We start from the raw sequence: 115,343 nt of genomic DNA on the forward strand, positions 1-115,343 counted from the left end.
TGGACGACGACCGCACGCCTCCCGCGGGGACTGACCCTGGTCGGGTGGCGGACCCCGCCGACACGCCCCGTCAGGGGCGCGGGGAACTGCGCGCTCAGCCCTCACAACGGCCGGTGGACGACGACCGCACGCCTCCCGCGGGGACTGACCCTGGTCGGGTGGCGGACCCCGCCGACACGCCCCGTCAGGGGCGCGGGGAACTGCGCGCTGAGCCCCCACGAGGGCAGGTCGACCCACAACCCGGCACCCCCCGAACCCGCCCCGCAGGGCCCGCGGAAACGGACCCCCCACCCTGGTGGCCCCCGAGCGGCCCGGCGGCGCGGACGCCGGGCGCCGGGAGCGCGCGCGGCGCCGGGCGGCCCGCAGCGCCGTGGGCGGCCCACGGCCCGTGGACAGCCGACCCACGGGATCCCGCCCCCAGCCCACCGCCCCCCGCCACAGGCGACCGTCGGTCCGACACCCACACCGACACTCCACGCCGCAGCGGGCCCCAGCGGCAGCGCGCCCCCTGGGAAGCCCCGCCCACCGAACCGCCGGGCCCGGCCACCTTCCCATCGGCCCCTGAGCCGGCGGCACCACCCACCGCCATCTCCACGGAAGTACCGGGATCGACGGCACCGACCTCCCACCCGCCGACCCCGGGGACGCCTGCCGACGAGCCCCGGTCCGCCGCCTGCCCCGCCGACCCCGCCGACGAGGACCCCGCCCCCACGGCAGCCGAGTGGTCTCAAGCCCTGGGCGGCCCGCCCACCATCGCCCCACCCCCGACCGCGGGCACCCCGTCCCCCGGCCGGTCAACCACACCCACCCCACCGGCCGAACCCCCGGAGGACCCCTCGTCCGACCAGCCCCTCCTCCAGGTGCCCGACACCCCCGCCCCCGTCGACCACGTCGGCTCCGGCCCGCCCACCTACGACCCCGAACCCACCGCGCTGCCACCCGCCGACCCGGACGACCTCGACGACCTCGTGGCCGACACCGTGCTGGACGGGGCGTCGTACGGGACGTGCACCCTGCGAGCCGTCTCGGTGCGCGGGGACTCGGCCCGCTACCGGGGCGAGCCCCGCAGGGACTCCCTGCTCACCGCCCGTTTCGGCACCGGCGACGGAGCCCTGGTCCTGGTGGCCATGGCGACCGGCGCCCGCGCCACCCCCGACGCCCACCGCGCCGCCGCCGAGGCGTGCCAGTGGATCGGCCGCGCCGTCGGCCGCAGCCACGCCCGGCTCGCCGAGGACATCAGGGCCGCCCGCCGGGGCGACCTGAAGTCGGGCCTGCACCGCCTCACCGACCGCAGCCTCGGCAAACTGCGGGCCAGCGCCGCCGAGCAGGGCGTGGAACCGGAGGAGTACACCGCGAGCCTGCGCTGCCTCCTGCTCCCCGCCGACCCCGAGTGCCGTACGCGCGTCTTCTTCGGCGTCGGACCTGGCGGCCTCTTCCGGCTCAGGGACGGCGAGTGGCAGGACATCGAGCCGCGCGTCGCCGACACCGCGGGCGAACCCGTCGTCGGCTTCGGCTCGCCGCCCCACGAGACGCCCGACGGCGACCGTCTCACCATGGACCTGAACATCGCCACACCCCCGAGCCCGTACGAACCGGCGCCCGAACCGCCGCCCCGCGCGCCCTTCCGCTTCCGCGCCTCCGTCGCCCGCCCGGGCGACGCGCTCCTCCTGTGCAGCAGCGGTTTCGCCGAACCCCTGCGCGGCGAACCGCGCCTGGTCGAACACCTCACCGCCCGCTGGTCGGAGGGCAGCCCGCCCGGCCTCGCCGCGTTCCTCGCGGACAGCACGGTCCGGGTCAAGGGATACGCCGACGACCGGACCGCCGCCGCCGTTTGGGAGGCGTAACCGCGCCCGCTGTGAATTCATGGGACAGGGCGTGCACGGGGTGCGTCGCCCGACAGCGAACGAACCACAGCGAACGAACGACAGCAAGGGGCGCGTGACCCATGGCCAAGCAGAACGTCGCCGAGCAGTTCGTCGACATCCTCGTCCGCGCCGCCGTCAGGCGCCTGTACGGAGTCGTCGGCGACAGCCTCAACCCGGTCGTCGACGCCATCCGCCGCAACTCCGCCATCGACTGGATCCACGTCCGGCACGAGGAGACGGCGGCCTTCGCCGCAGGCGCCGAGGCCCAGGTCAGCGGCAGACTCGGCGCCTGCGCGGGCTCCTGCGGCCCGGGAAACCTGCACCTCATCAACGGCCTGTACGACGCCCACCGCTCCATGGCCCCCGTACTCGCCCTCGCCTCGCACATCCCGTCCAGCGAGATCGGCCTCGGCTTCTTCCAGGAGACCCACCCCGACCAGCTGTTCCGCGAGTGCAGCCACTACAGCGAGATGATCTCCAACCCGCGGCAGATGCCCCGGCTGCTGCAGACCGCCATCCAGCACGCGGTCGGCCAGGGCGGCGTGAGCGTGGTGACACTGCCGGGCGACATCGCCGACGAGCCCGCCCCGGACACGGCCGCCGAGACCGCTCTCGTCACCTCCCGCCCCACCGTGCGCCCCGGCGACACCGAGATCGACAGGCTCGCCGCGATGATCGACGAGGCCGACAAGGTCACCCTCTTCTGCGGCAGCGGCACCGCGGGCGCGCACGCCGAGGTCATGGCGTTCGCCGAGAAGATCAAGTCCCCGGTCGGGCACGCCCTGCGCGGCAAGGAGTGGATCCAGTACGACAACCCGTACGACGTCGGCATGAGCGGACTCCTCGGGTACGGCGCCGCCTACGAGGCCACCCACGAGTGCGACCTGCTGATCCTGCTGGGCACCGACTTCCCGTACAACGCGTTCCTCCCCGACGACGTCAAGATCGCCCAGGTGGACGTGCGGCCCGAGCGTCTCGGCCGGCGCTCGAAGCTGGACCTGGCGGTGTGGGGCGACGTGAAGGAGACGCTGCGCTGCCTCACCCCGAAGGTGAGCCCCAAGAGCAACCGCCGTTTCCTCGACAAGATGCTCAAGAAACACGCCGACGCGCTCGAAGGCGTCGTCAAGGCGTATACGCGCAAGGTCGACAAGCACGTCCCGATCCACCCGGAGTACGTCGCCGCCGTGCTCGACGAACTCGCCGACGACGACGCGGTGTTCACGGTGGACACCGGCATGTGCAACGTGTGGGCGGCCCGTTACATCTCACCCAACGGCCGCCGCCGCATCATCGGCTCCTTCTCGCACGGTTCCATGGCGAACGCGTTGCCACAGGCCATCGGCGCCCAGTTCACCGACCGTGGCCGGCAGGTCGTCTCGATGTCCGGCGACGGCGGATTCTCCATGCTGATGGGCGACTTCCTCACCCTCGTCCAGTACGACCTGCCGGTGAAGGTCGTCCTCTTCAACAACTCCTCGCTGGGCATGGTCGAGCTGGAGATGCTGGTCGCCGGGCTCCCCTCGTACGGGACGGCCAACAAGAACCCGGACTTCGCCGCCGTCGCGCGGGCCTGCGGTGCGTATGGCGTGCGCGTCGAGAAGCCCAAGCAACTCGCGGGCGCGCTCAAGGACGCCTTCCGGCACAAGGGACCGGCCCTCGTCGACATCGTCACCGACCCGAACGCCCTGTCCATCCCGCCGAAGATCAGCAAGGAGATGGTCACGGGCTTCGCCCTGTCGGCGTCGAAGATCGTCCTGGACGGGGGAGTGGGCCGTATGGTCCAGATGGCCCGTTCCAACCTCCGTAACGTGCCCCGGCCGTAGGGACACCTGCGGGACACCCGCTCAGTCGGCGAGCACCCACTTGCGCTCCGCGCCCTCCGAGGCGTACCAGTAGCGCGGCAGCCCCTTGATGCTGCTCGTACGGAACGGACGGCCGCCGTCGTCGATGCGGACCGTGCCGGTGCGTCCCTCGGAGGACCAGTCGAGTTCGAGGTACCAGGCGCAGCCGCACGTCTGTGTCCGTGCGGTGACCAGGAGCACCTCCGGGTCCTCGGCGGACACCCGGTAGGGCATGCGCACCGCCGGGATCGGCGTGCCCGTGTCGTTGCCGGGGACGGAGCGGGCGATCGGGCGGTCCTTGTCCAGGTCGACGGCGAAGGAGCGGGGGGTGACGGCGCCGCCGCAGCCCTGGTCCATGGAGTAGACGGTGCCGGGTACGGGCGCGGTGCGGCCGACCACCCGGACGCGCAGCGCCGTCAGGACGACCGCTGTGGGGGTCCGGCCCTGCACCGAGATCTCCACGTTCGTCTCCTGCCCGTGCACCGCGCCCTGGGTCGCCGCCCAGGTCCCGGCGTCCTGCGGGGCGGGCGGCGGCGGAACCTGCCGCGGGTCCTTGCGGATGACGTAGTCGTGGCCGCAACCCAGCTTCCACGCCTGCGAGTTCGCGGTCCAGGTGAGCGGTACGGCGCCGGATCCGCCGCCTTTCGGCTTCGTGCCGCCGGTGTCCTCGGCGCCCTTCGGGTCCTTCGGGTTCTTCGAAGGAGCGCCGCTCCTTCCGTCGCCGGGGGACGCGGACGCCCCACCGCCGGTGCCGGCCGAGGACGAGGGGCCGGTCCGGCCGGGGGAGGGGCTCGTCGACGGGCCGTGCCGTCCGCCCGAGGTGGCCGCCGTGGTCGGGGACGGCTCGACGGTCCGGGAGGCGTCGTCGGAGGACCCGTCGCCGGAGAGGGCCGACAGACCGCCCAGCGTGGCGAGCAGCGCGGACACCACCGCGACGGCGACGGCGACCCGCCGCCGGCGCAACCTGGCTCCTACTCCGGCTCTGACGCCCACGCGGGGGTCGTTCACGGGTGCGGGTGCGGTCACGGGTTCGGGCGCGGCTGCGGAAACGGGTTCCGTCGGTGGGTGCGGGTCGGGTGTGTCCGATGCGGGCGGCTGCGGCTCGCTCTCCCCCTGCGCGGCCTCTTCCGGCGGACGCGCGTCCTCCGGCGTGTCCGGTGCCGGGCCGGCCGCCGGACCCGTGGGTGTACGCGGCCGCTGCCGGGCCGCGACCGCCAGGATCCACAACCGGTGGAGTTCGAGTCGCTCGGCCGGCGTCGCCCCGCACAGCGCGGCGAACCGCTCCACGGGTGCGAAGTCGAGCGGCACCGCGTCACCGGCGCAGTAGCGGTGCAGCGTCGAGGTGTTCATGTGCACCCGGCGCGCCAGGGCGCCGTAACTGCGGTCCGTCCGCGCCTTCAGACGTCTCAGCAGTGCCGCGAACTCCTCGACGTCGTCGTCCCGAGTCGACACCGTTCCCCCGCACTCGTCGTCGCCCCCGGCGAAGGGGCGTGTCCCGTCCCGGAAGGGCATCCCAGGCACTCCATATACCTGCACGTCAGGGGGGATGGGATGGTTCCACCGTGGCGGAAACATCCCCGTCGGTTGCGCATGCCCCGAGTGACGGCTGATGCTTCTGGTGTCGCGCCGGGCGCCGCCGGACCGATGGAGCCGGGGCCGCCCTCCCGCCACGGGGGTCGAGAGGGCGGCCCCGACGAAGAGGGGGGCGGGGAAGGGCGGCGGGGCCACCACGGCCCCGCCGTTCCCACTCGACCAGGACCGAGTCGTCAGCTTTCCCGCCCGTCCCCGACCGGTTCGCGTACGGCCGGTGCGGCAGGCACGTGTCCGCAGACCGGCCGAACGGCGACAGTCGCCCGACCGGGCGCAGACGTCGCCCGCACGTGGTAGACCACCGCCGGGTTCGCCGTCGGCCCGCGCACCAGACGGCCCGGGCCGTCTCCTTCGCGGTAGCTTCTCCCGCCTCTCCGGTGGGGCGGGAGCGTCGTGGCGCGTCGCGGGCCGGGCGGCCGGTCGCGCCGCTGCGACCGCATCCGACGGCACGACTGCCGCGGAGCAGCCGGCGTCCCAGCGCAATTCACCTGTCGAGCAGGGCTTTCCGCCGGCAGCGCGCACGCGGGAGCCGCCCGGTCCGCCGCGCTCCGCGGGCCGGCCGGTGTACGCCCTGCCGACCCGTCCGCCACCGTTCGGCGCCGCCGTGGCCCTCCGTACGCCCGTGCGGGGGTGGCCCGTTGCGGGTGGGTGCGTGCCGGGCATGTGCCATCGGCGGCCGTACGCCACGTGCTTGACGTTTCGACATGACTGCCGCCATTCCGGGCGGGGCATGCATTCCGTGAACGTGTTCGAGGGGAACCGACAGCGCGGCGGGGGTCATGAACAGGTATGCACGAGGAGGCGGTCCCGTTTTACCCGGGGCCTCCTCGGGGGAGACGGTGAAGACGGCCACGGCCGTGGGGGACACGGCACGGAGCGCGCCCGACCAGCAGGGCTCCTGGCAACTGAGGCGCAGGCTCCGGCGCTGCGACCTCCGGGCGGTGCCCGAGGTCCGCAGGGCGCTGCGGGAACTGCTCGCCCACTGGGGGCGGCCCGGCAGGTCCGAGACGGCGGAGCTGCTGACCAGCGAGATCGTGACCAACGCGCTCGTGCACACCGACCAGGAGGCGCTGCTGACGGCGACCGTCGGCCCGCGCGGACTGCGGGTGGAGGTGCGGGACTTCGAGGCGCGCAGGCCGAGGCTCCGGGTACCGGACGTGAACGACGGTACGCACGGCAGGGGTCTGGTCCTGGTGCAGTCGCTCGCGGACGCGTGGGGCGTCCGCACGCACGGGGTGGGGAAGGCGGTGTGGTTCGAACTGGACGGGGGCGCGGCATGAACTGCCGCGCCCCCGTCCGTGGTCGGACCGTCGTACGGTCCGGGTCGCGCTCAGCCGAACTGCTGCTCCAGGTCCTTCAGCTTGCGCTCGAGCGAGTCGAGCCGCGGGAGGGCCATGGTGTCGTCCTCCGCGGTCAGGTCGACCGTCGACGGCTCACCGGCGCGGCGGACGGGCTGCAACGAGGGTCGGGCGGCGCGTTGAGGCAGTTCGGGCGTTGATATGGCAGGCTCCGCGGCGACCTGGGGGGCCGCTTGGGCCGGCTGCAGTTCCGCCTGACGGCCGCCGCGGCCGATCATTCCGCGGTGGCCGCGGGTGATCGCCTTGATGCGGGCACGGTCCAGCTTCTCCTGGTCGCGACGGCGCAGGCGGTTCGCTTCCTTCTCCCGCTTGTCCTCACGGACCTCCTCGACCGCCTCGTCCAGGCTGCGCACGTTCTCCAGCAGCATCAGCGACCAGGCGCCGTAGGTCTCACGAGGGGCACGCAGCCACCGTACGATCCGGATCTGCGGCAGCGGCCGGGGCACCAGGCCCTGCTCACGGAGGGCGGCACGACGGGTCTGCTTCAGCGCGCGGTCGAACAGCACGGCGGCCGACAGGGACATGCCGGCGAAGAAGTGCGGGGCGCCCGCGTGGCCCATACCCCTGGGGGCGTGCACCCAGTTGAACCAGGCGGCGGCGGCCGCGAACGTCCACACGAGTATCCGGGAGCCGAGGGCGGCGTCACCGTGGCTGGCCTCGCGCACCGCGAGCACCGAGCAGAACATGGCCGCGCCGTCCAGGCCGAACGGCACCAGGTACTGCCAGCCGCCGGACAGGTTCAGATTCTGCTCGCCGAAGCCGACCAGGCCGTGGAAGGAGAGGGCGGCGGCGACCGCGGCGCAGCAGAAGAGCAGTACGTAGGAGGCGGTGCCGTAGATGGCCTCCTTGCGCCTGCGGCGCTCCTCCGTGCGCTCCCACGAGTCTTCGGCGTGCGTCTTCTCCCCGGCGCGCTTGCCACGCGCGAGCACCGCAACCGCCGCCAGCAGGCCCAGGAGCAGCACGGCGCCGGGTAGCAGCCAGTTCAGCGATATGTCGGTCAGTCTCATCTGGGGTCCCTTGCATTGGGATAGGGCGTAACGCCCGTCATAGTGGCCCAATCCCGCGGGTCCTCAGGGGGTTTCGGGGCAAGAGGCCGCCAAGAGAGTGCAAGGGGATGCGCGTGGGCGGCATTCTCCTCGAACTGCCGCTTGAGGAGCGGGAGTTGAGTTCGAGTTAGATTACCCTTACGGGTGGTTCCACGGAAAGTTCCTGCGCCAAGTGAGGAATTTGTGAAGCAGTCGTGACCTGGCGACCGCTGCCGTGGCCGGGGCAGCCGGGTCCGCGCCGAGTTGATCTTACGCGACGCGGAGCGGTGCGAACGCCGGGCTCAGCCCGCGGCCCGGGCCGCTCAAGCGACTTCGGCGGCCTCGGCGGCCTCGGCGACTTCGGCGACTTCGGCGGCCTCGGCCGCCTCGGCCGCCTGGGCGGTCAGCTTCGCGATGCGGACGGCCTCGGAGTTGCGGGGGCAGTTGGCGCAGGTGTCCTCGGCGTCGAGGGTGTAGTAGAAGCAGCAGCTCGCCCGGTCGCGGGTCGGCAGGCACTGGCCGCCGGCGCTCGTCACCTCGCGGAAGCCGGCGGCGCCGACGTACGGCCGGGTGGCTCCGGGGAACAGCCGTTCCAGTTCCACCGTCGCGCGCTGCTGCTCGCCCATGAGGCCGGCGACGTACCACAGGCTCTCGACGACCTCGTCGGTCGCCATGGCCCACAGGGCGCGGCCCCGGCGCCGCATCCGCGGCCCGAAACCGTTGAGGACCGGCTCCAGGTGCTCGGCCACGGCGGCCCGCACCTCCGCGCGCAGGGCCTCTTCGTCCGGGACGACCCGGGCGCCGGGCAGCGCCGCCGCCGGGTCGTCCGGCAGGCAGGCGAACTCGCCCACGCGTACCGCGATACGGCCGGGCATGCGCTCGAAGGTGACGTCCTGCACGGGGAAACGGGGGACGCGGCGCAGCACGAACCACGGCACGGTGATCAGGAGGCAGGCCGGCCAGGCGTACCGGTGCAGGCCGAAGCTGGCGACGACGTCGGGGCGGGCCCGCCGGCCGTGGTCGGCCAGCACCTGCTCGTCGTCCCAGGCGAGGAAGGAGTCGAGGTCGGCGCCCGCCTCCGCGAGCCCCGCGACGGCGAACCGTCCGTCGCCCGTCGGGGCCGGTTCGTCCGGAGCGAGCTCCGTCACGCCCAGGGCCGGGAGCACCTCGGTCATCCGCGTGTACGCCTCGGTGAGGGCCGAGCGGGCCGGGTGAGCCGCGTGCGCGACGGCACGGGACGCGGTCTCGGCCGGGGCGGGAGCGGACATGCAGGGGACCCCGTTTCGCGATCAACTACAGGTAAGGCTTACCTTACCCGATAGGGTCGAGGTTTACCCTGTTCTGTCGGATCACAAAGCACCCACCCACCCCCACCGCTGTCACCCCCCGCCAGGAGGCCCCCGTGGAGAAGCCACTTCCCCGCAAGGCCCCCACCTCCACGCCACCGCCCCCCGGCCGGCTCCACCCCACGACGACGCCCACGAAGTCGCCGCCCGAAGCGGGCCCGGCACGCTCCGCGGAGGCACGTCCGGGGGCGGCCCACCCCGTGGGGACCCGTCCGGCGGAGGCCCGCCCTGCGGGGGACGATCCCGGCGGGGCTCGCTCCGCGCAGCCGCGTCCGGCGGAGTCCCGTCCGGCGGGGGGCCGCCGCCCGGGCGGGTCCCGTCCCGTGGAGGCCCGTCCGGCGGAGGACGGGCCCGGCGGGGCCAGTCCCGCCGAGGCGCGCCCGGAGACGCCCGACGACGCTCCGGCACGCTCCGCGGAGGCGCGTCCGGCGGAGGCGCCTGGCGGGGCCGACGTCGCGTGGGTTCCGGTGCAGGCGCGGTCGCAGGGCGGTGTGAACCTGCGAGGGGTGCGCCGGGACGAGGGCACGCCTGCCGGCGGCGTCCCCGCGGAACGGGCCGGCGCCGTTCCCCCGGAGCGGGCCGGTGCCGTTCTCGCGGAACCCGACGGCGCCGGGGCCGGCGAGTCCGTGGCGCGGGGGGAGCACACCCACAGTGAGACGCCGATCCCGTTGCCCCGGGCGACACGGGAAGGCGTACGGGAGCCGCAGGAGCCGGACGCCGGAGGTGGGCGGAGCGCGTACGGGCGGGGGACGCCCGAGCCCCGTACGCCCTCCGCGGCACCCGCCCCCGACCCCGGCGCCGGCCCCGCCTTCGCCGCCGTGGCGCCCCGCCCCGTGATCCAGCGGGCCTCCGTCCGCGGCCAGGTCCTCGACGCCCTGCGCTCCGCGCTCGTCGCCGGCGACCTGGCGCCCGGTGAGGTCTACTCCGCCCCGGCGCTCGGCGAACGCTTCGGCGTCTCGGCGACCCCCGTGCGCGAGGCCATGCAGCAACTCGCGAACGAGGGCGCCGTGGAGGTCGTGCCGAACCGCGGCTTCCGTGTCATACGGCGCGGGGCCCGGGAGCTGGCCGAGCTCGCCGAGATCCGGGCCCTCGTGGAGATGCCCGTGATGCTGCGGCTGACCCGTACGGTGGCGGCCCCCTGCTGGGCGGAGCTGCGCCCGCTGGCCGAGGCGACCGTGACCGCGGCGGCCACCGGCGACCCCGCGCGCTACGCCGAGTCCGACCGTGCCTTCCACGCCGCCGTCCTCGCCCTCTCGGGCAACCGCCAGCTGGTCCAGCTCGCGGACGACCTGCACCGCCGCGCCCAGTGGCCCCTGGCGGGCGCGCCCACCCGCCGCCCGCGCGCCGACCTCCAGGCCGACGCCGCCCAGCACACGGCCCTCCTCGACGCACTGGCCGCCCAGGACGTCCCGACGGCACAGTCCCTGGTACGCGACCACTTCGCCGGCGGCGCGTAGCGGCCACGGCGAGGCCGACCCCGGCGGACGCGGACGACCGGGCCCCGCGCAACGGAAACGCCGTACCGCATACCTCGTACCGCGGCAGCGGGCGCCCGCGCCGCCCGCCACCCGCAGGCGGCAGGCCGCGCGACGCGAACCGCGTCGTCAGGCCGTGGCCGCCGGTGGCGTCAGCTGGTCCGCCAGCCAGATCGGTACGCCCCCCAGGAGGCGGAACAGCCGTCCCGCCTCCGCCCGCAGGCGGGACGCCTCCGGTTCGGTCTCCGCGTCGGCGAGGGACGCCAGGGCCGGGGCCGTACCGACCAGGAAGCCCAACTCCTCCCGGATGCGCAGCGATTCGGCGAAGCCGTGCCGCGCCTCCGCCAACTCGCCCTCGCGCAGGGCGAGTCCGGCGAGGTGACGCCAGGTGAAGGAGAGCAGCAGCGGGTCGTCGTGCGCGGTGGCCCCGGCGTGCGCGCGCCGATAGGCGGCGCGCGCGGACTGCGGGGAACGGGCGAGGTTCTCGGCGAGCAGGCCCCGCCGGAAGTCGAGCAGCGCCCGCCCGCGGGCACCCGGCGCGATCAGGGCCGCGGCCCGCCCGAGCGCGGCCCGCGCCTCGTCGGCGCGGTCACGCACCGCGAGCAGCGTGGACGCGTACGCGAGTTGCCCCCGCTCGCACGCCGCCGCCCCCCGCTCGTCGTCGCTCTGGGCCAGCGCCTCCGCCGTACGCAGCGCGTCCTCCGCCTCCGCCCACCCCTGCTCGGTGTACAGGCACCGCTCGACGAGCAACGAGGCCCGTTGCAGGGCGGCCGACGCCGTGTGTGGTTCGAGGAGCGCGGCCGCGTCGGCCCAGCAGGCGCGTGAGCGCAGCCGCCATACCGCGGTCTGGAGGGGATCGTCTCCTGCGGTCGTTCCGTGACCAGACATGGCGGGATGCGCCACGTTGCCCTCCCCGAGCACGCCATTGAGCTGTTGAGTGGTGGCGGCATCTCAGCACGAATCATCGCGCCCGGCCAAGAGGGTGGGTGAAGGATTTCACAAAGTCGTGGGACAGAGACGACACTTGGTGCCGGCCGCGGGCGCCTCGCCGCGCCCGGGCGACAGCGGCCGCACCGGCCGCAGCCCCGTGACCTCAGCTCATCCGCAGGGCCAGGAAGAAGTCCAGCTTGTCCTCGAGCCGGGAGAGATCCCGGCCCGTCAACTGCTCGATCCGCCCCACCCGGTACCGCAGCGTGTTGACGTGCAGATGCAGCCGGGCCGCACAGCGCGTCCACGAGCCGTCACAGTCGAGGAACGCCTCCAGTGTCGGGATCAGCTCGGCGCGGTGCCGGCGGTCGTACTCGCGCAGCGGATCCAGCAGCCGCGCCGTGAAGGCACGGCGCACGTCGTCCGGCACGAACGGCAGCAGCAGGACGTGGGACGCCAACTCCTGGTGGCCCGCCGCGCACACCCGCCCGGGCCTCGCCGCGGCCACCCGGCGCGCGTGCCGGGCCTCCTCCAGGGCGCCGCGCAGCCCCTCCGCCGAGTGCACGGCCGCGCTGACGCCGAGCGTGAGCCGCCCGTCGCCGTCCAGCCCCGCCGACAGCGGGGCGCGTACCGCCTCCAGGATCGCGTCGGCGTGCAGCCCGGTCTCCGAGCCGTCGTGCTCCGAGGAGACCGCGGGCAGCGGTACGAGCGCGACGGCCTCGTCACCCGTGTGGGCGACGGCGATCCGGTCGGACGGCTCGGGTCCCGACGACAGCGGGTCGACCAGGATCTCCTCCAGCAGCGCCTGCGCCACCGGACCGCCCTCGGGCCCCGCGGCCCGCCGGCCGGCGCCGGCTCCACCGCCGGCCTCGGCCGCCGGGGCACCGGCGGGCCCGCCTCTCGCGTCGCCGCCGCCTCCCCGCTCGTCCCATTCGACGCGGGCGACCACGACCTGCCAGTGCGGGGCGGCGCCGAGCCCCGGCAGCAGCACGGGCGCCGCGACCCGCAGCCGCGCCGCGATCTCGGCGGGCGCGGCTCCGGTCTGCACCAGTTCCAGAACCTCCTGCGCGAGCCTGCGCCGCACGGTGCGCGCCGCGTCCCGGCGCTCCCGCTCCACGGCGATCAGCTGCGTCACGCCCTCCAGCAGGTCGAGCCGCTCCGCCGGCCAGTCCCCGGCGTCCGCCTCGACCGCGAGCAGCCACTCCGACAGCACCGTCTCCCGTACGTCGCGCGCACCCGCCGTACCGCGCCCGCCGCCGCGGACCGGGAAGAGGGAGTACGTCGTGGAGCCCACCGTGGCCCGGTACGGCCCGCGGCGGCCCGAGCGGACGCCGGCCAGGTGCTCGCCGGCCAGCGCCGCGCGCACGCCCGCGGGCAGCCCCGCCTCGGTGAGGTGCGAGCCGGCGACGAGGCGTCCGGCGGGGGAGAGCACCCAGGCCCGCAGGTCCAGGTCGGAACCGAGCAGGTCCAGGACCACGTCGGGGCCCCCGCCCGCGGGCCCCGAGGTCATCATCCTGCGGTGCCGGTCCACCACGGCCGCCAGGTCCCCGGCCCGTTCACCGGACACCTGCCGTACGACGTGCTCGGTGATCGTCGCGAAGGCCACCGACTCGTTGACGGCGAACAGCGGCAGCCGGTGCCTGGCGCAGGCCGTCACCAGGTCGTCCGGGATCGCGCCCAGCTCCGCCTCGCCCGCGCCCAGCGCCGTGACCCCGGCGGTGGCGAGGATCCGTACGAAGGGCTCGGAGTCGGCGGGTCCGCGGCGCCAGGCGAGCCCCGTGAGCACCAGCTCGCCGCCCGAGAGGTAGCGGCTCGGGTCCCGCAGGTCCGTGGTCATCACGCCCCGCACGGTGCGGTCCAGCTCGTCCTGGCCGCCGAGCAGCCGCAGGCCCAGCGCGTCCGTGTCCAGCAGTGCGCGCAGCCGCATCTCGTCGCCGCCGTTCTGTCTCGAAATCTATGGTGGATGGAGAACCGGTGGAGGGGGTGGAACCGATGAAGGGGAGAGGGAAGGACCGACTACGACCGGTGGCCGACGCGCAGCGGACTGCGTCTGGCGTTTCCGGGGGAAAGCCGAGAGGTTACTGATGACCCCTGTTCATACGAATCTACAAGATGCGCGCCCTGGCCAGCCAACTCCTTCATGGTTTCGGTGACTGACCCCGTTGGTGGACCGCGCTGTGTACTGACTCCGCTCCACGTGAACACCTCATGAACGAGCCGGGCCCGCAGCACCCGATCTGGCTTGATCAGCACGCTTCAGAGCACGCTCCACGAGACGAAGAAGAGAGCCGGTCATGGACTTCCTTCGCCCCGCCAGCTGGGAGGAGGCGCTCGCCGCGAAGGCAGCGCACCCCACCGCTGTGCCGATTGCGGGCGGCACCGACGTGATGGTCGAGATCAACTTCGACCACCGCCGGCCCGAACACCTGCTGGACCTGAACCGCATCGGCGAGCTGAGCGACTGGGAGGTCGGCGAGGAGTCGGTCCGCCTGGGCGCCTCCGTCCCCTACACGGCGATCATGGACCATCTCCGTGGCGAACTGCCCGGCCTGGCCCTGGCCTCCCACACCGTGGCCTCCCCGCAGATCCGCAACCGCGGCGGGGTCGGCGGCAACCTCGGCACCGCCTCCCCGGCCGGCGACGCCCACCCCGCCCTCCTCGCGGCGGGCGCCGAGGTCGAGGTGGAATCCGTACGGGGCTCCCGGCTGATCCCGATCGACGCGTTCTACACCGGGGTCAAGCGCAACGCGCTCGCCGCCGACGAACTCATCAGGGCCGTCCACGTCAAGAAGGCGGACGGCCCGCAGCAGTACTCGAAGGTCGGCACCCGCAACGCCATGGTGATCGCGGTGTGCGCCTTCGGCCTGGCCCTGCACCCCGCGACGCGCACGGTCCGCACCGGCATCGGTTCGGCCGCGCCCACCCCCGTACGGGCGAAGGCCGCCGAGGAGTTCCTGAACGCGGCGCTGGAGGAGGGCGGCTTCTGGGACAGCGGCAAAATCATCACCCCGTCGGTGGCCAGACAGTTCGCCGAGCTGTGCGCCGGCGCCTGCAACCCCATCGACGACGTCCGGGGCACGGCGAGCTACCGCCGCCACGCGGTCGGCATCATGGCCCGCCGCACGCTCACCTGGACCTGGGAGTCGTACCGCGGCACCGCCGCGGCCACCGAGGGAGTCGCGTAATGCGTGTCAGTTTCACGGTCAACGGCCGTCCGCAGGAAGCCGACGACGTGTGGGAGGGCGAGTCCCTGCTGTACGTGCTGCGGGAGCGCCTGGGCCTGCCGGGCTCGAAGAACGCCTGCGAGCAGGGCGAGTGCGGTTCCTGCACCGTCCGCCTCGACAACGTGCCGGTCTGTTCCTGTCTGGTCGCGGCCGGGCAGGTCGAGGGCCGTGAGGTCGTGACCGTCGAGGGTCTCGCGGCCTTCGCCGAGCAGCGGGCCGCGGAGCAGGGCCGCAGTGCCGACTCCGCCTCTTCCGGCACCGTCGAGGGCTCCGGGCTCGCGCCCGTCCAGCAGGCGTTCATCGACGCCGGAGCCGTTCAGTGCGGCTTCTGCACCCCCGGTCTGCTGGTCGCGGCCGACGAGATGCTGGAACGCAACCCCACGCCGACCGACGCGGACATCCGCGAGGCGCTCTCCGGCAACCTCTGCCGCTGCACCGGCTACGAGAAGATCATGGACGCGGTCCGCCTGGCGGCCGCACGGCAGGGAGAGGTGGTCTGACCGTGCCTGCGAAACCCGCCGTCGGCACCCCCACCGAGGTCACCCAGGCCTCCCGGACCAAGGGCGGCATCGGTGAGTCCACGCTCCGCCCGGACGGCACCCTGAAGGTCACCGGCGAGTTCGCGTACTCGTCCGACATGTGGCACGAGGACATGCTGTGGGGCCAGCTCCTGCGCTCCCCGGTCGCGCACGCCGAGATCCTCTCCATCGACACCGGCGAGGCCCTCGCGACGCCCGGCGTGTACGCGGTCATGACGTACGAAGACCTGCCGACCGACGTGAAGAACTACGGCCTGGAGATCCAGGACACCCCGGTACTCGCCCACGGCCGCGTCCGCCACCACGGCGAGCCCGTCGCGATCGTGGCCGCCGACCACCCCGAGACCGCCCGCCGTGCCGCCGCCAAGATCAAGGTGGAGTACCGCGAACTGCCGGTCGTCACCGACGAGTCGAGCGCCACGGCCCCCGACGCGCCGCTCCTCCACGAGAACCGCGACGACCACCACATCGGCCACGTGCCGCACCCGAACATCGTGCACCGCCAGCCGATCGTCCGCGGTGACGTCGAGGCGGCCCGGCGGCGCGCCGATCACATCGTCGAGGGCGAGTACACCTTCGGCATGCAGGACCAGGCGTTCCTGGGCCCCGAGTCGGGACTCGCCGTGCCCGCCGAGGACGGCGGCGTCGACCTCTACGTCGCCACCCAGTGGCTGCACTCCGACCTGCGGCAGATCGCCCCGGTCCTCGGCCTGCCCGAGGACAAGGTCCGGATGACGCTCTCCGGAGTCGGCGGCGCCTTCGGTGGCCGCGAGGACCTGTCCATGCAGATCCACGCCTGCCTGCTGGCGCTCCGCACGGGGAAACCGGTCAAGATCGTCTACAACCGGTTCGAGTCCTTCTTCGGCCACGTCCACCGCCACCCCGCGAAGCTCCACTACGAGCACGGGGCGACGAAGGACGGCAGGCTGACCCACATGAAGTGCCGGATCGTCCTGGACGGCGGCGCGTACGCCTCCGCGTCCCCGGCGGTCGTCGGCAACGCGGCATCCCTGTCGGTCGGCCCGTACGTGCTCGACGACGTCGACATCGAGGCGATCGCCCTCTACTCCAACAACCCGCCCTGCGGCGCCATGCGCGGCTTCGGCGCGGTCCAGGCGTGCTTCGCCTACGAGGCGCAGATGGACAAGCTCGCGGACGCGGTGGGCATGGACCGGGTCGAGTTCCGGCAGCTCAACGCGATGTCGCAGGGGACGCTCATGCCGACCGGCCAGCCGGTCGACTCGCCCGCCCCGGTCGCCGAACTCCTGCGCCGCGTCAAGGCGATGCCGATGCCCCCGGAGCAGCAGTGGCTCGCGGCCGGCGAGGCGGCGGACGTCCGCCAGCTGCCCGGCGGCCTCTCCAACACCACGCACGGCGAGGGCGTCGTCCGGGGTGTCGGTTACGCGGTCGGCATCAAGAACGTCGGCTTCTCCGAGGGCTTCGACGACTACTCCACCGCGAAGGTCCGCATGGAGGTCGTCGGCGGTGAGCCCGTCGCGACCGTCCACACCGCGATGGCTGAGGTCGGCCAGGGCGGAGTGACCGTCCACGCCCAGATCGCCCGCACCGAACTGGGCGTCGCCCAGGTGACCATCCAGCCGGCCGACACACAGGTGGGATCCGCCGGATCCACCTCCGCGTCCCGCCAGACGTACGTCACCGGCGGCGCCGTCAAGAACGCGTGCGAACTCGTCCGCGAGAAGGTCCTGGAGATCGGCCGCCGCAAGCTCGGCACGTACCACCCCGCCTGGGCCACCGCCGAACTGCTCCTGGAGGGCGGCAAGGTCGTCACCGACGGCGGCGAGGTGCTGGCCGACCTGGTGGACGTGCTGGAGGACGAGGCCGTCGAGGTCGAGGAGGAGTGGCGGCACCGGCCCACCGAGGCTTTCGACCTGCGCACCGGGCAGGGCTCCGGGCACGTCCAGTACTCGTTCGCCGCGCACCGGGCCGTCGTCGAGGTGGACACCGAACTGGGCCTGGTGAAGGTCGTCGAGCTGGCCTGCGCGCAGGATGTCGGCAAGGCGCTCAACCCGCTGTCCGTCATCGGCCAGATCCAGGGCGGCACGACCCAGGGCCTGGGTGTCGCCGTGATGGAGGAGATCATCGTCGACCCGAAGACGGCGAAGGTCAGGAATCCGTCCTTCACCGACTACCTCATCCCCACGATCCTCGACACCCCGACGATCCCCGTCGACGTGCTCGAACTCGCCGACGAGCACGCGCCGTACGGGCTCCGTGGCATCGGCGAGGCACCGACCCTCTCGTCGACCCCGGCCGTCCTCGCGGCGATCCGCGACGCGACGGGCCTGGCACTCGACCGGACCCCCGTCCGCCCGGAGCACCTCACCGGGACGTAGTCCGCGGGGACCTCGTCCTCGCGATCCCCTGTCCGCGATCCCCTGTCCGCCTCGGGCCGTCCCCCGGGTCGTGCACCTTCCCAAAACCCGCGCCGCCACGGCGGTACCCGCGGGTGCCCCTATGAACCTTGGGAGAAGGCACCATGGCCCAGCAGTCACTGGAGCCCAGGACCACCGCCGACGACGCGGGTGAAGGAACCCGCGTCCCGGCCGGCCGGTCCTGGCTCGACCGTTACTTCCACATCTCCCCACGGGGCAGCTCCGTCACGCGGGAGGTGCGTGGCGGCGTCACCACCTTCATGGCGATGGCGTACATCCTCCTCCTCAACCCCCTCATCCTGTCCGGCAAGGACGTGGCGGGGGACACGCTCGGCCGGCAGGCCCTGATCACCGCGACGGCCTTCGCGGCGGCTCTCACCACACTCCTGATGGGCTTCCTCGGCAGGGTGCCGCTCGCCCTCGCCGCGGGACTGTCGGTCTCCGGGGTCCTCTCCTCGCAGGTCGTGCCGCAGATGACCTGGCCGCAGGCCATGGGCATGTGTGTGATGTACGGCGTGGTCATCATGCTCCTGGTGGTCACCGGGCTGCGCGAGATGATCATGAACGCGATCCCGCTGGCGCTGAAGCACGCGATCACCATGGGCATCGGCCTGTTCGTCGCCCTGATCGGCCTGGTGAAGGCGGGCTTCGTCCACCCGGGCAACGCCACCCCGGTCTCGCTCGGGGCCACCGGCGAACTGGCGGGCTGGCCCGTGCTGCTGTTCGCCGTGACCCTGCTCGCCATCTTCATGCTGCAGGCCCGCGGCGTCCCCGGCGCCATCCTGATAGGCATCGCCGGCGGCACCGTACTGGCCGTCGTCCTCAACGCGCTCGATGTCATCGACCCGAAGCAGTGGGCCGGCGGCGCTCCCGAACTGCACGGCAGCGCCGTGTCGATGCCCGACTTCTCGATCTTCGGCGACGTCGAGTTCGGAGGCTGGGACGAGGTCGGCGCGATGACGGTCGGCATGATCGTCTTCACGCTCGTCCTCGCCGGGTTCTTCGACGCGATGGCCACCATCATCGGCGTCGGCACCGAGGCCGGGCTCGCCGACGACAAGGGCCGGATGCCCGGTCTGTCCAGGGCCCTGTTCATCGACGGTGCCGGCGGGGCGATCGGCGGCGTCGCGGGCGCGTCCGGCCAGACGGTGTTCGTGGAGTCCGCGACCGGTGTCGGCGAGGGCGCCCGGACCGGGTTGTCCTCGGTCGTCACGGGCCTCTTCTTCGCGGCCTGTCTCTTCTTCACCCCGCTGACGGCGATCGTCCCCGGCGAGGTCGCGGCGGCGGCCCTGGTCGTCATCGGCGCGATGATGATGACGAACGCCCGCCATGTGGACTGGGCCGACCGCGCCACCGCGGTCCCGGTCTTCCTGACCGTGGTGATCATGCCGTTCACGTACTCCATCACCGCGGGTGTCGCGGCCGGAGTCATCAGCTACGTCGCCATCAGGATCGCCCAGGGCAAGGCCCGGGAGATCGGAGCGTTCATGTGGGGCCTGACCCTGATCTTCCTGGTCTTCTTCGCCCTGAACCCCATCGAGAGCTGGCTGGGCGTCCACTAGGCGCCCCCTGAGGGGCGCGGGGAACGGCGCGACGAGCCACGACGCACCCGCAGGTGAGAGGAGACCGAGAGGATGCTGGACATCGCGGAGGAGCTGCACCGGTGGGCCGAGCGGGGCCGCGACTTCGCCGTGGCCACCGTCGTGGCCGTCGGCGGGAGCGCGCCCCGGCAGCCCGGCGCCGCCCTCGCGGTGGCCGCCGACGGCACAGTGATCGGCTCGGTCTCCGGCGGCTGCGTGGAGGGCGCCGTCTACGACCTGTGCCGACAGGCGCTGGAGGACGGGGAGCCGGCCCTCGAACGCTTCGGCTACAGCGACGAGGACGCCTTCGCGGTGGGCCTGACGTGCGGCGGGACCATCGACATCCTGGTGACCCCGGTGCACGCCGCGTCCACCGCCCGCGAGGTGTTCGCCTCGGCACTGTCCGCCGCGGCCGGCGGGGAGGCGGCGGCGCTGGCGCGCGTCGTCGCCGGCCCGGCTGAACTGCTGGGCCGCGCCCTCCTCGTACGCCCCGACGGCCCGTCCGAGGGCGGCTTCGGCGCGCACCCCGAACTGGACCGCACGGTGGCGCGGGAGGCGCGGGCCTTCCTGGACGCCGGACGCACCGGCACCCTGGAGATCGGGGAGCGGGGCTCCCGGTGCGGAGCACAGCTCACCGTGCTGGTCGAGTCCTCGGTCCCGCCACCCCGGATGATCGTCTTCGGGGCGATCGACTTCGCCGCCGCCCTGGTCCGCGTCGGCACGTTCCTGAACTACCGCGTGACGGTGTGCGACGCGCGCCCCGTCTTCGCGACGGCCGCGCGCTTCCCCGAGGCGGACGAGATCGTCGTCGAATGGCCGCACAGGTACCTGGAGCGCACGGAGGTCGACGCCCGTACGGTCCTGTGCGTGCTGACCCACGACGCCAAGTTCGACGTGCCGCTCCTCCGGCTCGCGCTGCGGCTGCCGGTCGCGTACGTCGGCGCGATGGGTTCCCGGCGCACGCACCTCGACCGCAACGAACGCCTCCGCGAAGTGGGCGTCACCGAAGGGGAACTGGCCCGGCTGCGGTCACCCATCGGGCTGGACCTCGGCGCCCGTACGCCGGAGGAGACCGCCCTCTCCATCGCCGCGGAGATCGTCGCGAACCGGCGGGGCGGAAGCGGGGCGCCGCTGACCGGGGCGCACACGCCGATCCACCACGACGGATCGCCGACGCCGCCCCCGCCCTCGATGGCGACGCACCGCAGCGGATCGGTGGTCTGAGCCGGGCGGCCGGTCGCGTCAGACGTGGGCGAGCAGCCGTTCCAGCGGGGGCGGTGTCCTGTCGAGGTCCAGGCCGGTGACGAGTTCCCGCGCGTACTGGGCCTTGCGGCCGGCATGGGTACCCATGAAGCGGTGGAGGTGCTGCTCCACGGACCAGCCGCGCTGCGCGGGCTGGTTCTGGAAGGTACGGAACGCGCGCATCTCGCCCTGCTCCTCGACGACTTGCTGGATGAGGTCGGCGCCGAGCGAACGGATCAGCTCGTCCTCCAGGTCCGCGTCGCACAGGAAGAAGCCGAGCGATTCGAGGTCGTCCACGGCCAGGTCCGAACCGATCCCGGCCCGCTCCAGCGCGCGCCGGAAGAACCTCTCCTCCGCCACGTCGCACAGGCCGGCCAGCCGTACGTCGAGCCCCTGGGGCCCGCACAGGTCGACGAACCGCCCGACGCTGGTCGCGCCGCCGAGCGGCACGACCGAGACCCCCTCCATGTCGAGGTCCCGCCCGTGCCGGGCGGCCAGCGCCTCGACGGCGACCTGGTCGCTGCCCCCCTCGACGAGCACGACCGTCCGCAGCCCGGCGCCGGCCGCCAGCTCCCGCGCGGCCGCGCCCGCCCCCGATGCCTCCGCGCCGCCGGCCGCCCACTCCACGACCGCCTGCCGGAACCGCCCCATGTCGTTCATACGGCCCAGTCTCGCAACTCCGGGCGGACCCGTTCCACAGGCTTTTGCCCTGGCGTATCGCGGGGCCCCATGGGAACTCATAAGCCCGAGCCGCCGTCCCCCGGTACCGGTCTCGTGACCGTCAGCCGGGCAGGGTGAGGGCGTAGGTGCCCGACCGGGCGAGTGCGCGCACGAGTTCGGGCGCCGCGAAAGCTTCCGCGGGGGCCAGTACGCCCGTCTTCTTGGGTCCCTCCCCGCCCGCGAGCCGCAGCGCGGCGTCGACCGAGACGGCCCGCCAGATGTCCCGGCCCCGGACATCCGCGGTGCGGCCATCGTCGGCGGCCTCGGTGACCTGGACCGCGACGGTGAACTCCGTCTTTGCGGGCTCCGGCTGACGGGCTCAGTTCTCACGGATGTGACAGCAGTCTGTCCACCGCTCGTCCGAACATCCACCGGCCTGCCCGCCTCAGCAGGGGGTCGAAGGTGCGTGGCAGCCCTCGCACCCCCAACTCTTCCCGCCACAGCACCTGTGAGCCGCCGCCCGTCGTCGGCCGTACCTCGATCTCGGCCCATCCGACGACGAGGCCGCCGCGTTTGACGAGCCGGCACAGCCCGGGCGTGCGATCCTGCGGCGGCCGCCATACGACGACCTCCATACGATCGTCGAACGCCACCTGCCCCACCCCGGTACGCGCCACGAACACCGTGCCCGCCCCACGCGGCGGCAGCGTGACGACTCGGATCCGCGTCAACGGCACCACATCGGCATGCCGCTCCCACAGCGTGAGCCGCCGCCACGCTTCATCGGCACTCAGGGCGGCGTCCCGTCGCACATGAAAGAGAGTCACGCGATTGATCGTATGCACTCCTCTCGGTGCAGAGGGCGAGCCGCACGGTGGTCGCCATCCGACGAGTTGGGTATCCCTGTCCTAGGAACTCGGTGTTCGGAGCATCAGTGATCGTTGAGGTCCGGAGGAGGGGGTGCTGTGGGCGAGCTGGACGCGGCGACTGCGGGGCGATTAAGGGTCCGTTCGCCGGACGGTGTCGTCCATGGGGGCGGGCTGCTGCTGACCGGAACAACCGCTGTGACGTGTGCGCATGTCGTGACGACCGCGCTCACGGGCGGCTCCTCGACGGCGGCAGCTTTGCCGGCGGACCCGCCGCGCGGACATGTCCTGGTTGAGCGGCCGGCCGAGTCCGGGCGGCCCGGTGTGTCGGGGACGGCCGAGGTGACCGCCGACGGCTGGTTCACCGGCCCCCTCATCGGCCCTCTCGCAGGCGAGGACCGCACGGATCTGGCCTGTCGCACGGATCTCGCCGTACTGACTCTGGACCGTCCCTTTCCGCACGCTACGCGGACCGCTGTGCCCGGCCGCTGCCCGGCTTCCGACGGCCGAACGCTCAGGGTGTTCGGGTATCCGAAGCAGGCACCCCACGGGATCTGGGTGTCGGCCCGGCTGGTCGGAGCGGGCGGGCCGTGTCCAGTGTGGAGGCAACTGGACGTCGTCGCGGATTCGGGAGTCGTTGTCGAGCAGGGCTTCAGCGGCGCGGGAGTGTGGGACCCGCGATCGGAGCGCATGGTGGGCCTGGTCACTGCCGCGTTCAGTCGTGGCGGGGCCCGGGTCGCGTGGATGCTGCCCCTGGACGTGGCGGCGGAGCAGTGGACCGCCCTGTCCGCGTACTTCGACGTCGAGCCGAGAGTCCGGGGAGCGGTCGACAGCAGTCGGGCCGAGGGGACCGGGGCTTCTCCGGACGGGGCGAGAGCGTGGCCCCGAGCCGTCGTACCGGTGTCACCGCCACCGCTGCCGCCGTCCGTGCCGTCGGTATCGGAGCAGTTCGCCCTGGCGAAGGCACTGGTGGCGATCCCTCAGATCGACGAGGACCACGGGGCCGCCCTGCGGAGCCTGCTGCCCCCGGCGATCCGGCACAACGTCAAGTCGCAGTCCCGGGCCTTTATGCAGGTGGCTGAGATCGTGCGTGCCTGTACCCAACACCGTGACGGCCGCGCGGCGTTGCGGGAAGCGGTCATCCTGCTGGCCCCCGAGTCGGTGTCGGTCGAGGCCGCGTTGCACCTGCTCGACCGTTTGTGGGCCGTGGGTGACGGTGCATGAGCCACACACTTCCACCGAAAGTGGATGGCACGGGTTCATGGGCCCCGTCGAAGATCCTGCTCGACGCGCTGGAGGGCCTGTCGGCGTTCGACGAGATGAGCACCGTACGGACCTGCGTCGGCGTGGTGGAGCAGTTGCTGGGCGTACGGATGCACCTTCCGGAGAGCCCGCGCCGCCGTACGTACCTCATGACCCTGTTGTCCGCGGTGTCGGAGCACCGGAACGGATGGCAAGCTCTTGGCAGCGCCGTCGATCTCGTGGAGGGTGACACCTTTTCGGCCCAGCGTGTGCGCACCGCGATCGCGGTGACGGAGGTGCCGCTCTTCCCGTCTGCGGAATGGGCGGAGCTGATGAATCTCCTGAGCGGACTGCAGATCCCTGAACTCCCCTGGCTCTACCAGGAGGTCATGGCCTACCGCGGCGAGCCGCCGCTGCCTGCACACTGTGCCGAACCGTGGCTGGCGGTGCTGCACGCGGCGACGTTCAACGCCCGCCCAGGTGAACCATTGCCCTGTGTCCAACTCGTCGCCAGGCTCGCCCGTCATGTCAAGGGCCCGCAGGCGGACGGGCTTGCTTCCTGGGCGGCCGCGCACGGCACAGCGGCCCCCGCCAGCGTGTCGCCCACCGCGCAGCGGAGCGAGCCCTCCGCGCTCGGCACGCCTCCCCCGGTGGGCTCCACAGCTTCGGCCGCCCCTCCCGCGCCGCCCGTACAGACCCAGCCCAACGGTGCGGACGCGCCGTACGTCTGGCGGCCGGGCGCCGGTCTGTTGGTGCGGGTGAAACCGTTGCCCGACCCGGACCACGACAAGGAGCGCCTGCTGTCGCACTGGTGGCAGCTCGGCCCGTTCCCTGCCCGTCCGGTCCGCGGTGAGGACCGGCGCATTGACCTGAGACGGCTGTCCGAGCGGGTCACGGCCCTGGTGGAGGAGGCCGAGACGGGCTGGGCGTATTTCTACAAGGACGACCTCACGCTGGAGTTCTTCCTGCCCCGGGAGCTGCTGGGGCTACCGGTCGAGAGCTGGACCAAGCGTCCCCTGCTCGGCGCGAACGGTGTGCTCGGCGAGGACCACCCCGTCCTGCTGCGCAGTCTGGACCGGATGGAGCGCCCGGACACTCACGGACGATGGGCGAAACGATGGGATCACCTCGCCCGGGGAGAGGAGGGGCGTGCACACTGGTTTCCGGAGGACGGACGAGCGCGGTTGCTGATGGATCCGCTGCCCGCCCTCGTCGTGCTCAGTTCTCCGCCCCGTCGCCGTGGGGAGCAGGAGAAGGAGTTCGACGAGCTCGGAGAGTGCCTGCGCGTCGGTGTGCCTGTGGTGATCTGGGACCGCAGGGAAGGACACGATCCAGTCTTCCGTCGGGATCTCGCCGACCTGCTGGCGCGAAGAGGTGCCACGGACCTGCCGGACGCCGTCAGGGAGTTGCGCATCCTGGCCCGGGACGACGACTCTGAGAGGGCCTCGTCACTGATCGGTCGCCATCTGGCGCTGCTCTGGGACGACCCCTACCGGCTCCCCGAGGATCCGAGGGGCACGGCCACTCCCGAGGCTGACCGAGGGGAGTCGTAATGCGACCGGAGAGCGAGACCGCGACCGGAAACGGAGGGACGCTTCCCCCTTCACGCACGAGCACCGATCCACCCGGACCCGAAGCACAGGCCGCTCGTGCGCATGCTCGCCCGGCTGCCGACGCCGGCCCGCCCGCCTGGTGGATCTACCAGGGCACGGGGGAGCCGCTGCGGGAGGGGACGCTGTTACGGCGGCTGCCGCCACCGCCCCAGTGGCGGATGTTTACGGGCGGACCGGAGACACCCGCTCCGCCGGAAGACGAGGAAGAGGTGCTCCGCCGATTGGGGCGGGTCCACCCGGTGGGTGCGAGGTCCGAACAACTGCGGCACGAGGCCGACATGGTGAACGCCGCGCTCTATCTGCGGCGGCCGCTCCTGGTGACGGGGCGGCCGGGCACGGGCAAGTCGGCTCTGGCCTACCGCATCAGCCGGGAGCTGGGACTCGGCCGGGTGTTGCGCTGGCACATCACAAGTCGCAGCACGCTCCGCTCGGGCCTCTACGAGTACGACGCGATCGGCCGAGTGCAGGATGCCGCAGCCGCGCGGGCCGTGTCCGGAACCCCGGCGGGGGAGCCGGCGGCGAATACGGACGGGGCGGGCGGCGCCGAGGTCGGGGACTACCTCCAACTGGGTCCGCTGGGTACCGCACTGCTGCCCTACGCCGCTCCCAGAGTGCTGCTGATCGACGAGATCGACAAGAGCGACCTAGATCTGGCCAACGACCTCCTCAGCGTCTTCGAGGAGGGCAGGTATGCCATACCCGAACTGGTGCGGCTGCGCCGGCGCCATCCACGCACCGTGGTGCTGACAGACGATCCCGACGGCAGTGTCACGATCGAGGAGGGACTCGTCAGATGCCGTGCGTTCCCCGTCGTCGTCGTGACGAGCAACGGCGAGAGGGAGTTTCCCCCCGCCTTCCTCCGGCGGTGCCTGCGGCTCCATATGCCCGAACCCGACCACGAACGTCTCGCCGACATGGTGGCCGCGCACTTCGTGGACGAGGAGACACGGGGCGTCGACTCCCTCGGCCTGCTGGAGCAGTTCGTCCGGCGCAGCCGTGAGCGCGGGGGGCTGGCCGCGGACCAGTTGCTGAACTCCGCGTACCTCAGCCTGCACGCCCTGGACGGCTGTTCGCTCGACGGGGTGGTCGACGCGCTCTGGCACCGGCTGGACGGTGAACTTCCCGATGCGGGTATGCCATGACCGACGGGCCCTACTGGTGGGAGGTCGCGGACGCGCTCTATCTGGCCGCCTGTCGCGAGGACGCCGCGGACGCGGATTCCGGCCGGACCCGGATAGCGGACCAGGTTCCGCCGCCGGAGCGGGACCTGCCCCCGCTGCCGGGGCCGCCCGCTGCACCGGACCAGGGCACAGCCGTGGGGCAGGGACCGGCGCGTGCCGCACAGCGGCGGGTGGAGGTGTCCCTGGCGGCACTTTCGGCCGCACGGGGAACCCGTGCGGGAGGTGGGGGGAGCCCCCACGCCGACGTCTCTCTCGGTCTGACGAACTCGCTCGGCCTGGAACGAGCGCTGCGGCCACTCCAGTTGTCGGTCTCGTCGCCCTACGCCGTGAAGCTGGACGAGGAGGCGACCGCGGAACGGGCCGCCACCGATGGGCTGTGGCTGCCGCAGACGCGCTCGGAGCCGGAACCGCTTCTGGAACTGCTGCTGGTGGTCGACGAGGGACCCACCATGGCCTTGTGGCAGGACTCGGCGCTGCGGATCCGGAAGATGTTGGAGCACACGGCGGCCTTCCGGATCGTTCGGACGGCGTCCCGGGCAGTCGGCACCGCCGCCTCGTTGCCGTCGACCGGCCCGAACCGCCTGCTGCTCGTACTCACCGACGCCGCGAGCCCCGCCTGGCGCACCGGGCAGGCGGCCGCCCAACTGCACGAGTGGTCCCGGATCGGCCCGACGGCGGTCATTCACCTGCTGCCCCAGCATCTCTGGGAGCTGACACTTCCGAGCACCACCCGGGCTGGCCTGCGCGTGGCCGCCAGAGGAGCGCCCAACGTCGCCTACCGGGTGGAGACACTGCTGTCGCCCCACGACTTGGACCGCGGCCCGGCGGAGTCCTCTCTCCCGCCGACCGGTGCGAACGGATCGGTGGTGCCGGTGCCCGTGGTGGAGTTGAGGGCCGGTCCGCTCGCCCGGTGGGCCGACTTCGTAGCCGCTACGGGCGGCGACCGGAGACACGATCTCGCGGTGCTGTTGACCACGGCCGACGGGGATCTGCTGGCCCTGCCTCCCCAGGACGGCGCACCGGCCATACCTGCCGCGGCCGAGGACTCGGCCCAGGAGAGCGTGGCCCGCTTCCGCTCCGCCGCGTCCCCCACGGCGTTCACCCTGGCCCGCCGGCTGGCCGCGGCCCCGCTGAACCTGCCCGTCATGCGCATGGTCCAGCGGACCGTCTCCTCGGCACAGCCGTGGAACCTGTCCGAGATCATGCTCGCTGGCCTGATCCACCGGATCGACTCCGCCACGGACGCGGAGGACCCGTACCAGGTCTGCTTCGACTTCGTCCCCGGCACTAGGGAGGAACTCCTGGCACTGGGGAGCCGTGCCGAAACCCTTGCGGTCCTGCGACAGGTCGAACAGCACGTGGGTCCCGGTCTGGACGCTCGCTGGGACGGCGGAGCGGCCCTCGTCGCGTCGGACACCCATGCGGGCACGCCACCGCTGACCCAGCAGACGCGCCGTTTCCTGCCTTCGCTGCACTCCGCTCTCACCGCACTGTCCGGCCCTTTCCTGGCCCGGGCCGACGAGGTAGGGAGCCTACTGAGCCGGTCGGCACCCGACACACAGGGCCCGCAGCTGTCGGCCTTCGACGCCGAGCCGCAGGCCACGCCGCGGCCGGCCGAGGAGACTCCCGCCGTGCGGGACCGGCCCGACCCCTCGCGGCAACCGGCACTCCGGTCGCCCGGCGCACCCGGGATCCCCTCAACAGGAGGCAACGTGACCCTCGGCCAGTCTCCCTCCACCGGTAGGCGTCCACCACAGGATGCCTCCCGGCTGTGGGGCAACGTGCCCCAGCGCAACCGCAACTTCACAGGCAGGGAGGACCTGTTGGAGCTGCTCGCGGAGCGGCTGAGGACCGGCATCGCCGCGGTGCTGCCCGAAGCGCTGCACGGCATGGGGGGAGTTGGCAAGTCTCAGATAGCGGTCGAGTACCTGTACCGCCACAGCCGCGACTACTCGCTCGTGTGGTGGATCCCCGCAGAACAGCACAACCAGGTCATCCAGTCACTGATCGAGCTGGGCGACCGCATGGGCCTCAAGGCCGGCTCCGACGTCAGCGCGGTCCGTACCGTACTCGAAGCGCTGCGCACCGGTGTTCCCTACCGGAACTGGATTCTGGTCTTCGACAACGCGGAGAATCCACGCGAGATCCGCCGGTACTTCCCGACGGACGGGCCCGGCCGCATCCTGGTCACCTCTCGCAACGCCCAGTGGTCCAGCCTCGCGAGTTCCCTGGAGGTCAACGTGTTCGCCCGGGAGGAGAGCATCGCCCTCCTCAGGCGGCGGAGCCCCGACATCCCGGACGTTCCGGCCGACCAGCTGGCCACCGCGCTGGGGGATCTGCCCCTCGCGGTCGAACAGGCGGCGGTCTGGCTCGCGGAGACCGGGATGCCGGCTCACCAGTACCTCGAACTTTTCGAGCGGAAGTGGACCGAGCTCCTCCAGTCGGATCCTCCCCCCGACTACGAGATGCCGGTCGCCGCGGCCTGGAACGTCTCGCTGGAGCGCCTCCAGGAAGACCACCTGGATGCTCTCAACCTGCTCCAGGTATGCGCGTTCTTCGCCCCCGAACCCATTTCCTGGGACCTGTTCTCGGCCGTTCGCGGTGTGTCCGTCCCCGAGGACCTCCAGGCCACGCTGGAGGACCCGGTGAAGCTGGCGAGGGCGGTACGGGAGATCGGCCGGTACGCCCTGGCCCGCATAGACCACCGGCAGAGCACGATCCAGCTGCACCGGCTCGTCCAGCGGGTCCTGGTCGACCAGATGGGTCCCGACGAACAGAAGAACATGCGTCACGCCGCCCACCAACTCCTCGTGCACGCGGATCCCAGGAACCCGCAGCGCATTCCGCACTGGTCCAGGTACTCCGATCTGCTGCCCCATGTGCAGGTGTCGAACGCGGTCGAATGCGGCGACCCGTGGACACGGCGGCTGGTCCTCAACGAACTGCGCTTCCTGGTCGCCCGGGGGGACTTCAGCGGAGCCCAGAGCTTCTCCGAGAGGGCCAGGGCGTGCTGGACCGACAGGCTGGGACAGGAGCACGCCGACGTGCTTGCCGCCGACCAGGTCCGTGCGGAGGCCCTGCGCTGTCGGGGCCGGTACACCGATTCCTACGACCTGCAGAAGGACCTGGTGGACCGCTTCACCCGGGTCCACGGCGAGCACCACGAGGACACCCAACTGGCCTTGAGCCTGCTGGGAATCCATCTGCGGCTGCGGGGTGACTTCTACGGTGCCCGTGAGCTCGACGAGAGGACCTACAGCACGTCCCTGCGGGTCTTTGGGCCCGATGAACCCAATACCCTCCAGGCGGCCCACAACTACGCGGTGAGCCTGCGGCTGGCGGGCGACGTCCAGGCCGCGCTGCAACTGGACGAGGAGACCTGGCGGCGCCGGGTGGAGGTCATCGGGGAGGACCACGTCTACTCGCTCGGCACGCTCAGCGCGTACTACCTCGATCTGCAGGAACTCGGGCGCTACGCGGACTGCTTGGAAGGCCACGAACACCTGGCGGCCCGGGCCCGGGACTCGTTGGGGGACGAGCACCCGCTGACCGTGATGATCAGTGCGGAGCTCTCGGCGACCCGGCGCAAGGCGGGGGACCACGAGGGCGCGTACCAGTTGACCTCACAGCTGAGGGAGATCGCCGAGCGCCGTCTGTCCCCCGACAACCGTGACGCGCTGCGGGTCAATCTGGTCCATGCCACCGATCTCCGTCAGGTCGGGCAGTTGCAGGCGGCCCGGGCCCTGGGCACCGATGTGATGGATCGGCACATCAGGAAGTTCGGAGAACAGCATCCGCACACCTATGCGACGTTCCTCAACCTCGCGGTCACACTGCGCCTGCTGGGAGAGGTGGAACAGGCGCTGGAACTGGACCAGAAGGCGCTGGACGGCCTCAGCGCCGTGCTGAGCCCCGATCATCCGCGTACGCTGCTGGCCCGTATGAACCTCGCAAGTGACTTGTTCGCCCTGGGCAACTCCACGAAGGCCGAGCGGATCGACCGGGAGGCGGTACCGGAGGCCTCCCGCGTCTACGGACCCGACCATCCGGCCTCCCTTGCCGTGCAGTTGAACCACGCCGCGGACCTCAAGGCCACGGGCGACATCTCGGCCGGCCGTGAACTGCATGACAAGACGCTGGAGAAGTACCGCAAGCAACTGGGCGCGGACCATCCGGCGACCCGCGACGCGAAGCGCGGCATCCGGGCCAACATCGACATCGATCTCGTCGCCCTGTAGCGGCGACGCGCAAAGAGTGGGTGCGACGTGCAAAGAGGGTGGGGCTGCCCGCCGAACCCCGGTGGTCTGCCCCTAACCGACTCCCAGCCGCGGTCCGGTCAGCCGCGGTCCGGTCCGCCGGACGAGCCTGCACCGAGCAGTGTGCCGCTGTCCGCGAGCCATCCGGCCAGGGCCAGCGGATCAGGTTCGTCGGTGCCGGAGCCGGTCAGGGCCCGACGGAGGCACGTCACCAGTTCGGGCCGCTCCAGCAGCAGACGGGCTGCCGGGGGCCGCTCGGACTCCTCCCACGTGGCAGCCCAGCCGACCCACGCCTCGGAGTCCTCGGGGCGTCGGGCGATCCGGTCGCGGAACCACCGCTCGGCCTCGGCGGATTCACCGGTGATGACATCCATGACCGCGGCGGTCTCGCCACGGGCGAGCCTGCGGTCTTCGGCGAACACCTCGGGGCGGCTGAGGAAGAGCCGGGAGAGCGCTCCGCGTGAGTCCGGCCGCACCAACTCCGGCCGGGGGCGCGGGAGCAGACGGACCGGGCCCGCGGGTACCTTGCCGGAGCGCCAGGCGTCGGCCAGCAGCCGACCGGTCACGTCGTCCGGGGCGAGATGCCGCAGCCGCCACATCGCCCGACGTCCGGCGCAGACGCGTCGCGCCAGTCTGGCCGGCAGATCGGGCACCCTTTCGTCCTGCCAGCTGTCCACCACATCGGCCAGGGCCGCGACGAAGGTCTCGCCCGGCGGGGTCAGCCGCCCGGCGGAGGCGAGCGTACGAGTCCCCTCCCTGACTTGTTCCCTAAGCACGGCGAACTCGAAGTGGGCGAGGGTGGCCTCTCGTTCGCCGGCGGCCTCCCGGCGGTGGGTACGCCAGAAGTCGGCCACGCCAGCGAAGGCGAAGGTGCCGTGGAGCAGCCCTAGGGCAGGTCGTGGGTCGCTGCGCCATGGGGCAAAAAATACCGGTTCGTCGGCCTGCCCGTCGTTGTCCGGGCCCTCGGCCCCGGCCGGGGCCGGGGCCGAGACCAGAGGCACCATGGCGAGCAGAGCGTTCAGCTGCTGATGCCGTGACTCGTGAGCGAGTGCGGCGGCGGCCTGCGTACGGTCGGGCGGCAGGGACAGGGCCACCGCCCCGAAAGCGTCCTGGCTCGAAGCGCTGGCCACGGCCATCGGGTCGGTGGAAGGAGTCGGTAGCGGAACGACACTGGTGACAAGGGTGGTGAACGCCTGATGTGCCTGTGGGTGCGAGCGCTCCAGGAGGTCCGTGGCGTCGGCCAGCCGCCTCCGCCAGGTGTCGGACGCCCCTACCACGGAAGCCGCGGGCAGGAGCACCGAGCCGAAGTCGCGGTAGGGGGTGACGGCGTCCAGGTGCAGGGGGCGGGTGGTGGTCGACGCCGTCCGCAGGTCGAGGAGGGGCTGCCATCGCCGGACCGGACCGGTGCCGCGCCAGGTCATCTCGGCTGTGGCTCCCGCGCCGTAAAGCACGATGCCGTCGACCGACACCTGCGCTTCGGCGACGCCCCAGGGGTCGTCGTCCACCGGGCCCGCCACGCCCAGCGACGGCAGCCAGACGTGGCCTCTCGTGGTCGGCAGCCGGAGCGTCGCCGGGCCACTGCCGGCGCGGACGGCGAGGGCGGCGGCCAGGCAGTGAAACTGTCCGATTTCCACCCAGAGAGGCGACCCGTTCGCGCCCCGGACGTCCTGGGTGTCCCTGTCGGCCGGCTCGGACGCGAGTCTGTCGCCCAGGCGGCGCAGTAAGCGGGTGGCCCACGTCCTGACGAACGGATCCGCGACGGTCGCCTCCACCGAGCTCGGGGACCGCCGCTGAGCCTCGACCGCCATCGTCCATGCCGCCGAGGGCGGGGCCAGGGAACCGAGAGTCTCCGGCGGCAGCTGCTCCACGCGTTCGAGCAGTGAGCGCAGCAGCAGCAGTAGCATGCTCCGCTCCGCGGATTCCAGGCGTTTCAGCCCCGCCGCGCCCGGGGCCCCCGACGCAATGGCCTGGAGTAAGGACGTGGACACGTCATACACCCTGAGCGGGCTGGCGCCGGTCATGGTTGCGGACTTACCTCCGAGGACACCTGGCGGCGGGCATATGCGGACATCTCCTCGCTCTGGCTGTCGCCCAGCAGAGGGCCGAACGCGTCATTTGCCGACTCGCGTACGGCACGCAGTGCCTGGCGAAGTGCCGGGTCGTCGCTCTCGGCGAGCTCGGCGAACGACAGAGGAGAAAGATCGAGCAGCCTGGAGGGGAACACACGGTCGCGGTCCGGCATTTCAGCAACCTCGGCTGTCACGAGTACGGGGCACGGCGGATACTTTCTGCGCTGGGGGCGGCCCGGCGAACCCGGCCCGACACGTCAAAGAGCAGCACCGCCCGCAGTTGGTCGGGCCCGCCGTGGACGGTGTCTGGGCGGCCAGGGTAGCGCCAAGCTCAGCCGATACTGGAAACGCCCACGCGTGGATGGGGCGAAGTCGGTACACACCGAGAGATCAGGCGGCGACTTCTGTCAGTTGGATACGCCTGCTGGGGCCTTTTCCTGCAGGATGGACGATCGGTACGGTCGTGGGGGGACTGCCAAGGGGGAGAGCCGTCGTGGAGCTGACGCGATTCACCACTGAGGACGGCGTGGAAGTGATCGTCGAGACGGGTGACGACGAACCGGCGATCATTCCTGTCGCACGGGGTGCGGACGGTATCGCCGACGCCGCGGCAACACTCGACAGCGGCCTCGACCGCATCACCGCGGTCGCCGGCTCGGCCGTTCGGCGGCTGAGAGCCATGGCCCAACGGCCGGACGAGATCACGGTGGAGCTGGGCGTCCGGCTGAGCGCCTCGGTGGGTGCTGTCATCGCTAGGTCGGACTCGGAGGGGCACCTCACCGTCACGTTGGTCTGGAGATCAGGGAAGGCGGACGGCCCAGCCTCCTGACCCCCGTCTCAGACATCCAACAGCTCCTGAACCCGAACCGGCCGCCCCGTCGCGAACGACTCGTTGGCCGCGAGGCCCGTCGCCAGTGACTTCGCGCCGTCGTGTGCGTCCGCCGCCCGGCCCAGCGGGTCCGGGGTGGAGGGGTGAGAGCCGAACAGGTCCCGCAGCATCCGTACGTCCCCGCCCCCGTGCCCGCCCTCGCCGCGCTCCACCGTCACCTCGCGCGGCCGCTCCCAGTGCCGGCGCAGCAGGATCTCGGTGCGGCCCGCCCTCTCGTCCGCTTCGTCGTCCGCCCCGTCGTCCGCTTCGGCGCCGTGCATCACCGGGTTCGCGCCGTCCGCTCGTACCTCGGGCCGCAGCCACGTCGACTCCTCGACGAGCAGTTCGAGGCGCCCCTCGCTCCCGTTGAAGGCGATGCGGTAGCCCTCCCAGGGGGCGTAGGCGGTGAGATGGTAGGTCAGGGACGCCCCGGACGCGTACCGCACGAGCACCGCCATGTCGTCCTCGATGGTCACGCCGGGCCCGAACACGTTCTGGTCCCGGTGGTAGCCGTCCTCCCCCTCGGCGTCCAGATAGAGCGCGCTCAGCACGGGCGAGTCCGCCAGGTGTACGGCGAAGGGGTCCCCCTGTGCGGCGGGGGAGCCGTGGGCGCGGGCGTAGGGCCGGGCCAGACCGCGCCGACGTCCGGCCTCGTCGCCGTAGAAGAAGAGGCCGCCCTGCGCGAAGACCGTCTCCGGTGCGCTGCCCAGCCACCAGTTCACCAGGTCGAAGTGGTGGGTCGCCTTGTGGACCATCAGGCCGCCGGAGTTGGCCTTCTCGCGGTGCCAGCGCCGGAAATAGTCCGCGCCGTGCCGCAGGTCGAGCAACCACTCGAAGTGCACCGAGCCGACCTCACCGATGCCACCGGCCGCGAGGAGCTCCCGTACGGCCGAATGCACCGGGTTGTAGCGGTAGTTGAAGGCCACCCGCACCTCGCGGCCGGCGCGTCGCCGGGCGTCCAGGATGCGGCGGGCCCGCCCCGCGTCGGTGGTCATCGGCTTCTCCGTGACCACGTCGCAGCCCGCCTCCAGCGCGCGCACGATGTAGTCGTCATGGGTCCGGTCGACACTGCACACCACGACGAGGTCCACCCGTTCGCGCCGCAGCATCAGGTCGAAGTCCCCGGCGGCGTACGCCGGCACGGGTTCGCGGCCGGGACGGCCGGCCGCCAGCCAGCCGTTGTGGACGGCCATCCGGTGCGCGTTGACGTCGCAGAAACCCACCAGGTCGACGCGGTCCGCGTACGGGCCGGCCAGCGCCTGGGTGAACAGCCGGGCCCGGGCGCCCAGGCCCACCACGGCACAGCGCCGACGCGCACCGGGACCGGCGCCGGGGCGGGCTGCCGAACCGGTGCACGGGTCTAGTTCTGACATCAGGACCTTCCCTAGGGTCGAACAGGGGGTGGTGGAAGGGCTTTTCAGCGAATGAGGCGACCCATTCATGCCCGGAAACAGGACAGCGAAGTCCTGGCCCCGTGTCGCCGTGGCCACGGCCGTGCTGGTCTCCTGCTCGGTGCTCGCCGGCTGCTGGGGGCCGGACTGCCCGGCGCCCCGCTGTTCGCGGTCGTCGCGGCGGCGATCGGCGCGTACGCGGCCGTCGTCGCCTTGCGCGCCTGTGCGCACCCCGAGTCGCTGACCGACTGGCGGACCGCGGCGGCTGTGCTGTGCGCGTGGACGCTGCTGCCGATGGCGGTCTGGCACCGGGGCCGCCGGCGCTCGCGCTGACGCGGTGGACGTATGGATGCCGACGGGCGCCCGCCGCCCATGGGTTCGCCGGAGGGGCACCCATGGGGAGGTCGGCCCGGAGGGGTGCGGGGTTCCGGGCCGGACCTGTGTTCTGGATCACGCGACCCGTGTTGAGCGTGGGGCGGGGGTAATTCCCGTACCTCACCACGACGTACGCGGGACGAATGCGAGGATGAGGCCCGTCATGACTGCTGGGTGGGGCGTTCGCGCAGTGCGGGCCGCGGTGTTCGCGGTCGTCTGTGTGCTGCTCGCCGCCCTCGGGCACGTGATGATGTCCGGCTCCCCGGTGGCCTGGTGGACGATGGCTGCGGGGATCGTGACGACGGGTGTCGCGGGCTGGTGTCTGGCCGGCCGGGAGCGCGGACTGCCACTGATCGTCTCGGTGGTGGTCGTCGCCCAGGGCCTGCTCCACACCTCGTTCTCCCTCGCGCAGTCGGCGAGTGGGCCGGTGGCCTCGGGACAGGGCGAAGGCCGGGGTACGGGCTCGGCGCACGGGTATGCCATGCACACGACGGACACCACGGCCATGGGGCACACGGGTCCTGGACACATGAGCTCCGGACACATGGGTCTCGGCCACATGGGCTCCGGGCACATGGATGCCAGTCACGTGGACGCCGGTCACATGGATGCCGGACACATGGGTTCGGGGCTGCTGGGCCACGCGGACCATGCCATGGACGGCACGTCCTCACTCGGCATGATCGCCGCCCACCTCCTCGCCGCACTGCTGTGCGGTCTGTGGCTGGCGCACGGCGAGCGCGCCGCCTTCCGCATCCTGCGCGCGGTGGCCGGACGGCTCGCCGCCCCTCTGCGGCTGCTGCTCGCGCTGCCGACACCCGCACACCGCCCGCGCCTGCACGTGCGCCGCGAGTCGTCCGACCGGTCGCCCAGGCGGCTGCTTCTCGTCCACGCCATCACTTCTCGGGGTCCGCCCGCGGGGACCGCTGCCAGCTGAGACAGCCGGATCCCCGAGGTGCCGCCACGCGCGCCTCGGGCCTCGGCCGTACCTCCGCGTACGGCCGTCCCCCCTCGCCGGACCGCCGCGCGTACGCGCCCTCGGTCCGGACCACGGATGACCCGAGAAGGACACCTGGTGATCACTCCTGCTCCACCCGTTCCCGGCCGCCCCCGTCACCCGGGCGACACGGCGGTATCCGTCGACGAGTCGATAACCGCCTGGGCGCTGGCCGCCCGGTCCGGCGACCCGGACGCCGTCGAGAGGTTCGTACGGGCCCTGCACCGTGACGTCGTGCGCTATGTCGCGTACCTCTCGGCCGACCCGCAGGCCGCCGACGACCTGGCCCAGGACACGTTCCTGCGGGCGCTCGGCAGCCTGCACCGCTTCGAGGGCCGTTGCTCGGCCCGCACATGGCTGCTGGCCATCGCACGCCGCGCGGTGGTCGACAGCCTCCGGTACGCCGCGGCCCGGCCGCGCCTGTCCGACGTACCGGACTGGCGGCTGGCCGTCGAGCGGGCGCAGCCGAGCGGCCTGCCGGGCTTCGACGACGGGGTCGCACTCCTCGACCTGCTGGCCGCGCTGCCCTACGAACGCCGTGAGGCGTTCGTCCTCACGCAGCTGGTGGGCCTGCCCTACGCGGAGGCGGCCGAGCTCAGCGGCTGCCCCGTCGGTACGGTCCGCTCCCGGGTCGCCCGCGCCCGGGCGACACTCATGGCCCTGCTCGCCGAGACCGAGACCGTCACTGGGACAGAGACCGGCGCGGCGGCCGGGACCGGTGCGGCAGCCGGGACCGTGGCGGCCCCCGGCGGTGCTGCCCCGCCGGTCGGGAGCGGCGCCCCCGCCGCACTCGCGGCCTGAGGGATGGGGTGCCGGCGCCGGCCGTCGGCACCCCTTTGTCCGGTGCGCCCGCTGGTCACGGCGTTCGTGAGTTTTGTCGTCTTCAGTGTGTTTCGTCACCCTTATGGCGGTGACTCGGACGGGACACCGGACTCAGAAGGAGGGTGCTGAAGCATGATCACCCAGGAGCAGATCCCGGCCGTACTGGAACACCCCGTGTACGACGCCGAGGGCAGCAAGATCGGGGACGCGAACCACGTCTTTTTCGACGATGCGACCGGTCGCCCGGAATGGGTCAGCATCAAGACCGGCTTCTTCGGCACCAGCGAGTCGTTCGTGCCGATCAGGGACGCGGTCATGGTCGAGGACCACCTCGAGGTCCCCTACCCCAAGGGCAAGGTCAAGGACGCACCCAACGTCGACGTCGACAGCGGCGGCCATCTGTCCGAGTCGGAGGAGGTCCGGCTCTACGAGTACTACGGCATGGCCTGGGACGACGCCTGGCAGCAGGCCAACCAGCCCGGCGGGGACGGCTGGGCCCACACCGGCACCACGGGGACCGCAGGCGCGGCCGGGACCACCGGCACGGACACCGGCATGGACAGGGGCACGGGTACGCCCATGGACACGCGGGGCACCGAGGACGGGGCGATGACCCGGTCCGAGGAGCACATGCACGTCGGCGCCGAGCGGTACGAGACGGGGCGCGCCCGGCTGCGCAAGTACGTGGTGACGGAGGAGGTCCAGCAGACAGTGCCCCTGCGCCACGAGGAGGTACGCCTCGAACGGGAGCCCATCACGGAGGCGAACCGGGGCGACGCGCTGACCGGCCCCGAGATCACCGAGGCGGAGCACGAGGTCACCCTGCACGCCGAGCGCCCCGTGGTGCAGACCGAGGCGGTGCCGGTGGAGCGGGTGCGGATGAGCACCGAGGAAGTGGTCGACGAGGAGACCGTCACCGGCGAGGTCCGCAAGGAACGGATCGCGGCCGAGGGCGTGGAGGACGACGAGGAGGGCCGCCCGCGCCCGTGACGCACGCCAGGCGGCCACGTGGTTGCGCCCGCCCCGCCCGGGGCGGGCGTCGCGCGCGATGCGAGTGTCTAAGGTCAGTCCCGGCGTTTGCAGATGACGTACAGCGTCGTGCAGACGATGCCCAGAAGGCGATCGCGAAGGGGTGGCCGAGGCGCCAGTCCAGCTCCGGTATGTGGGTGAAGTTCATGCCGTGGATGGTGCGGACCAGGACGGGGGCGAACAGGATCGCAGCCCAGGACGAGATCTTCTTGGAGTCGTCTGCCGAGCCGCAGATTCTCCTCAGGTAGGGCCGTTGGACGACCAGCGCTGACCGTGATTTCGACTGCTTGTCGCTTGGGGGCCCGGTCACATCCCGTGATCGGTGGCACCGTGAGTGATGCCGGTGCGCAGCCGAAAGGGCTGTGACAGCGCGCGCAGGACGCGGGTGCCAGTCCCGGAGAACTGCCAAAGCGGGACGGATCTGCCACACCGTCGTCGGCGGCCAGGGCCTTGGTCGGCTCAGCACGTGCGATCACCCGACGCACCAACGCTGCCTCGGCTGAACCGAGTTCACCTCCGTGTCGCCGAGAACGAACTGAACGTCCGAACCCTCCCTCGGTGACGCCGACACCATGCCTGTTCAGCGGAGACTCAGCGATCATGACCGGAACGACAACAGCTTCCAGGCGCGGTGCGGAGTGGTCTCTGTGGTCGCCTCGGTCAGGAGGGTTCTCAGTTCCGTGGTGACCTCGGTGTGGCGGGGGACCAGGTAGAAGTGGCCGCCCGGGTGGAGGGAGAGGGCGAAGGGGCCCTCGGTCGTGGTGGACCAGGCTCGGGCGTCCTGTGGGGGGACGCGCGGGTCGGCGGTGCCGGTCATGGCGGTCACCGGGCAGGTGAGCGTGGGGCCCGGGGTGTGGCGGTGGGATTCCACGGCCCGGAAGTCGGCGCGCAGGGCGGGGAGCGCCATGCGGAGGATGCCGTCGTCCTCCAGGGGAGGGGCGTCGGTGCCGTTGAGGCGGGAGACCTCGGCCAGGATCGCCGCGTCGCCCAGGTGGTGGAAGGACGGTCCCGGCGGCAGGTGGGGGCCGCGGCGGGCGGAGACGACGAGGTGGGCCGGGGGGCGGCCCGCGGCTTCCAGACGGCGGGCCAGTTCAAAGGAGACGGCGGCGCCCATGCTGTGGCCGAAGAGGGTGAGCGGCGTCGGATCCCCGGGGTCGAGCAGGCGGAAGAGGACGTCGGCCAGTTCCGTGAGGGACAGGGACGCGGGTTCCGCGCGCCGGTCCTGGCGGCCGGGGTACTGCACGGCCAGGACGTTCACGTCCGGCGCCAGTTCCTGGGCGAACGGCAGGTAGAAGCCGGCCGAGCCGCCCGCGTGCGGCAGGCAGAGCAGGCGGGGGGCGCCCGGGTGCGCGGGGCGGAACCGGCGGATCCAGAGGTCGTGTTCGGCGGTGGTGGTGGCTGTCATCGTGACAGTACGGATTCCGTGAGGGCGCGGCGGTAGAAGAGCTGCGCGTCGTCGTCGTCGAGAAGGCCGGACGCGCCGTGCAACTGGAGGACCTCTGTCGTGGTGTCCACGGCCAGTTCGCGCGCCAGGCCGAGGGCCTGGTCCGGGCGGTCCCCCCGGTAGAGCAGGCTGCGAACCGCTTCCAGCCTTGCCGACAGTGCCGCCAGACGGAACGCGGGGTGCTGGTGGGAGCCGAGCGTCGCCCCGAAGAGGATCCTCCGACGGGCATGCGTCACCCCCAGGTCCAGGGCGCCCCGGCACAGGCCCGTCAGGTACGCGGCCTGACGCGAGCGGGCTCGGGAGAGCAGGGCGGGTGCGTCGGTGAGCCTGCCCGTCGCCACCACGGGGATGCCGGGGTCAGTGGTGGTCACCGTGAAGAGGCTGCCTCTTCCGAGGTCCTGGTGCTCCGTCAGCCGTACGCCCGGATCGTCGAGTTCGACGAGGGAGAAACTCTCCCCCTCGACCGTCAGCAGCAGGTCCGCCTGGTCGGCGCAGCGGACGAAGCGGCGGTCGGGGCCGGCGAGCGCGACGGCCAGGTCGCCGTGCCGCAGCGCGTCGACGAGATCCTCCGTCTCCGGTGCCGGGGGCAGGGCCGCGAACGCGTCGAGCGCCGTCACCGTGTCGAGGTAGGGCCCGCGGTAGAGGGTCTCGCCCAGCAGTTCGGCGACCGGCAGGACGTCGTGCGTCTCGCTGATCGCGCCGGACTCGGCCAGCGTGGCCCACACCGCGGCCTGCGTCCCCGCCGCCTCCTCCGACAACGGCCGTTCGCCGAGCCTGCGGAGCACCGGCCGCAGTTCCGGGGAGGTGAAGAGTTCGGTGAGCGGGGAGAGCGGCGCTTCGGCCGCGCTCTCGTCGGTCAGGGTCACAGCAGCTCCAGGTGTGAGGTCGCGATGGCGCGCAGCATCACCTCGGACGTTCCCGAGGCGAGCGTCAGCGTCGGCGCGTAGCGCAGCGCCCGCTCGATCCTTCCGAGGTCCGGCGCGTCCGGATCCTGGTTGGTCAGCAGACCGTCCCGGCCCCGCAACTCCAGGCAGAACCTGGCCACTTCCCGGGCCTGCTCGGTCACGTACCACTTCGCCATGGCGGCGAGTACGGGATCGGTCCTGCCGGCGTCCAGTTCGGTGACCATCCGCCAGGCGAGGGCGTGCCCCGCCGCGAGGCGCGCGTCGAGCGCGGCGTACCGCTCCCGCAGCCCCTCGGGCACCGCGTCGGCCACCGAGTCGAGCCAGTGGCGGATCTTCGCGTGGAAGTCGATGCCCGTCCGTTCGAGGAGCAGCAGCTCGTTCATGAGCCGCCAGCCGTCGTCCACCTCGCCGACGACGTCCTCGCGCGTCAGCCGCACCCCGTCGATGGAGATCTCGCAGAACGCGTCGTCGGTGAGGTTCGGCAGCGTCCTGATCGTCACCCCCGGGGAGCGCAGCGGGAGCAGGAACAGTCCGATGCCGGGCATGGTCCCCGGCACCGTGACCGCCGCGCAGAGGGCGGTGTCCGCGAAGCCGGACTTCTGGTTGAAGACCTTCGTGCCGTACAGGCGCCAGGCGCCGTCGCCGTCGGGCTCGGCTCTCGTCGTCAACCGCCCGAGGTCCGACCCGGCCTGCGGTTCGGTGAAGAGCACCGTGGCGATCTGCTCACCCCGGGCCAGCGGCGGCAGCAGCCGCTCGCGCTGCGCGTCGGTGCCGCTGTCGAGGACGAAGCGCCCCACGATGTCCACGCTCAGCACGTGCGCGTCGTCCGGTACTCCGGCGAGGATCATCTCCTCGGTGACCACCGAGGACTCGTGGTGGCCGAGGCCGGCACCGCCGTACCGCGTGGGCCAGCTCGGCGCGAGCCAGCCGCGCTCGCCGAGCAGCCGGTACGTGGTCAGGAGGCCCGGCTCCTGACCGGGCGGGAAGCGCCGGACGCGGTCCACCTCCTCCTGGACCTCCGACGAGCGCAGCAGCGCCCGTACCTCCCTGCGGAAGGCGCGCCGCCCCGGGTGCGGACGGGTGTCGGGCACGTCCGTCGCCGGCAGGTGGGGGGTGATGCCGGCGGGGGGTGTGTTCGTCGTCGTCACGCGAAAGGCCCTTCGAGCAGTGTTCCCAGCTTCCGGGCCAGTTCCGCGACGTGCGGAGCCCGCATCATTCCGTAGTGGTCGCCGGATGCCCGGTGCCCGACCACCGGCCCGCTCGTCCAGGCCGCCCATGCCCCGGCCGACGCCTCCGGGGAGTCCTCGGCCAGCAGCACGTCGATCCGGCCGTCGTACGCCTGCGGGCGCCAGACCGCTCCCGTCGAGAGGATCGCGAGGAACACGTCCATGCGCCGCCGCAGCAGGTCGGTGGAGCCGGAGGGGACGAGCCCCGCGTCCACGAGCGCGGCGACGACCCGGTCGGACTGCGCCGTCTCGTCCAGTCCGGCCAGTTCCTCGGCCGACGGTCCCACGGCCTCGTGCCCCGCCGTGAGCGCGAGGTTCTCGGCGAACAGGGCGCGCAGCAGCGACGTGGCCGGCGCCTCCGCCAGTACGGGCGGCTCCTGCGTGTCGAGCAGCGCGAGCAGCGCGACCCGCGCGCCCCGCTCGCGCAGCTTCACCGCCGTCGCGTGGGCGAGGCCGCCGCCCACGGACCAGCCGACGAGGTGGTACGGGCCTTCCGGCGCGGTCGCCTGTACGGCGTCGGCGTAGGCATCCGCCATCTCGGCGACGGACCGGGGGAGCGGGCCGGAGTCGAGGCCCAGTGCCTCGATGCCGTAACACGGCACACCCGGCGGAAGGCCGCGGCAGAGCGCCGCGTACGACATCGACGAACCGCCGCTGGCGTGGAGGAAGAAGACCGGGGTGTGGCCGGGGGTTCCGGGACGCAAGGGGACGACGAGGCCGGCCGGGTCCGGATCGGTGGCCGGGGGCAGCCTGGTCGGCGTGAGCTCGGTCGAGGTGGGGCCCCCTGCCCCTTCGCGCGGCTCGGCGGCGGCCTCCTTGCCGGCCGCCGCCGGGACCTCGCTCTCGATGAGCTCCGAGAGCGCGGCCACGGTCGGTGCGCGGAAGAAGGCGCGCAGCTCCAGACTCACCCCCAGGGCCTCGCGGATCCGGGACGTGATCTGGGTGATCCGCAGCGAGTTCCCGCCCAGGGCGAAGAAGTCGTCCGTGACCCCGATGTCCGTGGTGCCGAGCACCCCGGCCCAGATCTCCGCGACACGCACCTCGGTCGGGGTGCGCGGCCCGATCCGCTCGGGGGCCACGGGACGGCCCGGATCGGGCAGCTTCGGGTGGTCGATCTTCCCGTTGGCGTTCAGCGGGAAGGCGTCGAGCGCGATGAACGCGGTGGGGATCATGCCGACCGGGAGCAGCGCGGTCAGCGCGTCGCGCAGCGCCGTCGCGTCCGGCTCGGTCCCGTCGTCGGTCACGAGGTACGCGACGAGGGCGCCGTTCCGCACGGTCACCAGCGCCTGCCGGATGCCGGGCCTGCGGGTGAGCGCCACCTCGATCTCGCCGGGCTCGATCCGAAGGCCGTTCAGCTTGATCTGACGGTCCGCCCGGCCGAGGAACGTGAGCACCCCGTCCTGGCGCCGGACCGCGAGGTCGCCCGTGCGGTAGACCCGGCTGCCGGGCGGACCGTAGGGGTCGGGCAGGAACTTCTCCGCCGTCAGCCCGGGGCGTCCGAGATAGCCCCGGGCCACGCCGGTGCCGCCCACGTAGAGCTCGCCGGGTACGCCGACGGGGGCCAGGTCGCCGCGGTCGTCCAGGAGGTACGCCCGGTAGCCCGGGAGCGGCAGACCGATCGGCGGCGGGCCGTCGAGCACGCCGGGTACGAGGTGGTCGATGCAGGCCACGGTCGCCTCGGTGGGGCCATAGGCGTTGTGGAACGTCCGGCCGGGGATGTTCCACCGGTTGACCAGGTCCCCGGGGTAGGGCTCCAGGCCCACGAAGAGGGCCCGCAGGTCGGGGAAGGCGTCCGCGTCGAGCTCGGCGAGGATCGACGGGGGCAGGTCGGTCACGGTGACCGCTTCCGCCTGCATCAGCTTCGTGAGCGTGCCGAAGTCGTGCAGCACCGTGACCGGCGCCTGGACGAGTGCCGCGCCGCTGGTGAGCGCCGAGAAGAAGTCGAAGACGCTGACGTCGAAGGCCGGGTTGGCGAACTGGAGGACCCGGTCGCCCTTCGCGAGGCCGAAGACGCCGACGATGCCCAGGATGAAGTCGACCGCCTGACGGTGCTCCACCACGACGCCCTTGGGACGGCCCGTCGAGCCCGAGGTGTAGATGACGTAGGCCGCGGAGGCCGGGTCGACCGGGTGGGTGGAGTGGGTGAGGCTTCGGGAATCGGGGGTGTCGGCGGTGTCGGAATCGGTGTCCTGTGCGTCCAGGAGTACCGGGGTCACCTGCGGGGGCAGCAGCTCCGCCACGCTCCGCACCGTCAGCACCGTGCGGCAGCCCGAGTCCTCCAGCAGCCAGGCGATCCGGTCCTTGGGGTAGCCGGGGTCGACCGGCAGGTAGGCCGCGCCCGACTTGAGCACCCCGAGGAGCGCCGCCGGGAGCTCCGGGCCCCTCGGCAGCAGCACGCCCACGATGTCGCCACGGGCCCCGCGCCGGGCGTCGAGCCGCCGGGCGATCCTGTCGGCGTGTGCGTCCAGTTCGCCGTACGAGACGGTGTCGCCCTCGAAGAGGGTCGCGGGTGCCTCGGGGTCGGCGGCGGCGCGCTCCTCGAACAGCTCGTGGAGCAGCCGGCCGCGCGCGTCCGGTGCGGCGGGGCCGGCGGCGTGGGCGAGAGCGAGGGCGCGCTGCCCGGAGCCGAGCAGGTCGATCCGGCTCAGCGGGATCGCGGGGTCCGCGCAGACCTGTTCGAGGATGGTGGCGTACTGGGCGAGCAGCCGCTCGATCCGGTCGGCGTCGAACAGGTCGGTGGCGTACTCGGCCCACAGGTCGAGTCCTTCCCCCGGGACCTCGGTCGCCTGGACGGCGAGGTCGAACCGGGAGGTGCCCTGCTCGGCCGGCTCGTGGGTCACCTGGAGCCCGCCCGCCTCACCCCGGTCGGGCGTCGCGTTCTGGAGGGTGAAGCAGACCTGGAAGAGGGGGTTGCGGCTGGCGTCCCGCTCGGGGTGGAGCTCCCGGACGAGCCGGTCGAAGCCGAGCTCCTGGTGGAGATGGGCGCCGAGGACGGTGTCCCGGGTCCGGGTGATCAACTCGCGGAACGCCGGGTCGCCCGCTGTACTCGTACGCAGCACCAGCGTGTTGGCGAAGAAGCCGATGAGCCGCTCGATGTCGGGGTGGGTCCGGCCGGAGAACACCGAGCCGACGACCACGTCCTTGGCGCCCGTGTAGCAGGTGAGCAGCGCGTTGAAGCCGGCCAGCAGGACGCTGAGCAGCGTCGCCCGCTCGGCGCGCGCCAGCTCCGAGAGCCGCGTGCGCAGCTCCTCGGGCAGGCGGAGCGTGGTGGTGGCCCCTCGGAAGCTCTGCTCGGCGGGGCGCGGCCGGTCGGTCGGAATGTCCAGGGCCGGCAGGTCGGCGAGCCGCTCGCGCCAGTACGCGAGCAGGCGCTCGGTCGCCCCGGCCGAGGCCCGGCCACGCTCCCAGCTCGCGAAGTCGGCGTACTGGACCGGCAGTTCGGGAAGATCGGGAGTGGTGCCCGTGATCGCCGCCGCGTAGCAGGCGGTCAGCTCGGCGACGAGGATCCCGGTCGACCAACCGTCGGTCGCGATGTGGTGGATGCACAGGACCAGCAGGTGGTCGTCGGCGGCGAGCCGGATCAGCCGGGCGCGCAGCACCGGGCCGGCGGCCAGGTCGAAGGTGTCGGTGGACACCTTCTCCGCCAGGGCGTGGGCGTCCCCCTCGGCGTCCGGCCGCCCCGTCAGATCGGTGACGGGCAGCGCCACCCGGTCCGGGGCCGGGTCGACGACCTGGTGGGGCACACCGTGCTCTTCGAGATAGCGGGTGCGCAGGATCTCGTGCCGGCCGACGACGCGGGTGAGCGCCGTCACCAGGTGCCCGTGGTCGAGCGGCCCGCGCAGGCGCAGTCCCAGCGGCGAGTTGTAGACGGGCAGGTCCGGCATCCACTTGTCGAGGAACCAGAGCCGCTGTCCCGCGAAGGACAGCGGCAGCGCCCGGTCGCGCGGCACGGTCGGCACGCGTGTCGCGGCGCCCCGGGGAGCGCCCAGCTCCTGGAGCAGACGCCTGGCCTCGGTGACCCCGCCGCCGGCCGCCCGGCCCTTGCGCGCGCGAGCCGGAATCGGCCCGCCGGCCTCGAACCTCGGCATGCGTCATCTCCTCCTGGCTGACTTCTGAACCTGACTTCGCACTGTGGTCCACCCGGTGCCGGACGGCTATCGGGACTTCTCCCGACTGTCTCGGCCCGGCGCGCACCACCTAGCGTGCGCGGCAGTTTCCCGAAGTGCGTGCGGGCGTGGAGGAGGTGGTCCACCGGTGTCGACCCGGCGACCGAGGTGGGTGGGTGCGCGACCGGCGCGAGAGGGCCACGATTTCAACCGCCTGTGGGCGGGTGACGCGGTCTCACAGGTCGGACAGCAGGTCACGCTCTTCGCCCTGCCCTACGCGGCGTTGACGGTACTGGACGCCTCCGGCGGCCAGGTCGGCCTGCTCCAGGCGCTGTACACGCTGCCCTTCCTGCTCGTCCCGCTGCCCGCCGGCGTATGGCTGGAGAACCGCACCAAACGGCCGGTGCTCATCTGGGCGGGTCTGCTCAGCGCCGTCCTCGTCCTCTCGGTTCCGGTCGCGAACATGTTCGGCGCTCTCGGGCTGGCGCACCTCTATGTGATCGCCCTGCTCGGCGGCGTCCTGACCGTCATCTCCGACATCGCGAAGACCTCCCTGGTGCCGCAGCTCGTGTGCGCCGACGAACTGGCATCGGCCAACAGCAAGCTGAACGCGGGACTCGCCGTCGGCGGCACCGCGGGGCCCGGGATCGCGGGCTGGCTGACCGGGCTCGTCGGAGCCCCGTACGCCCTCGTCATGGACGGACTCGCCTACCTCTGGGCCGCGTTGATGACGGGCCGGGTGCGGCACCGCGAACCGTCTCCCGAACCCGGGCGCCCCGCCCGCGACCTGCGCAAGGAGACGAAGGACGGACTGCGGACCGTCTTCGGTACGCCCCCGGTGCGCTACATCGCCCTGCACGCCGCCCTCAACAACGGCGGCGTCCAGCTGCTGAACGTCGCCCTCATCGTCCACCTCGTCCAGGACCGGGGGTACGGGAGCGGCGCCTACGGGCTCGTGCTCGTGTGCGGCGGGGTCGGTGCCGTCCTCGGCATCCTGGCCGCGCCCGCCCTCATCCGTACGTTCGGTCACGGGCCCGCCATGCTCGGCGCCCTCGCCGTGACGGTCAACGCGTACTGGATCGTTCCGGCGGTGGAAGGCTCGCGCACCCTCGTCGTCGCGTCCTGCGCGATCGCCGTCGCCGTCGTCTCGGCGGGTACGGGGATCGGCGGCGTGGTCGCCGTGACGGTACGTCAACTGCTCACCCCGGCCGAGCTGCACGCGCGGATGAACGCCAGCTACCGGATGGTCACCTTCGGGACCATCCCGCTGGGCGCGTTGCTCGGCGGGCTGCTGGTCGAGCGGATCGGCGCCCGGGGGACCCTCTGGATCGTGCCGTTCGTCCTCACCGCGGCCGTACTGCCCCTCGTGCCCCGGCCCGTGCGCACGCTCGGCAAGGAGCTCGTCGCGTCGAAGGAGCCGGGGGAACCGGGGGAGCCGGAGACTCCGGGGGCGGCCTCTGAGAAGGAGAAGGTGCTCTAGTGTGCTGCGCCTGAAGGTCCAGGTGAAGGGCCTGGCTGCCCGCTCTGCAGGACGAGGCGCCACCGCCCCGCCCGCCCGGCGCAGCAACTCGTCGCGCTCCTCGTCGGACAGCACCACTTCGACGGCACGCGGACCCCGGGACAGGAGAAGTGACCCCGGGGCCGGCTCGCCCCGGGGTCACCCTCGCCGGCTCACGCCGGGAGCACGCGGGCCTCGCGCAGGGTCTCGTAGAACGGCAGGTGGTGGCGGAGGTAGCCGGACAGGACCGGGTCGGTCTGCGGGGTCACGGCGTGGGCGCGCCGCTCGGCGTGGAAGCCGGCGGAGTTGCTGGCCTCCACGTGCCAGCGTGAGGTGCGCTGCCATTCGCCGCGCTCGCCGGGCTTCCAGCTCAGCGCGTCGGGGAGGAACGGGATCCCGACGGCGGCGCAGTAGGCGGCGATCAGGCCGGGGGAGTCCTGCATGAGGTCGGCCGAGTCGATGACGACCGGCGTCCGCGCGGACGCCTCGGCGACCGCCCGGTAGAGCTCGTGCTGCGTCTCGCCGCCGATCTGGTGGAGCCGCACCTCGGGGTTGAGGGCGTGGTAGGAAGCGATGGTCTCCCCGGGGTGGCGGATCATGAACGTGTGCGTGGCGTCCCGCCCGAGGAACTCCTCGTCCGCGAAAAGGGCCGGGTAGCGCTCGTCGGTCGTGTCCTTGAAGAAGACCGGCTTGTCCTGCGCCGACGTCCGTATGGCCGCGATCAGTTCCTCCTCCGACTCGACCTTCGTGCCCTCGATCTCGACACTGCCGAACTCGGCCAGGTTGGAGAAGGGCTCGTGCAGGACGCGGAAGTCGCCGCGCTCGGCCATCATCCGGAAGAACGCCGTGGAGCGACTGCGAGGCATGGCCCACAGCGCGATGATCCGAGGCTGGTCCTCCGCATCGTTTCTCGTGGTCACAGTGGTTCACGTCCCTTCGTGGTCGCCGTCACAGGGCCCGCAGTCTGGCACGGAACGGAGCCCTCCCCAAGGAATCCCGGCCCTCCGCCGGGTAGGGGAACTCCCCGACTGTTCGCCGCCCGTGAGCGGTGCGAGCCTCGAACCAACTTCGCGGTGCCCGGGTCGGAAGAGGCCCGGGGCCGGCGGGCCCGGCCCATGCGGAGCCCGGTTCAACTCGACGGGAAATGTGTGATGTTGCCATGAAGGCGCTACGGGTGTGGTCGAAGCCGGACGAGGTCCGGATGTGGCTGCTCTGCCTGCCGCCCGGCGGCGGCGGCGCGCGCCTGTTCAAGGACTGGGCCGACCTGCTGCCCCCGGGCCTCGGTGTCGCCGCGCTCGAACTGCCCGGTCGGGGAAGCCGACTCGGCGAGCCGCAGGCCACGAGCATGACCGAGGCCGTCGCGGAGTTCGCCGACGCCGTGGAGCCGATCCTCGAACGCCCGGTGATGCTCTTCGGGCACAGCATGGGTGCCGTCCTGTCGCTCGCCCTGGCCCGCGAACTGCGCTCCCGGCGCGGCTGGCGCCCGCTGGCCCTGGTCGCCGCCGCGAGCGAGCCGCCCGAGCGGCGGAACATCCCGGCGTCCCTGGCCGACGCCTCGTCCGACGCCTCGGACGAGGAGCTGACGACCTGGCTGCGCGGTCTCGGCGGCACCTCCGACGAACTGCTCGCCAGCCAGGAGTTCCTCGCCGAGATGCTGCCCGCGCTGCGCGCCGACCTCGCGCTCGTCGAGGGCGCCGAGTGGACCGGACAGCCGCCGCTCGACTGTCCGTTGCACGTCTACGTCGGCGAGCGGGACGCGGCGGTCGACGGGCCGGGAGCGGCGCGCGGCTGGGCCGTGCACACCACGCGTGAACAGCCGCCTCGCAGCTTCCCGGGCGGTCACTTCTTCGTACAGGAATCCGCCGATCTCGTCCTGGCCGCTCTGGCCGAAGACGCGAACACCGCGGTCGGGGGCCGGCTTCTGCGATCCCGGTGAGCGGTACGGGCGCACGGGGCGAGGTCGAAAGGGAGGAACAGGCATGGTCATGGCGGATACGTCCGAAGAGCGGGAAGACGTGCGTGCAGGCGATGTGAACGGCAGCGCGAGCGGAGTGGCGCGGGAGACGACGGGCGGACGGGGCGACGGCTCCCCGCTCGCGGGGCTTTCGGAGGAGCGCAGGGCGCTTCTCGTCCGGGAGCTCGCCCGCAGGAAGGCCCGGGAACTCCGGCCCCGGCCGTTGCCGCGCGAGGGCGCCGAGCCGCGTTTCCCGCTCTCGTACGCCCAGGAACGGCTCTGGTTCCTGGAGCAGGCGGACCCGGGATCGACCGCCTACGTGATGCCGGGCGCGCTGCGTCTGCGCGGCGCGCTGGACCCGGCCGCGCTCGGCGCCGCCCTGAACGAGATCGTGCGCCGGCACGAGGTGCTCCGGACGACCTTCCCCGAGGACGGCGGCCGCCCCGAGCAGCGCATCGGGCAGCCCCGGCCGGTGCCGCTGCCCGTCCTCGACGTGGCCGGTGAGGACGAGGTCGAGGCCGTGTTCCGGGCCGAGACCACCACGCCCTTCGACATCGCGTCCGACCTCATGGTCCGCGCGCGGCTGCTGCGGCTCGCCGACGACCACCACGTCCTCGTGCTCGGGCTCCACCACATCGCCGCCGACGGCTGGTCCCTCGGCGTCCTCCTCGGCGAACTCGGCGCGCTCTACGACGCCTTCCGGCGCGGTGTGCCCTCGCCGCTGCCCGAGCTGGGGACGCAGTACGCGGACTACGCGGTCTGGCAGCGGGAGTGGCTCGACGCCGGCCCGATGGACGCCCAGATCGCGTACTGGCGCGAGCGCCTCGACGGCGCCCCCGTCCTCGAACTGCCGGCGGACCTCGCGCCCGCGGCGACGCGCGGCTGGCACGGCGCGTCGCGGCCCTTCGACTTCCCGGCGGACCTGTGGCGGCGGGTGACCGCCTTCGCCGAGGAGCGCAGGACGACCCCGTACATGGTCCTGGTGGCGGCGTTCGCCGTCGTCCTCGCCCGGTGGAGCGGTCAGCGGGACATCGTGATCGGCTCGCCGCTGGCCGGCCGGGTCCACCCCGAACTGGAGCCGCTGGCGGGCTTCTTCGTCAACACGCTGCCGCTGCGCGTGGACGTACCGGAGACGGCGTCGTTCGCGGCGCTGCTCGCGGAGGTCAAGGAGACCTGCACCGGGGCATACGCCCATCAGGACGTCCCCTTCGGCAAGCTCGTCCAGGCCCTGCGGCCGGACCGCTCGCCCGGCCCCGTGCCGCTGGTGCAGGTCATGCTCGCGCTGCGCGATGTGCCGGGCGGTGCGCCCGCCCTGCCCGGGCTCGACGTGGAGGCCGTGGACCTGGCGGCGAACCAGGACGCGAGCAAGTTCGACCTCGTCCTCGACCTGGTCCCGCAGCCGGACGGACGGCTGGACGCCCGGGTGGAGTTCAGCACCGACCTCTTCGAGGTCTCCACCGCGGGCCGGATCGGCGACGCGTTCGTCCGGGTGGTCGAGGCCGCGCTGACGGGACCGGACCAGCGGGTCGACCGGCTTCCGCTGCTGTCGGCGGAGGAACGGGGCCACCTGCTCGGCGAGTTGTCCGGGGACGGCGCCGCGAGCGCCGCCGACACGGTCGGCGTCCTCCACACCCTCATCGAGGAGCAGGCGCGGATCAGGCCGGACGCCCCGGCGGTCGAGTGCGCCGGTACGGTCCTGAGCTACCGCGAGCTGAACGAGCGGGCCGACCGGCTCGCGCACCGGCTGCGCGCCCATGGCGCGGGACCGGAGCAGCTCGTCGGCGTCAGCCTTCCCCGGTCGGCCGACATGGTCGTCGCGCTCCTCGGCGTCTTCAAGGCGGGCGCCGGCTACATGCCCCTCGACCCCCACTACCCGCAGAGCCGCGTCGAGCTGATGCTCCGCGACTCGGGCGTCTCGCTCGTCGTCACCGACCGCACGGTGGCCGCCACCGGCCGACTGGACGTGAAGGCCGGCACGGGCAGCCCGGAAGGCTCGGGCGGTGCGGGCTCCGCGCCCGTCCTGGTCCTCGTGGACGACATCGGCGACGAGCCGGTCGAACCCCTGGACGTTCCGGTCCACGCGCGCACCCTGGCGTACGTCATCTACACCTCGGGCTCCACCGGCATGCCCAAGGGCTCGGCCAACGAGCACGGCGGAGTGGTGAACACCCTCGCCGGACTCAACCGGACCCTCGGTCTCGGACCGGACGACCGGATGCTGGCGATCTCCAGCCTCAACTACGACATGTCGGTGTACGAGATCCTCGGCAGCCTCCTCGCGGGCGCCTGCGTCGTCGTCCCGCCGGACGACCTGGAGGTCACCGACCCCGTCCAGCTGCGCCGACTGCTCATCGACGCCCGGGTCACCGCCTGGAGCTCGGCCCCGGCCCTGCTCGAGATGCTCGTCAACCACGTCCACGACGGGCCCGGTCTCGACGGAGCCGCGCTGCGCCTCGCCGTCCTCGGCGGCGACCGGCTTCCGCCGGCCCTCGCCGAGCGGCTCGGCGCCCTGCTGCCGGAGCTGCGGCTCTACAACCTCGCCGGCATGACCGAGGTGTCGTTCTGCTCGATGCACCACCTCGTGCGCCGGCCCGAGCCCGTCCCCGGCACCATCCCGTGGGGCCGCCCCCTGCCGAACCAGCGCGCGTACGTCCTCGACGCGCACGGCGAACCCGTCCCGGTCGGCGTGCGCGGGGAGCTTTTCCTCGGCGGCGCGGGCGTGCGGCGCGGATACTGGCGGCGCCCCGGCCTGTCGGCGCAGCGCTTCACCCCCGACCCGTTCGGCGCCGATCCCTCGGGCCGCCTCTACCGGACCGGCGACGCCGCCCGCTGGCGCGCCTCGGGCGACCTGGAGTTCCTGGGCCGGCTCGACCACCAGGTGAAGCTGCGCGGCCTGCGCATCGAGCCCGGTGAGATCGAGGCCGCGCTGACCTCCCACCCGGACGTCGAGCGCAGCGCCGTACTCCTGCGCGGCGAGGCCGCCGACCAGCGGCTCGTCGCCTACCTCACCGCCGGCGGCCCGCTGCCGCCGAGTATCGGCGAGCTCCGCCGGTACCTGCTCGACCGGCTCCCCGGGCACATGGTGCCCGCGGCGTTCGTCCTCATGGAGAAGTTCCCGCTCCAGCCGAGCGGCAAGCTCGACCGGACGGCCCTGCCCGACCCGGCCGTGAACCGGGCCGAGCTGTCCGCCGACTACGTCGAGCCCGCCGGGCCCCTGGAACAGGTGCTCGCCGTGATCTGGGCCGAGGTCCTCGAACTCGACCGTGTGGGCGCGACCGACGACTTCTTCGACCTCGGCGGGCACTCGCTGCTCGTCACGCAGGTCGTGTCCCGCATCCGCGACCTGTTCCGGGTCGACTTCCCGATCCGGAGCTTCCTGGTCGCGGGGACGGTGGGCGCGCTGGCGGGGCAGCTTCGCTCGGCCGCCGCCGAGGCCGGAACGGACGCGGACCGCACGGCGGACCTCGTCCTCCAAGTGAGCCGCATGGACGCGGACCAGGTGACCAGGAGGCTTGGCGAATGAGCCCGTCCGACGCTGCCGGGATTCGCCTGGGAGCCATGACCCCCGACCAGAGCAGGCTGCTGGAACGCCTGCTGGCCGAGCAGGCGGCCGCCGCCGCCCCGCGTCCGGAGATCCTGCCGCGCGTGGCGGACCGCGCGCACGCCGAACCGTCCTCCGCGCAGCGCCGCATCTGGTTCTTCGACCGGCTCCAGCCCGGTTCGGCGCTCTACACCATCACCGGCGTCGCCGAACTGCGCGGCACCCTCGACCGCGAGGTGCTGTCCCGCTGCCTGGACGAGGTCGTACGGCGGCACGAGACGCTCCGCACCACCTTCCACGACGAGGGCAACGAGCCCTACACGCGGGTGGAACCCCCGGCCCACGTCCCGCTGGAGCTCGCCGATCTCTCCGGCCTGCCGCAGGCCGACCGGGACCGCGCGGTCGAGGAGCGGCTCGACGCCGAGTCGCAGCGCCCCTTCGACCTGTCCCGCGACCTCATGCTCCGGGCCGGACTGCTGCGCGTCGCGCCGGACAGGCACCTGCTCCAGCTGTCGATGCACCACATCGCCGCCGACGGCTGGTCGCTCGGTGTCCTCCTGCGCGAACTGGGCACGCTGTACCCGGCGTTCCTGCGCAAAGAGCCCTCACCGCTCGCCGACCCCGCCGTGCAGTACTCCGACTACGCGCTCTGGCTCGCGGAGCGCATGCGGGAGCCCGGCCACGAGAAGGCGCTGACCGACTGGACCGAACGGCTCCGCGGTTCCTCCGCGCTCGACCTGCCGACGGACCGGCCGCGCGGGGACTCGGGGGCCTTCGTGGGCGGTACGGTGCCGCTCGCGCTGTCGGCCGAGCTGATGACCCGGGTCAAGCGGCTGGCCGACCAGGAACGCGCGACGCCGTACATGGTGCTCGTCGCGGGCCTCACCGCCCTGCTCGGCCGGTGGAGCGGCGGCCGCGAGGACGTCGTCCTCGGCTGCGCGGTCGCCGGCCGCAACCGCAGCGAGATCGAGCCGCTCATCGGCTTCTTCGTGAACACCCTCCCGCTCCGCCTCGACCTCTCCGGCCGCCCGTCGTTCCGCACCCTCGTCGGACGCGCGCGGACCGTGTGCCTGGACGGGTACGCCGGCCAGGACGTGCCCTTCGAGCAGATCGTCGAGCGGCTCCAGCCGGACCGCGAGCCGGGCGCGCGGGTGCCGCTGGTGCGGCACATGCTCGTCCTCCACAACAGCCCGCGTCCCCGTCTGGAGCTGCCCGACCTGGAGATCGAGGTGCTGCCGCTGGCGACCGGCACCGCCAAGTTCGAGATCCAGCTCGAACTGACCCCCACCCGGGACGGCGGCCTCGGCGGCTGGCTCGAGTACTCCCAGGATCTGTTCGACAGGGACACGGCGACCCGGCTCGCCGAGGGCCTGTGCGCGCTGCTCTCCGACGGCGTCGAGCGGCCCGACGCCCCCGCGGGCGACCTGCGGATCCTTTCCGAGGCCGACCGGCGGACCGTCGTCGAGCGGTGGAGCGGGGCCGGGACGGCTCCGGCCGGAACCGGCCTGCTGCACGAGCTGTTCGAGCGGTCGGCGGACCGTGCGCCGGGGGCCGTCGCCCTCGTCGACGGCCCGCGCACCCTGACGTACGGCGAGCTCGACGAGCGGGCGAACGAGCTGGCGCACGACCTGATCGCCCGGGGCGTGCGCGCCGAGGACGTCGTCGGCGTGCGGCTCGCGCGCTCGGCCGGCGCCGTGGTCGCGATGCTCGCGGTGCTCAAGGCGGGCGCGGCCTATCTGCCGCTCGACCCGGCGCACCCGGCGCAGCGGCTGGCGGAGCTGGCCGAGGACGCGGGCGCCCGGATCGTCCTCACCGGGGCCGACGTCCCGCTGGAGGCCGCCGCCGACGGGGCGCAGCCCCGTACCCGTACCCGGCCTTCCGTGGCCGTCTCGTCGGGCGCGAGCGCGTACGTCCTGTTCACCTCCGGCTCCACGGGCCGGCCGAAGGGCGTCGTCAACGAGCACGGAGCGGTCGTCAACCGGATCCTGTGGATGCAGGAGGCGTACGGCCTGGAGCCGGGGGAGGCGGTCCTGCACAAGACCCCGCTCGGCTTCGACGTCTCCGGCTGGGAGTGGCTCTGGCCGCTGGCCGTCGGCGCGCGGATCGTGGTCGCGGGCGACGAAGGCCGCCGCGACCCCGTGGTCCTCGGCCGTCTGATCCGCGAACACTCCGTGACGACCTGCCATTTCGTGCCCTCGATGCTGCGCGCCTTCCTCGACGGGCCCGCCGCCGCGTGCGCGGGCGTCCTGCGACGGGTCGTGTGCAGCGGCGAGGAGCTGCCGCCCGCGCTCGCCCGCCGGTTCACGAAGGTGCTGCCCGACACCGGGCTCCACAACCTGTACGGGCCGACCGAGGCCGCCATCGATGTGACGTCCTGGCGGGTCCCGGCGGAGCCGGCGCCGGAACACGCGGCACGGCTGCCCATCGGCCGGCCGATCTCCGGCGCCCGCCTCCACGTCCTGGACGGGCGCGGCGAGCCCGTGCCGCCGGGCGCGTCGGGCGAGCTGTACATCGGCGGCCTTCCGGTCGCCCGGGGATACCGCGGCCGGCCGGGGCTGACCGCCGAGCGGTTCGTCCCCGACCCCTTCACCCCGGGCGGGCGGCTCTACCGGACCGGCGACCGGGCCCGCTGGAGCTCCGACGGAGCGCTCGACTACCTCGGGCGCATCGACCACCAGCTCAAGATCCGCGGCCAGCGGATCGAACCCGGCGAGATCGAGGCAGTGCTCGGCGCCCACCCGGCCGTCGAGCGGGCCGTGGTCCTGCCGTTCCGCGACGCGGAGGGCGACCTCCAGCTCGCGGCCTACGCCGGGCTCAGGCCGGACGCGGAGGTCGCGGCGCCGGAGGAGACGGGCGATCACGTGGACCGCTGGCGTGCGGTCTTCGACGACACCTACCAGGGCTCCACCCCCTCGGCCGACGAGATCGACCTCGCGGGCTGGAACGACTCCGCGACGGGAGAGTCCATCCCGGCTCACGAGATGCGGGCCTGGGTCGAGGAGACGGTGGAGCGCATCACCGCGCTGAAGCCCTCCCGGGTGCTGGAGATCGGCTGTGGCACCGGGCAGTTCCTCCTCAGGATCGCCCCGCACTGCGCGCGGTACGTCGGTACGGACATCTCGCCCGAGGCCCTCACCCGGCTCGCCGCGCTGGTGGACGCCGACCCGAACGTGGAGCTGTCGCGGCGGGACGCCGACGACTTCACCGGTTTCACCGAGGGGGAGTTCGACACGATCGTCCTCAACTCGGTCGTCCAGTACTTCGCGGACGTCGACTACCTGCTGCGCGTCCTGCGCGGCGCGCTCGCCCTGCTCGCTCCCGGCGGCCACCTCTTCGTGGGCGACGTCCGCGACATCCGCCTCCTGGAGGCGTTCCACGTCTCCGTCCAGGCGCGCCGGCTGCCCGAGCACACCCCGGTCGCCGTGCTGCGGGGGCTCGTGGAACAGCGGACCTCCCACGAGGAGGAACTGCTCGTCCACCCGGCCCTGTTCGAGGAACTGGCCCCGTCCGAGCGGGTCAGCCTCCTCGCGAAGTCCTCCCCGCACCGCAACGAGCTCACCCGCTTCCGGTACGACGTGGTCATCGCGGCGCCCGGCGGCGAGCCCGTCTCCGACGTGCCGGACGCCTGGCACCCGTGGCAGGCCGATCCGGCCGCGAACGCCGGGCACGAAGGGTCGTACGGCCTCCTCGGCCTGCCCGACGCCCGGCTGAGCGAGGACCTGGCCATGGCACGGCTGGTCCGCGAGGGCGCCACCGGCACCGTCGGCGACCTGCGCGCGGCCGTCGCCGGGGCCGAGCGGGAGCACACGGGCGAACCCGCCCGCCTGCCGGTCCCCGCCGGGCACGTCCTGCTGCCCCGCCTCGGCGGCGAACCCGGCCTGCTCGACGTCGAGTTCCGCGCGGACGGCCGCCCGGCGGGCGGTCACCCCGCGCAGCCCCCGCCCGCCGACGGCGTACTCGCCGGCGATCCCCGGCGCGCGACCCGGGAGCGCCTGGCGGCCGCCGGGCTCCGCGAGCACCTGCGTCAGGCACTGCCCGACTACATGGTCCCGGCCTCGCTCATGACGGTGGACCGCTGGCCGATCGGACCCAACGGCAAGCTCGACCGGGCCGCGCTGCCGCTGCCGTACGCGCTCCGGCCGGCCCTCACGACCGGTTACGTGGCTCCGCGCGACGAGACCGAGCGGACCGTCGCCCGGATGTGGCACGCGGTGCTCGGCCTCGACCGGATCGGCGTCCACGACGACTTCTTCTCCCTGGGCGGGCACTCCCTGCTCGCGGTCCAGCTCGTCGGCCGTGTCCAGGAGAAGTTCGGGTGCGAACTGCCGCTCGGCGTGCTGATGCGCGGCCCGACGATCGCCGCCGTCGCCGAGTGGGTCGCGAAGGCGCCCGCCCGGGAGACCCCGCGACTTGCCCCCATCGCCCGTACCGCGCGCAGGCGCCGTGACACCGGCCCCGCGTCCCCGACCGAGAAGGGAGCTCGTTCATGAGTGAACTGACAGTGACCGAGGATGACGTGTCCGACGACGACGTGTCCGAGGACGAGACGTTCGAGCTGCCCACCTCCTTCGGGCAGGACCGGCTCTGGCTGCTCGACCGGCTCGGCGCCGGGAGCGCGTACCACATCGGCGGCGCCATCAGGCTCGACGGCCCGCTCGACGCCGACGCCCTGGAGCGCGCCGTCGCCCGCCTGGTCGAGCGGCACGAAATCCTGCGCACGACCTTCGAGTTCGGTCTCGACGGACAGCTGGTGCAGCTGGTCCACCCGCACGCGGAGGTCCCGATCCCCCGGCTCGACCCGCCGGAGCGGACGCAGGACGCCGCCCGCCGGACCCTGGAGGAGCACTTCGACGCGCCCTTCGACCTCGCGACCGGGCCGCTGCTGCGCACCGCGCTGGTCCGGTTCGACGAGGAGAGCTGGCTGTTCGGCGTCGCGATGCACCACATCGTGTCCGACGGCTGGTCGATCGGCCTGTTCCACGCGGAGCTGGCCGCGTTCTACCGCGCCGAGACCGGCGGACCCGCCGCCGATCTTCCCCAACTGCCCATCCAGTACGGGGACTTCGCCGCCTGGCAGCGCGAGGCGGTCGAGGCCGCGGGGCCGCAGTTCACCACGTACTGGCGCGAGCGCATGGAAGGCGCCGTGTCGCTCGAACCCCCGGTTCCCGCGACCGGAGCGCCGGGCGCCCGGGCCGACGCGCGCCTGACGGTGCCGGCCAGGGTCGTGGAGGCGATCGGCAAGCTGGCACGGCAGGAGTCCGCGACCCCGTTCATGGTCCTGCTCGCCGCCTACAAGGCCGTCCTCGCGCGCTGGACCGAGCGGGACGACGTCGTTGTCGGCACGCCGGTGGCCGGCCGGGGGCGGCCGGAGCTGGAGAACCTCATGGGGTTCTTCGTCAACACCCTGCCCCTGCGCACGTCCGTGGACCCCGGCGCGTCCTTCCGGGCGCTGCTCGGCGCGGTCCGCGAGACCTGCCTGGGCGCCTTCGAGCACCAGGACCTGCCGTTCGAGCGGATCGTGGAGGTCTCGGGCGCCGATCGGGTCTCGGGACGCAACCCGCTGGTGGCCGCGGCCATCGCGCTCCAGAACACGCCGTCCCCGCGATGGGACGTGCCGGGCCTCACCGTCCGGGCGATCGAACACGACGAACTCCAGACGCAGTTCAGCCTGAGCCTCGACCTGTCCGAGGACGGGGACGGCGGGCTGACCGGCCGGCTCGCGCACGACGCCCAGTGGGAGGCCGACGACGTGCGGCTGCTCGCCGACGCGTGGCTCGCGCTGCTCGCCGACGCGCTCGCCGACCCGGACAGGCCGGTGGGGCGCCTGACCCTCGGCGCCCGGACCGACACGGCCGACGAGGCCGCGCCGCCCGCCGGTGAGCGCCTGGTGCACCGGCGGATCGCCGACGTGGCCCGGGAGCACGGCGACCGGGTCGCGATCAGCGAGGCCGGGAGCGAGCTCACCTACCGCGAGCTGGACGAGCGGTCGGACCGCTGGGCCCGGCTGCTGCGCGCCCACGGGGTGGGACCCGACCGGATCGTGGCCCTCTGCATGCGCCGCTCGACCGCGCAGATCGTCGCGGCCCTCGGCGTCCTCAAGGCGGGCGCGGCCTACCTGCCGCTCGACCCCGCCCACCCGAGGGCGAGGCTCGCCGCGCTCGTCGCGGACGCCGCGCCGCCCGTCGTGCTGACCGACGCCAGCACCTCCGCCCTCTTCGAGGGCGAGACCGCCGCCGAGGTCCTGCCCGCCGACGCGACGCCGGAGTCCGTGCCCGACGGACCCGCGTGCGGTTGGGAGGACCAGCACCCGGACTCCCTCGCGTACGTCATGTACACCTCCGGCTCCACGGGGACGCCGAAGGGCGCCATGAACACCCACCGGGGCCTGGCGAACGTGGTGCGCTGGGCACGGGAGCGCTTCGGCCACGCGCCCTACGAGACCGTCCTGCACAAGGCCCCCTGGACCTTCGACACTGCCGTCTGGGAATGGCTGGGCACGCTCAGCGCCGGGGGCAGGATCGTCCTCGCGAAGCCCGACGGCCACCACGACCCCCGCTACCTCGCCGAGCTCGTCGTCGAGGAGTCGGTGACGATCTGCGACTTCGTGCCCTCGATGCTCCAGGCATTCCTCGCCGAGCCCGCGGCCGCCGGCTGCGCCGGGGTCCTGCGGCTCGTGCAGGTCGGCGGCGAGGCGCTGGCCGCCGCGACCGTCCGGCGCTTCCACGAGGTCCTGCCGGGCGTCCCGCTCATCAACACCTACGGGCCGGCCGAGGCCGCCGTCGAGGTCAGCTACCACGAGCTGGAGGAACGGGATGCCGACCTGACCAGGGTACCCATCGGCCGCCAGCTGCCCGGCGTACGACTGCACGTCCTCGACCGCCGTGGCGAGCCGGTGCTGCCGGGAGCCCCCGGCGAGCTGTACATCGGCGGGGTCGCGGTGGGCCGTGGCTACCTCAAGGCGCCCGCGCTCACCGCCGAGCGGTTCGTCCCCGACCCCTTCGCCGCCGACGGGTCCCGCCTGTACCGCACCGGAGACCGGGTGCGCCGCCGGCCCGACGGCGCCCTGGAGTTCCTCGGCCGCTACGACCACCAGGTCAAACTGCGCGGCCAGCGCGTGGAACTGGGCGAGATCGAGGCGGCCGTCGGCCGGCACCCCGACGTCGGCCAGGTCACCGTCCTCGTCCAGGGCTCCGGCGCCGACACCCACGCGGTCGCCTACCTCGGCTGCCCCGAACGCCATCCGGACTCCGAGGAGTTGCGCGGCTTCCTCCTCGGAGTCCTGCCCGCGGCCTGGGTGCCGAGCGCCTTCGTCGTCCTTCCGGCGCTGCCGGTGACCCGCAACGGCAAACTCGACCGCGCGGCGCTGCTCGCCCTCGGGCCCGGCACGGCGGGCCGGGCGGCGTCCGTCCCGCCCCGCACCCCGGCCGAGCGGTTGCTCGCCGGGATCTGGGCCGAGGTGCTCCAGCGCACCGACGTCGGCGTCAGGGACAACTTCTACGAGGTCGGCGGCAACTCCCTGCGCGCGGTGCGGGTCTTCCAGCGCGCCCGGGAGGAGGGATTCCTCGTGCCGCTGAACTCCATGCTCGGCGATCACACCGTCGAAGAACTCGCGGCCGGACTCGGAGACCGTTCCGGCGAAGCCCTGCACGCCATGGGCCGACTGCTGTGAGGCCCGCTCCGTGGCTCTCGTACACCCACCACCGGACACAGGAAACAGAGGAAGTGGCAAGGATGTCGGTTGCATCACTGGCCCCGACGCGTCAGGCGGAGGCCACCCGAACATGGGGAGACACCCTGGCGGCCGGCGACTTCGTCGCGCTGCCGGCCGGCGAGCTCGCCGGCTGGTTCCCCCCGGCGGACCTGGAGACGTTCGCCGCGTCCTGGGGCGACCTGCCGCGTGACGAGATGGTCACCGACGGCGTGCACCGCGAGCGGCGTTACGGGCGCCTGATGGCCACGCGCGGCCCCGCCGGGGAGTGGACCTTCGAGCCGCTGCCCCACCTGGCCTTCCGGCAGACCGCCGAGCACATCCCGCTCCACGAGGGGAGGGCGCGGCTGTTCAGCCCGATCAGGACGGCGGTGCTGACCGACCCGGTCCTCACCGCCCTGATCGCCGTCGACCTCGCCGTCGTCGCCGCCGTCGCCCCCGAGGTGACCCGCTTCGAGGTGGGCCTGCACCAGATGCGGGTGATCGCCACCCCCGCCGAGGCGGGCTGCCCGACTCCCGAGGGCAGGCACCGCGACGGCCACGACTTCATCGGCATGCACCTGATGGGCCGGGTGAACTGCGCCGGCGGCGAGTCCGTCGTCTACCGCGACGGCGAACCCCAGGCCCGGATGACGCTCACCGAGCGGCTGGACTCGCTGGTCGTGTCCGACGCCCGGATCACCCACGAGGTGACGCCGACGATCGCCGACGGCGGCACAGGCGTACGGGACATGCTCCTCGTCGACATCAATGCGCGCTGACCTCGTCCGCGTCGAGGAGACGCGGACCCTGCGCGGTCTCGTGGAGATCCCCTCCCTGTCGGGAGAGGAGGCCGAGGCCGGAGCCTTCCTCGCCGAGCGGATGACGGGGCTCGGCTACGAGGTGCGTACCGACGCCGTCGGCAACGTGATCGGCGAGATCGGCGACCCGGCGGGACCGGTGGTCATGATGGTCGGCCACCTGGACACCGTGCCGGGGATCCTCCCCGTACGGGAGTCGGACCGCCTGCTCTTCGGCCGGGGCACCGTCGACGCCAAGGGCCCGCTCGCGGCCATGGCGCACGCCGGTGCCCGGGCGGCCGCGTCCGGAGCCGGGCGGTTCGTCGTCGTCGGCGCGGTGGAGGAGGAGGCCACCTCGCGTGGCGCCCACCACCTCGCCGCGACCCTCGACGCCCCCGACGCGCTGGTGATCGGCGAGCCCAGTGGATCCGGCGCCGTCGTCGTCGGCTACCGGGGAGTGCTCCGGTTCCGCTACGACGTGAGCTGCCCGCCCGCGCACACGAGCAGCCCCGCCGACCGGGCGGCCGAACTCGCCTCCGACCTGTGGCAGGCCGTCCGCGAACTGCTGCCCGCCGGCGCGGTGGACGGCCCGCTGTTCGACCGCGCCTCCCCGGCCCTGGTCGGCCTCGAGGGCGGCCTGACCCGGGCCCACGCCGAGATCTCCTGCCGGATACCCCGGGGCTTCGACGCCGACCGGTTCCTCGACGCGGTGCGCGAGCACGCGGCGGGCGGCGAGATCACCGTGATCGAGCACGTGCCGGCCGTCAGGACCGGGCGCGGCGCACCCCTGGTGCGGACCTTCGCCGACGTCGTGCGCCGGCGGACCGGCGACGTGTCGATCAAGGTGAAGCTCGGCACCTCCGACATGAACATCCTCGCGCCCCGCTGGGGAGTGCCCGCCCTCGCCTACGGCCCCGGGGACTCCAGGCTCGACCACACCGACGAGGAGCACATCTGTCTGGAGGAGTACCTGATCGGCGTCGACGTGCTGGCCGAGGCCCTCCCCGCCCTCGCGCGGACCCTGACCCGCCCGGCCGACGTGCCCGGGTCCCACCCCGAAGGGAGGCGGCTGTGAGCGTCGACGACTTCCCCCTGGCCGTGCTGGCCTCGCGGATCAGACTGGAAGAGAAGCTGATCCTCGCCGAGCTCGAACGGCGCCGCGTGCCGTACGAGATCCTGGACACCCGGACGACCGTCTTCGGGCCCGGCAACGACTTCCGCTTCCGAGGAGCGCTCACCCGCGAGATCGGGCACACCCGCAACCTCTACGCCACCCGGCTCCTGGAGCACGCGGGCCTGCGCGTGGTGAACTCCTCCGCGATCCTGTCGGTCTGCGGCGACAAGCTGCTCACCACGCTCGAACTGGAGAAGGCCGGGCTGCCCGTGCCCCGCTGGATGACGACCGTCACGCCGCAGGGGGCGCTGCCCGTCATGGCGGACTTCGGCTACCCCGCCGTGATCAAGCCCGTCATCGGCTCCTGGGGACGCCTGATGGCCCGGGTCGACGGCCACGACGCCGCCGAGGCGGTCCTCGAACACCGCGAGGCACTGCCGGGACCGGTCAGCCAGATCACCTATGTCCAGGAGTACATCGACAAGCCCGGCCGCGAGATCAAGGCATACGTGATGGGCGGCGAGACGGTCGGGGTGATCTACAAGAGCTCCGACGAGTGGCGCACCAACACCAAGCGCGGCGGCGTCCCCTCGGTGTGCACGCCCGACGACGAGCTGCGCAAGCTGCTCGCGGCCACGGCCGAGGCGATCGGCGACGGCGTCCTCGGCATCGACGTCCTGGAGGACCGCTCGGGGGCGTACTACGTCAACGAGGTCAACCACACGCCCGAGTTCCACGGCGCCGTCGAAGTGCTCGGCACGGACCTGGTCGGCCGCTACGTCGACCACGTCCTGAGCCGGACCGGAGGTTCCGATGCGTGAGGGAGCCGTCGAGTGCAGGGGCACCCTCGTGCCCCTGCCGCCGGGCCACCGCAACTGGCTGCGACTGGAGTTCGACGGCCCCGACCAGGCCGGAGCCGTCGACGGCGCCGAGGTCCTGGTGCACTACCGCGACGCGGTGGACCCCGAGCGGATCCACCGCACGCCGGGCACGAGCACGGCCCGTGTGCCGCTCACCCGCCCCGAGGAACCGACCGCGGTCCGCCTGCCCGAACGCCCGGGCGTGTGGGCCCATTTCGAGGAGACTGCCGCATGACCGGGAAAAAGCTGGCGATGTTCGGCGGGTCCCGAGCCGTTCCGCCGGAGCGGGCGTCCAAGGACCTCGTGGGTTGGCCGGTGATCACCGACGCCGAGCGCGAGGCCGTCGTCGGGGTCCTGGACAGCGGGCAGTTCACCTCGAACAATCCGGGCGCCGGCCAGGTGCAGCTGCTCGAACGCGAGTGGGCCGACCTGGTGGGCACCACGCACTGCGCGGCGGTGTCCAACGGCACCACCGCCCTCGAACTGGCGCTGACCGCGGCCGGCGTCGAGCCGGGCGCGGAGATCCTGGTCCCCGCCTTCTCGTTCATCGCGAGCGCCGTGGCCCCGGTGAACCGCCTCGTCGTCCCGGTCTTCGTGGACATCGACCCGGTGACCTTCACCATCGACCCGCGCGCCGCCGCCGCGGCCGTCACCCCCCGTACGGCCGCGATCCTCGCCGTCCACCTGCACGGCCTGCCCTGCGACATGGCGGAGCTGCGCGAACTCGCCGACCGCCACGGTCTGCTGCTCATCGAGGACGCCGCCCAGTCGCACGCCGCCCGGTACCGGGGAGTGCGCACCGGCGCGCTCGGCGACATCGCCGCCTTCAGCCTCAACGTGGTCAAGAACCTGCCGACCTGCGGGGAGGGCGGTCTGCTCACGACGAACGACGACGCCCTGCACTCCCGGCTGCTGCGCCTGCGCCAGTTCGGCGAGGTGCTCGAAGGCCGCGCCAAGCGCGACTACGTCTCGCACGAGCTGGCGGGCAACGCCAAACTCAGCGCGATCCAGGCCGCCTTCGCCCGCTGTCAGCTCGACCGGCTCGAGGACTACCACGAGGCGCGCGACCGCAACGTCCGCACGATGCTCGACCGGCTCGCCGCGCTGCCCGGCCTGCGGGTCCCGCACTGCCCCGAGGACCGCACGCACGCCTGGCACATCCTCCGCTTCCGCTTCGACGCCGAGGCCATGGGCATCGAGGGCGTCACGCCGGGCGGGCTCCGTGCCGCGATCGAGCGGGTCATGCGGGCCGAGGGCGTACCCCTCCAGCAGTACCAGCGGGTCCCGCTGCCCCGGCAGAAGGCGCTGTCGACCCGCGAGGGCTTCGGCGGCTACCCGTGGAGGCTCCACCCCGGCGCGTACGAGAAGGAGGAGGAGTTCCCGAACACCCTCGCGGTCATCGAGGACTCCCTCACCCTCCAGCGCTGGCACCTCAACCCCGCCTCGGGCCCGGTGCTCCAGGACTGCGCGGCGGCCTTCGAGAAGGTCTGGGGCAACCTCGACCGGGTGGCGACACTCGCCCGCGCGATGAGCCCGGCCCCCGCGGGGGCCGCGCGATGAGCGACGTGGACCTCAGGCAGCTCGAAGAGCGGGCGCACCGGGTGCGCGAACGCATCCTGGAGATGGGCGCCAGCCCGGTCGGCACGCACCTCGGCGGCAGCCTGTCCGCGACCGACGTGCTGACCGTGCTCTACGGCGCGGTGCTGCGCGTGCGGCCGGACGAGCCCGACTGGACGGACCGCGACCGCTTCGTCCTCAGCAAGGGGCACGCGAGCTCCGCCCTGTACGCCGTCCTCGCGGAGTCCGGGTTCATCGCGCCCGAGGAGACCGCCGGGTACGGGAGGACGGGCAGCCGCCTCGCCGGGCACCCGCTGCGCCGCCTGGAGGGCGTGGAGTTCCCCACCGGCTCGCTCGGCCACGGCCTCTCGCTGGCCGCGGGCGCCGCGCTCGCCGCCCGCAGGCTCGGCCGGCCCTCCCGGGCGTTCGCGCTGATCGGTGACGGCGAGCTCCAGGAGGGCTCGGTCTGGGAGGCGGTGATGGGCGCGGCCCACCACCGGCTCGACAACCTCGTCGCGATCGTGGACCGCAACGGCTGGCAGATCAGTGGCACCACCGAGGAGTGCCTGTCGCTGGAACCGCTCGCCGACCGCTGGCGCGCCTTCGGCTGGGCCGTGCACGAGGTGGACGGACACGACATGTCCGCCCTCCTCAAGGTCTTCGAGTCGCTGCCGGACACCGAAGGGCGGCCGACGGTGGTCCTCGCCCGCACGGTGAAGGGCCGGGGCGTGCCGATGCTGGAGGACCGCAAGAAGAGCCACTACGTCCAGCTGACGCCGAAACTCCACGCGCGCGCGTTGGCAGGACTCCGCAACCGCAGGGAGCGACAGCTGTGACCGAGACCGTGACCGCGCCGGAGGAGACCCCGGCGAACGAGCCCTCGTGGGAGGAGCGGTACGAGGGGCCGACCCGGGACATCTGCCGGCGCACGCTCGTCGAACTCGCCCGCAGGGACCCGCGGATCATGTGTGTGGACTCCGACGTCGGCGGCCTGGAGACCCTCTTCGCCGACCTGCCCGGGCAGTACGTCAACGTGGGCATCGCCGAGGCCAACCTGATCGGCATGGCCGCCGGCATGGCCGCGTCCGGCCTCATGCCGTTCGCGCACACCCTGAGCGGCTTCGCCGCGGCCCGCGCCTGCGAGCAGGTCAAGGTGGACGTGGCGGGCAACAACCTGCCGGTCCGCATCGTCGCCACGCACGGCGGTCTGTCCGCCGGGCACTACGGACCCACCCACCACGCGGCCGACGACCTCGGGATCCTGCGGCTGATGCCGAACCTCACCGTGCTCGTGCCCGCCGACACGGTGGAGGCGGAGCAGGCGCTGCTCGCCTCCGTCGACCACCCGGGCCCGGTCTTCATCCGGCTGGGCCGCAGCACGACGCCGCTGGTCTACCGGGAGCCGTACGAGTACCGGATCGGCCGGGCGGTGACCCTCGCGGAAGGCGAGGGCGTCACGCTGATCGCGACCGGCCCGCACCCCGTGGTGATGGCGCTGCGCGCCGCCGGGGCGCTGGCCGCCGAGGGCATCGGCGTCCGGGTGCTCAACATGCACACGGTCAAGCCGCTGGACGAGGAGGCGGTCCTGCGCGCGGCGGCGGAGACCCGGGGCATCGTCACGGTCGAGGACCACCTGGTCGTCGGCGGCCTCGGCAGCGCGGTCTGCGAGGTCGTCGCGGCCCGTGGCGGTGTCCCGGTACGCCGGATCGGCGTGCCGGACCGTTTCACCGACCGGGTCGGCGGCGAGCTCGACCTGCTGGAACACGCGGGCGTCACCCCGGAGAACATCGCGGCCGAGGCACGGTCGCTGGCCGGGGTGACGACCTGATGGACTCAGCCGCGCGTCCGCCACAGGGCGAGCGCGCCGGGGTCCACCGCACGGGGCAGGAGGAAGGCCGGCACCTGCTCGGCGAGCCTGGTGTCGACCAGGACACCGCGAGGCCGGCGGGGGAGCCCGTCGGCCCCGCGGAACCGCGCGGGGCCGCCCACGTGCCGGGCCGCCCGCCCGGCCAGTACCGCCAGCTCCGCCGCCGGGTGGGGGCCGAGCTCGGCGGGCAGCGCGGCGGTCCCGCCGGGACCGGAGAACCAGGCCCGGACGGCGCCCTCCCACAGCGGGACGGGCTCGCCGCCCCACGGATGAGGCAGGTCCTCGTCCGGGGCGGAGAGCTCCCTGACCATGTGGACCTCGGACAACGGCTTGTCCGGACCGGGGAAGTGGGCCGCCGTCCGGTAGCCGAGCCGGGAGTAGAAGGCCGGATTGCCCCGCTCGACCACCGCGTCGAGCACCACCCGGTCGAGGCCCTCGGCACGGGCGTCGTCCTCAAGGGCCCGGATCAGCCGCCGGCCGACGGCCCGGCCCCGGCCCCGGGGAGCGACCGCGAGGCGGCGCACCGCCCAGGCCCCGTCTCCGGCGGGCAGCGCGCGTACGCAGCCCAGCGGCTCGCCGTCCGCGTCGAAGGCCGTCCACAGGCGTGCGCTCCGCGCCAGGTCCGCCCGTACGTCCTCCGCCGTCTCGGTGGCGCCGTCGGCGACGGGCAGGCCGGGGTACGGATCGCCCGTGGCGAACGCCGCCCGGGTCACCGCGGCGGTCCTCCGCGCGACGGCCCGCCCGTCGTGCCCTTCCCGCCCGCGCGCCTCCACGGTCACCGTCACCACTTCTCTTCTTGTCCCTGTCACGTCTCCGGAGCCGAGGAGTTCCGTATGGTGCATCACGTCAGTACCGCTTTCCACTGGTCGGGGGTGGCGGCGGCGCACCCGGTCCCGCTCGACGGTCTCGCCGACAGCGTCGGCGCGGAACCGAGCGGGCGATCGGGCGCCGGCGCGTTCAACATCTGGGGCAATGCCTTTCCCGCCGACGAGCTGCCCTGCGGCGAGCGCGTCGAGGTCGACGGGGTGCCGTTCCTGTTTCCCGAGGCCGACGGCGTACGGCCGGACCACCTGCGGTGCCGGGGCCAGCGGATACCGCTGACCGGCCCGCGTGCCGACTGGATCCACGTGCTGGGGGCCGCCGAGCGGCGCACCGAGGACGAAGTGCTCCTGGAGTACGCCGACGGCACCGTCCGCAGGCAGTGGCTGCGGATCTCGGACTTCTGGCCGCAGACACCGGCGCGGTTCGGCGAGAGCCTCGCCTTCCGCACGGCCAGGCTGCTCTACCCGAGGCACGAGCAGCACACGATGAGCCCGTCGATCTGGCACCAGCGCGTGCCGGTGGCGGTCCCCGGGGGACTGAGCGCGCTCGTCCTGCCCGACAACCCGGCGATGCACCTGTTCGCCCTGACCCTGGTGGAGGAGGCGGCATGAGAGTCGAACTTGAGGGAGTGCGGCCGTGGCGCCACGACCTCGGACACTGCCTGCACGCGACGATGGGCGTCCTGCTCGGCGCGCACGGCGTGGATCCGCTCCATGTGCTCGGCGCGGCCTGGGGGTTCGGCTACCGGTCGGGTGACCTGCGGCGCGAGGAGTACTACGTCCCCTTCGGCGCGGAGTCGCTGCTCGGGGCCATGGCCCCGCACCACCCGGTGAGTTCACGCTGGCACCGCCCGGCGGACGCCGAGTCGGCCTGGGCGCAGGTGCGCGACGTGGTCGCGGACGGGCGCGCGGTCGCCGCCGCCGTCGACAACTTCCATCTGCCGTTCCGCCCGGCCTACCGGGACGTGCATACCAACCACCTGCTGACCGTCTACGGGTTCGACGACGAGCGGGACGAGGTCCTGCTCGCCGATCCGGTGCCGCCGCGCTTCCAAGGAGCCGTCACACGCGCCGAGTTCGCCGCCGCGCGCAGCTCGGCCAACCCGGAGGACCACGACCGCGACCTGTTCTTCACCCGCAACCCGATCGGCGAGCGCTGGCTGGAGATCACGGTGGGCGAGGAACTCCCGGCCCGGGACCCGGACCACGTGCGCTCCGTGATCGCCGCGAACGTCTCCGCGCTGGAGAACGACCGCGCCCTGGCGGCCGGCGGCCTCGCGGACGACGGCGCGGACCTGTTCGGGGGGCGGAAGGGCATGGCCCGGTTCCTGGACGCGGCGGCGGCGCGGATGCGCACGGGCGGCGACCCCGAGGTGGTCGACGAGACCTTCGTCGTGGCCGGCACGGTCCTCGCGGAGACCGGAGTGCACGCGGACTGGCTCCACGCGGCCGGGCAGACCTTCGGCCGGCCGGAACTGCGGGAGGCGGCCCGGCGGGTGGAGCGCGTCGCCCACCACTGGAGCGCGGTGCGCATCACCGTCGCCAACGCCCGCGAGGACACCACGGCCGTCACGGACGTACTGGAGACAAGGGCCGCGGCGCTCCTGGCGGACCAGGACCGGGCCCTCGATCTCCTCGCGGACTGCGTCTAGGCGACAGGTCCTTGGGGTGTCCTATGGATCAGGCCGGGCCCGGGGGGCTCAGCCCTCGAATTCGCCGGGGGCGAGCGAGCGCAGGACGCAGAACTCGTTGTCCTCGGGGTCGGCCAGGACCTCCCAGGTCCGGTCCGGGCCCTGGCCCACGTCGACCTTGCGGGCGCCCAGGGCGACCAGCCGGTCCACCTCTTCCTTGGTGCTCGTGTCGATCGGGCTGACGTCGAGGTGGAGGCGGTTCTTCACGGTCTTGCCCTCGGGCACCTTGACGAACACCAGGGTGACCGGCATCTGACGGGCCCTGTGGTCCTCGACGTTCGGCTCCCAGGACCCGATCTCGATGCTGTCCTCCTCACGGTCGAGAACCGTGAAGCCGAAGACCTCGCACCAGAAGGCGGCGAGCCGTTCCGGGTCGTGGCAGTCGAAGCTCAGCTCGGTGAACCTGCTTGTCATGTCGCTCCTAGGGAGTGCGGACGGGGCCGGCCCCAGAGTATTGGCCCGCGCCGGCGCACTGACTAGTCCGGGAACCTCCTGACTACGTACGCAGACCCCACAACACGCATGCTGCGAAGCGTAGATGCCCACGTAACCGACGCATCAGCGGAGGAGATTCCATGTCACAGGTAGGGGCGATCGCAGAGCCCTGTCCGGAGTGCGAGGGCGGGGTGCAGGTGTCCGCCGAGGTCCGCTCCGGCGAGATCGTCGAGTGCCCGGACTGCGCCGCCGAGCTTGAGGTCGTCGGCGTCTCGCCTGTGCTCCTCGCGCTGGCGCCCGAGGCCGAAGAGGACTGGGGGGAGTAGGCGTGATCGACATCGCGGTGGTCGGGGCCTCGGGCTACATCGGGGGTGAACTGCTGAGGCTGCTGCTCGACCACCGCGAGGTGCGGGTGGCCGCCGCGGTGTCCACCCGCCTCGCCGGCAGCCGGGTGGACCGTGTCCACCCGAACCTGCGGGGCCGTACCGACCTCACCTTCGTCGCCCCCGAGTCGCTCGGGGAGTACGACGTGATGTTCGTGGCCGTCGGGCAGACCGTCGGCCTGGAACTCGTCCCCGAACTGCGGAGCAGGGCCAAGGTCCTGATCGACCTCGGAGCCGACTTCCGCCTGCGGGACGCGGAGCTCTACGCCCGCCACTACGGAACGCCGCACACGGCGACCGACCTGCTCGCCTCCTTCGTCACGGGCCTGCCCGAGACGCACCGGGACGAACTCGCCACGGCGGACGCCATCAGCATGCCGGGCTGCATGGCCACCGCCTCCATCCTGGCCCTGCTTCCGCTCGCCCGGGCCGGGGTCGTCGCCGGCCCCGTCACGGTGGACGGGCGCATCGGTTCCAGCGGATCGGGCGTGCGCGCCGAGCAGATGAACCTGCACGCCGAACGCAGCGGGGCCATGCGGCTCTTCGCGCCGACCGGCCACCGGCACGAGGCCGAGATCACGCAGGCGACCGGCGTCGACGCACGCATGGGCGCGACCGGCGTGGAAGCGGTCCGCGGCGCCCAGCTGGTCTGCCGGGTACCGGTACGGGAGCCCCTGGACGACAAGGCGGTACGCAAGCTGTACCGCCTCCAGTACCAGGACGAGCCCTTCGTCCGGGTCATCGCCCAGCGCCGGGGCCTCTACCGGCTCCCGGAGCCGAAGATCCTCTCCGGCACCAACTACTGCGACGTCGGGTTCGCCGCCGACCCCGACAGGTCGACGGTGGTGGCGGTGGGAGCCCTCGACAACCTCGTCAAGGGGGGCGCGGGCAACGCCGTGCAGTGCATGAACATCCGCATGGGATGGCCGGAGCGGCTCGGGCTCGAATTCCCGGGCCTGCACCCCGTCTGATCCGCCTCCGGCGTCCCGGCACACCAGAAGCACCCGACATCCCCATCCCCGAGAGAAGGAGGCCGGCCGTGGGCACAGGGCTGACCGTGGTCAAGTGCGGCGGGAACGCCGAGGTCCAGCCCGCCGCGGTGTGCGCCGGAATCGCCGAGATGGTACGCGCCGGAGACTCCGTCCTCCTGGTGCACGGCGGTTCCGCGATGGTCACCGAGCTGGCCGGCCGGCTCGGTGTCCCGCTCGGCGAGCTGGTGGCACCGGACGGCACCGTCAGCCGACGGACCGGCCGGGCCACCCTCGAAGTGGTCACCCTGGCCCTCGCCGGGCAGGCCAAGCCGGCGCTGCTGCTCGAACTGGCCCGGCTCGACGTGCCCGCGGTCGGGCTGACCGGCCTGGACGCGGGCCTCCTGCGGGCCCGCCGCAAGACCGCGCTCCGCACGGTGGTCGACGGCAGGACCCTCGTCGTGCGCGACGACCGCAGCGGCCGCCTCACCTCGGTGGAGACACCGCTCCTGAAGACGCTGCTGGCCGAGGGGATCGTGCCGGTGCTGTCCCCGCCCGCCCTCGCCGAGGACGGCGAACCCGTCAACGTCAACGCCGACCGGGTCGCGGCCGCCGTCGCCGGCGCCCTGGGCGCCACCCGTCTCGTCCTGCTCACCGGCGCTCCGGGGGTCCTCGCCGACGGCTCCGATCCCGGTTCGGTGCAGGCCGAGTACCGCGTCCGCGAGGGCCGCGACCTGGCCGTCGGCGGCGGCATGACCGTCAAGCTCGTCGCGGCGCGCGAGGCGGTCGAAGCCGGTGTCGGCGACGTACGGATCGCCGACGGGCGGTACGCCGAGAGCGTGTCCGCCGCCCTGGCCGGACAGGGCGGCACCCGCGTCCTGGGGCCCGAGCCGATCGCGGCGGACCCTCGCGCATGACAAGGAGACAAACCCCGTGACCGACACGACCGATCCGATCCCGCTGCTCCAGCGGATGATCAGGTTCCGCGGCGTCAATCCTCCCGGGAACGAGGGCGCGTGCGTCCGGTACGTCGCGGACATCATGCGGGCCGCCGGCGCGGACGTACAGCTGCTCGGCTCCGACCCCGAGCGCCCCAACCTGGTCGCCCGGACACCCGGCGCCGGCCTCGCGCCGCCGCTGTTGCTGCACGCGCACGCCGACGTCGTGCCCACCGACGGCCAGCAGTGGACGCACCCCCCCTTCGAGGGGAACATCATCGACGGTCACGTCTGGGGCCGGGGCGCCATCGACATGCTGGGCAGCCTCGCGATGATGGTCTCCTCCCTGGAACGGCTGCGCGCCGAGGGCACCGCCCCGGCGGGTGACCTCCTCCTCGCGGTCTCGCCCGACGAGGAAGCGGGCAGCCGGGTGGGTGCCGGCTACCTGACCCGCGAGCACCGCGAACTGTTCGACGGCGTCGCCTACGGCATCGGGGAGGACGGCGGAGCCGTCCTGAGCTGCCTGCCCCGGCGGGTGCACCCGATCGTCGTGGCCGAGAAGCGCGCCTGCTGGATGCGCCTCACCGTGCGCGGACGAGGCGGCCACGCCTCGCGGCAGGGCTGGTCGGGCACCTCGATGAGCAAGCTCGCCACGCTGCTGCGCCGCCTGGAGGAGGGCCGGCTGCCCACGCACGTGACGCCCGCCCTCGACCGGATGCTCGCCGACCTCGCCGCGGCCGCCGAGGAACCGCTCGCCGGCCGGCTGCGCGAGCTGCGCGACCCGGACGGCAAGGGGACGATCCCGTACGACCTGCTGCCCGAGGCGGACGCCGTCTACCTGGACTCCGTCCTGCGCAACACGGTCAACGCGACCATCGTCCGCACGCCGGAGAAGATCAACATGCTGCCGAGCGAGTTCTCGGTGGACTTCGACGGCCGCGTCCTGCCCGGCGGCTGGACGGTCGAGGACTTCCGCACCGAGCTGCGCGAGCTGATCGGCCCCGACGGCGACCTCGAACTGCTCCTGGAGGGCGATCCGATGCCGCCCCCGGTCTTCGGCGGCTTCTTCGACGAGATCGCCGCCGTCATGCGGGACGCCGACCCCGAGGGCCTGCCGCTCCCCATGATCACCCCGGCGTCCACCGACGCGCGGCTCTTCGCGGGCCTCGGCATCGCCTGTTACGGCTGGGTGCCGATGCTGTTGCCGGCGGGCAGCCGCTACCAGGACGCGATGCACGCCGCCGACGAGCGGGTGCCCGTCGACGCCGTGCGCTTCGGAGCCGACCGCTTCCACGACCTCCTGCTCCGCTACCGCTGACCGACCCTCGTCCGAGGAGTTCCCATGGGCCCCACCTTCATCGAGACGCTCCGTCGGCGCGCCGAGAGCACCCCCGACCGCCTGGCGCTCGAATTCGAGATCTCGGAGACCGAGATCCGCGCACTGAGCTACGCCGAACTCGACCGGGGCGCCAGGGCGATCGCCACGCTGATCCAGGCGCGTACCGACCGGTGCGACCGGGTCCTGCTCCTCCACCAGCCCGGCCCCTCCTACGTGACCGCCTTCTTCGGCTGTCTGTACGCCGGGGCCGTCGCCGTCCCCGTCCACCCGCCGCTCGGCGCGCGCGGCATCGAGCGGGTGGGAGCCATCGCCGCGGACTCCGGAGCGGCGCTCGCCCTCATCGACACCGTCACGCTCGCCGCGATCGACGAGCGGGGCGACCGGCTCGGACCGCGATCCTCCCTCGCGTGGGCGACCACCGACGACGCGACCGAGGACCCGGCCGACTGGCGGGACCCCGAAGTGTCCCCGGACGACCTGGCGTTCCTCCAGTACACCTCCGGATCCACCGGGACGCCCAAGGGCGTCATGCTCAGCCACGCCAACCTCGTGCACAACTCGGCCACCATCGGCCGCTCGCTCGGCCTGGACGAGAACAGCCGTGGCGTGAGCTGGCTTCCGCCGTATCACGACATGGGTCTGATCGGCGGCATCCTCCAGCCCGTGCACACCGGCTTCCCCTGCACGCTGCTCTCGCCGATGACCTTCCTCCACCAGCCCATGCGCTGGCTGCGGGCGGTCAGCCGCACCGGGGCGACCATCACCGCCGCCCCCGACTTCGCCTACGCCGAGGTCCTGCGCCGCACCAAGCCCGAGGACCGCGAAGGGCTCGACCTGTCGAAGCTGCGGCACGCGCTCACCGGCGCCGAACCCGTGCGCGGCACCACCATGGACGCCTTCGCCGAGGCGTTCGGGGCCGCCGGCTTCCGCCGCTCGGCCTTCTACCCCTGCTACGGCCTCGCCGAGGCCACCCTGTTCGTCACCGGGCGGGCCGATCCGGCGGCCGACCCCGGCGCCCTGCGCGTGCGCCGCCCGGAGCTGGAGGAGGGCCGGGCGGTCCCGGCCGCGCCCGACGAGCCGGCCGCCGAGCTCTCCGGCTGCGGCTGGGCGCACCACGAGGACCTGGCGCTGATCGTCGATCCCGGCACGGGCGAGCCGCTGCCGGAGGGCGCCGTCGGCGAGGTCTGGGTCAGCGGCCCGACCGTCGCCCACGGCTACTGGAACCGGCCGGAGCTGACGGCCACCAGTTTCGGGGCCATCGCCCAGGGCCACCCCGGACGGACCTTCCTGCGCACCGGCGACCTGGCCTTCCGGCACGGTGACGAGCTGTACGTGACCGGGCGCATCAAGGACCTGATCATCGTCAGGGGCCGCAACCTCTACCCGCCGGACCTGGAGCTGACGGCCGAGCGGTCCCACCCGCTCCTGAACCCGGGCCGGGGCGCGGCGATCGCGGTCGACGACGGGGCCGCGGAGGCGGTCGTCCTCGTGCACGAGGTGGTCCGAGGCTTTCGCGCGGAGGACGGGCCGGAGGTGGTGCGGGCCGTGCGCGAGGCCGTGGCCGCCGAGCACGGGCTCGCCCTCGCGAACGTCGTCCTCGTACGGGTCGGCAAGATCCCGCGCACCAGCAGCGGCAAGGTCCGCCGGGCCGAGTGCCGGACCCGCTGGCTCGCGGGAGCGTTCGAGCCGCTGGCGGCGACCGGTCAGGCGGAGCAGGCCGGTGCGGGTCCGTCGCTCCCCGCGGGTCCGTCGCTCCCCGACGGACTGGCCGAGCACATCGCGGCCGCCCTGGACACCACCCCCGACGCGCTCGTCGCGGACGCGCCGCTGGTCGGCCAGGGTCTCGACTCGCTGCGGGCCGTCCGGCTCAAGGCGGCCCTCGCCGAGGCGTGCGACGTGGACGTTCCGCTCGCCCGTCTCCTGGACGGTCTCACCCCGCTCGACCTCGCCGCGTACGCGCCGCAAGAGCCCGCACAGCCGGACGAGGCCGTGCAGCCGGCCGATGCCGGCCTCGCGGGACCCGGCTCCGTCAGCCCCGAGCAGGAACGGATGTGGCTGCTCGACCAGATGGGCGCGGGCGACGCGTACCACATCGCCGGTGGCCTCCGGCTGAACGGCCCGCTCGACCGGGCGCTCCTCGAACGCTGCCTCGTCGCGCTCTTCGACGAGACACCGCTCCTGCGGTCGGTCTTCACGCAGGAGCCGGGCGGCGGCCTGAGCCTGTCCGAGCGGCCCACCGCCGACATGTTCGCGCTGCCCTTCCACGATCTGTGGGGCCTCGGCGAGGGACGCGTGGAAGAGGAGCTGCGGGCCATGACCGCCGCGCCCTTCGACCTGGCCTCCGGCCCGCTCGTCCGCACGGTCCTGCTGCGGCGGGGCCGGGGGGACTGGGTGCTCGGCCTCTGCGCGCACCACGCCGTCCTCGACGGCTGGTCCATGGCCCTGCTCCTCGGGCGGCTCGGCGACGCCTACCGGCAGAGCGGCACCCTCGCGCCCGTACCGGCGGCGCTCGCTCCGCGCGCCGTCTGGACCGAGGAGTCCCTCGCCGCGTGGCGCGAGCGCCTCGACGGCGCGCAGGCCCTGGAACTGCCCACCGACCGGCCCGTTCCGGCCGCGCCGACCTGGCGGGGCGCCTCGCTCCCCGTACGGATCCCCGTCGAACTGGCGGACAGGATACGGACGTTCGCCAAAGACCGGGGCACCACGCCCTTCACGGTCCTGCTGTCGGCCTTCGGCGTCCTGCTCGGCCGCTGGAGCGGACAGGACGACCTCGTGGTCGGCACCGTCGCGGCGGGCCGGGAACGGCCCGGTACCGACACCGCCATCGGCATGCTCGCCGACACCCTGCCGCTGCGCGTCCGCACCCGTGCGGCCGGCTTCGCCGACGTCGTGGACGACGTGCGGTCCCAGTGCCTCGCGGCCTTCGACCAGCCGCGTCCGCCGTTCGACGAGATCGTCCGTGCCGTGTCCGAGCGGACCGCCGACGGCCGGGTCCCCCTGGTCCGCGCCTTCCTCGCGCTCCAGAACCTGCCGATCGACCCGTGGGAAGCCGGGGGAGTCCGCGCCGTACCCTTCGAACTGCCCTCGCCCGGCGCCAAGTTCGAGCTGTCCCTGCACCTCGGCCCCGACGCCGACGGCTCGCTGACCGGCCATGCCGTCTACGCGGCCGACCTGTTCGACGAGCAGACCGTCACCGCCCTGCTGGCCGGACTGCCCGCCCTGCTCGACGCGGCCCTCGCGGATCCGGCCGCCACCGTCGACGACCTGCCCGCGCTGGCCCCCGCCGAGGCGGAGCGGATCGCGCGGACCGTCGCGGACGGCGGCCCGGCGGCCATCGAGGACGGTCTCGTCCACCGGCTCGTCGAGGGCGTCGCACGGGCGAACCCCGAGGCGACGGCCGTCGCCTGGGACGGCGGTTCGCTCACGTACGGCGAACTCGACCGCCGCGCGAAGGGGCTGGCCACCCGGCTGCGCGCCCTGGGGGTGACGCCGGACCTGCCCGTCGCCGTCCGTCTGCCGCGCTCACCCGAGCTGATCATCGCCGTGTACGCCGTCCTCCTCGCCGGCGGCGCGTACATGCCCCTCGACACCGCCCACCCGGCGGCCCGCCTCGCGCGCCAGATCGAGGTGGCGCGCGCCCGGATCCTCATCGGCTCCGCACCGGGCTTCGAACCGCCGAAGGGCACGGTCGTCGTCGACCCCACGGAGGACGAGACCGACGCCCCCGGAGCCACCGGCGCCCCCGAGACCCCCGGCCCGTTCACGTCCGCCGACGTCCTGCCGGGGCAGCTCGCCAACGTGCTGTTCACCTCCGGCTCCACCGGCGAACCCAAGGCCGTGATGACCTCCCACGCCGCCCTGGCGAACCAGCTCGTCTGGTTCCAGGAAGCCTACGGACTGAAGGCCGGGGAAGCGGTCCTGCTCAAGACCCCGGTCAGCTTCGACGTGGCCGGCCTGGAACTCCTCGGGCCGCTCGTCGCCGGAGCCACGGTGGTCCTGACCCGCCCGGACGGCCACCGCGACCCCCACTACCTCGCCCAGGCGATCCCCCGCCACGCCGTCACCACCGTGCACTTCGTCCCCTCGATGCTCCAGACCTTCCTGGAGGAGCCCGACGCGGCGGCGGCCGGGCGGACGCTGCGGCAGGTCGTCTGTATCGGCGAGGAGCTGGCACCGGCCCTGGCCGAACACTTCGCCGAGGTGCTCCCCGGCGTCGAACTGCACAACCTGTACGGGCCGACGGAGGCGGCGATCGACGTCACGTTCCAGCGCGTCGGCCCCGAGGAGACCCGCCTGATGCGCGTGCCCATCGGCCGCGCGATGCCGGGCACCCGGCTCTACGTCCTGGACTCCTCGGGAGGCATCGCCCCGCCGATGGCCCCGGGCGAGCTCCACATCGGCGGCATCGCCCCGGCGCGCGGCTACCTCCGCCGCCCCGGCCTGACCGCCGAGCGGTTCGTCCCCGACCCGTACCACCCGGGCGAACGCCTGTACCGGACCGGCGACCGCGCGCGGATGCGCCCCGACGGGACGTTCGAGTACCTCGGCCGCCTCGACCGCCAGCTCAAGATCCGGGGCCAGCGGGTGGAGCCCGGCGAGATCGAGGTGGCGCTCAACCGCCACCCGCTCGTCCGCGCCTCGGTCGTCGAGGCACGCCCCGACGCCTCCGGCCGGCCCCGGCTGCTCGCCTGGGTCGTCCCCACGGGCGCCGAGTCCCCGAGCTCACAGGCCCTGCGTGGTCACCTCGAAGAGGCCCTGCCGTCCGGCCTGGTGCCGGACGTGGTGACCGTACTCCCGAAGTTCCCGGTGGGTCCGCACGGCAAGCTCGACCGGGGGGCATTGCCCGACCCGGTCCCGGAGGCGGCCACACCACAGGAGCCGGTCGCGGCCCGCACGCCCGTGGAGCGGGAACTGGTCCGGATCTGGGGCGATGTGCTCGGCATCCCGGCGCCGTCGGTCACCGCCGACTTCTTCCGCCTCGGCGGGCATTCGCTCATGGCCACCCGGGTCGCCATGAGCGTGCGCGACGCGTTCGGCGTCGCCCTGGCCGCCGGGGAGCTGCTCAGCGGCTCGCTGACCATCGAGCGGATGGCGGCACTCGTCCAGAGCCGGCAGCTCGCCGACGCGGACGAGGGCGAGGTGGACGAGGTCCTCGGCTGGCTCTCCGGGCTCTCCGACGAGGAGGTCACCGCCCTCCTCGCGGACGGACCGGGCGTCGGCCCCGCCGGCGAAGCCACCCCCTGACAACGCGCGTTGTAGGGAACCTTCCTGACTTACGGACGCGACCGGGGGCTGACAGGCTTCCCGACGGATCAGCCCCTCTGCGAAGACGAGGAACGTCATGGCAAGCACAATCGGTCGCGCCGCGCACCTGATCTGCGCGGCCGTGGTCTCCTTCGCGGTTCTCGCGCTGCTCGGGCTCGGACACGGTCCGGTGCCCGCGCTGGGGAAGGCCCTGGTCCCCGGCGGGGGAGTGTGGCAATCGGCCTCGGCGAGCACCACCGTCAGGACCGAGACCCTGACGCTCCCCGAACTGAAGGGCCCCGTCACGGTGTCCTTCACCGCCGAGGGATACGCCTCCGTCGAGGCCGGCAGCGACGACGACCTCTTCGTCGCCCAGGGATACGTCACCGCCCGCATGCGCTTCACGCAGCTGGACCTCCAGCGCCGGATGGGCGCGGGCCGGCTCTCGGAGCTGGTCGGCGCGGTCGCCCTCGACAGTGACAAGTTCCAGCTGCGCCTCGGCCTGCTGCGTACCGCCGAGGCCCGCTGGGCGGCCACCCCGCGCGACAGTGCGGCGGCGCGCGCCCTGACCGGCTACGCCGAGGGCGTCAACTCCTGGAGGCGGCACCTGGAGAAGACCGGTGAATGGCCCACGCTCTACGGCCTCACCGGGGTGCGCCCGCAGCCGTGGACGCCGGTGGACAGCCTGGTCGTGCAGGGCGTGGTCACCCAGCAGATGAACTTCAACACCGTCGCGCTCGACTACAGCCTGCTCAGGAAGTCCCTCGGCCCCGAGCTGACGACGGCCTGGTTCCCGGAGTTCGCGCCGACCGAGCAGCGCCCGTACGACCCGGGACCGTACAAGAAGCTTCCCCCGACCCCGCGGACCGTCCGGAACGCCAACGCGGCCGACCCTGCGAAGACCCCCGAGGCCGCACCGGCGAAGTCCGGGGCAGCCACGTCCACCCGCGCCCTCGGGGCCGCCGCCTCGCGGGAGCGCGTACCGGAGGAGGACGTCCTGCCGGAGACCGTGCGGCAGCTGGACTTCAACAGCAACGCCTGGGTCGCGAACGGCCCCAGGGTGGCCGGCGGCGGCGCGATGCTCGCGGGCGATCCGCACCTCTCGACCACCCTGCCGTCCTACTGGTTCGAGATCTCCCTGACCTCGCCCGGCTACCAGACCTCCGGCGGCTCCCTGCCGGGCCTGCCCGGCGTGCTGATCGGCAAGAACCGGAACATCTCCTGGTCCCTGACCAACGCGCAGACCGTGGGAACCCTCTTCTACAAGGAGAAGCTCTCGCCCGACCGCCCCGACTCCTACTACTGGAAGGGCGCCTGGCGCCCCATCGAGAAGGTCCGGTACTCCATCCCGGTGCGCGGCGGCTCCGACGTCCCCCTCACCGTCGACCGCACCGTCCACGGGCCGATGATGACCCTCCTCGGACAGCGGGTCGCGGTCGACTGGATGGGCAACTTCCCCCACAACGACCTCGAATCGCTCCTGGCCGCCAACCGGGCCACCGACTACACCTCCTTCCGGCAGGCCCTGCGCGGCTGGAAGGCCCCGGCACTGAACTTCGTGTACGCCGACGAGAAGGGCCACATCGGCACGTTCCTCGTCGGAGACGTCCCGCAGACGCCGAAGGGCTCCCAGCCCTGGTACCCCCTCTCCGGCACCGGCGACGAGGACGTGGTGGGCACCATCCCGTACGAGGCCCTCCCGCAGAGCTACGACCCGCCCGGCCACCTGATCGCCTCGACCAACCAGCGTCCGGTGACCAAGGACTACCCGTACTACGTCGGCACCTCGGTGGACTTCGACCCCGGATACCGGCAGTCCGTGATCGAGCGCTTCCACACCGAGCGCGGGGCCCTGACCTCCGAGGACTACGTCACGCTCCAGAACGACGTCACCGACGACCTGGCCGTCGAGCTGAAGCCGACGCTGCTCACCGCGCTCGACGGCATGCGGCTGACCGGACGGGAACGCGAGGCCCGCGACCTGCTGGCCTCGTGGAACCACTCGATGGACACCGACTCGCCCGCCGCCTCCGTGTGGTGGACCTTCCTCGACGCGTACCTCAGGGGCGTCTTCCAGCCGTACTGGGACGAGAAGAAGGTCCCGGCGAGCGAGGACCCCTGGATCCTCGACCTCGAGCGCTCCCCGATCCCGCTGCGCGAGATGCTCCAGTACTGGACCCTCGAAGACCCGGACAACCCGGCCTTCACCCCGCCCGGCGGCACCCCCCGCACGGCCCCCGAGGTCATGCGCACCGCCTTCCGCGCGGCCGTGAAGCAGCTGAGCGGCGACCTGGGCGCCGATCTCGACGCCTGGACCTGGGGCAGGCTGCACACCCGGGAGATCCCCTCGCTGATCGGCGCCCCGGGCCTCCAGTACGGGCCGTACGGCGACGGCGGCAGCCCGTGGACCGTCAACGCGGCGGGCGGCAACCTGAGTTCGAGCTACGGACCCAGCCTCCGCGTCATCGTCCGATGGCCGCGCGCCGGCGCCCCCGAGGCGATGGCGATCTACCCCGGCGGACAGAGCGAGACCCCGATCGCCGACTGGTACGACAACCTCGTCGAACTCTGGCGGGACAAGAAGTACCTGCCGATGGGCCCGCCGCAGAGCGCCCGGGAGACCACGGCGACCTGGTCCCTTCGAGCGGGAGAGTGACATGACCACCGAGACCGTCGTGGAACCGGGCGACCGCGCTGTGGAGGAACCCGAAGGCGCTCCGAGCGCCGAGGGAGGAGGGCCCCGGCTCTTCGCGGCGGCCGGCGCGGGCATCGCCGTCGCCGTCGCCCTCGGGGCGTGGCTCGACCTCTGGTCCCTGCCGTTCGCCGCCGGCTTCGCCGCCGGGATCCTCGGCGCCCGGCACCGCTGGGGATTCCTCCGCGGCACCGGGCTGCTGCTCCTGGCCGGACCCCTGCCGTGGGCCGCCGTGCTCGCCGCGCGGGCGCTCGCGGGAGACACGGTCGCGGGGACCGCGCGCACGGCGGCCGCCCTCGCCGGGCTGCCCGCCCTGGCCGCCGTGACGGTTCTGCTGTCCCTGCTCGTCGCGTTGCTGGTCGCCGGCCTCGGCAGTTGGACCGGACGTGCGCTCCTGCGGACCCTCCGCCAGGCCCGGAGACCTGAAGGATCCTCATGACACTCACTCACCTCTTGTTCCTCGGCATCGTGGTGATCCTGGCGGCCGCCCGGCTCCTCGGCGCGGCCGCCGTGCGCCTCGGCCGGCCCCGGGTGACCGGAGAGATCACGGCGGGACTCGTCCTGGGCCCGGCGCTGCCCGGCCGGCTCGCCGGCGACGCCGTCCTCCCCGCCGAGTCGATGCCCGGCGAGGGCTCGGGGGACGGCAAGGCCGTCGAGGACCGGACCGAGGGGGCGAACGCGCCATGACCGACGCTGTGACCGATGCCGTGACCGATACCTTCGCGCTGTCGCACCTGGACTCCCTGGAGTCCGAGGCCGTCCACATCTTCCGTGAGGTGGCGGGCGAGTTCGAGCGGCCGGTGATCCTGTTCTCCGGCGGCAAGGACTCCATCGTCATGCTGCACCTGGCGCTGAAGGCGTTCGCTCCGGCGCCGGTCCTCTTCTCGCTGCTGCACGTGGACACCGGGCACAACTTCCCCGAGGTCCTCGCCCACCGCGACCGCGTCGTGGCCGAGCACGGGCTGAGCCTCCACGTCGCCTCCGTACAGGAGTACGTCGACGCCGGAAAGCTCCGCGAGCGCCCGGACGGCACCCGCAACCCCCTCCAGACGCTTCCGCTCACGGAGACGATCCAGGAGCGCCGTTTCGACGCCGTCTTCGGCGGTGGCCGGCGCGACGAGGAGAAGGCCCGCGCCAAGGAGCGCGTCTTCTCGCTCCGGGACGAGTTCTCGCAGTGGGACCCGCGCCGTCAGCGCCCCGAGCTGTGGCAGCTCTACAACGGCCGGCACGCGCCCGGCGAGCACGTCCGCGTCTTCCCGCTGTCCAACTGGACCGAGCTGGACGTGTGGCAGTACATCGCCCGCGAGGGCATCGAGCTGCCGGAGATCTACTTCGCCCACGAGCGCGAGGTCTTCGCCCGCGACGGCATGTGGCTGACCGCCGGCGAGTGGGGCGGCCCGAAGGAGTCCGAGACGGTCGAGACGCGGCGCATCCGCTACCGCACCGTCGGCGACATGTCCTGCACCGGCGCCGTCGACTCCGCCGCCACGACGCTCGACGAGGTCATCGTCGAGATCGCGGCCTCCCGGGTCACCGAGCGGGGCGCCACGCGTGCCGACGACAAGATGTCCGAGGCGGCGATGGAAGACCGCAAGCGCGAGGGGTACTTCTGATGACGACGACCACTACAGCGGCGGCCCCGGCCAAGGCGCCGATCGCCGCCGCCGTCGGCACCCTGCGCCTGGCCACGGCCGGCAGTGTGGACGACGGCAAGTCGACGCTGGTGGGCCGCCTCCTCCACGACTCGAAGTCGGTCCTGACCGACCAGCTGGAGGCCGTCGAGGCCATCTCGCGGGGGCGCGGCCAGGAGGCGCCCGATCTGGCGCTGCTGACCGACGGCCTGCGGGCCGAGCGCGAGCAGGGCATCACCATCGATGTGGCGTACCGCTACTTCGCGACCGCCCGCCGCCGGTTCATCCTCGCCGACACCCCCGGGCACGTGCAGTACACCCGGAACATGGTCACCGGCGCCTCCACCGCCGACCTGGCCGTGATCCTGGTCGACGCCCGCAAGGGGGTCGTCGAGCAGACCCGCCGCCATGCGGCGATCGCAGCGCTGCTGCGCATCCCGCACGTGACGCTGGCCGTGAACAAGATGGACCTCGTCGACTACGCCGAGCCCGTCTTCGCCGCGATCGCCGAGGAGTTCACGGCGTACGCGACCGGGCTCGGCGTCCCCGAGGTCACGGCGATTCCGCTGTCCGCCCTGGCCGGGGACAACGTCGTGGTCCGTTCCGCGCACATGGACTGGTACGGCGGCCCGACCCTCGGCGAGCACCTGGAGACCGTTCCGGCCGGCCACGACGGCACCTCCCCGACCGGCGGTCGCTTCCCGGTCCAGTACGTGATCCGGGACGGCGAGGCCCGGCACTACGCGGGGCAGGTCGCGGCCGGCGCGCTGTCCGTCGGCGACGCGGTGACCGTCCTGCCGTCGGGCCGCACGACGACCGTCGCGGCGATCGACGCGCTGGGGACGCGTACCCGGACGGCCCGCACCGGGCAGTCCGTCACGCTCCGCCTGTCCGACGAACTCGACGTGGCACGAGGTGACTTGATAGCGCCGGTCGCCGACGCGCCGGCCCCCGTGCGCGAGATCGGGGCGACCGTCTGTCACCTCCACGAGCGGCCCCTGCGGGCCGGTGACCGGGTGCTGGTGAAGCACACGACGCGCACGGTCAAGGCCGTGGTGAAGGAGATCGGCTCCCGGCTCGGCCTTGACGACCTGAGCCACGAACCGGACCCGGGGGAGCTGGGCGTGAACGACATCGGCAGCATCGTCCTGCGGACGGCCGAACCGTTGGCCCTCGATCCGTACGAGGAATCCCGCCGCACCGGGTCCTTCCTGCTCATCGACCCGGGCGACGGTACGACCCTCACGGCATGCATGGCCTCGGGTGCGGGAGAAGGGGGAGGCCGGGCTCGTCGACCGGATGACGGATGGTGAGGGAGCCGTGCACCTCGACGCCGTTGTCCGCCGCGTACATGTGTCGGACGTCGGCGGGCCAGCCGGTGTGTTCGCCCGGCGCGAGGAGGATCGGTTCCGCGGCCGGACCCACCCGCGCGACACCGGCGAAGACGGTCAGGTGCTCGGTGACGCCCCGCTGGTGCGGCGGGGAGATCTGCACGACGCCGGGCCGGATGCGGACGCGGTACAGCTCGGAGGTGACCTCGCGGTCGGTGAACGTCTCCAGGAGGGTGGCGGAAACGGCGGTGCCGTGGATCTCCTCAAGGTGTCCCGTCGGCTCGGGATCGGCGAGCAGGACGGCGAGCGGGACGTTGAGCCGGCCCGAGATCGCGTAGAGGGTCTCGATGGTCGGGTTGCGCGTCCCGGTCTCCAGGCCCGACAGGGTGGCCTTGCCGACCGACGCGTTTTTCGCGAGCTCCGAAAGCGACATTCCGTTTTGCCGGCGCAGCGTTCTGACACGCCGTCCGACCTCGGCGGCAAATGAGTTGGTCATCTTCCACATGCCTTTCCGTTCCGAATATGAAATTCCCCTGCCCTGTGGCGTTTCCGACGGTGTTCCGGAATCGGAACAGGAGATTACCTTGACACCGAACTCGGCCGCGTGATTGTTTATTGTAGGTTAAACGGCACTCGCTGACCGCTCCTCGCCACTCGCTATAAAAAAGGTGGACCATGACTCGAGAGATCTCGGATTTCGCGCTTTCCGACGCCCAGATCAAGGAGTTCCACGAGAATGGGTTCATCGGCCCGTTCGACGTCTACGAGCCGGAGGAGATGGCCTCCACGCTCCAGGCTCTGCGGCCCAAGCTGATCAACACGAAGACGGCCATCTACGGTCAGCGCAAGGCCGTCTCCGGCAGCACGAACCTGGCGAACTACGACCGCCACCTGGACGTTCCCTTCCTGGCCGACCACATCACCCGGCCCGAGATCGTGGGCCCGTGACCAGCCTGCTCGGCGCCGACACGCTGTGCTGGCGCACCGAGTTCTTCCCGAAGTACCCCGGGGACGAGGGCACCGACTGGCACCAGGCCGACAACTTCTCCAACGTCGCCGGCTCGAAGCACCCGCAGATCGTCTGGCCGGAGGACGCGGAGTTCGGCGGCACCATCACGGTGTGGACCGCTTTCACCGATGCCACCATCGAAATGGGCTGTCTCCAGTTCATCCCGGGCTCGCACAAGACGATGAACTATGACGAGTCCAAGGTGATGGAGTACGACGCCGAGACGATCAACAATCGGGAGAAGAACGGTGTTCGGCGCGGCTTCTTCGGCTATGACTACCGGCAGCTCCAGAAGGACCCGAACTGGAGCCCCGACGAGTCCAAGGCCATTTCGATCGAGCTGAAGAAGGGCCAGTGCATCGTCTTCTGGTCCACGCTGATGCACGCCTCTCACCCGCACAGCGGAAACACCGACCAGATGCGCCTCGGTTTCGCCGCGCGCTACCTGCCGACGTCCGTCCGCGTGTACCCGTACTCCGACGCGCTCGTGGAGTTCGGGGGCGAGGCCAGCCTGGACAAGTTCGGCAGCGTGCTCGTCTCCGGCAAGGACGAGTTCGGACACAACCGCTTCGTCGACCAGACCGTCACCGGTCACCCCTTCACCACCCGCTAGGAGGTCATCTCGATGGCGAACACGGAAATCGAAAACTGGGTCCTGGACTCCTGCCGGGAGCTCGGCCTGCTCGTGGAGGGCGCCGAGGACGACTTCTTCACCAGCGGCGGCAACTCGCTGACGGCCGTACGGCTCATCGCGAAGGTCGAGGACCGCTACGGCGAGGACTGCCTGCCGCCCGACGACCTCTTCGAGCGCAGCTCGGTGGGCCAGATCGCCGCGACCATCCTGGCCAACCGGGAACGGTCCGGGGCAGCGAGCTGACGGGGGCGGGGAATGGACAGGCTGTCCGGCGGCGACGCGGCGCTCTCCGTCCATCGGCGGATCAACCGCACCGACGCGCCCTGTCCCGACGACCGGGGCGTGAAGGAGCTGTTCGAGGCGGTCACCGCCCGGCGGCCTGACGCCCGGGCGCTCGTCCACGAGGAACGCGCCTTCACCTACCGGGAGCTGAACCGGGCGGCGAACGGCATCGCGGCGGCCCTGCGGCGACGGGGAGTCGTCCCCGGCGCGGCGGTCGCGGTGGGCCTCGCGCGCTCGCCCGAACTGATCGCCGCGATCCTCGGCGTCCTCAAGTGCGGCGGACACTACGTCCCCGTGGACCTCGCGTGGCCGGCCGAACGCCTGCGCGGGATCTTCGTGGAGACCGGCGCCGCCCACCTCCTGACGGAGCGCGCGCCCGAGGAACTCGCCACGGACTTCCCCGCGTTGGACGTTCTGTCGCCGCGCGTCCCGCCCGTCGACGAGGACCCCGGGGTCCGGACGCGGCCGGGCGACATCGCGTACGTGAACTTCACCTCCGGCTCCACGGGCCGGCCGAAGGGCGTGCCGATCCGGCACCGGAGCATCGCCCGGCTGGTCTTCGGCGCGCGGTACGCGGACCTCGGCGAGCACACCGCGCTCCTCCAGCTCGCGCCCGTCCACTTCGACGCGGCGACCTTCGAGATCTGGGGCGCTCTGCTGCACGGCGGGACGTGCGTGCTCTATCCCTCGCCGTGGATCCGTCTTTCGGAGCTGAAGCGCACCGTCGAGACGCATGGCGTGAACGTGGTCTTTCTGACCACCGCTCTGTTCAACACGGTGGTGGACGAAGGCCCGGCCGCCCTCGATCCGGTCGACACCGTCCTGACGGGTGGCGAGACGCATTCGATGCGGCACCTGCGGAAGGCCGTGGAGCGCTACGGCCCGGGAAAGGTCGTCAATGTCTACGGCCCGACCGAATGCACGACTTTCGCCACCTATCATCCGCTGGCCCTCGACGGGATGCCGGAAACCGTCGGAGACCTCCCCATCGGAATGCCCCTCCAGAACACCCGGCTCTACGTCGTGGACGAGGGATCCCTGTGCCCGCCCGGCCGGGTCGGCGAGATCTGGCTCGCGGGCCCCGGCCTGTCCCCGGGCTACCTCGGGGCGCCCGAGGTCACCGCGGAACGGTTCGTCGAACGCGAGATCGACGGTGTATGCGAACGGCTGTACCGGACCGGGGACCGCGGCCGCCTCAGGGAAGACGGCAACGTCGTCTTCGAAGGCCGCCAGGACGACCAGGTCAAGATCAACGGCTTCCGCATCGAGCTCGGCGAGATCGCCCACCACCTGGACCGGTGCCCCGGCGTCCGGTTCAGCCACGTGGCGGTCGGCGAGAACGGCGCCGGGGAGAAGACGCTCGTCGCCTTCGTCGTACCGCGCGACGACCGGTGCACGGCGGGGTCGGTCACGGCGTATCTCCGGGAGAAGCTGCCCAGTTACATGATTCCGACCGTTATCCACCCGCGTGACTCCCTACCCTTGTCCGGGACCGGAAAAGTGGACCGGCGGGCCCTACTGACATCGACCACGGGGAAGTAGCGCACATGACCCTCGGCAAGAGCGCCAGGAGGTTCCAGGAAGAGCTGGACCGGCGTGGCCTGGACGCCACGGTGATCGAACTGGCCTCCTCCACCCGGACCGCCGACGACGCGGCGAACAGCCTCGGCTGCGCCCCGGCCCAGATCGTGAAGTCGCTCGTGTTCCGCGCCACCACGACGGGCGAGGCGGTGATCGTGCTCGCCAGCGGCCCGAACCGGGTCAACGAGAAGACCCTCGCCGCCCATGTCGGCAGCGAGATCGGCAAGGCGGACGCGGACTTCGTGAAGACCACGACCGGGTACTCGATCGGCGGCGTCCCGCCGCTCGGCCACAAGAACGAGGCCGTGCTCTTCGTCGACCAGGACCTGCTCGGATTCCCCGAGGTCTGGGCGGCGGCGGGCACCCCGCACGCCGTCTTCAAGATCTCCGGAGCGATCACCGAGATCCTCCCGAAGCACACCGTGGTCGATGTGACGTGACCGGAACCACTACGGACACCACGCCGCACACCACCACGGACGACACGTTCCGGCGGCGGATACGGACGCTCCTCGGGGACCTGGTCCTCCCGCACGCCGACGACTGGGAGGAGCGGGGCCACCTGGATCCCGCCGTGTGGAGGACCCTCGCCGAGGAGGGCCTGCTCGGTCTCGCCCACCACGGCGAGGGCTTCCTGGAGAGCGCGATCCTCCTGGAAGAGCTGGGCCGGACCGGGTACGCGGGCGTCCGCGCGAGCGTCGGCGTCCACGCGTACATGGCGACCTCCTATCTCGACCTGTTCGGGACGCCCGAGCAGCGGGCGACCTATCTGGAGCCGGCCCGCCGGGGCGCACGCCTCGCGGCCCTGGCGATCACCGAGGCGGAGGCGGGCTCCGACCTCAGCCGCCTGGGGACGCGGGCGCGCCCCGCGGCCGACGGGGGCCTCCTGGTGAGCGGCGAGAAGCTCTACGTCGCCAACGGCTCTCAGGCGTCCTTCTTCGTCACGCTCGTCAAGACGCGGGAGGGAGCGGCCCCCGCCCGTGGCCTGACCGGTGTCAGCCTCCTGCTCATCGACGCCGACGCCCCCGGCGTACACCGCACCGAGCAGAAGATGCTCGGCTGGCGGTCCGCCGACGTCTGCCGCGTCGTCTTCGAGGACGTCGCCGTACCGGAGGACCGGATCCTCGGCCGCCGTGACCAGGCGCTGATCCACCTGATCAAGGGCCTCGACTTCGAGCGCCTGGTCGCCGGCCTCCTCGCGGTCGGCGGCGTCGCCCACTGCCTGGAACTCCTCGAAGCGCACGTCCGCCGCCGCCGGATCAAGGACACCCCGCTCTACGCCCACCAGGTGGTCCGCCACCAGCTCGCGGAACTGACGGCCGACCACGAACTGGTCGCCCAGTACGGCCGCCACGCGGCCCGGCTGCACAGCCGGGGAAAGCTGGACAGCCGGACCGCGACCGTGCTGAAACTCAAGGCGACCGAGCTCGCGGTACGGGCGGCTCACGTCTGTCTCCAATTCCACGGGGCGCAGGGGTGCCTGGACGAGTCCACCGCCGCCCGGCTCTACCGGGACAGCGCGGCGGGCACGATCGCGGCCGGAGCCAGCGAGCTGCTACGCGATCTGATCTGAGCCGGCGAGCCGCTACGCGGTCCGATCCGGGCCCCGGGCAGGCACCGGACCACCGGACGACCGGGGGGCCGGGATCCTGCTCGCCCGGCCGATCGACGTGGCGACCTGGGCACGCGAACCGACGTCGAGCTTCCTGAAGATCCGGCCGAGGTGGGTCTCGACCGTCTTGTGGCTGAGCTGGAGCGCCCGGGCGATCTGCTGGTTGGTGTAGCCGTCGCTGACCAGCACCGAGATCTCCCGCTCCCGGCCGCTCAGCCGGGTCAGCCGCGCGTCGGCCGACTGCTGCCGGGGCCCCTGCGTGGCCAGGGTGTCCGTGTGCTCCAGATAGCCGTGCGCCCCGTACCCGTCGAGGAGCGCGCGCGCCTGACCGAACTGACTGCGCGCCACCGAGGAGTCGATGTCGTGCCACGCCGTCGCGGCCGCCAGATGCGCGCGGACCACGTCGAGAGGCCGCCCCGCACGAGTCAGCGCGACCACCGCGCTGGAGGCGAAGACCGCGGCCTTGAGGGGATCCGCGGCCTGGTGGTGGTGGGCGCGGGCCAGCAGCGCGAGCCCGGTCGCACCCGGCAGCCGTAGCCGGCCCGCGGCCTCCTCGGCCACCGCCGCCCAGCGCCCCGCCTCCGTGTCCGGGCCGCCCTGCTCCGACTCGAGCCGGGACTCCGACTCCAGCCGGGCCAGCACCTCACCGACGGCGGGGACCAGCGAGACGACGGGCAGCGCCGCCGCGCGCCGCACGGCCCCCATGGACATGAGCCGCTTGCGCAGACCCTGGTCGTCGAGGTCGTACGTCGTCTCCAGGAGCGACAGCCGTACGCGGTCCGCCCACGGCTCGCGCCATGCCTCCGTCCGGTCGGCCGCCCGCTGGGCGGCGTCCCGGGCGGTCGCCTGGTCGCCGCTGACCCACGCGGCCCGGGAGAGCCCGGCGCCGGCCTCGGCCATGAGACAGTCGCCGCCGATCCGATGGGCCGCCCGGTCCGCCCGGCGCCCCGACTCGACGGCGAGGTCGACCCGCCCCAGACGCAGACAGACCTCGGCGAGCCCGGTGGCGAACTGCGGGACCAGGTAGTTGAGATCGTGTGCCGCGGCGATGCCGAGACCCCGCTCGAAGTGGCGTGCCGCCTCCTCGTCCTGCTCCAGCCGGGCGAGACCCCTGCCCAGCCAGTACAGCGCGTCCAGCCGGCCGATGAGGGTCGTGTCGTCGATGCCGTCGAGCAGTCCCGCCGTGTCGCCGAGCCGGAACTCGGCCTGTTCGGTGCGGCCCCAGTCCGTGTCCCAGGCGCCGAGCAGCGCCCAGGCGTACGCCCTGGTCAGCGCGTCGTCGTGCCGGACCGCCCACCGCAGGGAGGGCAGCGTCGCGCCGGAGGGCGGACAGCCGCGCTCCAGCGCCGCCGCGAGCCACGCCAGGTCGACCAGCGCCAGGGCCTCGGGATCGGCGGCCATCTCCGCACGGACGGTCATGAGCACCGACTCGGCGAGGGCGTGCCTGCCGAGCAGCCGCTGGGCCCTGGCCCGCCACTCGGCCGCCTCCGCGCGGGCGAGGAGCGGGACCGTGAGGCCGGCCCGCGCGGTCCGGTCGAGGACCTCCAGTGCCTCCTTCGGCCGTCCCGCGACGACCAGGGCCTTACCCGTACGGACGCGCTGTCCGTAGAGCCCGGCCTCGTCGCCGAGGGCGCGACAGGAGTCGCCCGTGAGGAGCCCCGAACGGACCTGGCCGGCGCCCGGCGCGCGGTTCGCCGTCGCCTCGGGCGCCACGTGGGCGCACGGACCGGGCAGCCGGACGAGCTGCGCGGCCGCCGAGTGCGCCGCGAGCCGCCATTCCTCACCGGTGGTGTGGTAGGCCGTCGCGCACAGCACGGGGTGCCGGAAACGGTACGAGCCGGTCACCTCGCCGGGCCGGACGATGTCCTCGCGCAGCAGCTCCGCGAAGGCCGCCGCGAGGCGGTCGGCGGGCAGCGCGGCCACGGACGGCATCTCCTGGAGCGTGAACCGCTCGCCGAGGATGGCGGCCGACTGCGCGACGAGCCAGCCGTCGTCGGAGACCGCGCGGAACTCGTCGAGGAACCGGGTGAACGGCGCGAGTCCCGACACGTCGGGCGTGGTCGTGCGCTCGTACGCGTCGGGGGAGGCCGAAAGGGCGAGGAACAGCCCTGGGTTGCCGCCCGCGCGGCCGAGCAGGTTCCGGCGGAGCCGGCGGCTCGTGCTCTTGGGCAGGAGCGCGGTGAGCTCCTGTTCGGGCAGCGGGCCGACCTCGATCCGCCGCGAGGCGGGGACCGAGGACAGGAGCCCGCGCAGGCGCAGCGGCGACTGCCGGTCGCGGTGAGCGACCAGGATCAGCAGCCGGGTCGCGGGCGGTCGGCGGACGAGGTTCTCCAGCAGGTCGAGCGAGGCCGGGTCCGCCCGGTGGACGTCGTCCAGGGCCAGCACCAACCCCCTCGCCCCGACCTGCACGCTCTGTCCGGACTGCCCTCTCTCCCCGGCCAGTTCGCGCAGCAGCGGACGGAGCGCCATCCCCACCGCGCCCGCCGGGACAGAGTCCGGGGAGGGCGCGGGAAGGGAGGCCGCCGTCGGCGCGAGGGCGGGGAACAGCAGGCTCAGGGTGGCGCGTTGGGCGGCCGGTACGGCACTGGTGACGCCTTCGCCCCGGTCCGCGAGGGCCTCCTCGAAGGCGTCGGAGAACAGCTGGTAGGGCGCCGCGCTCGCGAGGGGGCCGGCGGCGGCGTGGGCGACGGCCCAGCCCTGCCCACGCGCCGCCTCGAGGACTTGGTGCAGCAGGCGGGTCTTGCCGATCCAGGGCTCGCCGTGGATCTCCACGGTCGCGGGCGCGGACCGTGTCGACTCGAGCAGGCGCAGCACGTCCGCCGTGGGCAGGGCGCGTGAGGCGGACTCGTGCCGAGGACGTGCGTCAAGCCCCCGCATGACCCGTGATCTCCCCGTGGGTGCGAAGCGTGTCAGCGCCGTTCGTACTCAGGGCGGGATCCTCGGCGGCCATGGCGCGACGCAGGCTCAGGGGGCGCATGTCGGTCCAATGCGTTTCGATGTACTCCAGACATTCGTCCTTCTCCGCCGGGGCGCGCACGGACCGCCAGCCGGCGGGAATTTCCTTTCCTTCCGGCCAGATGGAGTACTGCTCTTCCTCGTTGACGACGACGAGATGACGCTCAGACCAGTCGGTGGACATCCTTTTCCCCTAAGTACCTTTTGCGGCGATAACCGCAAGTTCGAACTTCCGGCTGTGGTCAGTCTGGATCCACCGGCTTGATTTCTGGTCGATAGTTTCGGGGGGTGTGCGGGCGGTGCCGGGGCCGGGCAGCAGCGGGGTGTGACGGGCCGGTTCGGGCAGGAACCGGCGGGCCACGGCGTGCAGTTGCTTCACACGCCCGTGGGTGAAGAAGCGCAGACAAGGCCCTGAATTCCAGTTCAAGTCAACCTTTAGGCGTTCCTGAGAGTTCAGAACTGTGTCCGTCGACGTAATGGAAGAAGAATGGCTGCCTACAGTGCGTCATCGAGGAGCGGCGCAGGCGACTACCCTCCCGCGGTCGAGGTGGAGCTGCCAGGATGATTGCTCAGAGCCAATCCCGCCGCTTGAAGATGATGTACAGACTGGTGCACACGATCCCCATCAGGCCGACCGCGAAGGGATATCCGAGCACCCAGTGCAACTCCGGCATGTGGTCGAAGTTCATGCCGTAGATCGTCCCGACCAGGGTGGGGGCGAACAGGATCGCCGCCCAGGACGAGATCTTCTTGATCTCCTCGTTCTGTTCGAAACCCGCTTCCGCCAGCGCCCGCATCTCCGCGTTCTGCTGCTGGGTGACCAGGGTGGCGTTGACGGTGAGGATGTCCGTGAGCGCCTGGCGGAAGCCGTCCACGCGCTCGCTGGTGTGCGTGACGTGGTCGGCGACGTCGCGCAGGTAGCGCTGGAGTTCGTCGTCGGTGCCGTACTTGGCGAAGCCGGCCATCAGACCGTGCAGCATGCCGACCAGCGGACGGGTGGCCCGCTGGAACTCCACCATCTCGCGGGAGAGTTCGTAGATACGGCGCGAGACCCACGGGTCGCCGCCGAAGACCTCGGTCTCGATCTCGTCGATGTCGTTCTGGACACCGGAGACGACCGGCGCGTAACCGTCCACGACCGCGTCGAGGATCGCGTACAGCACGGCCTCGGGGCCCAGTTTCAGCAGCTCCGGCGTCTCCTCCATGCGGCGGCGCACGGCGGAGAGGTCGGGGGCGGCGCCGTGCCGGACCGTGATCAGGAAGTCGGGGCCGAGGAACACGTGCAGCTCGCCGAAGTCGACCTCCTCGGACGCGTCGAGGTAGCGGGCCGCGCGCAGGACGACGAAGAGCGTGTCGCCGTACCGCTCCAGCTTCGGCCGCTGATGCGCCTCCATCGCGTCCTCGACCGCCAGCGGATGCAGGTCGAACTCGGCGGCCAGGGACAGGATCTCGTCCTCCGTGGGACGGGCCAGGCCGATCCACGCCATGCCGTCCGGCCGGTCGCGCAGTTCGCGGAAGGTGTCCGCGAGGGAGGCGGGAGTCGCGACGCGCACGCCGTCCCGGTAGAGCGCCGCCTGCACGACGCTGCCCGAGTCGGCCGCGGCCGTGTCGGAGGGCTCGGGGCCGGGTGCGGGGGCCGGGGGATCCGGCGGCGGTGGGGTGATCGGGCCCATGGCGCGCCGCCACACCGACTTCCTGCTGCGCTTGGCGGCGGGTACGGGGCGGACTCGGGCTCGGCGCTCCGGCATCGCGGTTGCCTCCGTGTCGCACGTCGTGCCGAACGTCTGCTGTCCCGTTCGACGATCATCGATCGACCAGCAGGATATACGGGCCTGTTGCGGACAGAAGGTGTCCGCAAGTCCCGATAGCGTGCGGAGCATGACGAAGACCTCGACCGCCCCCGTGCTGAGCGTGCGCGCGCTGAACCGCGCCACCCTCGACCGGCAGTTGCTCCTGCGCCGGGCCGCCCTGTCCGCGACGGACGCCGTCGGACACCTCGTCGGTCTCCAGGCGCAGAACGTGAAGCCCCCGTACCACGCGCTCGCCGCCCGCCTGGCGGGCTTCACGCCACAGGACCTGTCGGCCCCGATGGAGGCGCGGGAGGTCGTCCGCATCGTCACCCTGCGGTCCACCATCCACACCCACACCGCTGACGACTGCCTCACGCTGCGGCCACTCGTCCAGGCCGCCCGCGAACGGGAGTTGCACGGCTTCCGCAAGGGTCTCGCCGGCGTCGACCTCGACCGGCTCGCCACGGTCAGCCGTGAGCTGGTCGAGGCGGAGCCGCGCACCATGAAGCAATTGCGGGAGGCGCTGCTCGTCGAGTGGCCGGACGCCGATCCGTCCGCGCTCGCGGTCGCCGCCCGCTGCCGGCTGCCCCTCGTCCAGGTCACTCCGCGCGGACTGTGGGGGCAGTCCGGCCAGGTCGCGCTCACCACCGCCGAGCACTGGCTCGGCCGGCCGTCCGAACCGGCCCCCGCCCCCGACGCCACCGTCCTGCGCTACCTCGCCGCCTTCGGCCCCGCCTCCGTCCAGGACATGCAGACCTGGGCCGGTCTGACCCGGCTCCGGGCGGTCTTCGAGCGGCTGCGGCCGCAGCTCCTCACCTTCGCCGACGAGCACGGCGTCGAGCTCTTCGACCTGCCGGACGCGCCCCGGCCCGACGCGGACACCCCGGCCCCCGCGCGCCTGTTGCCCGAGCTCGACAACCTGCTCCTCTCGCACGCCGACCGGTCCCGGGTGGTGCCCCCGGATCACAAGGGCCGCACCTGGCGGGGCAACCAGGCATACCGCACCGTGCTCGTGGACGGGTTCCTGGCCGGGCTCTGGCGGCTGGAGGAGAGCGCCGACCGGGCCGTGGTCACGGTCGAGCCCTTCGGCACGCTCACCAGGGCGCAACGGGACGAGGTGACCGAGGAGGCGGCACGGATGCTGGGGGTGCTGAGCGGGTCGTCCTCGTACGACGTGCGGTTCGGGACCGTCGTACCCGACTGACCGGCGCGTGGACGGGCGGGCGCGCGGACGTGGAGAGGGGGCGTTGCGGGCCGCTCGTGGAGGCCCGCAACGCCCCCCGTCTGGTGCCCGAGGCGCGTGTGCCCCTCAGGAAGTGTTCGGGTTCGGGACGAGTACTTCGGACGAGTACTAGGAGTTGACCTGCGCCGTGACGAGGTTCGAGAACGTCGTCAGGCGGGTGTAGACGCCGGGGTGACCGGCCTCCGCGCAGCCGTAGCCCCACGAGGTGATGCCGGCGAGCTTGCCGCCGATGACGAACGGGCCGCCGCTGTCGCCCTGGCACGTGTCCACGCCGCCGGAGGTGTAGCCGGCACACACCATGTCGGAGGAGATGTAGGAGGAGCCGTACGCCGTGGAGCAGGTGGAGTTGGACACCGTCGGAACCGTGGCCGTGCGCAGCTGGTTGGAGGAGGAGCCGCCCGAACTGGTGGTGCCCCAGCCGGAGATGCGGGCCGTGGTGCCGGCCGCGTACACGCCGGTCTCGGAGGAGGAGACGTAGCTGATCGGCGTGTACGGCATGGACGTCGACAGGGTCAGGACGGCGACGTCGTTGCCCTCCTCGGCGTCCGTGTACTCGGGGTGGATCCATATCCTGCTGAGCTGCGCGACGGTGCCGTTGGTGCCGTTGCGGTAGGTACGGCCGCCGACCACACGGGTGTTGCTGGTCGATCTGCCGACCATGCAGTGGGCCGCCGTGACGACCTTGGTGGGCGAGACCAGGGTGCCGCCGCAGAACTGGCTCTGCGCGGAGGTGGTGATCTGCATGACGTACGGGTACGCGGCCGCCGTGGTCGTCGAGCCGCCGACGATGGGCTGGGGAGCGGCGGTCGCGGTGGTCGCGCCGAGAAGACAGGTCGTCGCGGCGGCGGCGACCGCCGCGGTGACGGCGGCGGTCTTCTTGGCAAGGGTGAGCCCGAACATGGATCTCCTCAGGAGTGCCGGTGGGGGGTGTGGGGGGTGATGCGACAGCCTGCGGGGCGGGGTCCACGGTAGGAGGGGGGTGGGGGTGGGCCCAATGAGGGAACTCCCTGCGGGAGTTACCGAGGGATTACCCTCGGTCGTGGTCACCGCCGTCGCCCTGACGGGGTTGCCCGCCGGCCGCGCCCGGGGGTGACCTGTTCGCGCAGTTCCCCGCGCTCCCAAAAACCGCGCAGTTCCCCGCGCCCCTGAGGGGTTGCGCAGTTCCCCCCGCCCCTTGAAGGGCTGCGCCGTTCCTGGCGCGCCTCAAGGATTGCGCAGTTCCCCGCGCCCCTGAACAACTGCGCCGTTCTTGGCGCGCCCAAAAGATTGCGCAGTTCCCCGCGCCCCTTAAGACGCGCGCAGTTGCCCGTGCCCCTTTTAGGGGCGCGGGGAACTGCGCAGTCTTTGAGGCGCGCCAGGGCGCAGGTGCTGGGGGTGGCGGGGGTCGTAGGACCCCCGCCACTCACCCATTCAGTCGCCGCGGTGTCGGCCGGCCGCCAGGCGGACGATGTCCACCCGGGAGCGGATCCCGAGTTTTCGGTAGACGCGGGTCAACGTCGCCTCGACCGTCTTGACGCTGATGAACAGGCGCCCGGCGATCTCCCGGTTCGTGGCGCCCTCCAGCACGAGGGCCGCGACCTGGCGTTCCGTCGAGGCGAGGCGGTCGAGGTGCGGCAGCATCGCCTCGGGAGCCGTCGGCGCGAGGGCCGGCGACGAGCCCGGGGCGGACGCGGCAGCGGTCGCGGAAGCGGACGCGGTCGCGGAGACCGCCTCAAGACGCCGCAGCCACGGCATCGCCCTGCACCGCCGGAACAGCCGCGCCGCCTCGTCGTACGAGCCCCGCCCCGACCGCTCCGCACGCAGCCGCGCCAGCGCGAACGCGGCCCGTGCCTCCTCGAGCCCGTAGCCGAGCTGCGCCAGCCGGTCCTGCGCCGACAGCAGCTGCTGTTCCGCCGCTTCGAGGTCGCCGGTCGCGGCCTTCACCAGGGCCTCGGCCCGGTCCAGTACGGCCAGGACGCTCGCCCGCCGCAGCCGGACCGCGTGCTCGCGCGTGGCGGTGATGACGTCCTGCGCCTCGGCCGGTTCTCCGATGAGGACGAGCGCCTCGGCGAGGTCGCCGTGCCAGCGGCCCCGCGCCGGATCGCAGATGCCGAGCCGCTGCTCCGACTCCCGTGCCCTGCGCAGGGAGTGCACCGTACCCGCGGCGTCCCCCGCCACCAGCTGGGCGTGTCCGAGCGCACCCAGGGCCCGCGAGAGGTAGATCAGGTCGCCGTCGTCCTCGGCACGGTGCACCGCGTCGCCGGCCAGGACGAGCGCCCGGTGCACATCGCCGCCCGCGGCCTCGGCGAGCGAGGTGAACATGTTGCCCGCGGCCTCGCCGATACCGGTGTCCCGGGCGAGCCGCAGGCTCTCGTGGGCGAGGTCGAGCGCCCGGCCGCAGTGCCCGGCACGCAGTTCGGTCTCGGCGAGTCCGCGCAGGAAGTGCACCTCGCTCTCGACGATGCCGCGCCGGCGCACCTCGCCGAGCAGCCGGGTGATCGCGGTCCGTGCGTCGGTGAGCTGGTCGCTCATGATCAGCCAGCGGAAACGGGTGGCCCCCGCGCCGTTGTGGTCGCAGGCGACCCGCAGGTCCTGCGGTTCCGCGAGGGCCTTCTCAAGCGTCACCGGGGCCGCGGGGTGCCCCATCAGGGTCTCCATCTGGGCCTGGAAGGACAGCGCCAGCAGCTCGGTGCTCCGGTCGCCCGCCGTGGCGGCGAGCCGCGCCGCGCGGGCCGCCTCCTCGCGGCCCTTCCCCATCTCGCCCTCCACCAGCAGGGCCCGCCAGGCGAGTTGGTAGCGGACCAGGGCGAGCAGCCGCGGGTCCTCGCCGGCGTCCGCGAGGGCCTGCGGGAACACCGCGTCGACGTCGGCCATCGCCTGCCCGGCCGAGTCGATCACGACGATCCAGGCGCGTACCCGCACGGCCGGGTCCGTCGCCCGTTCCAGGACGTCGCGGGCCACCTCACGGGCGAGGTCGATCTCGCCGGAGGTCAGCGCGTCCTCGGCGGACCGCAGCCGCCGTTCGTCCGCGCCGACCGGGCTGTCCGCGGGGGTGTGCCGGGCGGCGAGCAGCCCGAGCCGGGCCGCCACCGAGGGCGCGCCGCGGTCGCGGGCCAGGACCGCGGCCTCGGAGAGCCGCGCGGCGACCCGCTCGTCGGTGCCGGTGGTGGCGAGCGCGAGATGCCGGGCCCGTTCGATCGGCTCGGAGGCGGCCGTGGACAGGGCGGCATGGGCGGCCCGCCGCTCCTGGGGCGCCGCCTGGGCGTACAGGGCGGCCGAGACGAGGGGGTGCGCGAAACGCACGGCGCCCTCCTGGCCGTCCGGGCCCTGACCGTCCGGGCCGGGGGCCGCGACCAGTCCGAGGGAGGCCGCGAGGGTGATCTCCGCCTCCGCGTTCGTGCGGCCCGCGGCCTCGAGCAGCGCCTGGGTGGGGCGGGCGCCCGCGCTCGCCACGAGAAGGGTCTGCCGGGCCTCGGCGGACAGCAGCTCCAGGCGGCTGAGCACGAGGGCGCGCAGCGAGGTCGGTACGGGCAGCGGCTCGCCGGGCCGGGGCGGCGTCGGGCTCTCGGCCAGGGCGCGGCCGAGCTCCAGCGCGAACAGGGGGTTGCCGCCGCTGGTGTCGTGGATGTCCCGCAGGGTCGAGCGGCGCAGGCCCGCGTAGCCGCGGACGACGAGCAGCTCGGAGACCTGCGTCCGGGACAGCGGGGGCAGCCGCAGGGCCAGCGTCTCCGGCGGATACGCGCGTAGATACGGGTCGTGCTCCTGTTCCTTCGGCTCGGTGCCGGTACGCACCGCGCCGAGCATCCGCACCGGCATGCCGCCGAGGCGCCGGGCGGCGAACCCGAGCAGCTCGGCGCTCGGCGCGTCCAGCCACTGCAGGTCGTCGGCGACGAGGAGCACCGGCCCCCTGGCCGCGAGGGCGCGCAGCACCGACAGCACGGCGAGGCGCAGCGCGAGGCCGTCCTGGTGCAGGGACGATTCGGCACGGCCGGTGAGCGCCGCCTCGAGCGCGGCCTGCTGCGGGGCGGGCAGCGCGTCCGCCACCTCGCCGGCGACCAGGCCGAGCAGATCGACCAGCGCCAGGAACGGGAGATGGGATTCGGACTCGGTGGCGGAGCAGCGCAAGACGGTCCGGGCCGATTCGGCGTATTCCGCGGTGATTGCCCGCAGGGCGGTCGACTTTCCTATTCCGGGCGGACCGTGCAGGAGGAGGCTGCCCCCTCGGGAGAGCTGGTCGCGTGCTCGTCCGAGCAGCTCGTCCCGCCCGACGACCTGCTCGGAACGGGGTCTGACAGGCTCCTCGACATCCCGTCGCACGCGCACCGCTCCTCTCACGTCGTGTCGGATCAATATTATGCAAAGAGGCGATTAATTGCGGGGGGTTGCGCCGTGAGGGAAATAACAGAGATTCGGTATACGGGATTTCATGGCACCCGCACATGTATAGGCGGCCCGGGGGGTGAGACCCGCGCTGCGGAGCACCGCGAGGAGGACGTCCGGTGACCGCGCCGACGCGCGCACGGCTGTCGTACGCGCACGGGGTGAGCGGCACCGAGCTGCTCGGGGACACCATCGGCGCCGACCTCGACCGGGCGGTGAGCCGCCGGCCGGACCGTGAGGTGCCCGTCGACGTGCCGTCGGGCCGCCGCTGGACGTACACCCGCCACCGGACGAGCGACTAGCGGGCGATGGTCGGGCGGGTGCGCGGCCACTGCCCCGAGCTGCGGGAGAGGGTCTACGTCGGCGACCCGGGCCGGGAGGCGCTGCTCGGCCGCGCGACCCCCGAACTGCACGGGTGACGCGCGGACGCGGTCCCGTGGCCGAGCCGCGCGGACACCCCCGCGGACGGACCCTGCCGCCCCCGGCCGGCCGGGTGGACGACCGGTCTCAGGCGTGCCGTCCGGGCGGTGCGACGGGGAGGTACATGCACACCCGGCGCCAGCGGTCGAGCCCGTGTTCGGCCTCCGCCGCGCGGATCCTGCGCAGCCCCGGGGTGAGTTCGGGCTCGGCCAGGACGCGGAAACCGAGCCGCTCGTAGTAGGGCGCGTTCCAGGGGACCTCCGCGAAGGTCGTCAGGGAGAGACCGGCAAGGCCCAGCCTGCGGGCGCGCGCGGCGGCGTACGAGATCAGGGTCCGGCCCACACCCTGGTGCGCGGCGTCCGGGTGGACGGAGACCTGCTCGATGTGGAAGGCGCCGTCCAGGGGCTCGCCGATCAGGTAGGCGACGAGCCGGCCGGTGCCGTCCTCGGCGACCCAGGCGTGGCCCGCCTTCTGGAAGCGCTCCAGGAGGTCGAGCGCGGGAGGCTCGTCGTCGGCGATCTCCGGCATGCCGAAGATCCGGAACGGCTCGCCCGCGGCGCGTTCGATGTCCTGGAGCACGGGGAGGTCGGCGGAAGAGGCCGCTCTGACGGTCATGGCATCAAGTATGCGTCCGGTGGCGTGAGTTGGGGTGGATCACGGCGATCGGGCGCCGGTCTCGACGAGTTCGTCCGCGAGGCTGTTCGCCGGCTGCGGGGTGCCCGTGAGGTCCAGGACGAAGAGCGGGACGCCCAGTTCGTCGGCGCAGGCGCGGGCGTCCTTCTCGTAGCCGGCCAGTGAGAAGTAGACGCAGCCCGCCGACTCCGTCATCGCTGTCAGCCACAGGCACTCCACGTCCCGGAGGGAGGCCGGGCGCACGGTGGGGTCCACCTGGGCGACCATTCCGCGGGCCGCGAGCCCTATGCCGGAGGGTGGCCGCTGGTCGGCCCGCCTGATGTCCCGGTACCCGAGCCAGCGCAGGTACAGAGCGGCGGCGGTCACGGCGTCCCGCGCCGTCCGGATGGTCACCGGCTGGAACGCGGCGCGGGGTGCCGGTTCGGCCCGGGGGAGAGGGATGGCGGCGGGGAGACGCCGGTGCCGGGCCGGTTGCGGGCCGGGCGGTTCGGAAGCGGCCGCGTGTGCTTCCTCGGAGGTGTCGCGGACGTCGCGGGGGTCGGGAGCGGCGTCCTCGCCGGGTCCCGGGCGCCCCGCGTCGGCCAGCGGCACCCGCACCACCGTCCCGCAGGGACAGCCCAGCTCGGGCCGCGGCCACTGGTCCGCGCGCCCGCAGGTCCCGCAGGGGATGGTCACCCAGCCCTCGTCCCAGGTGTGGTGCGTGACGGACTCGGGGTGCGCGTGAGGATCGAGCACGGGCGCGACCGGCGCACCGCACACACACGGGTACGTCGGCACCGCGTAGACATGCTCCCGCCGGCAGGCCGGACACCTCACCGGCACGCTCTCGGCCATGACCTCTCCAGAACAGCGTGACACCGACACCACACGGGGACGGCCCCTCCATCGTCCACCGGAACCCCGCTCTCCGGCAGCGAATCGATCGGACATCCCGTGATTGCTCCGCCCGTATGCCTGTCGCACGCCTGCCGCCCGCCCTTGACGCCTCCGCACCCCGGACCTACATTGCTTCCAGATAGTAGAAGTTAGTTTCCACAATGTGGAATAAGAACGGAATTTGACGCTCACCGCGGGGCGCGCCGGGAGCCCGAATCCGACAGCCGAAGCAGGAGTACGCCATGGCTCGTATGACCGCTGCCCGCGCGGCAGTTGAGATCCTCAAGCGCGAGGGCGTCACCGACGCCTTCGGTGTCCCCGGGGCGGCGATCAACCCCTTCTACGCGGCGCTCAAGGCCGCGGGCGGCATCGGCCACACCCTGGCCCGCCATGTCGAGGGCGCCTCCCACATGGCGGAGGGCTACACCCGCACCGCGCCCGGCAACATCGGCGTCTGCATCGGGACGTCCGGCCCGGCCGGCACCGACATGATCACCGGTCTGTACTCCGCGACCGGCGACTCCGTGCCGATCCTGTGCGTCACGGGACAGGCGCCGACCGCCGTGATCCACAAGGAGGACTTCCAGGCCGTCGACATCGCGTCGATCGCCGGGCCGGTGGCCAAGATGGCGGTCACCGTGCTGGAGGCCGCCCAGGTCCCGGGCGTCTTCCAGCAGGCGTTCCACCTGATGCGCTCGGCCCGTCCGGGACCGGTCCTCATCGACCTGCCCATCGACGTCCAGCTCACCGAGATCGAGTTCGACCCGCAGACGTACGAGCCGCTGCCGGTCTACAAACCGGCCGCGACCCGCGCCCAGGTCGAGAAGGCGTTCGCGATGCTGGGTGCCTCCGAGCGGCCGCTGATCGTCGCGGGCGGCGGCGTGATCAACGCCGACGCCGGCGAACTCCTCGTGGAGTTCGCCGAGTTGACGGGCATTCCGGTCGTCCCCACGCTGATGGGCTGGGGTGTCGTCCCCGACGACCACGAGCTGAACGCCGGCATGGTCGGGCTGCAGACCTCGCACCGCTACGGCAACGCGACCTTCCTGGAGTCCGACTTCGTCCTCGGCATCGGCAACCGCTGGGCCAACCGCCACACCGGACGGCTGGACGTCTACACCGCCGGGCGGACGTTCGTGCACGTCGACATCGAGCCCACCCAGATCGGCAGGATCTTCGCCCCGGACTACGGCATCGCGTCCGACGCGAAGGCGGCGCTGGGGCTGTTCGTCGAGGTGGCCCGGGAGGCCGCGGCCGCGGGCGGGCTGCCGGACCGGTCCGCGTGGGCCCGGTCAGCGCAGGACAGGAAGGCGTCCCTCCAGCGCCGTACCCACTTCGACGACATCCCCATCAAACCGCAGCGCGTCTACGAGGAGATGAACAGGGCGTTCGGCCCCGAGACGCGGTACGTCACCACCATCGGCCTCTCGCAGATCGCCGGCGCGCAGCTGCTGCACGTCTACCGGCCGCGCCACTGGATCAACTGCGGTCAGGCGGGCCCGCTCGGCTGGACCGTCCCGGCCGCGCTCGGCGTCGCCAAGGCCGACCCCGGGGCCCAGGTGGTCGCGCTCTCCGGCGACTACGACTTCCAGTTCATGATGGAGGAACTGGCCGTGGGGGCCCAGCACCGGATCCCGTACGTCCACGTGCTCGTCAACAACGCCTATCTGGGGCTCATCCGGCAGGCGCAGCGGGCGTTCGACATCGACTTCCAGGTCAACCTGGAGTTCGAGAACATCAACTCGCCCGAGCTGGGCGTGTACGGGGTCGACCACGTCAAGGTCGTCGAGGGGCTCGGCTGCAAGGCGATCCGCGTCACCGACCCGGGTGAGCTGGGCGCCGCCTTCGAGCGGGCGAAGAAGCTGGCGGCCGAGTTCCAGGTGCCGGTGGTGGTCGAGGTGGTCCTGGAGCGGGTCACCAACATCTCGATGTCCACGACCAACGACATCAGCGCGGTGGTGGAGTTCGAGGAGATCGCGACCGAGCCGGGCCACGCGCCGACGTCCCTCAGGTCCCTGAAGGTGTGAGCGCCGGCCGCACGCGGACAGAGCCGAGGCCCCCCGTCCTGACGACTCAGGACGGGGGGCCTCGCGCCGTGTTCAGTGCCTGCCGCCCCCGCCGCGGCCCGGTACGAACCCGGCGCCCCCGTGCTCTCCCCCGACCGGTTCCCCCACCGGTGCCCCGTGCGGGGCGGCCGGCATCGCGGCGGGTGGCCCGCCACGTGACAGCGCCGCCGTGTACGGCTCGCGCCGAAGCCCGGAAAGCTTGCTGCCCATGCGTCCCACCTCCGTTTCGGACCCGGCCCGCGGTGATTCCTCCGTAGAGGCCCGCCGCCCCCGTGCCGGCGGGCCCCATGTGCTGAGAATGTGCCTCCCGCACGGTGAGTTGAAGCCCCGGGGGCCATCTTCAGAGGTTGATTTGAGGGTTCCGTAGCCGGCGTACGCAAACAGGCGTACGTACGGACGCCGAAGAGCGCCGAGTACGGGACGTCCGTACTCGGCGCTCTCACTCGCCCTCGTGCACGGGCGCACGGGCTCGCGGGTCGACGGGTGCCGGGCGGCGTCGGCGCCTGGGCGCGACAGGACAGGTGTCGGCGCCGGCGCCGCCCGGGGTCTGTGGGGCGGGCGGTCAGACCCGCGCGCCGGAGAGGCGCTCGACCGCGCGCAGCAGGGCGGAGTGGTCCAGGCCGCCGTCGCCCTGCGCCCGCAGGGAGGCGACGAGCTGGGCGACCACGGCACCGACGGGCAGCGCGGCGCCGACGGTGCGGGCGGCGTCGGTGACGATGCCCATGTCCTTGTGGTGCAGGTCGATCCGGAAGCCCGGCTCGAAGTCGCGGTTGAGGAAGTTGTCCTTCTTGCGGGTCAGCACGGTCGAGCCGGCGAGGCCGCCGTTCAGGACGTCGAGGGCGGCTCCGAGGTCGACACCCGACTTCTCCAGGAAGACCACGGCCTCGGCGCACGCCTGGATGTTCACGGCGACGATCAGCTGGTTCGCGGCCTTCACGGTCTGGCCGGAGCCGTGCGGCCCGCACAGCACGATGGTCCTGCCGAGCGCCTCGAAGATGGGCCGTGCCCGGTCGAAGTCGGCCTGCTCGCCGCCGGCCATGATGGACAGCACGGCCTCGACGGCCCCGGCCTCCCCGCCGGAGACCGGGGCGTCCAGGACCCGGATGCCCCGGTCCCCGGCCGCCTTCGCCAGGTCCACGGAGGTCTGCGGGGTGATGGAGGACATGTCGATCAGGAGCGCGCCGGGCCTCGCGTTCTCGAGGATGCCGTCGGGCCCGTACGCGATGGCCTCGACCTGCGGGGAGGCCGGCACCATCGTGATCACGACGTCGGCGTCCCGTACGGCCTCGGCGATCGAGCCGGCCGCCGTGCCGCCCGCGGCGCTCAGCCGCTCCAGCTTGTCCCGCTCCAGGGTGAAGCCGGTGACCTCGTACCCGGCCTTGATCAGGTTCTCCGACATGGGGGAGCCCATGATGCCGAGACCGATCCAGGCGATCGTCGGACGGGGCGCGGAAGAGCTGCCGGCGGGGTCGGTCGTGGCGGGGTTGCTCATGGTGAGGTGCCTCTCTGACTGCTGTCCTGTGTCGGGAAGATGCCGCTCAGCGGGCGGCGCGGGCCTCGCGCGGAAGCCACTCGAAGGTCTCGGCGCTCGGCCGGTCGCCCGGCTTGTACTCCAGGCCGACCCAGCCCTCGTACCCCTGCTTGCGCAGCAGGCCCAGCAGCTCCGCCAGCGGGAGCGAGCCGGTGCCGGGGGCGCCGCGGCCCGGGTTGTCGGCGATCTGGACGTGGCCGGTCCTCGCGGCGTACCGCTCGATCACCGACGGGAGGTCCTCGCCGTTCATGGACAGGTGGTAGAGGTCCATCAGGAACCGGGCGTTGCCGAGCCCCGTCGCCTCGTTCACCCGGTCGACCACGGCGACGCCGGCCGGGGCGGTCACCAGCGGGTAGTGCGGCGACTCCCGTTCGTTGAGGGTCTCGATCAGCAGGATGGCGCCGATGCGGTCGGCGGCGCGGGCCGCCGACACGAGGTTCTCCAGGGCGAGTTCGTCCTGTTCGGCCGGATCGACGCCCTCGACGCGGTTGCCGTACAGGGCGTTGAGAGCGGCGCATCCCAGCGACTGCGCGAAGTCCGCGGCGACGTCGATGTTGGCCCGGAACCGCTCGGACTCCTGGCCGGGGATCGACAGCGCGCCCCGGTCGGGCCCCGGCAGCTGTCCGGCGTAGAAGTTCAGGCCCGTGAGCCGGACGCCCGCGTCCTCGATCGCCTGCCTCAGCTCGTCGAGCTGCGCGCGCCGGGGAGTGGGCGTCTCGGGCCAGGGCCACCAGAGCTCGACCGCGGTGAAGCCCGCCGCGGCTGCGGCCGCCGGACGCTCCGGGAGCGGGAGCTCCGTGAAGAGGATCGACAGGTTGACGTTGAAGCGCTGCTCTGCGGCCGCGTCTGTCGGGAAACCGGGCATAGGGGTCTGCGCTCCCTTCCGTGACGAGTGATTCCGACCGGCTGATTCCGTATGATGGAAGTAAGATTCTGCTTGACGGAAAGGCTGCCCGCGTGGGCGGACCTTGTCAAGAGGAGTCGGCGGCGCGAGCGGGGTGGGCTAGGGTCGCCTTGCGGTCGGCCCGGCCGGGCCGGGACCGCCAGGAGACAGGGGCCGGAGCGACATCATGGGGGCGCAGTGCGACTGAGAGTGGAGTTCACGACCGAGCCCTTCGATCTCGACGAGGCGCCGCCGCACGCGGTGGTCGCCCGCGAGGTCATCGAGGCGGCCGAACTGGACGCGGTGGACGTCGGCCCGTTCGGCAACACCGCCGAGGGCGGGGCGGACCCGGTGCTCACGGCGGTCGACGCGCTGTTGCGCAAGGCCCTGGACGCGGGCGCCACCCGGGTCTCGTTGCAGATCAACGTGATCGGTGAGGGCGAGCGGTGACCGGATCCGCGGACGACCCGTTCGTCTCGGCCGTCAAGCCGCTGGTCGACGCCATGGGCGCCGAGATGCTGCCCCCCGGCCAGGCCGGACCCGACGACGTGGTGCTCTCCTGGGAGGGCGTGGACGTGGTGGCGGTCCGCCTTCCGCAGCTCGCCGACTCGCTGGACCACATCCTGGCCGCCCTGGAGCGCAAACGCGGCAAGCCCCTGGCCGAGTTGGACCGCAAGGCGAAGCAGGAGGTCGTACGGATACTGGAGGCGCGCGGGGCCTTCTCCGTGCGGCACGGCGTGGAGACCGTGGCGAGCGCGCTCGGGGTCAGCCGCTTCACCGTCTACAACTACCTGAACCGGGAGAAGGGCGTCTGAACGACGGCCCGCCGCCACCCGGATTTTCAACAAAGTGTTGACGTCGTGTTGCCGAGGGCGTTAGCTGGCCGCAGCCCGTCCAGCACAAGGCCACGGAGGCTTCCCGTGACGTCGAGTACGACACCCGGCGGTCTCGCCCGGTTCAACACCCTGGAGGAGCACGCGGCCCTCGCCGTCCTCCACGAACTGTGCGCCTCGGCGACCTGGGCGCACGAACTGTGCGCCCGGCGCCCGTACGCCACCGCCGACGCCCTCTTCGCCCACAGCGACGAGGTGACGGCCGGCCTCACCGACGCCGACCTGGCGGAGGCGATGGCCGGACACCCGCCGATCGGACGCCCGAAGCCGGGCGACCCGGCCTCCGCCCGCGAACAGCGCGGCATGGCCGGCGCCTCCGCCGACCTCAGGGCGGAGATGCTCGAACTGAACCTGGAGTACCAGGAGAGGTTCGGCCATGTCTTCCTGATCTGCGCGACCGGTCTCACCGGCGAGCAGCTGCGCGACGCGGTCAAGGAGCGCCTCGGCAACACACCGGACCGGGAGCGCGAGATCGTGCGCACCGAACTGGGCAGGATCAACCGCATCCGTCTCGCCCTCCTCGCCGAACAGGACGCACCCGCATGAGCACCCACACCACCGCCTCCGTGTCCACGCACATCCTGGACACCAGCGTCGGCCGCCCCGCGGCGGGAGTCGCCGTCCGGCTCGCGGCCCGCGCCGGCCGTGCGGCGGACTGGCGGGAGCTCGGCGGCTCCGCGACCGACGAGGACGGGCGGTGCAAGGACCTGCCGGCCCTGCCGGAGGGCACCACACACGTACGGCTCGACTTCGCCGTCGAGGCGTACTTCGAGAGGTCCGAGAAGAAGTCCGACGAGAAGCAAGCCGAGGCGCAGCAGGACGCCCCCGCGAACCGGGACAGCGGTGCCCCACAGGTGTTCTTCCCCGAGGTGGCGATCACGTTCGCCGTCAGCCCCGGGGAGCACTATCACGTACCGCTGCTGCTCAACCCGTTCGGCTACTCCGTATACCGAGGGAGCTAGCAGACATGACCACCCCTTCCCGTCCTGCCCGCCCGGCGGTGCTGGCCCAGAACCAGTACGGCAAGGCCGAGAACCGCGTCGTCAGGATCACGCGGGACGGCGCCACCCACCACATCAAGGACCTGAACGTCTCCGTCGCCCTGAGCGGTGACATGGAGGAGGTCCACTACTCCGGCTCCAACGCGAACGTCCTGCCGACGGACACCACCAAGAACACGGTGTACGCGTTCGCCAAGGAGCACGGCATCGAGTCCGCCGAGCAGTTCGGCATCCACCTGGCCCGGCACTTCGTGACCTCGCAGGAACCGATCAGGACCGCCCGCATCCGCATCGAGGAGTACTCCTGGGAGCGAATCGGATCCACCGGCGCCGGCGAGGGCGGGCACTCCTTCGTCCGCAAGGGCCAGGAGACCCGCCTCACGCAGATCACGTACGACGGCTCCTCGTGGGAGGTCGTATCCGGCCTCAAGGACCTGGTCGTGCTGAACTCGACGAACTCCGAGTTCTGGGGCTACGTCAAGGACAAGTACACGACGCTGAAAGAGGCGTACGACCGCATCCTCGCCACCGAGGTCTCCGCCCGCTGGCGGTTCGGCTGGAGCGACGACGCGCAGCCGATGCCCGACTGGGAGGAGTCCTACGCGCAGGTGCGCGGGCACCTGCTCGAAGCCTTCGCCGAGACGTACTCGCTGTCGCTGCAGCAGACCCTGTACCAGATGGGCGCACGCATCATCGAGAACCGCGGCGAGATCGACGAGGTCCGCTTCTCGCTGCCGAACAAGCACCACTTCCTCGTCGACCTGGAGCCGTTCGGCCTCAAGAACGACGACGAGGTGTACCTCGCCGCCGACCGGCCGTACGGACTGATCGAGGCGACGGTCCTGCGGGACGGCTGTGCGGCGCGCATCCCGGCCGACCTCACGAATCTCTGACGTACCCGTCGACCGACGCACCTGTCCGACAGCGAAAAGGACGAACCATGGCAGCAGACCGGCGCATCGTCATAGAGAACTGTTCCATAGCGACCGTCGACGCCGACGACACCGAGTACCCGTCGGGCCACCTGGTCCTGGCGGGGGACCGTATCGAGTCGCTCGGCGCGGGCCGGGCCCCCGAGGGCCTGGAGAACGTCGTCCGCAGGATCGACGCGACCGGTCACCTCGTCACCCCGGGCCTGGTCAACACACACCACCACTTCTACCAGTGGATCACCCGCGGCCTCGCCACGGACCACAACCTCTTCGACTGGCTCGTCGCCCTCTACCCCACCTGGGCGCGCATCGACGAGCGGATGACGTACGCGGCGGCCCAGGGCTCCCTCGCGATGATGGCCCGCGGCGGTGTCACCACCGCCATGGACCACCACTACATCTTCCCGGAGGGCTCGGGCGACCTGTCGGGTTCGATCATCCGCGCCGCGCGGGAGACAGGCGTCCGCTTCACCCTCGCCCGCGGCTCCATGGACCGCAGCGAGAAGGACGGCGGGCTGCCGCCCGACTTCGCCGTCGAGACCCTGGAGGACGCCCTCGCCGCCACCGAGGCGACCGTCGACGAACACCACGACGCCTCCTTCGGCGCCATGACCCAGGTGGCCGTCGCACCCTGTTCACCCTTCTCCGTGTCCACCGAACTCATGCGACAGGGCGCCGAGCTGGCCCGGCGCAAGGGGGTACGGCTGCACACCCACGGCTCCGAGACGGTCGAGGAGGAACAGTTCTGCAAGGAGTTGTTCGGCATGGGGCCGACCGACTACTTCGCCTCGACCGGCTGGCTCGGCGAGGACGTGTGGATGGCGCACTGCGTCCACATGAACGACTCCGACATCAGCGCCTTCGCCCGCACGGGAACGGGGGTGGCCCACTGCCCCTCGTCCAACGCCCGGCTGGCGGCCGGGATCGCACGCGTCCCCGACCTGCTCGCGGCCGGCGTCCCGGTCGGCCTCGGCGTCGACGGCACGGCGTCCAACGAGTCCGGCGAACTGCACACCGAACTGCGCAACGCGCTGCTCGTCAACCGCCTCGGCGCCCACCGCGAGACCGCGCTGAACGTCCGTCAGGCGCTGCGGCTCGGCACGTACGGCGGAGCCCAGGTCCTCGGCAGACAGCGGGAGATCGGCTCCCTGGAACCGGGCAAGCTCGCCGATCTGGTCCTGTGGAAGCTGGACACGCTGGCCCACGCGTCGATCGCCGACCCGGTCGCCGCCCTCGTCCTCGGCGCGGCGGCGCCGGTCACCGCCTCCTTCGTGAACGGTGCGCAGATCGTCGAGAACGGCAGGCTGCTGCACGTCGACGAGGACGCCGTCGCCCGCTCCACCCGGGACGCCGCCCGGCGCCTCGCGCGCATCGCCGCGCGCACCTGACCCCGCCCCCGCCCAGATCTCCGGCCGAGGGGGACGGCCCTCGGCCGGTGGCCGTGCACCCGAGCGGGTCCACGGCGACCGTTCCGGGGCGCGCGCACGAACCCGCCCGCGCCCCGGAACGGTCACCCCGCCACGCCCTCTCCGTGACGGGCCGCCCGCCACGCCCAAGGCCGTGACGGGCATCGTTCCCCACCTCCCTGACACCCACGTCGACGCCGACGTGCAACCGACCGGAGGAGCCGCCGTGGCCGCCCAGCACACGCCCAGCAGTACGGACGCAAGCCCGACCGGGTCCGAGAAGCACCCGGTCGACGAGAGACTTCCCGCCCTGAAGATGGCGACCAGCGGTCTGCAGCACGTGGCCGCCATGTACGCCGGCGTGGTCGCCCCGCCCCTGATCGTCGGCGCGGCCGTGGGCCTGACCTCGGCCGAACTGACCTTTCTCACCGGTGCCTGCCTGTTCACCGCGGGACTCGCCACCTTCCTGCAGACCCTCGGCGTCTGGAAGATCGGCGCCCGCCTGCCCTTCGTCAACGGCGTCACCTTCGCCGGAGTCGCCCCGATGATCGCGGTCGTCGACTCCACGGAGGACAAGCGCGACGCGCTGCCGGTCATCTTCGGCGCGGTCGTCGTCGCGGGCGTACTCGGCTTCCTCGCCGCCCCGTTCTTCAGCAGGGCGGTCCGCTTCTTCCCGCCGGTCGTCACCGGCACGGTCATCACCCTCATCGGCATATCCCTCATGCCGGTCGCCTTCGGCTGGGCGCAGGGCCCCGATCCGGCGGCGGACGGCTACGGTTCGGCCACCAACCTGGGCCTGGCGGGCGCGACCCTCGTCGTCGTGCTGCTCCTGCGCCGTTTCACCCGCGGTTTCGTCAAACAGATCGCCGTCCTGCTCGGCCTGGTCGCCGGCACGCTCGTCGCCGTCCCGTTCGGCGTCACCGACTTCGCACCGGTGGCGGACGCGGCGGTCGTCGGCTTCCCCACGCCGTTCCACTTCGGAGCCCCGCAGTTCCAGCTCGCGGCGATCCTCTCGCTGTGCGTGGTGATGGTGGTCTCGATGACCGAGTCCACCGCGGACATGCTGGCGCTGGGGGAGATCGTCGGCCGGCCGGCCGACGAGCGGACCATCGCGGCGGGCCTGCGCGCCGACACCCTCGGCTCGGCCGTCAGCCCGCTCTTCAACGGCTTCATGTGCAGCGCGTTCGCCCAGAACATCGGGCTGGTCGCGATGACCCGGATCCGCAGCCGGTACGTCGTGGCCACGGGCGGCGGCTTCCTCGTCCTGATGGGGCTGTGTCCGATGGCCGCGTCACTGATCGCCGTGGTGCCGCGCCCGGTGCTCGGCGGGGCGGGCGTGGTGCTGTTCGGGTCGGTGGCCGCGAGCGGTATCCAGACCCTCGTCAAGGCGAACCTGGAGAAGGACAACAACGTCCTGATCGTGGCGGTCTCGCTGGCCGTCGGCATCATCCCGATCACGGTGCCGGAGTTCTACCACGCGTTCCCGGAGACCGCGAGGATCCTCCTGGACTCGGGGATCTCGACGGGGTGCGTGGCCGCCGTGGCCCTGAACCTCGTCTTCAACCACCTGGGCGGCCGGCGGGACGCCGACGAGGTGACCGCCCCTATGGAGCCGGGCGAGGAGCTGGCGGGCCGGCACACCGTGGCCGGGCCCCGGGCGGCTCCCGGGGCCTGACCACGGCCGGCCGTCGCGCTCAGCCGATGTGGAAGCTGTCCCCGTAGACCTGCCAGTCCAGCGGCGGGTCCAGGTTCAGGTTCCGGTTCCTCAGGAAGACCCGCTGGGCGGTGTCCACCCGGCTGGTGTCCTCATGGGCCTCCTCCTGCTTCATCGCCCACACACGGGCGTCGAGGAAGGCGTCGAGGTACGTGACCTCGTCGCCCCCCTGGGCCGGCGGCCTGGCCCGGTCCAGGGCCAGCTGGCGGATGCTGCCGAAACTCGTACGGTCGCCGCCGTCGCCGTGCATCACGATGGCGTCGTAGTACGCGAACTGGCCCAGCGTGCCGAGGCCGTCCGCCTTGCCCCGCCGGACGGCGGGGTCGAAGTAGACGCGGTCCCGCTCGTCGTTCTGGGCCTGTTCGAAGGCGTGGTCCAGGGCCGCCCGCCGCCACGCGTCCGGGTAACCGGGGTCGAGGCCCTCGTGCGAGTCGGTGCCGTCGACGCGGCGCAGGGCGGGCAGGTAGCCGGCCAGCGGGTTGTCGGGCCTGCGTCGGGTGTAGAGCTCGACGAGGTCGAGCATGTCGCCCGTGCCCGAGCAGAATCCGATGATGCCGGCGGTGTAGCCGCGGCCGTCACGGATGTCCTCGATGTATCCGTACTGCGCCCTCCAGTCCAGCGAGGAGTTCTCGGCGCTGGAGACCAGTTTCATGGCGATCTCCTTCTTCGCCGGGTCGTCGAGACCGGCGGCCGCGGCGCTCGCGGGGCTGCCGGCGACGGCGGGGCCTGCCACGAGGGACGCTCCGATCAGGGCGAGGAGGGTTCTGCGTGAGGAGCGTACGTGGGGGGTGTGCACGGGACCTCCAGTGGGGGTGGATGCCGCTCTTCCGTACTGTTAGGAAAGTTTCCTACCAGAGATGGAGGACGACGTACACCCCGCTCGCGGCGTGAGCCGTGCGCGTGCGTGCGGTCCGCGGCGTGTGACACATGGGGCGTGGTGTGGCGTTTCGGGAGTATGGGGCGATCACAGGATAAGCACTGCCATACGGGAACTACCGTCCATGCGTGATGCGTTGTAAGGCGACAAGGATGAACGTGTACGACCACTCCGCGGCCGGTGGGGACCGGGCGCGGAGCACGGGGGAAGAGAAACGGAGCACACCGTGCACCGACACCATCGCGAGACCTACTACGTCGTCGACGAAGGCCGGATCCTGGAGTTCGAGAAGGGACGGTCGGTCGCGCGCGTACCGACCGCGGCCGAGCAGCAACTGGCCTTCCGCTTCTCCAGGTTCGGCAAGCGCAAGGGCGTACAGCTCGGCGAGGAACTGCGCGCCCGGCTCGCCGCGGCCATGACCGCCGTCGGACGGGGCGGCGACGACCCGGACTCGGGTCCGCCCGGCACTCCGGTACCGGCGGGCTTCACCTATCTGGGGCAGTTCGTCGACCATGACCTGACGCTCGACAGGACACAGGTCGGCCTGGGCGAACCGATACCGGTCGAGGAGCTGTTACAGGGGCGCAGCCCCGCCCTCGACCTCGACTCGCTGTACGGCATGGGCCCGGACCACGCCGGCAGCGCACGCTTCTACGAGCCCGACGGCCACCTCAGGACGGGGACGTCGCTGGGGGTGCCCTTCCCGCCGGACTTCCCGCCCGCCAACACCGACCAGAAGGGCTTCGACCTCGCCCGGGCGGGGGAGACCGCGGGCGGCACCCGCGCCGATCAGCGGGCCCCGCTGATCCCGGACCCGCGCAACGACGAGAACCTCGCGATCGGCCAGTTGCACCTGGCCTTCGTCCGCTTCCACAACCGGGTCGTCGACCGGCTCGCGGAGCGCGGGGTGCCCGAGTCCCGCCTCTTCCGCAGCGCCTGCGACACCGTGGTCAAGCACTACCAGTGGATGCTGCGTACGGACTTCCTGCCGCGGGTCGTCGACCCGGAGATCGTCGAGCGGGTCTTCACCCGCGGCCGCCGGCACTTCGAGGTGCCGGGGCGGGGCCGGCCCGGCGACCTGCCGACGATGCCCATAGAGTTCTCCGTCGCCGCCTACCGGTTCGGGCACAGCATGGTCCGGACGGCCTACCAGTGGAACAGCGTCTTCCGCACCGGGGGAGACGGCGGGGCCGCCACACTCGGTCTGCTGTTCCGGTTCAGCGGCACGGCGGGCAACCTCAGTGTGGGAAACCCGGCTGATCCGAACGGCCTGAGTGACCTCGACGACCCGAACGCGGGGGACAACCTGCGGCTGCCCAGCAACTGGATCGCCGACTTCCGCAGGCTCTTCGACTTCGGTGAGGCGGGCCGGGACGACCTCGTCGTGCCGGCGGACGAGTTCAACGTCGCCAAGCGCGTCGACACCCTGCTCGTCGATCCGCTGGCCGCGCTGCCCACCGGCACGTTCGACGGCCGCGGTCGTCCCGCTCCGCCGCCGGTCCAGCGCAACCTCGCGTTCCGCAACCTCACGCGGGCCGACATGGTCGAGCTGGCCACCGGGCCGCAACTGGCCGCGCAGATGCGTATCGCTCCGCTGACCGAGGACCAGATCCTGCGGGGCGCCGGCGGCGCCGTGCTCGACGGGCTGAGTGCCGAGGAGCGCGAACTCCTGGTGGCGCACACCCCGCTGTGGTTCTACATCCTGCGCGAGGCCGAGGTGAACGAACGCCATCCCGGCCGGCTCACCGGTGTGGGCGGCACGCTCGTCGCCGAGGTCTTCCACCGGGCGATGGAGGGCAGCCGCACGTCGATCGTGAAACACCCGGGGTGGCGCCCGAGTCTTCCCTCCCACCGCAGGGGCGCGTTCACGATGACGGACCTGCTGCTGTTCGCCTTCGAGGACGACGCCGATCTGCTGAACCCGCTGGGGTGAGTTCCGCCCGGCCGGCCCGCCCGGACGGCGTACCGCGAGGATGCCGTCCGGGCGACGGGCAGGGCCCTTCCCGCCGGGGCGAACCCTCACGACCGGCGGGGTGAGGCGAGCAGATAGCGCGCCCCCGTCCGCGGCTCCGCGTGCTCGCTGACCTGCCACCCCGCCTTCTCCAGCGTCACCGCACACGCGCGCAGCGCCCCCGCGTCCGGCTCGCGCACGGCGACGGCCTCCGGCTGGGGCGTCGCACGCACCCGGTACCCGCCGGCGTCGCTGCCCGCCCCCGCCGGGCGGTGCCCCGCCGCCTCCAGCGCGAGAGCGGCCGCCTGCACCAGATGCGTACGCTCCCACGCGCAGGGCCGGTCCACGACGCCGTCCGTGGTGGTCATCCGCCGCAGCTCCAGCAGCCCCTGCCAGGCGCTGTGCACCTCCCGTACGCGCACGGGCCCGGCTTCGGGGGCGTCCTCGCCGCCGACCCGCGCGGCGAACACCCCGGAGGTGTCGGGAGGAGCGGCGCCGGGTCCGGGAGGGGCGGGACCGGCGGCCTCCGCGGCCTGCCGTGACGACTCCTCGCGTATCCGGTGCCCCGCCGGGGTGAGGAAGTGGGCGTGCGGCGGACGGGGGTGCCGGAAGGCCAGACCGTGCCGCACCAGCGCCGCGAGCTGGCTCTCCGTGCCCTTGAGGCGTCCCGTCACGGCGTCGGCGGCGTCGATGACACGCCGCTGTGCGGCGGTCGGCGGTCGCGTCACGGATCCTCGCCTCCTCGGGCCACGGCCACGGTGCGTCCGTCACCTGCTCCGAAGCGTACGGCTCGGGTCCGACATCGCCACCTACTGCCGGTAGCCGCTCAGGAACCGCCCGATCCGGCTGATCGCCGCGTCGAGGTCGTCGGCGTACGGGAGGGTGA

88 protein-coding genes and 2 pseudogenes (1 of these 90 only partly in view) are annotated in these 115,343 nt (G+C 72.7%); 59 read left to right on the forward strand and 31 right to left on the reverse strand.

The features are described from left to right. The first annotated feature begins 860 nt into the window (after nt 1-860). On the forward strand, nt 861-1,844 hold the full coding sequence (locus ACFYXC_RS04960) for a protein phosphatase 2C domain-containing protein (RefSeq protein ID WP_389547028.1): 984 nt from the start codon (nt 861-863) through the stop codon (nt 1,842-1,844). 101 nt (nt 1,845-1,945) lie between these two features. Then, entirely contained in the window at nt 1,946-3,688 is a 1,743-nt protein-coding gene (locus ACFYXC_RS04965; protein ID WP_389547031.1) for a pyruvate dehydrogenase, read from the forward strand. A gap of 21 nt (nt 3,689-3,709) precedes the next feature. Here the strand turns inward: ACFYXC_RS04965 and ACFYXC_RS04970 are convergent, their stop codons facing one another. Next, nucleotides 3,710-5,218 (reverse strand): helix-turn-helix domain-containing protein, encoded by a 1,509-nt coding sequence (locus ACFYXC_RS04970; protein ID WP_389547034.1) that lies wholly within the window; start codon nt 5,216-5,218, stop codon nt 3,710-3,712. Between the two features lie 935 nt (nt 5,219-6,153). Between ACFYXC_RS04970 and ACFYXC_RS04975 the strand changes: the two genes are divergently transcribed. After that, on the forward strand, nt 6,154-6,576 hold the full coding sequence (locus ACFYXC_RS04975; RefSeq protein WP_388908359.1) for an ATP-binding protein: 423 nt from the start codon (nt 6,154-6,156) through the stop codon (nt 6,574-6,576). A 50-nt stretch (nt 6,577-6,626) separates the two neighbouring features. On the opposite strand, the gene ACFYXC_RS04980 is transcribed toward ACFYXC_RS04975, so the two are convergent. Further along, nucleotides 6,627-7,661 carry a DUF2637 domain-containing protein gene (locus tag ACFYXC_RS04980; protein ID WP_388907847.1) on the reverse strand — a complete coding sequence of 345 codons (1,035 nt, stop codon included), beginning with the start codon at nt 7,659-7,661 and terminating at the stop codon, nt 6,627-6,629. A gap of 341 nt (nt 7,662-8,002) precedes the next feature. Then, nucleotides 8,003-8,947, reverse strand: coding sequence for a (2Fe-2S)-binding protein (locus tag ACFYXC_RS04985; protein ID WP_389547037.1), 945 nt, complete (start codon nt 8,945-8,947; stop codon nt 8,003-8,005). A 584-nt stretch (nt 8,948-9,531) separates the two neighbouring features. Here ACFYXC_RS04985 and ACFYXC_RS04990 point away from each other — a divergent pair. Then, the gene (locus tag ACFYXC_RS04990; RefSeq protein ID WP_389548381.1) at nt 9,532-10,482 is read left to right on the forward strand and encodes an FCD domain-containing protein; all 951 of its coding nucleotides are present in this window, start codon (nt 9,532-9,534) and stop codon (nt 10,480-10,482) included. Between the two features lie 147 nt (nt 10,483-10,629). Here ACFYXC_RS04990 and ACFYXC_RS04995 read toward each other — a convergent pair whose 3' ends face one another. Together ACFYXC_RS04995 and ACFYXC_RS05000 are read right to left on the reverse strand one after the other, a co-directional pair. Continuing rightward, on the reverse strand, nt 10,630-11,403 hold the full coding sequence (locus ACFYXC_RS04995; protein ID WP_388907843.1) for a hypothetical protein: 774 nt from the start codon (nt 11,401-11,403) through the stop codon (nt 10,630-10,632). A 190-nt stretch (nt 11,404-11,593) separates the two neighbouring features. Then, entirely contained in the window at nt 11,594-13,354 is a 1,761-nt protein-coding gene (locus ACFYXC_RS05000) for a PucR family transcriptional regulator (protein WP_389547040.1), read from the reverse strand. A gap of 367 nt (nt 13,355-13,721) precedes the next feature. Here ACFYXC_RS05000 and ACFYXC_RS05005 point away from each other — a divergent pair, with 367 nt between their 5' ends. The 5 genes from ACFYXC_RS05005 to ACFYXC_RS05025 all read left to right on the forward strand — a co-directional run bounded on the left by ACFYXC_RS05005 (nt 13,722) and on the right by ACFYXC_RS05025 (nt 20,390). Beyond that, entirely contained in the window at nt 13,722-14,612 is an 891-nt protein-coding gene (locus ACFYXC_RS05005) for an FAD binding domain-containing protein (protein WP_389547043.1), read from the forward strand. Then, nucleotides 14,612-15,151, forward strand: a complete 540-nt coding sequence (locus ACFYXC_RS05010) for a (2Fe-2S)-binding protein (RefSeq protein WP_389547046.1) — start codon at nt 14,612-14,614, stop codon at nt 15,149-15,151. Before ACFYXC_RS05005 ends, ACFYXC_RS05010 begins: the two co-directional genes overlap by 1 nt. A gap of 2 nt (nt 15,152-15,153) precedes the next feature. Next, on the forward strand, nt 15,154-17,547 hold the full coding sequence (locus tag ACFYXC_RS05015) for a xanthine dehydrogenase family protein molybdopterin-binding subunit (RefSeq protein ID WP_389547048.1): 2,394 nt from the start codon (nt 15,154-15,156) through the stop codon (nt 17,545-17,547). A 143-nt stretch (nt 17,548-17,690) separates the two neighbouring features. Next, entirely contained in the window at nt 17,691-19,148 is a 1,458-nt protein-coding gene (locus tag ACFYXC_RS05020) for an NCS2 family permease (protein ID WP_389547051.1), read from the forward strand. A gap of 72 nt (nt 19,149-19,220) precedes the next feature. Further along, on the forward strand, nt 19,221-20,390 hold the full coding sequence (locus tag ACFYXC_RS05025) for an XdhC family protein (protein WP_389547054.1): 1,170 nt from the start codon (nt 19,221-19,223) through the stop codon (nt 20,388-20,390). Nucleotides 20,391-20,408: 18 nt separating this feature from the next. Here the strand turns inward: ACFYXC_RS05025 and ACFYXC_RS05030 are convergent, their stop codons facing one another. Both ACFYXC_RS05030 and ACFYXC_RS05035 read right to left on the reverse strand, forming a co-directional pair. After that, entirely contained in the window at nt 20,409-21,068 is a 660-nt protein-coding gene (locus ACFYXC_RS05030; protein WP_389547056.1) for a TOPRIM nucleotidyl transferase/hydrolase domain-containing protein, read from the reverse strand. A gap of 386 nt (nt 21,069-21,454) precedes the next feature. Continuing rightward, nucleotides 21,455-21,895, reverse strand: a complete 441-nt coding sequence (locus ACFYXC_RS05035; RefSeq protein ID WP_389547059.1) for an SRPBCC family protein — start codon at nt 21,893-21,895, stop codon at nt 21,455-21,457. A 138-nt stretch (nt 21,896-22,033) separates the two neighbouring features. Between ACFYXC_RS05035 and ACFYXC_RS05040 the strand changes: the two genes are divergently transcribed. The 4 genes from ACFYXC_RS05040 to fxsT all read left to right on the forward strand — a co-directional run bounded on the left by ACFYXC_RS05040 (nt 22,034) and on the right by fxsT (nt 30,208). After that, nucleotides 22,034-23,158: a trypsin-like peptidase domain-containing protein gene (locus ACFYXC_RS05040; protein WP_389547062.1), complete on the forward strand. Its 1,125-nt coding sequence runs from the start codon at nt 22,034-22,036 to the stop codon at nt 23,156-23,158. A 20-nt stretch (nt 23,159-23,178) separates the two neighbouring features. Beyond that, the gene (locus ACFYXC_RS05045) at nt 23,179-24,729 is read left to right on the forward strand and encodes a hypothetical protein (RefSeq protein WP_389547065.1); all 1,551 of its coding nucleotides are present in this window, start codon (nt 23,179-23,181) and stop codon (nt 24,727-24,729) included. A 269-nt stretch (nt 24,730-24,998) separates the two neighbouring features. Beyond that, on the forward strand, nt 24,999-25,931 hold the full coding sequence (locus ACFYXC_RS05050; RefSeq protein WP_389547068.1) for an AAA family ATPase: 933 nt from the start codon (nt 24,999-25,001) through the stop codon (nt 25,929-25,931). Then, on the forward strand, nt 25,928-30,208 hold the full coding sequence (gene fxsT, locus ACFYXC_RS05055) for an FxSxx-COOH system tetratricopeptide repeat protein (RefSeq protein WP_389547072.1): 4,281 nt from the start codon (nt 25,928-25,930) through the stop codon (nt 30,206-30,208). Before ACFYXC_RS05050 ends, fxsT begins: the two co-directional genes overlap by 4 nt. A 98-nt stretch (nt 30,209-30,306) precedes the next feature. Here the strand turns inward: fxsT and ACFYXC_RS05060 are convergent, their stop codons facing one another. Beyond that, nucleotides 30,307-32,130 carry an aKG-HExxH-type peptide beta-hydroxylase gene (locus ACFYXC_RS05060; RefSeq protein WP_389547075.1) on the reverse strand — a complete coding sequence of 608 codons (1,824 nt, stop codon included), beginning with the start codon at nt 32,128-32,130 and terminating at the stop codon, nt 30,307-30,309. Between the two features lie 113 nt (nt 32,131-32,243). Further along, nucleotides 32,244-32,489, reverse strand: coding sequence for a hypothetical protein (locus ACFYXC_RS05065; protein WP_389547078.1), 246 nt, complete (start codon nt 32,487-32,489; stop codon nt 32,244-32,246). A 299-nt stretch (nt 32,490-32,788) separates the two neighbouring features. Between ACFYXC_RS05065 and ACFYXC_RS05070 the strand changes: the two genes are divergently transcribed. After that, complete coding sequence (locus tag ACFYXC_RS05070) at nt 32,789-33,124, forward strand: CU044_2847 family protein (RefSeq protein WP_389547081.1); 336 nt, start codon at nt 32,789-32,791, stop codon at nt 33,122-33,124. A gap of 8 nt (nt 33,125-33,132) precedes the next feature. Here the strand turns inward: ACFYXC_RS05070 and ACFYXC_RS05075 are convergent, their stop codons facing one another. After that, nucleotides 33,133-34,536 (reverse strand): Gfo/Idh/MocA family protein, encoded by a 1,404-nt coding sequence (locus ACFYXC_RS05075; protein ID WP_389547083.1) that lies wholly within the window; start codon nt 34,534-34,536, stop codon nt 33,133-33,135. A gap of 51 nt (nt 34,537-34,587) precedes the next feature. Here ACFYXC_RS05075 and ACFYXC_RS05080 point away from each other — a divergent pair, with 51 nt between their 5' ends. The 4 genes from ACFYXC_RS05080 to ACFYXC_RS05095 all read left to right on the forward strand — a co-directional run bounded on the left by ACFYXC_RS05080 (nt 34,588) and on the right by ACFYXC_RS05095 (nt 37,738). Further along, a complete protein-coding gene (locus ACFYXC_RS05080) occupies nt 34,588-34,887 on the forward strand; it encodes a hypothetical protein (protein ID WP_389547086.1) in 300 nt (99 codons plus the stop codon). 205 nt (nt 34,888-35,092) lie between these two features. After that, complete coding sequence (locus ACFYXC_RS05085; RefSeq protein ID WP_389547088.1) at nt 35,093-35,866, forward strand: hypothetical protein; 774 nt, start codon at nt 35,093-35,095, stop codon at nt 35,864-35,866. A gap of 138 nt (nt 35,867-36,004) precedes the next feature. Further along, entirely contained in the window at nt 36,005-36,727 is a 723-nt protein-coding gene (locus ACFYXC_RS05090; RefSeq protein WP_389547089.1) for a sigma-70 family RNA polymerase sigma factor, read from the forward strand. A gap of 153 nt (nt 36,728-36,880) precedes the next feature. Next, nucleotides 36,881-37,738 (forward strand): PRC and DUF2382 domain-containing protein, encoded by an 858-nt coding sequence (locus ACFYXC_RS05095; RefSeq protein ID WP_389547091.1) that lies wholly within the window; start codon nt 36,881-36,883, stop codon nt 37,736-37,738. Nucleotides 37,739-37,812: 74 nt separating this feature from the next. Here ACFYXC_RS05095 and ACFYXC_RS05100 read toward each other — a convergent pair. The 5 genes and pseudogenes from ACFYXC_RS05100 to ACFYXC_RS05120 all read right to left on the reverse strand — a co-directional run. Next, nucleotides 37,813-37,997, reverse strand: a pseudogene (locus ACFYXC_RS05100) (CorA family divalent cation transporter); the annotation flags it as partial. A 378-nt stretch (nt 37,998-38,375) separates the two neighbouring features. Continuing rightward, nucleotides 38,376-39,182: a thioesterase II family protein gene (locus ACFYXC_RS05105; RefSeq protein ID WP_389547094.1), complete on the reverse strand. Its 807-nt coding sequence runs from the start codon at nt 39,180-39,182 to the stop codon at nt 38,376-38,378. After that, the gene (locus tag ACFYXC_RS05110) at nt 39,179-40,087 is read right to left on the reverse strand and encodes an acyl-CoA dehydrogenase family protein (RefSeq protein WP_389547097.1); all 909 of its coding nucleotides are present in this window, start codon (nt 40,085-40,087) and stop codon (nt 39,179-39,181) included. Before ACFYXC_RS05110 ends, ACFYXC_RS05105 begins: the two co-directional genes overlap by 4 nt. After that, a complete protein-coding gene (locus ACFYXC_RS05115; protein WP_389547100.1) occupies nt 40,084-41,274 on the reverse strand; it encodes an acyl-CoA dehydrogenase family protein in 1,191 nt (396 codons plus the stop codon). Before ACFYXC_RS05115 ends, ACFYXC_RS05110 begins: the two co-directional genes overlap by 4 nt. Further along, nucleotides 41,271-45,440 carry an amino acid adenylation domain-containing protein gene (locus ACFYXC_RS05120; protein ID WP_389547103.1) on the reverse strand — a complete coding sequence of 1,390 codons (4,170 nt, stop codon included), beginning with the start codon at nt 45,438-45,440 and terminating at the stop codon, nt 41,271-41,273. Before ACFYXC_RS05120 ends, ACFYXC_RS05115 begins: the two co-directional genes overlap by 4 nt. A gap of 190 nt (nt 45,441-45,630) precedes the next feature. Between ACFYXC_RS05120 and ACFYXC_RS05125 the strand changes: the two genes are divergently transcribed. Beyond that, the gene (locus ACFYXC_RS05125; RefSeq protein ID WP_389547106.1) at nt 45,631-46,938 is read left to right on the forward strand and encodes an MFS transporter; all 1,308 of its coding nucleotides are present in this window, start codon (nt 45,631-45,633) and stop codon (nt 46,936-46,938) included. 191 nt (nt 46,939-47,129) lie between these two features. Here ACFYXC_RS05125 and ACFYXC_RS05130 read toward each other — a convergent pair whose 3' ends face one another. Continuing rightward, nucleotides 47,130-47,876, reverse strand: a complete 747-nt coding sequence (locus ACFYXC_RS05130; protein ID WP_389547108.1) for a sulfotransferase family protein — start codon at nt 47,874-47,876, stop codon at nt 47,130-47,132. A gap of 239 nt (nt 47,877-48,115) precedes the next feature. On the opposite strand from ACFYXC_RS05130, the gene ACFYXC_RS05135 reads away from it, so the two are divergent. The 11 genes from ACFYXC_RS05135 (at nt 48,116) to ACFYXC_RS05185 (ending at nt 66,297) form a co-directional block, all read left to right on the forward strand. Continuing rightward, a complete protein-coding gene (locus ACFYXC_RS05135; protein WP_389547111.1) occupies nt 48,116-48,892 on the forward strand; it encodes a thioesterase II family protein in 777 nt (258 codons plus the stop codon). Nucleotides 48,893-48,941: 49 nt separating this feature from the next. After that, nucleotides 48,942-52,433, forward strand: coding sequence for an amino acid adenylation domain-containing protein (locus ACFYXC_RS05140; RefSeq protein ID WP_389547114.1), 3,492 nt, complete (start codon nt 48,942-48,944; stop codon nt 52,431-52,433). 35 nt (nt 52,434-52,468) lie between these two features. Further along, complete coding sequence (locus ACFYXC_RS05145) at nt 52,469-56,941, forward strand: amino acid adenylation domain-containing protein (RefSeq protein ID WP_389547117.1); 4,473 nt, start codon at nt 52,469-52,471, stop codon at nt 56,939-56,941. Next, complete coding sequence (locus tag ACFYXC_RS05150; protein ID WP_389547120.1) at nt 56,938-60,120, forward strand: amino acid adenylation domain-containing protein; 3,183 nt, start codon at nt 56,938-56,940, stop codon at nt 60,118-60,120. Before ACFYXC_RS05145 ends, ACFYXC_RS05150 begins: the two co-directional genes overlap by 4 nt. A gap of 62 nt (nt 60,121-60,182) precedes the next feature. Next, nucleotides 60,183-60,920 (forward strand): 2OG-Fe dioxygenase family protein, encoded by a 738-nt coding sequence (locus ACFYXC_RS05155; protein WP_389547123.1) that lies wholly within the window; start codon nt 60,183-60,185, stop codon nt 60,918-60,920. Continuing rightward, nucleotides 60,910-62,013, forward strand: coding sequence for a M20/M25/M40 family metallo-hydrolase (locus ACFYXC_RS05160; protein ID WP_389547126.1), 1,104 nt, complete (start codon nt 60,910-60,912; stop codon nt 62,011-62,013). The genes ACFYXC_RS05155 and ACFYXC_RS05160 overlap by 11 nt, the downstream gene beginning before the upstream one ends. Then, a complete protein-coding gene (locus tag ACFYXC_RS05165; protein WP_389547128.1) occupies nt 62,010-62,873 on the forward strand; it encodes a RimK family alpha-L-glutamate ligase in 864 nt (287 codons plus the stop codon). The genes ACFYXC_RS05160 and ACFYXC_RS05165 overlap by 4 nt, the downstream gene beginning before the upstream one ends. Next, nucleotides 62,866-63,147: a hypothetical protein gene (locus ACFYXC_RS05170; RefSeq protein ID WP_389547129.1), complete on the forward strand. Its 282-nt coding sequence runs from the start codon at nt 62,866-62,868 to the stop codon at nt 63,145-63,147. Before ACFYXC_RS05165 ends, ACFYXC_RS05170 begins: the two co-directional genes overlap by 8 nt. After that, a complete protein-coding gene (locus ACFYXC_RS05175; RefSeq protein WP_389547131.1) occupies nt 63,144-64,472 on the forward strand; it encodes a DegT/DnrJ/EryC1/StrS family aminotransferase in 1,329 nt (442 codons plus the stop codon). The genes ACFYXC_RS05170 and ACFYXC_RS05175 overlap by 4 nt, the downstream gene beginning before the upstream one ends. Continuing rightward, a complete protein-coding gene (locus ACFYXC_RS05180) occupies nt 64,469-65,305 on the forward strand; it encodes a transketolase (RefSeq protein WP_388907787.1) in 837 nt (278 codons plus the stop codon). The genes ACFYXC_RS05175 and ACFYXC_RS05180 overlap by 4 nt, the downstream gene beginning before the upstream one ends. Next, entirely contained in the window at nt 65,302-66,297 is a 996-nt protein-coding gene (locus ACFYXC_RS05185) for a transketolase family protein (protein WP_389547134.1), read from the forward strand. Before ACFYXC_RS05180 ends, ACFYXC_RS05185 begins: the two co-directional genes overlap by 4 nt. 5 nt (nt 66,298-66,302) lie before the next feature. Here the strand turns inward: ACFYXC_RS05185 and ACFYXC_RS05190 are convergent, their stop codons facing one another. Continuing rightward, on the reverse strand, nt 66,303-67,121 hold the full coding sequence (locus tag ACFYXC_RS05190) for a GNAT family N-acetyltransferase (RefSeq protein WP_389547137.1): 819 nt from the start codon (nt 67,119-67,121) through the stop codon (nt 66,303-66,305). 48 nt (nt 67,122-67,169) lie between these two features. Here ACFYXC_RS05190 and ACFYXC_RS05195 point away from each other — a divergent pair, with 48 nt between their 5' ends. After that, nucleotides 67,170-67,769, forward strand: coding sequence for a hypothetical protein (locus ACFYXC_RS05195; protein WP_389547140.1), 600 nt, complete (start codon nt 67,170-67,172; stop codon nt 67,767-67,769). Further along, the gene (locus ACFYXC_RS05200) at nt 67,766-68,809 is read left to right on the forward strand and encodes a BtrH N-terminal domain-containing protein (RefSeq protein ID WP_389547143.1); all 1,044 of its coding nucleotides are present in this window, start codon (nt 67,766-67,768) and stop codon (nt 68,807-68,809) included. The genes ACFYXC_RS05195 and ACFYXC_RS05200 overlap by 4 nt, the downstream gene beginning before the upstream one ends. 48 nt (nt 68,810-68,857) lie before the next feature. On the opposite strand, the gene ACFYXC_RS05205 is transcribed toward ACFYXC_RS05200, so the two are convergent. After that, the gene (locus tag ACFYXC_RS05205; protein ID WP_389547146.1) at nt 68,858-69,262 is read right to left on the reverse strand and encodes a VOC family protein; all 405 of its coding nucleotides are present in this window, start codon (nt 69,260-69,262) and stop codon (nt 68,858-68,860) included. Between the two features lie 161 nt (nt 69,263-69,423). Between ACFYXC_RS05205 and ACFYXC_RS05210 the strand changes: the two genes are divergently transcribed. From ACFYXC_RS05210 to ACFYXC_RS05255, 10 genes are all read left to right on the forward strand, one after another. Further along, nucleotides 69,424-69,609, forward strand: coding sequence for a lysine biosynthesis protein LysW (locus ACFYXC_RS05210; RefSeq protein WP_388907775.1), 186 nt, complete (start codon nt 69,424-69,426; stop codon nt 69,607-69,609). A 2-nt stretch (nt 69,610-69,611) separates the two neighbouring features. Then, complete coding sequence (argC, locus tag ACFYXC_RS05215; RefSeq protein WP_389547149.1) at nt 69,612-70,637, forward strand: N-acetyl-gamma-glutamyl-phosphate reductase; 1,026 nt, start codon at nt 69,612-69,614, stop codon at nt 70,635-70,637. A gap of 68 nt (nt 70,638-70,705) precedes the next feature. After that, a complete protein-coding gene (gene argB / locus ACFYXC_RS05220) occupies nt 70,706-71,551 on the forward strand; it encodes an acetylglutamate kinase (RefSeq protein ID WP_389547152.1) in 846 nt (281 codons plus the stop codon). Between the two features lie 16 nt (nt 71,552-71,567). Next, the gene (locus tag ACFYXC_RS05225) at nt 71,568-72,890 is read left to right on the forward strand and encodes a M20/M25/M40 family metallo-hydrolase (RefSeq protein ID WP_388907769.1); all 1,323 of its coding nucleotides are present in this window, start codon (nt 71,568-71,570) and stop codon (nt 72,888-72,890) included. Nucleotides 72,891-72,914: 24 nt separating this feature from the next. After that, nucleotides 72,915-78,155 (forward strand): amino acid adenylation domain-containing protein, encoded by a 5,241-nt coding sequence (locus ACFYXC_RS05230; RefSeq protein ID WP_389547155.1) that lies wholly within the window; start codon nt 72,915-72,917, stop codon nt 78,153-78,155. Between the two features lie 97 nt (nt 78,156-78,252). Beyond that, the gene (locus ACFYXC_RS05235; RefSeq protein ID WP_389547158.1) at nt 78,253-80,811 is read left to right on the forward strand and encodes a penicillin acylase family protein; all 2,559 of its coding nucleotides are present in this window, start codon (nt 78,253-78,255) and stop codon (nt 80,809-80,811) included. Between the two features lies 1 nt (nt 80,812). Beyond that, nucleotides 80,813-81,286 carry a hypothetical protein gene (locus tag ACFYXC_RS05240; RefSeq protein ID WP_389547161.1) on the forward strand — a complete coding sequence of 158 codons (474 nt, stop codon included), beginning with the start codon at nt 80,813-80,815 and terminating at the stop codon, nt 81,284-81,286. Further along, nucleotides 81,283-81,534: a hypothetical protein gene (locus ACFYXC_RS05245; protein ID WP_388907762.1), complete on the forward strand. Its 252-nt coding sequence runs from the start codon at nt 81,283-81,285 to the stop codon at nt 81,532-81,534. The genes ACFYXC_RS05240 and ACFYXC_RS05245 overlap by 4 nt, the downstream gene beginning before the upstream one ends. Continuing rightward, nucleotides 81,531-82,460, forward strand: coding sequence for a sulfate adenylyltransferase subunit CysD (gene cysD / locus ACFYXC_RS05250; RefSeq protein ID WP_388907760.1), 930 nt, complete (start codon nt 81,531-81,533; stop codon nt 82,458-82,460). The genes ACFYXC_RS05245 and cysD overlap by 4 nt, the downstream gene beginning before the upstream one ends. Further along, the gene (locus ACFYXC_RS05255; protein ID WP_389547164.1) at nt 82,460-83,791 is read left to right on the forward strand and encodes a sulfate adenylyltransferase subunit 1; all 1,332 of its coding nucleotides are present in this window, start codon (nt 82,460-82,462) and stop codon (nt 83,789-83,791) included. Before cysD ends, ACFYXC_RS05255 begins: the two co-directional genes overlap by 1 nt. Here the strand turns inward: ACFYXC_RS05255 and ACFYXC_RS05260 are convergent. Next, nucleotides 83,721-84,314, reverse strand: coding sequence for a helix-turn-helix domain-containing protein (locus ACFYXC_RS05260; protein ID WP_389547167.1), 594 nt, complete (start codon nt 84,312-84,314; stop codon nt 83,721-83,723). The genes ACFYXC_RS05255 and ACFYXC_RS05260 overlap by 71 nt on opposite strands. A gap of 170 nt (nt 84,315-84,484) precedes the next feature. Between ACFYXC_RS05260 and ACFYXC_RS05265 the strand changes: the two genes are divergently transcribed. The 6 genes from ACFYXC_RS05265 to ACFYXC_RS05290 are packed head-to-tail and all read left to right on the forward strand — an operon-like array spanning nt 84,485 to nt 88,888. Further along, entirely contained in the window at nt 84,485-84,757 is a 273-nt protein-coding gene (locus ACFYXC_RS05265; protein WP_389547171.1) for a hypothetical protein, read from the forward strand. Continuing rightward, on the forward strand, nt 84,754-85,431 hold the full coding sequence (locus tag ACFYXC_RS05270) for a chlorinating enzyme (RefSeq protein WP_389547174.1): 678 nt from the start codon (nt 84,754-84,756) through the stop codon (nt 85,429-85,431). The genes ACFYXC_RS05265 and ACFYXC_RS05270 overlap by 4 nt, the downstream gene beginning before the upstream one ends. A gap of 12 nt (nt 85,432-85,443) precedes the next feature. Then, complete coding sequence (locus ACFYXC_RS05275) at nt 85,444-85,695, forward strand: acyl carrier protein (RefSeq protein WP_389547177.1); 252 nt, start codon at nt 85,444-85,446, stop codon at nt 85,693-85,695. Nucleotides 85,696-85,707: 12 nt separating this feature from the next. Continuing rightward, nucleotides 85,708-87,276 carry an amino acid adenylation domain-containing protein gene (locus ACFYXC_RS05280; RefSeq protein ID WP_389547180.1) on the forward strand — a complete coding sequence of 523 codons (1,569 nt, stop codon included), beginning with the start codon at nt 85,708-85,710 and terminating at the stop codon, nt 87,274-87,276. Between the two features lie 5 nt (nt 87,277-87,281). Continuing rightward, nucleotides 87,282-87,755 (forward strand): YbaK/EbsC family protein, encoded by a 474-nt coding sequence (locus ACFYXC_RS05285; protein WP_389547182.1) that lies wholly within the window; start codon nt 87,282-87,284, stop codon nt 87,753-87,755. Further along, a complete protein-coding gene (locus ACFYXC_RS05290) occupies nt 87,752-88,888 on the forward strand; it encodes an acyl-CoA dehydrogenase family protein (protein ID WP_389547184.1) in 1,137 nt (378 codons plus the stop codon). The genes ACFYXC_RS05285 and ACFYXC_RS05290 overlap by 4 nt, the downstream gene beginning before the upstream one ends. Before the next feature lie 12 nt (nt 88,889-88,900). Here ACFYXC_RS05290 and ACFYXC_RS05295 read toward each other — a convergent pair whose 3' ends face one another. The 3 genes from ACFYXC_RS05295 to ACFYXC_RS05305 form a co-directional block, all read right to left on the reverse strand. Next, the gene (locus tag ACFYXC_RS05295; protein WP_389547187.1) at nt 88,901-91,804 is read right to left on the reverse strand and encodes an AAA family ATPase; all 2,904 of its coding nucleotides are present in this window, start codon (nt 91,802-91,804) and stop codon (nt 88,901-88,903) included. Next, nucleotides 91,791-92,066: an MbtH family protein gene (locus tag ACFYXC_RS05300; protein WP_389547189.1), complete on the reverse strand. Its 276-nt coding sequence runs from the start codon at nt 92,064-92,066 to the stop codon at nt 91,791-91,793. Before ACFYXC_RS05300 ends, ACFYXC_RS05295 begins: the two co-directional genes overlap by 14 nt. Nucleotides 92,067-92,451: 385 nt before the next feature. Beyond that, entirely contained in the window at nt 92,452-93,630 is a 1,179-nt protein-coding gene (locus ACFYXC_RS05305; RefSeq protein ID WP_389547191.1) for a magnesium and cobalt transport protein CorA, read from the reverse strand. Nucleotides 93,631-93,760: 130 nt separating this feature from the next. Here ACFYXC_RS05305 and ACFYXC_RS05310 point away from each other — a divergent pair, with 130 nt between their 5' ends. Then, nucleotides 93,761-94,876 carry a winged helix DNA-binding domain-containing protein gene (locus tag ACFYXC_RS05310; protein ID WP_389547194.1) on the forward strand — a complete coding sequence of 372 codons (1,116 nt, stop codon included), beginning with the start codon at nt 93,761-93,763 and terminating at the stop codon, nt 94,874-94,876. Nucleotides 94,877-95,023: 147 nt separating this feature from the next. Here the strand turns inward: ACFYXC_RS05310 and ACFYXC_RS05315 are convergent, their stop codons facing one another. Next, nucleotides 95,024-95,815 carry a S1 family serine peptidase gene (locus tag ACFYXC_RS05315; protein ID WP_388907736.1) on the reverse strand — a complete coding sequence of 264 codons (792 nt, stop codon included), beginning with the start codon at nt 95,813-95,815 and terminating at the stop codon, nt 95,024-95,026. 510 nt (nt 95,816-96,325) lie between these two features. Beyond that, complete coding sequence (locus tag ACFYXC_RS05320; RefSeq protein ID WP_389547198.1) at nt 96,326-99,217, reverse strand: AAA family ATPase; 2,892 nt, start codon at nt 99,215-99,217, stop codon at nt 96,326-96,328. Between the two features lie 176 nt (nt 99,218-99,393). Between ACFYXC_RS05320 and ACFYXC_RS05325 the strand changes: the two are divergent. Further along, a pseudogene (locus ACFYXC_RS05325) lies at nt 99,394-99,678 on the forward strand (hypothetical protein); the annotation flags it as partial. 103 nt (nt 99,679-99,781) lie between these two features. Here the strand turns inward: ACFYXC_RS05325 and ACFYXC_RS05330 are convergent. Together ACFYXC_RS05330 and ACFYXC_RS05335 are read right to left on the reverse strand one after the other, a co-directional pair. Beyond that, nucleotides 99,782-100,309: a GNAT family N-acetyltransferase gene (locus tag ACFYXC_RS05330; protein ID WP_389547201.1), complete on the reverse strand. Its 528-nt coding sequence runs from the start codon at nt 100,307-100,309 to the stop codon at nt 99,782-99,784. A gap of 39 nt (nt 100,310-100,348) precedes the next feature. After that, complete coding sequence (locus ACFYXC_RS05335; protein WP_389547203.1) at nt 100,349-101,161, reverse strand: hypothetical protein; 813 nt, start codon at nt 101,159-101,161, stop codon at nt 100,349-100,351. Between the two features lie 284 nt (nt 101,162-101,445). Here ACFYXC_RS05335 and gcl point away from each other — a divergent pair, with 284 nt between their 5' ends. Continuing rightward, the gene (gcl, locus tag ACFYXC_RS05340; protein ID WP_389547206.1) at nt 101,446-103,230 is read left to right on the forward strand and encodes a glyoxylate carboligase; all 1,785 of its coding nucleotides are present in this window, start codon (nt 101,446-101,448) and stop codon (nt 103,228-103,230) included. A gap of 601 nt (nt 103,231-103,831) precedes the next feature. Here gcl and ACFYXC_RS05345 read toward each other — a convergent pair. Both ACFYXC_RS05345 and ACFYXC_RS05350 read right to left on the reverse strand, forming a co-directional pair. Beyond that, complete coding sequence (locus tag ACFYXC_RS05345; RefSeq protein WP_388907724.1) at nt 103,832-104,761, reverse strand: 2-hydroxy-3-oxopropionate reductase; 930 nt, start codon at nt 104,759-104,761, stop codon at nt 103,832-103,834. A 46-nt stretch (nt 104,762-104,807) separates the two neighbouring features. Further along, complete coding sequence (locus ACFYXC_RS05350; RefSeq protein WP_389547208.1) at nt 104,808-105,665, reverse strand: TIM barrel protein; 858 nt, start codon at nt 105,663-105,665, stop codon at nt 104,808-104,810. Nucleotides 105,666-105,881: 216 nt separating this feature from the next. On the opposite strand from ACFYXC_RS05350, the gene ACFYXC_RS05355 reads away from it, so the two are divergent. The 7 genes from ACFYXC_RS05355 to ACFYXC_RS05385 all read left to right on the forward strand — a co-directional run bounded on the left by ACFYXC_RS05355 (nt 105,882) and on the right by ACFYXC_RS05385 (nt 111,590). Beyond that, entirely contained in the window at nt 105,882-106,133 is a 252-nt protein-coding gene (locus ACFYXC_RS05355) for a hypothetical protein (RefSeq protein WP_388907720.1), read from the forward strand. Further along, nucleotides 106,130-106,498, forward strand: a complete 369-nt coding sequence (locus ACFYXC_RS05360; RefSeq protein WP_388907718.1) for a helix-turn-helix domain-containing protein — start codon at nt 106,130-106,132, stop codon at nt 106,496-106,498. The genes ACFYXC_RS05355 and ACFYXC_RS05360 overlap by 4 nt, the downstream gene beginning before the upstream one ends. A gap of 105 nt (nt 106,499-106,603) precedes the next feature. Continuing rightward, nucleotides 106,604-107,122 carry a 2-oxo-4-hydroxy-4-carboxy-5-ureidoimidazoline decarboxylase gene (gene uraD, locus ACFYXC_RS05365; RefSeq protein WP_388907716.1) on the forward strand — a complete coding sequence of 173 codons (519 nt, stop codon included), beginning with the start codon at nt 106,604-106,606 and terminating at the stop codon, nt 107,120-107,122. Next, on the forward strand, nt 107,119-107,538 hold the full coding sequence (gene uraH / locus ACFYXC_RS05370) for a hydroxyisourate hydrolase (protein WP_389547213.1): 420 nt from the start codon (nt 107,119-107,121) through the stop codon (nt 107,536-107,538). The genes uraD and uraH overlap by 4 nt, the downstream gene beginning before the upstream one ends. Nucleotides 107,539-107,543: 5 nt before the next feature. Next, on the forward strand, nt 107,544-108,470 hold the full coding sequence (gene pucL, locus ACFYXC_RS05375) for a factor-independent urate hydroxylase (protein ID WP_388907712.1): 927 nt from the start codon (nt 107,544-107,546) through the stop codon (nt 108,468-108,470). 47 nt (nt 108,471-108,517) lie between these two features. Then, a complete protein-coding gene (locus tag ACFYXC_RS05380; RefSeq protein WP_389547217.1) occupies nt 108,518-109,897 on the forward strand; it encodes an 8-oxoguanine deaminase in 1,380 nt (459 codons plus the stop codon). 244 nt (nt 109,898-110,141) lie between these two features. Continuing rightward, complete coding sequence (locus tag ACFYXC_RS05385) at nt 110,142-111,590, forward strand: nucleobase:cation symporter-2 family protein (RefSeq protein ID WP_389547219.1); 1,449 nt, start codon at nt 110,142-110,144, stop codon at nt 111,588-111,590. Between the two features lie 19 nt (nt 111,591-111,609). Here ACFYXC_RS05385 and ACFYXC_RS05390 read toward each other — a convergent pair whose 3' ends face one another. Further along, nucleotides 111,610-112,425 (reverse strand): chitosanase, encoded by an 816-nt coding sequence (locus tag ACFYXC_RS05390; protein WP_388907706.1) that lies wholly within the window; start codon nt 112,423-112,425, stop codon nt 111,610-111,612. 307 nt (nt 112,426-112,732) lie between these two features. Between ACFYXC_RS05390 and ACFYXC_RS05395 the strand changes: the two genes are divergently transcribed. Beyond that, the gene (locus ACFYXC_RS05395) at nt 112,733-114,439 is read left to right on the forward strand and encodes a heme peroxidase family protein (protein WP_389547222.1); all 1,707 of its coding nucleotides are present in this window, start codon (nt 112,733-112,735) and stop codon (nt 114,437-114,439) included. 86 nt (nt 114,440-114,525) lie between these two features. On the opposite strand, the gene ACFYXC_RS05400 is transcribed toward ACFYXC_RS05395, so the two are convergent. Both ACFYXC_RS05400 and ACFYXC_RS05405 read right to left on the reverse strand, forming a co-directional pair. After that, on the reverse strand, nt 114,526-115,185 hold the full coding sequence (locus tag ACFYXC_RS05400) for a hypothetical protein (RefSeq protein WP_389547225.1): 660 nt from the start codon (nt 115,183-115,185) through the stop codon (nt 114,526-114,528). Nucleotides 115,186-115,266: 81 nt separating this feature from the next. Then, nucleotides 115,267-115,343: the end of a pyridoxal phosphate-dependent aminotransferase gene (locus ACFYXC_RS05405; protein ID WP_389547228.1), read on the reverse strand. The gene runs 1,132 nt beyond the window's last position; only the last 77 of its 1,209 coding nucleotides appear in the window; the start codon falls outside the window, past its right edge; the stop codon is at nt 115,267-115,269.

Origin of the sequence: Streptomyces sp. NPDC002701 (assembly GCF_042889045.1) — a bacterium.
GTDB lineage: Bacteria > Actinomycetota > Actinomycetes > Streptomycetales > Streptomycetaceae > Streptomyces.

Excerpts from the sequence above, each read along its gene's own strand:
- ACFYXC_RS04965 (WP_389547031.1), top strand. The coding sequence starts at position 1,946 with ATGGCCAAGCAGAACGTCGCCGAGCAGTTCGTCGACATCCTCGTCCGC.
- ACFYXC_RS04970 (WP_389547034.1), bottom strand. The coding sequence starts at position 5,218 with ATGCCCTTCCGGGACGGGACACGCCCCTTCGCCGGGGGCGACGACGAG.
- ACFYXC_RS04980 (WP_388907847.1), bottom strand. The coding sequence starts at position 7,661 with ATGAGACTGACCGACATATCGCTGAACTGGCTGCTACCCGGCGCCGTG.
- ACFYXC_RS04985 (WP_389547037.1), bottom strand. The coding sequence starts at position 8,947 with ATGTCCGCTCCCGCCCCGGCCGAGACCGCGTCCCGTGCCGTCGCGCAC.
- ACFYXC_RS05000 (WP_389547040.1), bottom strand. The coding sequence starts at position 13,354 with ATGCGGCTGCGCGCACTGCTGGACACGGACGCGCTGGGCCTGCGGCTG.
- ACFYXC_RS05005 (WP_389547043.1), top strand. The coding sequence starts at position 13,722 with ATGGACTTCCTTCGCCCCGCCAGCTGGGAGGAGGCGCTCGCCGCGAAG.
- ACFYXC_RS05010 (WP_389547046.1), top strand. The coding sequence starts at position 14,612 with ATGCGTGTCAGTTTCACGGTCAACGGCCGTCCGCAGGAAGCCGACGAC.
- ACFYXC_RS05020 (WP_389547051.1), top strand. The coding sequence starts at position 17,691 with ATGGCCCAGCAGTCACTGGAGCCCAGGACCACCGCCGACGACGCGGGT.
- ACFYXC_RS05025 (WP_389547054.1), top strand. The coding sequence starts at position 19,221 with ATGCTGGACATCGCGGAGGAGCTGCACCGGTGGGCCGAGCGGGGCCGC.
- ACFYXC_RS05030 (WP_389547056.1), bottom strand. The coding sequence starts at position 21,068 with ATGAACGACATGGGGCGGTTCCGGCAGGCGGTCGTGGAGTGGGCGGCC.
- fxsT (WP_389547072.1), top strand. The coding sequence starts at position 25,928 with ATGACCGACGGGCCCTACTGGTGGGAGGTCGCGGACGCGCTCTATCTG.
- ACFYXC_RS05060 (WP_389547075.1), bottom strand. The coding sequence starts at position 32,130 with ATGCTACTGCTGCTGCTGCGCTCACTGCTCGAACGCGTGGAGCAGCTG.
- ACFYXC_RS05075 (WP_389547083.1), bottom strand. The coding sequence starts at position 34,536 with ATGTCAGAACTAGACCCGTGCACCGGTTCGGCAGCCCGCCCCGGCGCC.
- ACFYXC_RS05080 (WP_389547086.1), top strand. The coding sequence starts at position 34,588 with ATGAGGCGACCCATTCATGCCCGGAAACAGGACAGCGAAGTCCTGGCC.
- ACFYXC_RS05085 (WP_389547088.1), top strand. The coding sequence starts at position 35,093 with ATGACTGCTGGGTGGGGCGTTCGCGCAGTGCGGGCCGCGGTGTTCGCG.
- ACFYXC_RS05095 (WP_389547091.1), top strand. The coding sequence starts at position 36,881 with ATGATCACCCAGGAGCAGATCCCGGCCGTACTGGAACACCCCGTGTAC.
- ACFYXC_RS05105 (WP_389547094.1), bottom strand. The coding sequence starts at position 39,182 with ATGACAGCCACCACCACCGCCGAACACGACCTCTGGATCCGCCGGTTC.
- ACFYXC_RS05120 (WP_389547103.1), bottom strand. The coding sequence starts at position 45,440 with ATGCCGAGGTTCGAGGCCGGCGGGCCGATTCCGGCTCGCGCGCGCAAG.
- ACFYXC_RS05135 (WP_389547111.1), top strand. The coding sequence starts at position 48,116 with ATGAAGGCGCTACGGGTGTGGTCGAAGCCGGACGAGGTCCGGATGTGG.
- ACFYXC_RS05140 (WP_389547114.1), top strand. The coding sequence starts at position 48,942 with ATGGCGGATACGTCCGAAGAGCGGGAAGACGTGCGTGCAGGCGATGTG.
- ACFYXC_RS05145 (WP_389547117.1), top strand. The coding sequence starts at position 52,469 with ATGACCCCCGACCAGAGCAGGCTGCTGGAACGCCTGCTGGCCGAGCAG.
- ACFYXC_RS05150 (WP_389547120.1), top strand. The coding sequence starts at position 56,938 with ATGAGTGAACTGACAGTGACCGAGGATGACGTGTCCGACGACGACGTG.
- ACFYXC_RS05155 (WP_389547123.1), top strand. The coding sequence starts at position 60,183 with ATGTCGGTTGCATCACTGGCCCCGACGCGTCAGGCGGAGGCCACCCGA.
- ACFYXC_RS05160 (WP_389547126.1), top strand. The coding sequence starts at position 60,910 with ATGCGCGCTGACCTCGTCCGCGTCGAGGAGACGCGGACCCTGCGCGGT.
- ACFYXC_RS05170 (WP_389547129.1), top strand. The coding sequence starts at position 62,866 with ATGCGTGAGGGAGCCGTCGAGTGCAGGGGCACCCTCGTGCCCCTGCCG.
- ACFYXC_RS05175 (WP_389547131.1), top strand. The coding sequence starts at position 63,144 with ATGACCGGGAAAAAGCTGGCGATGTTCGGCGGGTCCCGAGCCGTTCCG.
- ACFYXC_RS05180 (WP_388907787.1), top strand. The coding sequence starts at position 64,469 with ATGAGCGACGTGGACCTCAGGCAGCTCGAAGAGCGGGCGCACCGGGTG.
- ACFYXC_RS05195 (WP_389547140.1), top strand. The coding sequence starts at position 67,170 with ATGGTGCATCACGTCAGTACCGCTTTCCACTGGTCGGGGGTGGCGGCG.
- ACFYXC_RS05200 (WP_389547143.1), top strand. The coding sequence starts at position 67,766 with ATGAGAGTCGAACTTGAGGGAGTGCGGCCGTGGCGCCACGACCTCGGA.
- ACFYXC_RS05205 (WP_389547146.1), bottom strand. The coding sequence starts at position 69,262 with ATGACAAGCAGGTTCACCGAGCTGAGCTTCGACTGCCACGACCCGGAA.
- ACFYXC_RS05210 (WP_388907775.1), top strand. The coding sequence starts at position 69,424 with ATGTCACAGGTAGGGGCGATCGCAGAGCCCTGTCCGGAGTGCGAGGGC.
- ACFYXC_RS05230 (WP_389547155.1), top strand. The coding sequence starts at position 72,915 with ATGGGCCCCACCTTCATCGAGACGCTCCGTCGGCGCGCCGAGAGCACC.
- ACFYXC_RS05235 (WP_389547158.1), top strand. The coding sequence starts at position 78,253 with ATGGCAAGCACAATCGGTCGCGCCGCGCACCTGATCTGCGCGGCCGTG.
- ACFYXC_RS05240 (WP_389547161.1), top strand. The coding sequence starts at position 80,813 with ATGACCACCGAGACCGTCGTGGAACCGGGCGACCGCGCTGTGGAGGAA.
- ACFYXC_RS05245 (WP_388907762.1), top strand. The coding sequence starts at position 81,283 with ATGACACTCACTCACCTCTTGTTCCTCGGCATCGTGGTGATCCTGGCG.
- cysD (WP_388907760.1), top strand. The coding sequence starts at position 81,531 with ATGACCGACGCTGTGACCGATGCCGTGACCGATACCTTCGCGCTGTCG.
- ACFYXC_RS05255 (WP_389547164.1), top strand. The coding sequence starts at position 82,460 with ATGACGACGACCACTACAGCGGCGGCCCCGGCCAAGGCGCCGATCGCC.
- ACFYXC_RS05260 (WP_389547167.1), bottom strand. The coding sequence starts at position 84,314 with ATGTGGAAGATGACCAACTCATTTGCCGCCGAGGTCGGACGGCGTGTC.
- ACFYXC_RS05265 (WP_389547171.1), top strand. The coding sequence starts at position 84,485 with ATGACTCGAGAGATCTCGGATTTCGCGCTTTCCGACGCCCAGATCAAG.
- ACFYXC_RS05275 (WP_389547177.1), top strand. The coding sequence starts at position 85,444 with ATGGCGAACACGGAAATCGAAAACTGGGTCCTGGACTCCTGCCGGGAG.
- ACFYXC_RS05280 (WP_389547180.1), top strand. The coding sequence starts at position 85,708 with ATGGACAGGCTGTCCGGCGGCGACGCGGCGCTCTCCGTCCATCGGCGG.
- ACFYXC_RS05285 (WP_389547182.1), top strand. The coding sequence starts at position 87,282 with ATGACCCTCGGCAAGAGCGCCAGGAGGTTCCAGGAAGAGCTGGACCGG.
- ACFYXC_RS05295 (WP_389547187.1), bottom strand. The coding sequence starts at position 91,804 with ATGCGGGGGCTTGACGCACGTCCTCGGCACGAGTCCGCCTCACGCGCC.
- ACFYXC_RS05300 (WP_389547189.1), bottom strand. The coding sequence starts at position 92,066 with ATGTCCACCGACTGGTCTGAGCGTCATCTCGTCGTCGTCAACGAGGAA.
- ACFYXC_RS05305 (WP_389547191.1), bottom strand. The coding sequence starts at position 93,630 with ATGCCGGAGCGCCGAGCCCGAGTCCGCCCCGTACCCGCCGCCAAGCGC.
- ACFYXC_RS05310 (WP_389547194.1), top strand. The coding sequence starts at position 93,761 with ATGACGAAGACCTCGACCGCCCCCGTGCTGAGCGTGCGCGCGCTGAAC.
- ACFYXC_RS05315 (WP_388907736.1), bottom strand. The coding sequence starts at position 95,815 with ATGTTCGGGCTCACCCTTGCCAAGAAGACCGCCGCCGTCACCGCGGCG.
- ACFYXC_RS05330 (WP_389547201.1), bottom strand. The coding sequence starts at position 100,309 with ATGACCGTCAGAGCGGCCTCTTCCGCCGACCTCCCCGTGCTCCAGGAC.
- ACFYXC_RS05335 (WP_389547203.1), bottom strand. The coding sequence starts at position 101,161 with ATGGCCGAGAGCGTGCCGGTGAGGTGTCCGGCCTGCCGGCGGGAGCAT.
- gcl (WP_389547206.1), top strand. The coding sequence starts at position 101,446 with ATGGCTCGTATGACCGCTGCCCGCGCGGCAGTTGAGATCCTCAAGCGC.
- ACFYXC_RS05345 (WP_388907724.1), bottom strand. The coding sequence starts at position 104,761 with ATGAGCAACCCCGCCACGACCGACCCCGCCGGCAGCTCTTCCGCGCCC.
- ACFYXC_RS05350 (WP_389547208.1), bottom strand. The coding sequence starts at position 105,665 with ATGCCCGGTTTCCCGACAGACGCGGCCGCAGAGCAGCGCTTCAACGTC.
- uraH (WP_389547213.1), top strand. The coding sequence starts at position 107,119 with ATGAGCACCCACACCACCGCCTCCGTGTCCACGCACATCCTGGACACC.
- pucL (WP_388907712.1), top strand. The coding sequence starts at position 107,544 with ATGACCACCCCTTCCCGTCCTGCCCGCCCGGCGGTGCTGGCCCAGAAC.
- ACFYXC_RS05380 (WP_389547217.1), top strand. The coding sequence starts at position 108,518 with ATGGCAGCAGACCGGCGCATCGTCATAGAGAACTGTTCCATAGCGACC.